The organism is Gilliamella sp. wkB171 (assembly GCF_001693755.1).
In the GTDB taxonomy this organism is placed as follows: domain Bacteria; phylum Pseudomonadota; class Gammaproteobacteria; order Enterobacterales; family Orbaceae; genus Gilliamella; species Gilliamella apicola_F.
The window spans coordinates 1-115343 of record NZ_LYST01000008.1 but is presented as its reverse complement, the minus strand read 5'-3'; the positions used below and the strand labels follow the sequence as shown (position 1 = coordinate 115343).

96 protein-coding genes, 3 tRNA genes, 1 other RNA gene, 2 pseudogenes and 1 other annotated feature are annotated in these 115343 nt (G+C 33.4%); of the genes and pseudogenes, 55 read left to right on the top strand and 47 right to left on the bottom strand.

All coding sequences use genetic code 11. The annotated features are described in order from the left end of the window. Positions 1–198: 198 nt before the first annotated feature. The 5 genes from A9G03_RS00910 to A9G03_RS00890 all read left to right on the top strand — a co-directional run bounded on the left by A9G03_RS00910 (position 199) and on the right by A9G03_RS00890 (position 6199). A complete protein-coding gene (locus A9G03_RS00910; protein ID WP_081297467.1) occupies positions 199–1026 on the top strand; it encodes a MetQ/NlpA family ABC transporter substrate-binding protein in 828 nt (275 codons plus the stop codon). Positions 1027–1250: 224 nt separating this feature from the next. Next, a complete protein-coding gene (locus A9G03_RS00905; protein WP_065633568.1) occupies positions 1251–2186 on the top strand; it encodes a hypothetical protein in 936 nt (311 codons plus the stop codon). An 805-nt stretch (positions 2187–2991) separates the two neighbouring features. After that, positions 2992–3918, top strand: coding sequence for a hypothetical protein (locus tag A9G03_RS00900; protein ID WP_065798149.1), 927 nt, complete (start codon positions 2992–2994; stop codon positions 3916–3918). Positions 3919–4198: 280 nt separating this feature from the next. Next, on the top strand, positions 4199–5098 hold the full coding sequence (locus tag A9G03_RS00895) for an endonuclease/exonuclease/phosphatase family protein (RefSeq protein WP_082209367.1): 900 nt from the start codon (positions 4199–4201) through the stop codon (positions 5096–5098). A 195-nt stretch (positions 5099–5293) separates the two neighbouring features. After that, complete coding sequence (locus A9G03_RS00890) at positions 5294–6199, top strand: endonuclease/exonuclease/phosphatase family protein (protein WP_065633570.1); 906 nt, start codon at positions 5294–5296, stop codon at positions 6197–6199. Positions 6200–6221: 22 nt separating this feature from the next. Here A9G03_RS00890 and A9G03_RS00885 read toward each other — a convergent pair whose 3' ends face one another. Then, positions 6222–7184 (bottom strand): arsenic resistance protein, encoded by a 963-nt coding sequence (locus tag A9G03_RS00885; RefSeq protein WP_065633571.1) that lies wholly within the window; start codon positions 7182–7184, stop codon positions 6222–6224. Positions 7185–7694: 510 nt separating this feature from the next. On the opposite strand from A9G03_RS00885, the gene A9G03_RS00880 reads away from it, so the two are divergent. The 4 genes from A9G03_RS00880 (at position 7695) to A9G03_RS00865 (ending at position 14527) form a co-directional block, all read left to right on the top strand. Further along, positions 7695–9608 carry an enterotoxin gene (locus A9G03_RS00880; RefSeq protein WP_065798148.1) on the top strand — a complete coding sequence of 638 codons (1914 nt, stop codon included), beginning with the start codon at positions 7695–7697 and terminating at the stop codon, positions 9606–9608. A gap of 511 nt (positions 9609–10119) precedes the next feature. Beyond that, a complete protein-coding gene (locus tag A9G03_RS00875; RefSeq protein ID WP_065798147.1) occupies positions 10120–11208 on the top strand; it encodes an RNA ligase RtcB family protein in 1089 nt (362 codons plus the stop codon). Next, the gene (prfH, locus tag A9G03_RS00870) at positions 11208–11822 is read left to right on the top strand and encodes a peptide chain release factor H (RefSeq protein ID WP_065798146.1); all 615 of its coding nucleotides are present in this window, start codon (positions 11208–11210) and stop codon (positions 11820–11822) included. Before A9G03_RS00875 ends, prfH begins: the two co-directional genes overlap by 1 nt. A gap of 356 nt (positions 11823–12178) precedes the next feature. Then, positions 12179–14527 (top strand): TonB-dependent hemoglobin/transferrin/lactoferrin family receptor, encoded by a 2349-nt coding sequence (locus tag A9G03_RS00865; protein WP_065798145.1) that lies wholly within the window; start codon positions 12179–12181, stop codon positions 14525–14527. A 130-nt stretch (positions 14528–14657) separates the two neighbouring features. Here A9G03_RS00865 and A9G03_RS00860 read toward each other — a convergent pair whose 3' ends face one another. From A9G03_RS00860 to A9G03_RS00845, 4 genes are all read right to left on the bottom strand, one after another. Next, on the bottom strand, positions 14658–15605 hold the full coding sequence (locus A9G03_RS00860) for a 5'-nucleotidase (protein ID WP_065798144.1): 948 nt from the start codon (positions 15603–15605) through the stop codon (positions 14658–14660). A 140-nt stretch (positions 15606–15745) separates the two neighbouring features. Then, positions 15746–16489 carry an SDR family NAD(P)-dependent oxidoreductase gene (locus A9G03_RS00855; RefSeq protein ID WP_065798143.1) on the bottom strand — a complete coding sequence of 248 codons (744 nt, stop codon included), beginning with the start codon at positions 16487–16489 and terminating at the stop codon, positions 15746–15748. Positions 16490–16636: 147 nt separating this feature from the next. Beyond that, on the bottom strand, positions 16637–16999 hold the full coding sequence (locus A9G03_RS00850; protein WP_143425797.1) for a hypothetical protein: 363 nt from the start codon (positions 16997–16999) through the stop codon (positions 16637–16639). Between the two features lie 5 nt (positions 17000–17004). Then, entirely contained in the window at positions 17005–17418 is a 414-nt protein-coding gene (locus A9G03_RS00845) for a hypothetical protein (RefSeq protein ID WP_065798141.1), read from the bottom strand. 235 nt (positions 17419–17653) lie between these two features. On the opposite strand from A9G03_RS00845, the gene rhlE reads away from it, so the two are divergent. Together rhlE and A9G03_RS00835 are read left to right on the top strand one after the other, a co-directional pair. Further along, positions 17654–18958, top strand: a complete 1305-nt coding sequence (rhlE, locus tag A9G03_RS00840) for an ATP-dependent RNA helicase RhlE (protein WP_082209366.1) — start codon at positions 17654–17656, stop codon at positions 18956–18958. Positions 18959–18984: 26 nt separating this feature from the next. Beyond that, positions 18985–19326: a YggL family protein gene (locus A9G03_RS00835; protein ID WP_065798140.1), complete on the top strand. Its 342-nt coding sequence runs from the start codon at positions 18985–18987 to the stop codon at positions 19324–19326. 67 nt (positions 19327–19393) lie between these two features. On the opposite strand, the gene A9G03_RS00830 is transcribed toward A9G03_RS00835, so the two are convergent. Continuing rightward, a complete protein-coding gene (locus tag A9G03_RS00830; RefSeq protein ID WP_442903105.1) occupies positions 19394–21031 on the bottom strand; it encodes an ABC-F family ATPase in 1638 nt (545 codons plus the stop codon). Between the two features lie 203 nt (positions 21032–21234). Here A9G03_RS00830 and A9G03_RS00825 point away from each other — a divergent pair, with 203 nt between their 5' ends. Then, the gene (locus A9G03_RS00825) at positions 21235–22092 is read left to right on the top strand and encodes a carboxylate/amino acid/amine transporter (RefSeq protein ID WP_065798139.1); all 858 of its coding nucleotides are present in this window, start codon (positions 21235–21237) and stop codon (positions 22090–22092) included. Between the two features lie 5 nt (positions 22093–22097). On the opposite strand, the gene A9G03_RS00820 is transcribed toward A9G03_RS00825, so the two are convergent. Then, a complete protein-coding gene (locus A9G03_RS00820; protein ID WP_065798138.1) occupies positions 22098–23051 on the bottom strand; it encodes an AEC family transporter in 954 nt (317 codons plus the stop codon). A 19-nt stretch (positions 23052–23070) separates the two neighbouring features. Further along, complete coding sequence (yaaA, locus tag A9G03_RS00815) at positions 23071–23841, bottom strand: peroxide stress protein YaaA (RefSeq protein ID WP_065798137.1); 771 nt, start codon at positions 23839–23841, stop codon at positions 23071–23073. 75 nt (positions 23842–23916) lie between these two features. On the opposite strand from yaaA, the gene A9G03_RS00810 reads away from it, so the two are divergent. The 3 genes from A9G03_RS00810 (at position 23917) to rnz (ending at position 25718) form a co-directional block, all read left to right on the top strand. Further along, the gene (locus A9G03_RS00810) at positions 23917–24144 is read left to right on the top strand and encodes a YccJ family protein (protein ID WP_065633582.1); all 228 of its coding nucleotides are present in this window, start codon (positions 23917–23919) and stop codon (positions 24142–24144) included. Positions 24145–24241: 97 nt separating this feature from the next. Further along, positions 24242–24712 (top strand): hypothetical protein, encoded by a 471-nt coding sequence (locus A9G03_RS00805; protein WP_082209365.1) that lies wholly within the window; start codon positions 24242–24244, stop codon positions 24710–24712. A gap of 88 nt (positions 24713–24800) precedes the next feature. Then, positions 24801–25718 (top strand): ribonuclease Z, encoded by a 918-nt coding sequence (gene rnz, locus A9G03_RS00800; protein WP_065798136.1) that lies wholly within the window; start codon positions 24801–24803, stop codon positions 25716–25718. Positions 25719–25970: 252 nt separating this feature from the next. On the opposite strand, the gene A9G03_RS00795 is transcribed toward rnz, so the two are convergent. Beyond that, the gene (locus tag A9G03_RS00795) at positions 25971–26531 is read right to left on the bottom strand and encodes an NAD(P)H-dependent oxidoreductase (RefSeq protein WP_065798135.1); all 561 of its coding nucleotides are present in this window, start codon (positions 26529–26531) and stop codon (positions 25971–25973) included. A gap of 107 nt (positions 26532–26638) precedes the next feature. Between A9G03_RS00795 and A9G03_RS00790 the strand changes: the two genes are divergently transcribed. After that, positions 26639–26986: a winged helix-turn-helix transcriptional regulator gene (locus tag A9G03_RS00790; protein WP_065633585.1), complete on the top strand. Its 348-nt coding sequence runs from the start codon at positions 26639–26641 to the stop codon at positions 26984–26986. A 45-nt stretch (positions 26987–27031) separates the two neighbouring features. On the opposite strand, the gene argE is transcribed toward A9G03_RS00790, so the two are convergent. Continuing rightward, positions 27032–28195, bottom strand: coding sequence for an acetylornithine deacetylase (argE, locus tag A9G03_RS00785; protein ID WP_257006518.1), 1164 nt, complete (start codon positions 28193–28195; stop codon positions 27032–27034). A gap of 534 nt (positions 28196–28729) precedes the next feature. Here argE and A9G03_RS00780 point away from each other — a divergent pair. The 4 genes from A9G03_RS00780 (at position 28730) to A9G03_RS00765 (ending at position 35699) form a co-directional block, all read left to right on the top strand. Next, complete coding sequence (locus A9G03_RS00780) at positions 28730–29803, top strand: HlyD family secretion protein (RefSeq protein ID WP_065633587.1); 1074 nt, start codon at positions 28730–28732, stop codon at positions 29801–29803. Positions 29804–29816: 13 nt separating this feature from the next. Then, positions 29817–32615, top strand: coding sequence for a ribosome-associated ATPase/putative transporter RbbA (gene rbbA / locus A9G03_RS00775; RefSeq protein WP_141671518.1), 2799 nt, complete (start codon positions 29817–29819; stop codon positions 32613–32615). 5 nt (positions 32616–32620) lie between these two features. After that, positions 32621–33751, top strand: a complete 1131-nt coding sequence (locus tag A9G03_RS00770; protein ID WP_065633588.1) for an ABC transporter permease — start codon at positions 32621–32623, stop codon at positions 33749–33751. A 268-nt stretch (positions 33752–34019) separates the two neighbouring features. Continuing rightward, positions 34020–35699, top strand: a complete 1680-nt coding sequence (locus A9G03_RS00765) for a hypothetical protein (protein ID WP_065798133.1) — start codon at positions 34020–34022, stop codon at positions 35697–35699. Between the two features lie 537 nt (positions 35700–36236). On the opposite strand, the gene A9G03_RS00760 is transcribed toward A9G03_RS00765, so the two are convergent. Both A9G03_RS00760 and A9G03_RS00755 read right to left on the bottom strand, forming a co-directional pair. After that, entirely contained in the window at positions 36237–37553 is a 1317-nt protein-coding gene (locus tag A9G03_RS00760) for a Y-family DNA polymerase (RefSeq protein ID WP_218837051.1), read from the bottom strand. Continuing rightward, positions 37499–37948, bottom strand: coding sequence for a LexA family protein (locus A9G03_RS00755; protein ID WP_218056819.1), 450 nt, complete (start codon positions 37946–37948; stop codon positions 37499–37501). Before A9G03_RS00755 ends, A9G03_RS00760 begins: the two co-directional genes overlap by 55 nt. A 904-nt stretch (positions 37949–38852) precedes the next feature. Here A9G03_RS00755 and A9G03_RS00745 point away from each other — a divergent pair. Next, the gene (locus A9G03_RS00745) at positions 38853–39836 is read left to right on the top strand and encodes an AEC family transporter (protein WP_082209364.1); all 984 of its coding nucleotides are present in this window, start codon (positions 38853–38855) and stop codon (positions 39834–39836) included. A 382-nt stretch (positions 39837–40218) separates the two neighbouring features. Here A9G03_RS00745 and A9G03_RS00740 read toward each other — a convergent pair whose 3' ends face one another. Continuing rightward, on the bottom strand, positions 40219–41391 hold the full coding sequence (locus A9G03_RS00740; RefSeq protein ID WP_065798130.1) for an MFS transporter: 1173 nt from the start codon (positions 41389–41391) through the stop codon (positions 40219–40221). Positions 41392–41728: 337 nt separating this feature from the next. Between A9G03_RS00740 and A9G03_RS00735 the strand changes: the two genes are divergently transcribed. The 4 genes from A9G03_RS00735 (at position 41729) to A9G03_RS00720 (ending at position 46380) form a co-directional block, all read left to right on the top strand. Further along, a complete protein-coding gene (locus A9G03_RS00735) occupies positions 41729–42652 on the top strand; it encodes a LysR family transcriptional regulator (RefSeq protein ID WP_065798129.1) in 924 nt (307 codons plus the stop codon). Between the two features lie 240 nt (positions 42653–42892). After that, positions 42893–43825 carry a DMT family transporter gene (locus A9G03_RS00730; protein WP_065798128.1) on the top strand — a complete coding sequence of 311 codons (933 nt, stop codon included), beginning with the start codon at positions 42893–42895 and terminating at the stop codon, positions 43823–43825. 493 nt (positions 43826–44318) lie between these two features. Continuing rightward, positions 44319–45242, top strand: a complete 924-nt coding sequence (locus tag A9G03_RS00725) for a LysR family transcriptional regulator (RefSeq protein WP_065633625.1) — start codon at positions 44319–44321, stop codon at positions 45240–45242. Positions 45243–45525: 283 nt separating this feature from the next. Next, positions 45526–46380, top strand: coding sequence for an aldo/keto reductase (locus tag A9G03_RS00720; RefSeq protein ID WP_065798127.1), 855 nt, complete (start codon positions 45526–45528; stop codon positions 46378–46380). Between the two features lie 17 nt (positions 46381–46397). On the opposite strand, the gene A9G03_RS00715 is transcribed toward A9G03_RS00720, so the two are convergent. Further along, on the bottom strand, positions 46398–47333 hold the full coding sequence (locus A9G03_RS00715; RefSeq protein ID WP_257006517.1) for a helix-turn-helix transcriptional regulator: 936 nt from the start codon (positions 47331–47333) through the stop codon (positions 46398–46400). A 151-nt stretch (positions 47334–47484) separates the two neighbouring features. Here A9G03_RS00715 and A9G03_RS00710 point away from each other — a divergent pair, with 151 nt between their 5' ends. After that, entirely contained in the window at positions 47485–47865 is a 381-nt protein-coding gene (locus A9G03_RS00710) for a VOC family protein (protein WP_065798125.1), read from the top strand. A gap of 291 nt (positions 47866–48156) precedes the next feature. On the opposite strand, the gene A9G03_RS00705 is transcribed toward A9G03_RS00710, so the two are convergent. From A9G03_RS00705 to A9G03_RS00640, 14 genes are all read right to left on the bottom strand, one after another. After that, a tRNA-Gly gene (locus A9G03_RS00705) sits at positions 48157–48232 on the bottom strand. A gap of 17 nt (positions 48233–48249) precedes the next feature. Further along, a tRNA-Leu gene (locus tag A9G03_RS00700) sits at positions 48250–48337 on the bottom strand. A 224-nt stretch (positions 48338–48561) separates the two neighbouring features. After that, positions 48562–49116 (bottom strand): CDP-diacylglycerol--glycerol-3-phosphate 3-phosphatidyltransferase, encoded by a 555-nt coding sequence (gene pgsA, locus A9G03_RS00695; RefSeq protein ID WP_065798124.1) that lies wholly within the window; start codon positions 49114–49116, stop codon positions 48562–48564. A gap of 108 nt (positions 49117–49224) precedes the next feature. Continuing rightward, complete coding sequence (gene uvrC / locus A9G03_RS00690; protein WP_065633620.1) at positions 49225–51060, bottom strand: excinuclease ABC subunit UvrC; 1836 nt, start codon at positions 51058–51060, stop codon at positions 49225–49227. Positions 51061–51065: 5 nt separating this feature from the next. Next, positions 51066–51743: an arginine ABC transporter permease ArtM gene (gene artM / locus A9G03_RS00685; RefSeq protein ID WP_065633619.1), complete on the bottom strand. Its 678-nt coding sequence runs from the start codon at positions 51741–51743 to the stop codon at positions 51066–51068. A 9-nt stretch (positions 51744–51752) separates the two neighbouring features. Then, complete coding sequence (gene artQ / locus A9G03_RS00680; RefSeq protein WP_065798123.1) at positions 51753–52484, bottom strand: arginine ABC transporter permease ArtQ; 732 nt, start codon at positions 52482–52484, stop codon at positions 51753–51755. A gap of 131 nt (positions 52485–52615) precedes the next feature. Then, positions 52616–53350, bottom strand: a complete 735-nt coding sequence (locus tag A9G03_RS00675; RefSeq protein ID WP_065633618.1) for a transporter substrate-binding domain-containing protein — start codon at positions 53348–53350, stop codon at positions 52616–52618. Positions 53351–53373: 23 nt separating this feature from the next. Beyond that, complete coding sequence (gene artP, locus A9G03_RS00670) at positions 53374–54102, bottom strand: arginine ABC transporter ATP-binding protein ArtP (protein ID WP_065633617.1); 729 nt, start codon at positions 54100–54102, stop codon at positions 53374–53376. A 135-nt stretch (positions 54103–54237) separates the two neighbouring features. Next, positions 54238–54885, bottom strand: a complete 648-nt coding sequence (locus A9G03_RS00665) for an ElyC/SanA/YdcF family protein (protein ID WP_065633616.1) — start codon at positions 54883–54885, stop codon at positions 54238–54240. 1 nt (position 54886) lies between these two features. Further along, positions 54887–55576, bottom strand: a complete 690-nt coding sequence (locus A9G03_RS00660; RefSeq protein WP_065633615.1) for a CidB/LrgB family autolysis modulator — start codon at positions 55574–55576, stop codon at positions 54887–54889. Further along, on the bottom strand, positions 55573–56034 hold the full coding sequence (locus tag A9G03_RS00655) for a CidA/LrgA family protein (RefSeq protein ID WP_081297472.1): 462 nt from the start codon (positions 56032–56034) through the stop codon (positions 55573–55575). The genes A9G03_RS00660 and A9G03_RS00655 overlap by 4 nt, the downstream gene beginning before the upstream one ends. 99 nt (positions 56035–56133) lie before the next feature. Continuing rightward, positions 56134–57567 (bottom strand): exodeoxyribonuclease I, encoded by a 1434-nt coding sequence (sbcB, locus tag A9G03_RS00650; RefSeq protein ID WP_065798122.1) that lies wholly within the window; start codon positions 57565–57567, stop codon positions 56134–56136. Between the two features lie 305 nt (positions 57568–57872). Beyond that, positions 57873–58376, bottom strand: coding sequence for a ubiquinone anaerobic biosynthesis accessory factor UbiT (gene ubiT / locus A9G03_RS00645; RefSeq protein WP_065798121.1), 504 nt, complete (start codon positions 58374–58376; stop codon positions 57873–57875). Beyond that, the gene (locus tag A9G03_RS00640) at positions 58377–60005 is read right to left on the bottom strand and encodes a Na+/H+ antiporter (protein ID WP_065633612.1); all 1629 of its coding nucleotides are present in this window, start codon (positions 60003–60005) and stop codon (positions 58377–58379) included. A gap of 157 nt (positions 60006–60162) precedes the next feature. Between A9G03_RS00640 and recO the strand changes: the two genes are divergently transcribed. Next, the gene (gene recO / locus A9G03_RS00635; protein ID WP_065633611.1) at positions 60163–60855 is read left to right on the top strand and encodes a DNA repair protein RecO; all 693 of its coding nucleotides are present in this window, start codon (positions 60163–60165) and stop codon (positions 60853–60855) included. Between the two features lie 62 nt (positions 60856–60917). Here recO and A9G03_RS00630 read toward each other — a convergent pair whose 3' ends face one another. Further along, positions 60918–61373: a YaiI/YqxD family protein gene (locus tag A9G03_RS00630; RefSeq protein ID WP_065633630.1), complete on the bottom strand. Its 456-nt coding sequence runs from the start codon at positions 61371–61373 to the stop codon at positions 60918–60920. Between the two features lie 263 nt (positions 61374–61636). Between A9G03_RS00630 and thrS the strand changes: the two genes are divergently transcribed. The 15 genes and pseudogenes from thrS to A9G03_RS12785 form a co-directional block, all read left to right on the top strand. Beyond that, positions 61637–63562 carry a threonine--tRNA ligase gene (gene thrS / locus A9G03_RS00625; RefSeq protein WP_065633610.1) on the top strand — a complete coding sequence of 642 codons (1926 nt, stop codon included), beginning with the start codon at positions 61637–61639 and terminating at the stop codon, positions 63560–63562. A gap of 27 nt (positions 63563–63589) precedes the next feature. Beyond that, positions 63590–64129, top strand: coding sequence for a translation initiation factor IF-3 (infC, locus tag A9G03_RS00620; protein WP_065633609.1), 540 nt, complete (start codon positions 63590–63592; stop codon positions 64127–64129). Between the two features lie 84 nt (positions 64130–64213). Continuing rightward, complete coding sequence (rpmI, locus tag A9G03_RS00615; RefSeq protein ID WP_065557738.1) at positions 64214–64411, top strand: 50S ribosomal protein L35; 198 nt, start codon at positions 64214–64216, stop codon at positions 64409–64411. Positions 64412–64441: 30 nt separating this feature from the next. Beyond that, positions 64442–64795, top strand: coding sequence for a 50S ribosomal protein L20 (gene rplT / locus A9G03_RS00610; RefSeq protein WP_024496189.1), 354 nt, complete (start codon positions 64442–64444; stop codon positions 64793–64795). Between the two features lie 74 nt (positions 64796–64869). Further along, positions 64870–64983: a sequence feature (Phe leader region), on the top strand. Between the two features lie 27 nt (positions 64984–65010). Next, positions 65011–65994 carry a phenylalanine--tRNA ligase subunit alpha gene (gene pheS / locus A9G03_RS00605; RefSeq protein ID WP_065633608.1) on the top strand — a complete coding sequence of 328 codons (984 nt, stop codon included), beginning with the start codon at positions 65011–65013 and terminating at the stop codon, positions 65992–65994. Positions 65995–66010: 16 nt separating this feature from the next. Further along, entirely contained in the window at positions 66011–68398 is a 2388-nt protein-coding gene (pheT, locus tag A9G03_RS00600) for a phenylalanine--tRNA ligase subunit beta (protein ID WP_065798120.1), read from the top strand. Between the two features lie 5 nt (positions 68399–68403). After that, a complete protein-coding gene (locus tag A9G03_RS00595; RefSeq protein WP_065633606.1) occupies positions 68404–68703 on the top strand; it encodes an integration host factor subunit alpha in 300 nt (99 codons plus the stop codon). Positions 68704–68835: 132 nt separating this feature from the next. Continuing rightward, an RNA gene (ffs, locus tag A9G03_RS00590) (signal recognition particle sRNA small type) lies at positions 68836–68931 on the top strand. A gap of 223 nt (positions 68932–69154) precedes the next feature. Continuing rightward, positions 69155–70024 carry a protease HtpX gene (gene htpX, locus A9G03_RS00585; protein ID WP_065798119.1) on the top strand — a complete coding sequence of 290 codons (870 nt, stop codon included), beginning with the start codon at positions 69155–69157 and terminating at the stop codon, positions 70022–70024. 107 nt (positions 70025–70131) lie between these two features. Further along, positions 70132–72075, top strand: coding sequence for a peptidase U32 family protein (locus A9G03_RS00580; RefSeq protein ID WP_065798118.1), 1944 nt, complete (start codon positions 70132–70134; stop codon positions 72073–72075). Positions 72076–72544: 469 nt separating this feature from the next. Beyond that, positions 72545–72952 (top strand): hypothetical protein, encoded by a 408-nt coding sequence (locus A9G03_RS12625; RefSeq protein WP_218056823.1) that lies wholly within the window; start codon positions 72545–72547, stop codon positions 72950–72952. A 166-nt stretch (positions 72953–73118) separates the two neighbouring features. Next, a complete protein-coding gene (locus A9G03_RS12620) occupies positions 73119–73541 on the top strand; it encodes a phage/plasmid replication domain-containing protein (protein WP_218837049.1) in 423 nt (140 codons plus the stop codon). 425 nt (positions 73542–73966) lie between these two features. Beyond that, entirely contained in the window at positions 73967–74680 is a 714-nt protein-coding gene (locus A9G03_RS00570) for a helix-turn-helix domain-containing protein (RefSeq protein WP_065798117.1), read from the top strand. A gap of 51 nt (positions 74681–74731) precedes the next feature. After that, positions 74732–75244, top strand: a pseudogene (locus A9G03_RS12790) (YdgH/BhsA/McbA-like domain containing protein); the annotation flags it as partial. A 45-nt stretch (positions 75245–75289) separates the two neighbouring features. Continuing rightward, positions 75290–75775: pseudogene (locus tag A9G03_RS12785) on the top strand (YdgH/BhsA/McbA-like domain containing protein); the annotation flags it as partial. 130 nt (positions 75776–75905) lie between these two features. Here A9G03_RS12785 and hrpA read toward each other — a convergent pair. Beyond that, the gene (hrpA, locus tag A9G03_RS00560) at positions 75906–79784 is read right to left on the bottom strand and encodes an ATP-dependent RNA helicase HrpA (protein WP_082209361.1); all 3879 of its coding nucleotides are present in this window, start codon (positions 79782–79784) and stop codon (positions 75906–75908) included. A 74-nt stretch (positions 79785–79858) separates the two neighbouring features. Between hrpA and A9G03_RS00555 the strand changes: the two genes are divergently transcribed. The 4 genes from A9G03_RS00555 to A9G03_RS00540 all read left to right on the top strand — a co-directional run bounded on the left by A9G03_RS00555 (position 79859) and on the right by A9G03_RS00540 (position 85731). Next, positions 79859–80278, top strand: coding sequence for an META domain-containing protein (locus A9G03_RS00555; protein WP_065633083.1), 420 nt, complete (start codon positions 79859–79861; stop codon positions 80276–80278). 335 nt (positions 80279–80613) lie between these two features. After that, positions 80614–82026 carry a pyruvate kinase PykF gene (pykF, locus tag A9G03_RS00550; protein WP_065633084.1) on the top strand — a complete coding sequence of 471 codons (1413 nt, stop codon included), beginning with the start codon at positions 80614–80616 and terminating at the stop codon, positions 82024–82026. Positions 82027–82137: 111 nt separating this feature from the next. Beyond that, entirely contained in the window at positions 82138–84195 is a 2058-nt protein-coding gene (gene ppk1 / locus A9G03_RS00545) for a polyphosphate kinase 1 (RefSeq protein WP_065633085.1), read from the top strand. A gap of 12 nt (positions 84196–84207) precedes the next feature. Beyond that, the gene (locus A9G03_RS00540; RefSeq protein WP_218837048.1) at positions 84208–85731 is read left to right on the top strand and encodes a Ppx/GppA phosphatase family protein; all 1524 of its coding nucleotides are present in this window, start codon (positions 84208–84210) and stop codon (positions 85729–85731) included. A 56-nt stretch (positions 85732–85787) separates the two neighbouring features. Here A9G03_RS00540 and A9G03_RS00535 read toward each other — a convergent pair whose 3' ends face one another. The 3 genes from A9G03_RS00535 to A9G03_RS00525 all read right to left on the bottom strand — a co-directional run bounded on the left by A9G03_RS00535 (position 85788) and on the right by A9G03_RS00525 (position 91098). Next, positions 85788–87248, bottom strand: a complete 1461-nt coding sequence (locus A9G03_RS00535) for a DASS family sodium-coupled anion symporter (RefSeq protein ID WP_065633087.1) — start codon at positions 87246–87248, stop codon at positions 85788–85790. Between the two features lie 90 nt (positions 87249–87338). Next, positions 87339–88298, bottom strand: a complete 960-nt coding sequence (locus A9G03_RS00530) for an FAD:protein FMN transferase (protein ID WP_065798115.1) — start codon at positions 88296–88298, stop codon at positions 87339–87341. A gap of 28 nt (positions 88299–88326) precedes the next feature. After that, positions 88327–91098 carry a flavocytochrome c gene (locus tag A9G03_RS00525; protein WP_065798114.1) on the bottom strand — a complete coding sequence of 924 codons (2772 nt, stop codon included), beginning with the start codon at positions 91096–91098 and terminating at the stop codon, positions 88327–88329. A 523-nt stretch (positions 91099–91621) separates the two neighbouring features. Between A9G03_RS00525 and A9G03_RS00520 the strand changes: the two genes are divergently transcribed. After that, positions 91622–92677, top strand: coding sequence for a dihydroorotate oxidase (locus A9G03_RS00520; protein WP_065633090.1), 1056 nt, complete (start codon positions 91622–91624; stop codon positions 92675–92677). Between the two features lie 75 nt (positions 92678–92752). On the opposite strand, the gene A9G03_RS00515 is transcribed toward A9G03_RS00520, so the two are convergent. The 3 genes from A9G03_RS00515 to dnaQ all read right to left on the bottom strand — a co-directional run bounded on the left by A9G03_RS00515 (position 92753) and on the right by dnaQ (position 94143). Next, entirely contained in the window at positions 92753–93115 is a 363-nt protein-coding gene (locus A9G03_RS00515; RefSeq protein WP_065798113.1) for a YbaN family protein, read from the bottom strand. Between the two features lie 101 nt (positions 93116–93216). Continuing rightward, positions 93217–93293, bottom strand: a tRNA-Asp gene (locus A9G03_RS00510). Between the two features lie 115 nt (positions 93294–93408). Further along, entirely contained in the window at positions 93409–94143 is a 735-nt protein-coding gene (gene dnaQ / locus A9G03_RS00505; protein ID WP_255307620.1) for a DNA polymerase III subunit epsilon, read from the bottom strand. Positions 94144–94332: 189 nt separating this feature from the next. Between dnaQ and rnhA the strand changes: the two genes are divergently transcribed. The 3 genes from rnhA (at position 94333) to A9G03_RS00490 (ending at position 96901) form a co-directional block, all read left to right on the top strand. Then, positions 94333–94806 (top strand): ribonuclease HI, encoded by a 474-nt coding sequence (gene rnhA, locus A9G03_RS00500; protein ID WP_065633092.1) that lies wholly within the window; start codon positions 94333–94335, stop codon positions 94804–94806. A 64-nt stretch (positions 94807–94870) separates the two neighbouring features. Next, positions 94871–95599 carry a hydroxyacylglutathione hydrolase gene (gene gloB, locus A9G03_RS00495; RefSeq protein ID WP_065798112.1) on the top strand — a complete coding sequence of 243 codons (729 nt, stop codon included), beginning with the start codon at positions 94871–94873 and terminating at the stop codon, positions 95597–95599. A 42-nt stretch (positions 95600–95641) separates the two neighbouring features. Then, on the top strand, positions 95642–96901 hold the full coding sequence (locus tag A9G03_RS00490) for a transglycosylase SLT domain-containing protein (RefSeq protein ID WP_081297428.1): 1260 nt from the start codon (positions 95642–95644) through the stop codon (positions 96899–96901). Here A9G03_RS00490 and A9G03_RS00485 read toward each other — a convergent pair. From A9G03_RS00485 to rlmC, 6 genes are all read right to left on the bottom strand, one after another. After that, positions 96882–97661, bottom strand: a complete 780-nt coding sequence (locus tag A9G03_RS00485) for an endonuclease/exonuclease/phosphatase family protein (protein WP_065633095.1) — start codon at positions 97659–97661, stop codon at positions 96882–96884. The two genes, A9G03_RS00490 and A9G03_RS00485, sit on opposite strands and share 20 nt — an antisense overlap. Positions 97662–97670: 9 nt before the next feature. Then, complete coding sequence (gene gshA, locus A9G03_RS00480; protein WP_065633096.1) at positions 97671–99224, bottom strand: glutamate--cysteine ligase; 1554 nt, start codon at positions 99222–99224, stop codon at positions 97671–97673. Positions 99225–99516: 292 nt separating this feature from the next. After that, complete coding sequence (locus A9G03_RS00475; RefSeq protein ID WP_065798111.1) at positions 99517–100035, bottom strand: HugZ family pyridoxamine 5'-phosphate oxidase; 519 nt, start codon at positions 100033–100035, stop codon at positions 99517–99519. 55 nt (positions 100036–100090) lie between these two features. Next, positions 100091–101701 (bottom strand): ABC transporter ATP-binding protein/permease, encoded by a 1611-nt coding sequence (locus A9G03_RS00470; protein WP_335340455.1) that lies wholly within the window; start codon positions 101699–101701, stop codon positions 100091–100093. 148 nt (positions 101702–101849) lie between these two features. Continuing rightward, on the bottom strand, positions 101850–104045 hold the full coding sequence (locus tag A9G03_RS00465) for a TonB-dependent hemoglobin/transferrin/lactoferrin family receptor (protein WP_065633099.1): 2196 nt from the start codon (positions 104043–104045) through the stop codon (positions 101850–101852). Between the two features lie 347 nt (positions 104046–104392). Further along, complete coding sequence (gene rlmC, locus A9G03_RS00460; RefSeq protein WP_065798109.1) at positions 104393–105547, bottom strand: 23S rRNA (uracil(747)-C(5))-methyltransferase RlmC; 1155 nt, start codon at positions 105545–105547, stop codon at positions 104393–104395. 215 nt (positions 105548–105762) lie between these two features. Here rlmC and map point away from each other — a divergent pair, with 215 nt between their 5' ends. Continuing rightward, positions 105763–106551, top strand: a complete 789-nt coding sequence (gene map / locus A9G03_RS00455; protein ID WP_065798108.1) for a type I methionyl aminopeptidase — start codon at positions 105763–105765, stop codon at positions 106549–106551. Positions 106552–106755: 204 nt separating this feature from the next. On the opposite strand, the gene A9G03_RS00450 is transcribed toward map, so the two are convergent. Both A9G03_RS00450 and A9G03_RS00445 read right to left on the bottom strand, forming a co-directional pair. Then, positions 106756–107625 carry a co-chaperone YbbN gene (locus A9G03_RS00450; RefSeq protein WP_065634176.1) on the bottom strand — a complete coding sequence of 290 codons (870 nt, stop codon included), beginning with the start codon at positions 107623–107625 and terminating at the stop codon, positions 106756–106758. A gap of 26 nt (positions 107626–107651) precedes the next feature. After that, a complete protein-coding gene (locus tag A9G03_RS00445) occupies positions 107652–108422 on the bottom strand; it encodes an SDR family oxidoreductase (RefSeq protein ID WP_065798107.1) in 771 nt (256 codons plus the stop codon). A 101-nt stretch (positions 108423–108523) separates the two neighbouring features. Here A9G03_RS00445 and A9G03_RS00440 point away from each other — a divergent pair, with 101 nt between their 5' ends. Then, the gene (locus A9G03_RS00440; RefSeq protein ID WP_065798106.1) at positions 108524–109216 is read left to right on the top strand and encodes a 5'-methylthioadenosine/adenosylhomocysteine nucleosidase; all 693 of its coding nucleotides are present in this window, start codon (positions 108524–108526) and stop codon (positions 109214–109216) included. Continuing rightward, complete coding sequence (locus tag A9G03_RS00435) at positions 109213–109836, top strand: TRIC cation channel family protein (RefSeq protein ID WP_065634173.1); 624 nt, start codon at positions 109213–109215, stop codon at positions 109834–109836. The genes A9G03_RS00440 and A9G03_RS00435 overlap by 4 nt, the downstream gene beginning before the upstream one ends. A gap of 25 nt (positions 109837–109861) precedes the next feature. On the opposite strand, the gene rnd is transcribed toward A9G03_RS00435, so the two are convergent. Both rnd and A9G03_RS00425 read right to left on the bottom strand, forming a co-directional pair. Then, a complete protein-coding gene (rnd, locus tag A9G03_RS00430) occupies positions 109862–110953 on the bottom strand; it encodes a ribonuclease D (protein WP_065634172.1) in 1092 nt (363 codons plus the stop codon). Between the two features lie 19 nt (positions 110954–110972). After that, the gene (locus tag A9G03_RS00425) at positions 110973–112121 is read right to left on the bottom strand and encodes a metallophosphoesterase (RefSeq protein WP_065798105.1); all 1149 of its coding nucleotides are present in this window, start codon (positions 112119–112121) and stop codon (positions 110973–110975) included. A gap of 71 nt (positions 112122–112192) precedes the next feature. Between A9G03_RS00425 and cmoA the strand changes: the two genes are divergently transcribed. Then, entirely contained in the window at positions 112193–112924 is a 732-nt protein-coding gene (gene cmoA / locus A9G03_RS00420) for a carboxy-S-adenosyl-L-methionine synthase CmoA (RefSeq protein WP_065634170.1), read from the top strand. 36 nt (positions 112925–112960) lie between these two features. After that, on the top strand, positions 112961–113929 hold the full coding sequence (cmoB, locus tag A9G03_RS00415; protein ID WP_065798104.1) for a tRNA 5-methoxyuridine(34)/uridine 5-oxyacetic acid(34) synthase CmoB: 969 nt from the start codon (positions 112961–112963) through the stop codon (positions 113927–113929). A gap of 446 nt (positions 113930–114375) precedes the next feature. Here the strand turns inward: cmoB and A9G03_RS00410 are convergent, their stop codons facing one another. Beyond that, positions 114376–114798, bottom strand: coding sequence for a hypothetical protein (locus A9G03_RS00410; RefSeq protein WP_065634168.1), 423 nt, complete (start codon positions 114796–114798; stop codon positions 114376–114378). Between the last annotated feature and the right edge of the window lie 545 nt (positions 114799–115343).

The following is a 115343-nucleotide window of genomic DNA, read 5'->3' as shown; positions in this document are numbered from 1 at the left end:
AGCAATGCTCAGAAAGCAACGAGGATTAGTTGATTTTAGTTTATCATCATTAACCAAACTTAATATAACTAGTTTGAATATAGTTATAATTTTTTTGTATTATCGCTATTTAAAATAGCTGCCTATAATGTGATAAGTAAAATAATAAATATTGATTGCAATTAGTTAATTTAACTAGTTAAAAAAAGAGGAGTGATAATGAAAAAACTTTTTAATATATTAGCAATAATAGTGACGGGGTTTATTTTATTTGGTTGTGAACAAAAGTCTGAAACGAATGCTAATAATTTAGAAAAAAAAGAGATTGTCGTCGGTTTACCGCCAAGTATGCATAATATTTTAATGGAAAGGGTGGTCAAGCCTGAATTAGAAAAAAAAGGTTATACGGTCAAGTTAGTCAATTTTAGTTCATTACGAGATTCCAATACAGCTTTAGTTGAAGGTAGTATCGATATGAATGCTGCTCAGCATCAAGCTTATTTAGATGTTTATAATAAAGAAACGAATAACGACTTAGTCTCTTTAGTGCACATACCTTCTATTTCAGCAGCGCTATTTTCACAAACTCATCGATCTTTAGACGATATTGCTCAAGGACAAACTATCGCTATACCAAATGATCCTTCGAATACCGCTAGAGCATTGTTATTACTGCAATCTTTGGGTTGGATAAAATTAAAACCTCAAGCGCAATCGGGCACTGTCAGTGTTAATGATATTGCTGAAAATAAATATAACTTAAAATTTAAAACATTATTATCCGAAATTATTCCTCGAACGCTTAGCGAAGTTGATTATGCGATTATGCCCGGCGGTGTTGCTTGGTTAAGTAAAGTGCCTGCTGATAATGTGTTATTACAAGAAAAACTGTCACCTAATTTAGAGTTAATGGTGGTTGTTAAAAAAGAAAATTTAAATACTCAGTGGGCTAAAGATGTGAAACAACTTTATCAATCTGATGAACTTAAAACGTTTATTAATGAAGATCCTGATGCTAAAGGTCGATTTATTTGGCCACAACAATAGTAAACAATTGTTATTAGGTGACCCAATATCCTAATTAATTGATTAGGATATTTTTTTCGTTATTGTAAACTATGATTGGTTATCTTATGTAGATAAATAATCAATATAAAATGTTTTCTCATGAATATTAATTAAAAGATTTTAAATCTATTAATTTAATTGGAATTATTGACTTTATTTTGATAAAGTTACTGTTCATTCAATAGACATGAAATTTGCAAATAATGGAAAAAATTAAATATATTTTAGTATTTTTTTGTAGCATTGCTTTAGCGGGATGTTTTGAAAAAACTACCTTAGATCGTTTGATCGATAATCCAACAGCCAGCGACATTAAATTAATAATTGATGGTAAAGAATTAACTATTCCTGCTAAGTCAGAAGTTAATTATAGTTTCGAGTATGGTAAACATACGATGACTTATAATAATGATTCAATCAATTTTATTATAAAGCCCGCTAAATTCGGCGGAACTACAATTATTAATCCTACCCAAAGTAACTATATTTTACATACTAATGTTTACGTTACCTCGGCTATGAAAGAGAGCGAATCTGATAAAGTTATTGAAAAACAAATTAATAATATTCCCATCATTATTAATGGGGAAGTTACCGAAATACCGCTTACCGCAAAACTAATTAATGATGTATTTATTGATCAACAGGATTATGATTGGGATTATGGACTTGATCAGGATTTACCTGAAGAAATAACGCGAGAAATGTCAAAAAATTATGCTTACTCAGAGACACTTACAAAACTTTATCGTGAAAGTGAATATATCAAACTTTTAAAACAAGATGATATTGAAGAAGAAATCAGTTTTCCCTATCAACCTAAAAAATTTAGTGAAATTAGTTCTACTCATTTTTTCCCAACAGTTGATCTTGATGCAATAAAATGTGAGCCAGGTCGAGAATATATTAAAAGTCTCTACGATCAATGGCAGCATCTTTTTACCCTTAAAGGGGGGGATTTTGTAAGTAAATATAATAAGTTAATGGACGATAGTGATTTTGATAAGCAAAAACAATTAGAAAATATTTGTAACAACCAGATTGATCCTAATCGTACCTATAATATAGCTATTACAAATTATAATTATAATATCCTCAGAGATTCTAGAGATTTCAACTTTTTTCTTATTAAACAATAATATTATCTAATTGCTTAGTTTAAGATAAGCTTTATCTAAGCTATTTAATACATAAGCATAAAATTATTTTTAATAGTTTTATGCTTTAATTTTTGGGCTTTCTTCTATTTTCTTAACACATGGTTTTTATAAATTCTAATGTTATGACATAAAGTATAATTTTTTTACTTTATCACCATAACAACCATTTCAGTTAGGCTATAAATTAAAACATACACTGTGCAGGCAACAAGACACGTCAAATGCTGATTTACATACAGATAATGTCGCAAAGATATTTTCAATGCTAGGTATAAATATTTAACCTAAAACCTCACACACCCTCTAAAATAGTTGGTAATTTGCTGGTTGATTTTGCCGGCAATGTTACAAAAACAGCAAAAGAATTTTATAAAGTTGGACGCTTGCGTCTGTTTTGGTGCAATTACCTTCGGATCAGGCGACAATTATAATCAAACATGGTTATGAGTTTGGATAAAGTGGGGGGGATTTATGGGGCTCATTGGTAAAGTGATGTGACAGGAGAGCGGATAGCAGGTGCTGTTGAATATTTTTTTACAAACGCTTTCTAAATTTTAAGCGGATTTAAAATAAGCAACAGCAGCAGTCAATTATCAATATAGTTTATTAGGATAGCTTTAGATAATTTTGTTCATATTGTCAGCCAAACTTCAGCTAGCGATGTTAGGTAACTGTATGTATAACATGGGTTAATTATTGTTTTATTGATAAAAATAGATATCGTTTTTTGCATAGGATATGATAAAGTATATGCTCGATTTAAATATTAATAGAAAAGAATGTGATGAAAAAAATACAATATACGTTATTACTTACTTGTAGTTTGGGATTGGTTGGTTGTTTTGACTCTAATCCTCTTGAATCAGGCTCAGTAGACCGTTGGATAGACAATCCAACTGCTAATGAAATAAAAGTGTCTATAGATGGTAAAGAGTTAATCATACCGGCTAAATCTGGTATAAATTATACATTTGACTATGGAAAACACAGTTTGTCTTATAATAATCAGACACTTAACTTCATGGCTAAACCTGCAATAGTATCTAATTCAGGATTTATTAATCCAACACAGAGTAATTATATTTTGTTAACGACTTACTATACGAACAACCAACAAGTCTACGAAAAAATGATTGCTTCAAAACTTAAGAATGTTCCTATCATTATTAATGGTGAACAGACTGAGATTGAATTACCAATAAATGTGGTTAATGACGTATTTATTGAAAGAAATAAAACGCCTTGGGATTATTCTATTGATGAAGCATTACCTGACTCGGTTACTGTAAAAGGTGAAAACCAATATCAATCTCAACGACGTAAACTCTACCGCGAAGATGAGTTTTTGAAAACGTTAGATATCCCAGAAAATGAGAAGGTCAGTTTTCCTTATCAGCCTAAGAATTTTGCAGATTTACCAAAAGTTGTGATGCCAACCATTTCGTTAGATTCGATTACATGTAAAAAAGGGCGCGAGTTTGTTGACACACAAGTAAAAGATTGGAATAAGTTTTTCAATTCAACAGGGAAAGAGTTAGCCAACGTTTATAATCAATTAACTTCAAGTGAAACATTCCAAACTAAACATGCAATCCTAAGTGAATGTTCAACTAATGGTGAAGATAAAAATAGAACTTACGCAACAGAAATTGATAAGATAGATGAAACAGTCAAACCACAAGAACAAGTTAATCTATTTATCACACAATAATAATGTCTTTAGTCTAGTGTAAAAATTAGATAATACGTTACTTAATTCTGATTAATAAGACATAGAATCGATTCTATCAATTTTATGTCTTACATCTCCTCAATCAAACTCTTATCACTTCGTTAGTTAAATATAATAATTGATTTGCCATATGACAAAGTCAAGTAACATTATACTCGTTGAAATTATTGAGCTATATCACATAAATTACATAAAAAACTTGGCGGGCTCAAGATTCAGGATAATATCTATCCATGTATAAAAAAACAAGGAATCGGTTATGAATAAACCTAAATTAAAATTAGCTGCAATTATTGGCAGTATTATTTTAAGTACATCGACTGCTTTTGCCTCGCTTGAGGATGTGAAGAATTTAAAAATTATTAGCTACAATGTCTATAATGGAATGAAATTAGACGAAAGCGAAGGTAAACAAAAATTTATTGATTGGGCAAAAGAACAAGATGCTGACATTATTGCTTGGCAAGAGATGAATTTTTTTACGCGTGAAAAGCTTGAAAAATTTGCAGCAAGTTATGGACATAAATATGCTGTACTTTTGAAAGAAAAACCAGATGATGCCGCTTTTTTCCCCGTTGCAATCACCTCAAAATATCCTATAGTTAATGTCAATAAAGTCGTTGATAATATGTGGCATGGAGCTTTATATGCCGATATTGGCAATTATCATTTTGTTATTACTCACATGAATCCATTTTGGACGGCAAAAAGAATCGATGAAATAAACTTAATTATTGATTCAATTAAGTATAGTCGTGATCCCAATGGCAAATGGATTATAGCTGGTGATTTGAACTCTTTTTCACCTGCTGATAAACAAACCTACGATAAAAGTAATCTGTTAAATGATATTAAAGAAAAGCAGAAACAAAGACCAATATTAGAAAATCTTGTTAATGGACAATTAAGTTATACCGTGCAACAAAACTTATTGGATGCAGGCTTTATTGATGCCTTGAAAATTAAAAATAAACAATTTATCGCAACAGCGCCAACGAAAGTATTTTATGATCAAGCTTCAACGCCACTACGTTATGATTATATCTATATTTCTCCTCCCCTCAAAAAGGATGTTATTGACGTTAAAGTGCTAAAAGATGATTTTACAGATAAATATTCTGATCATTACCCAGTGCAAATGATAATTAAAAATAAATAGTTTTAACCAAGATCGGTAAAGCCATGCATAAGCTGCATGGCTTATCGTGTTATTTTTATATGAACGTTTTTTTATTGATTAACACTAAATTGTGATTGTGATCGCAATGTATCAATTTAAATTTAATTAATATCAGCTATAACGTCAAATAATCAATATGAATGAATTTAACTAAAAAAGCAGTAGGATAAAGATATGAAAAAAATTTTTTTTGTACTCAGTTTGCTGGGATTGTTTTCGCTGTCTTCAAGTGCACTTGCTACAGATGATTTAGTGGTTTCTCAATATCAAAGTTCACCGAATAAAGTGTATGCCGATAATGCTCAACCGCAGATTACTGTTGCTAATTTTAATATTGCAGGAGGACTTAGACATCACAAGGTCGATTTAGATTTGGTTGCTAAAGCAATTAAAGCGATGGATGCTGATATTGTCACACTTGAAGAGGTTGATCAAAATACTACCCGTAGTGGAGGTGTAGATCAAGCTAAAATCATCGCTGAAAAAACAGGAATGCACTATCTATTTGGTAAAGCTACCGATATGAAAGGTGGCAATTATGGTAATGCGATACTTTCGAAATATCCTATTGAAACAAGCAAAACCTTTTTGTTACCGTCTGGCTCTTTTGAACAAAGAGCATTGATGTTAAGTAAAATTAATGTTCCTGGCTTTGATTCGCCTATTTATGTATTTAATACCCATTTTGATTGGCATGAAGAAGATGAAGTAAGAATGGCACAAGCAAGGTTTATTAATAGCATTGTGTTTGATGATTTAGATTTAGATACTGAATTTCCTAATTTGGCTTCTGGTATTATGTTGTTACTCGGCGATTTTAATTCAGTCAAAAATGATAAAGTGATAAAAGAGCTTGAAAAATACTGGACGTTGGTTAAAAAAGATTATGTAGATACTCGCACTTGGCCAGCAGGAAATCCGGGATTAGATTTAGATCATATCTTTACCAGTCGCAATCAAATATGGAAAGTTGAACAATTAACGATTCCTAATGATGGTAACGAATGGAATGGTATTAAATGGCCATTAGTCAGTGACCATATTCCCGTTATTGCTAAATTAAAATTAATTGAACAATAACCTGTGGGCAATATGCCCACTTTTACTTCGATGATCTACCTAATTTAGCAATCAAATAAATATAGACTAGCTCACTGAATAATTCGACTAGTGTTTGGGTGACAATTACTGCCGGTAAAATTGGCATGATGTCTGCAATAGCCATTGCTATTGGCAATATTACTAACGCATTGCGTGTACCAGCACTAAAGGCGATAGCTCGACTTTCTGCGATGGAGACACGAAATAAACGACCAACAAACCACCCAATTAAAGGCGCAAAAATAGCAAATAGTAGATAAAATGGAATAACTGATGTGATTTGTGACAAATTCCCTTTAAGCTGAGGTAAAACCGCTATAATTACAATAAATAAGGCTAAAGCGGTGGTGGGGACCGGTAGTATATTCAATAGATTGACTGTTTTTGTCATAATTTGACTTCGACTAGCACATATCTGGATTATTACAGCAATGGTAAGTGGAAGTAAAATTAGCCATACAAAAGCATGAATAAATGGTGTAGGTTCAATGAGTCCTTTAACCTGTTCACCAATAAATATATTTAGATAAAAAGGTAACAAAAACAGCTGAAGCAATAACAGTAATGGTGTCGCCATTAACAGTGATCGGGCATCAGCATGACCAATATGTGCAAAAGTGACAACGTAATCAATGCAGGGGGCTAACAATACAAATAAGATACCAAGCTTAATCAAAGGCTCATTGGGTATAAAAATAGACAATATCCCTACAAATAGTGGTATAACAACAAAATTGGCAATGACTAAAGCAACAATAAATCGCTTATAAAGCAAAAATTTTGTTATATCGGCAATTGGAACTTGTAGAAAAGTCACAAATAGCATGACCCCTAAAGCAGGAGTAATGGCTGTCGCAAAAACTGAGGTTCCATTTATACAAAAAACAACAATCATTGCGATAAAAACCGCTAAAAAATAAATAGCTATTTGTTGTTGCTCTAATTTTTGTTTGAGGTTTTGCATATTAACCAAATACTTTTATCAATTCAAAATTACCCTTTAGCATACTGTTGATCTTTAATTAAATAAATGGGATTTTATTAGCAAATAAAATATTTATTATTTTTCGAAAAACCGATCTTAATTAGAAAATAATGATCATCCTACTTGAACAAGTTACGTTTGATAAAATCAGTTTATTGATCTGCTTAACAAAACTTAATTATTAGAAATGTGAGCTTTATCACATCATATAATAAAAGAAGTGCAAAGTTAATTGGTACAAAATACTTTCGTTAAAATTATCAATTTTGTTTTTAACCATAAGTTAAATCGAATTAAATTAGATAAAATCACTATTTATTAACGCCAATCTGTTATTTCGTTTTGAACCAAACAAAAGTCATTTATACCAAATTTTAATAACCAATAAACTGCAATAAAGATCACAATTTATGGTTATTTTACTGCCTATACTGATATTAATACTTCGGTTAATTTTTTTCCGAATTTTATATTCATCAGGAGGTAGTAATGAAAAAATATGTCAAAAATTGGATCACAGTCGGATTACTCACTGCATTTTGCCTGCCTATTGGTTCGGTATGGGCTAAAGAGTATCAATTAACGGGGAAAAATACACAAATCACGCTATCTGATAGTGATAATAATAAAAATGTCACATCTTTTAATATTACTAACCCTATAACCCATGATTCAATCAATGTTAATACACTATTTGAGATCACTTTGAATTCCGGACAAAAATTGACCGATAAAGATTTCCAATTAGATAATTTGCAACAAAAAGACAATCAAATTTATATAAATTTCAGTGGTCATGATATTGCGATTCAAACACTATTGATTCTCAATGACGATAAACATTTTGCCAGTTATGAGTTGCAAATCACCCCTAAAAAACAAGCACTTTCAATGTCAGCCGTTTCTTTAATGCCATTCCATTCACAAGCACCATTTGTTTATGGTTCTGTTGTGAGTTCACCTATTATCAGTGATACCTTTTTTATCATTCCCGAAAATCCATTAACCAATACGGTTGCCTATGAAGGCGGTGTTTTGCAAAAAATTCCGCAAGCGATCCCGTTACAAGTTAATCATACCTTAAGTTATAAAACCTATATTGGTACTTATGAAAATGGGCAATTAAGACGTAATGTAAATGAATTTATTAATCACGTTCGAGAACGACCATATAGCCCATATTTACATTATAACTCTTGGCTAGATATCGGTTTTTTTAATCCTTATACCGAAAAAGAAGCTTTACAACGCATTGATCAATATGGTGAGCAATTGGTTGAAAAACGTAAAGTCAAACTTGATGGTTATCTGTTTGATGATGGATGGGATAATCTACAAGGGAACTGGGGATTTAGTAATAATTTTCCTAATGAATTTAATAAATTAAAAACTGCATCTGAAAAATATGGTGCGGCACTTGGTATTTGGTTGTCACCTTGGGGAGGATACAATAAACCACGTGATACTCGTGTTGCCAATGCGTTAAAACTGGGTTATGAGACAATGGATGGTAAACTGGCTTTATCTGGTCCTAAATATTATGCTAATTTCCATAAACGGATTTTAGAATTAATAAAAAATCAAAATATTACGATGTTTAAACTTGATGGAACAGGCAATGCGGATAAAGTGATTGCTGGTAGCCAATTTACTAGTGATTTTGATGCGGCAATCCATCTAATTGAAGATATGCGTAAAGCGAGTGATCATTTATATATTAATTTAACAACCGGAACACAGGCTACGCCATCATGGTTATTTTATGCCGACTCCATCTGGCGAGGAGGCGATGATGTCAATTATTATGGGCCGGGTAGTAAAGTTCAACAGTGGTTAACGTATCGTGATGCAGAAACTTATCGATCAGTTGTACTTAAAGGTCCATTGTTCCCATTAAATTCTTTAATGCTGCATGGCATTGTTTATGCTAAACAAGCAAAAAATTTGCAACAAGAAACCGAAAATGACTTTGCCGATCAAGTTTGGAGTTATTTTGCAACAGGGACCCAATTACAAGAAATGTATATTACTCCAGAACTGATGAACACAAATAATTGGGATACGCTAGCGTCTGCAGCAAATTGGGCAAGAGACAATCAAAAAGTATTATTTGATACTCACTGGATCGGTAAAGATCCCACAAAATTAGGGGTATATGGTTGGGCTGGATGGACGCAAGATAAATCCATTATTACTTTACGTAATCCGTCAGATAAACAACAAGTGTATTATCTTGATTTACAGAATGATTTAGAGTTACCAGCAAAGGCAAACTCGAATTTTACCATTCACATTGATTACAATAGTCAATCACATGCACCAAAACCAGCTGTTATTGATAAAACTGCGATGATCACCCTTGAACCATTCGAAACCGTTGTGATGTCTTTAACGCCTCAATAGCAATAATATGCCTTGTATACGACTTACAAGGCATTAAAAAGTGTTTTAAAACAAACATGTTAATTGATGATGTTTTAACTCTGATTTAGAGCCTATGGTTAAAAAATATTACGATTAGGCTATTTACAATAGTAAAAAAGCTCATTATGATACGCGCCATTATTAACTGCAAAGGAGAACTGATTATGATTTATTTAGATGACCTTTGCAGGCTTATCGCACAATAATTGGGTAATTAACTTTTCCATTCTTGCTTCAATTCATTCTGCTGATCTTAGCCTGCCAATTAAATTCATACCTATAATTTAAAACTAATCTTAGTTTATTGATGTAAATTAAAGAGTTTCACAACCTGAAAATGATTTGATAGTTAATTTATCGCTTTTATTGGCGACAAAACTTAATTTTTGGTCATGGTGGTTTTTTTTACTCGTGTGGTTGTTATTCATCTGTTATATCGCATTTAAATTATAGGCACTAAACAATAAAAATATTTTTAATGGATTGATATATGGACAATTCTATACAGATACTATCTGAAAAAGTGTCATTAATTGCTTCAAATAAAACATGGATTGATGGTTTAGCTATTGAACAACTAGAGGGAACTGCTGAATTACCCAATATGGTTAAAGTGGTGGGAATGCCAGACCTTCATCCCAGAAAAGGTTACCCGATTGGTGCGGCTTATTTAAGTCGTGAAATAATTTATCCTGCATTAATTGGCAGTGACATTGGTTGTGGTATGGGGTTTTGGCAAACCGATATTAGTATTGCTAAGTTAAGCATAGATAAATTAACACGCCAAATAGGCAATATTGATCAACCCGATACCCGACATAAATATAATCTTGGTACGATTGGCGGTGGGAATCATTTTGCCGAATTACAAAAGGTTAGTAAAATTTTTAACAAGCAACTTTTTGAGCACTACCAACTTGATGCTAAAAAATTATTTTTGCTAGTGCATAGTGGTTCACGGGGATTAGGGCATGCAATTTTGCAAAACCAGATATCACGATTTGGTTATCAAGGTTTAGCTGATGAAAGTCCAGAAGCACATGAATATTTAGTAAAACATGATAACGCTGTCGCATTTGCTATGTTAAATCGTCAAGTGATAGCTGAACGGTTACTCAATAACCTCAACAGTCACGGGCGTGAACTACTCAATGTTTGTCATAATTTTTTGCAAAAAGTGACATTAGACCATAACGATTATTGGTTGCATCGTAAAGGTGCATCTTCAGCGTTGGATGAGCTTGTTATTGTACCAGGCTCTCGTGGGGATTATAGCTATTTAGTTAAACCGATACAGAATGAAGCGCTACTCTTGTCACTAGCTCATGGTGCAGGGCGAAAATGGCGCCGAGCAGACTGTAAAAGCAAGCTCGATACTCGTTACACAATTGCTGAATTAAAACGAACAAAATTAGGTAGCCGTGTCATTTGTGAGGATAGTCGTTTAATTTTTGAAGAGGCACCACAAGCGTACAAATCAATAGATAGTGTGATTGAATCGATGCAACAAGCCAATATTGTAACGGTTATTGCTCAACTTACACCAATATTGAATTATAAAACACAAGGAGGTCACTAATGGCATTACTGCTTTTTTCGTCTGCCAGAGGGCCTGATGAATGCTCATTGATGGTCGCAAAAGCTATAAAACAATTTTTTATCGAAGCGAGTAAATTATCGTTATCTATTGAAATGTTAGAAAGTATATTGGGCGACAAGCCCAATACATTTCGTTCAGTATTGATTTCTGTTGAAGGTTGTCTAAGTGAACAATTAATCTCACGTTGGCTTGGCACCGTACAGTGGGTGTGTCAAAGCCCTTACCGACCACATCATAAACGTAAAAATTGGTTTATTGGTATTACTTGTTTACCTAATCCTGTCCCAATACAAGATAGCGCTATTGCGTTTTCGACAATGAAATCTTCCGGAGCAGGCGGGCAGCATGTTAATAAAACGCAGTCAGCTGTACGGGCAACACATATTGCGACCGGTATTACTGTCAAAGTTCAATCAGAACGTAGCCAACATGCCAATAAACGTTTGGCAAAACTGCTATTGGCTCATAAATTGGCTGAACATAAAGAAGAACAATATCAACAACAAAAAGAGATTCGTCAGCGATTTCATGATGTTATTCCTCGAGGCAATAGTCGCTTAGTGTTTTATGGTGAAGCGTTTTGTGACAAATAAAAATGATTTTATCTAATTAATCATTGAGTTTTTGTTATTTTTTAAGCATTCTAAAAAAATTATTAATTTTATTATTATCAATAAAACAAAGGCGCTAAATCAGTCTCTTTTGACTAAAAAGCGAGCTTTAGTGCCTAGTCTTTCTGCTTTTTTAATGGTAAATCAAATTTTTTGTAACCTTTGTATTGAATAAAACTATTACAAAATAAATTCATGTTTTTCTTTGTATTCTTTCATAAAACACATATACTTTGCGGTCCACCTAACTGATAATGATTATCATTACTAATTGTGTGGTTAATGTTATTTTATCTATTTAATTAATTATTCAGTATTTTTTATGAAAGGAATTTAATATGATTTACAAAAAGGTAGGTTTGCTACTATTTCTAACCAGTTTTACTGTTCAAGCTGATCAGTCAATCAATGAGAATAATGAAACAAGTAAAAATGAAGAACAAGAAAAGCAATATAAAAAAACTAAAGCTGACAATCAAAGTAGTAGCGAAGATATAAATGATGTTATTACTGTGATTGCCAGTGCAAATAAACAAAATGAACTGAAAAAAATAAATAGTGTTATTGCTGGTCGTTCAACGCTTTCTTCGGGTTTAATAGAACAGAAACAAGCTGACAATGTTGCGGAATTATTAAATACATTGCCAGGCGTAAGCTCGGCCGGTTCAGTAAGGCCTGGTGGGCAAACGTTAAATATCTGGGGATTTGGTAAAGTTGAGGATGTTAAAATTATTGTTGATGGCTCACAAAAAGGGTTCCAAAAATATCAACAAGGTTCAGTTTTTATTGAGCCTGAACTACTTAAACAGATAGAAGTTAATAAAGGTCCCCATGATGTGAAATTTGGTAATGGGGGATTTGGTGGGGTTATTAGAATGGAAACCAAAGATGCAATTGATTTGCTTGATCCCAATAAATTAGCTGGTGCATTAGTTAAATATAGTTTTCATTCTAATAACCATCAAAATATGGTTACCTCTGCTGTGTATGGCAGAACCGAAAATGATATGTTTGATGGACTCGTTTACTATACTAACCGTAATAGCGGTAATTTTAAACGTCCAGATGGGTCAAGATTTGAGTTTTCGAAAGATGACATGGACTCTTATATGGCAAAACTTAACTTTAGGCCCAATGAAGAAAACACATTCACTGTGTCAGGTATTCGTTCTAAAGTTGATTCATGGCAACCATGGGCGGCAAAGTATGTTGAAAAAATGACGCCTCCGACAGCTGCACAAATTGAAAAATATGGTTATCGAGCAGCTTGGCTAAGAAAATTAGTTAAACGTGATCAAACCGATGAGTCGGCGCAATTTAAATGGAATTACCAACCAACGTATAATCCTTTGGTTAATTTTACTTTACACACAACCTATTCCAAAACAAAGCAAAATGATAATCGACCAGAAAAATACAATCCAGTAGCTGCACTAGGAACAATGGGAAATAGAAGTTGGACAAGTTATACCGATAAAACAGTAGAACTTGAAAATATTAGTATTTTTACTACTGGTGCTATTGATAATGCATTAAAAATTGGCGCTCAAGCGCATTTACATGATCGTGATACGTTGATGTATTATAAGAATTACGCCAATAAGCCTAATTATCATAATGGTTATTTCCAACCAGCATATATGCCTTCCGGTAAACAACAAAATTATAGTTTTTATATCCAAGATGAACTTTCTATCGATAACTTTGTCTTAACACCAAGTCTCCGCTACGATTATGTACGTAATCATGGACAAAAAAATTATGCATCAGCTTATAATGATCCCGATCCTCGCTTTGGACATGATTATTCTCCGGTTAGTTATTCTGGTTGGACACCAAGATTTGGGGCTTATTGGCAAACAACTGAAAATGTTGGGCTCTTTGGCGATATTAGTTATGCTTGGCAAGCACCAACAATTGATGAAACTTATGAGGTTCAATTTACACCTAAAAATGGTGGATCAGGTAAGATTACAGCTACCAGCCGAAATCTTAATAAGGAGCGTAACTTATCAATTAGAGTAGGGAATATACTCGACTTTAACAACTTATTATTAGAAAACGATAAATTACAAGTTCGTAGTACCCTGTTTAGACAGCGTGTTAAGGATGAAATTTTTGTTACTCGAGGATTTAATAACTCAATTTGTGGTCCGGGTAGGGCGTGCCCGCTAGGACAACCTAATTATCGTAATTTACCGGGTAAATTAGTGGTAAACGGGTTTGAATTAGAAACTTTCTATGACAGTAAATATTGGTTTGCAAGTGCCACCTACTCAATTCAAAAAGGAGAAAGAGATACGGCTCCTCAAGCACCATGGATGCATTATAAAACCTATGTCGCAACAATTGCACCACGCACGGCAACATTAACAACGGGTTTTAAAATCCCAGAATGGAATCTTCGAGCAGGTTGGAATGCGCAATTTGTTAGAAAGCAAGATCGCACAGGGCATGAAGATAGAAATCATGATGGTTTTGCTGATCTTGGTGCTTATTCTTTATCACCTTCGTCGGGTTATTCACTACAAAACTTATTTGCCACTTGGCAACCAACCTTTTTACCAAAAGCAGAAGTAAGATTTTCTGTTGATAACCTATTTAACAAGGATTATCGGCTTTATTTAGGTGAAAACACCTATGGACTTGCACGTAACTTTAAAGCGAGTGTTTCATATAATTTTTGATATTTTCTAGTAAAATTCAAATTAAATGATGTTAACATTTTGAGGTGATCGGAGGTAAAATTAGTAAGAAAAATATTGTGTCATAATTTTTCTTACTTTTTGGATTCAAAAAAGAATGAATATTTATAAATCAAAATTCATTCTTTTCAACATTTTGATTAGTAATTCCAAAAGGAATATGTACTGATGGTAAAATTTTAGAGCATTTTTCCAAATGCAATTCTTGATCATCAAAAAAGATATGCGGTTTCATAATTTCTAAAACCTTACTTTTTTCTATACCACCCAAGAAAAAAGCTTCATTTATTTCAATTCCAAGCTCTCTTAGTGTATTTATTGCTCTTTCATGAGAAGGTGCATTTCTAGCGGTTACTATAGCTGTCTTTAATATTGATTTATAATTTTTGTCGTTTTCCTTGCATTGATGCTCTATTTTTTGAATATCAGCTAAACGTTTTATAAACTTACTTAACGGTCCTGGATTATGTATTATATTCTTTTTTATTGTCTCGTTCATATGAAAATCATCTATATTATGTGTTGATTGATAGATACATTCAGATTCATCATCAATTATTACTCCATCAAAATCAAATGCAATACGAAGTTCCGTATCAATTGGATCATCTTGTATATTTCCTTTTAACACTTTACCTGCGGGATATTTTTCTTTTATAGCTTGCGTTACATCATCGTTATTAGCCGAGAGAAATAATTCAATATCAAAAGCTGGAATATATTTTAATGGTGAAGAACCTTGTAAAAATACTGCTCTTGTCATACTTAATCCATAATATTCAATGGATTTCATAACTCTTAAACCTGTATCAGGATCATTTCTTGACAATAAAATAACCTCTACTAAAGGATCATGTGGAGATAAAGCATTTAAAGATAATAGCCTTTTAATAAAAGGAAAGGCTACTCCTGTATTTAATGGAACACTTTCATGTTCCCTCTGAAATTCTCGATATTTTGTTTCACCTTGTTCTCTAAAAATTTTATCTGATTCTTCTAAATCAAAAAGTGCACTAGATGCCAGACCAATGACGAGCCTTTTTGTCAAATCATATGCCATATATCATCATTCCTTTTCCAATTATTTATTATAATTAGTATTTAATAATTCAGTTAAATTATTATTGTATGTAAACTTCAAATTTTTAAATAAATTACGATCAAAAAAATAATTTTTTTATATTTATAATGCTAATAATATCACCACTTACCAGCAGTTGAGCCGCCATCAACAACCATAACTGTGCCAGTCACAAAATTGGAATCGGTCAAGTACATCACTGCGTTAATAATGTCTTGTACATGTCCAATCCGATTGACTGGCGCCATGGATTTTAAAACCGTTTGAACTTGAGGGTCAGTTGGGTGCATTGGGGTTTCGATAATGCCTGGCGCAATGCCGTTAACCATAACCTGACTTGATGCTAATTCTAGCGCTAAGCCTTTTATAGCACTATTAATGCCACCTTTGATCATAATTGGTAATAAAGCCGGAACAGTCAAATTGGGTTGCATAGCAATGGCAGCAGTGATATTAATGATATGCCCAGATTGATTTGCCATCATATGTTTAGCGGCAGTTTGTGCAGGGTAGAAAAAACCTTTAAGGTTTGTATCGATAATGGTGTTTAAATCATCTTGCGTATAATCAATAGCGGGTTTAGAAATAAATATGCCTGCATTATTGACTAAAATATCGACTTTACCAAACCTTGCAATAGCGTGTGAAAAAAGTATCTCTGCTGTTTGCGGTTTAGCAATATCCCCAGCAACAAGTAATAGATTGTCGGGCTCACCTAAGTTTATAGCCGCCTGCTCTAAACGAGCTTTATCTCGACCATTCGCAACGACATTGAAACCTCGCTCAAGATAGGCTTTAGCAATTGCAAAACCAATTCCACTTGAAGCACCTGTTACAATAACGGTTTTGTTTCCTGTATTCATTTAATTTAATGCCTGTTTTGTCTCAAAAATGCGGGTAATTATATAAGAGATGGATTGAAATGGGAATTCGATTGCTGAAGGTGAAGTAAGTAACGGTATTTTCCTGTAGGCAGCCAATAGAATCCATTTGCTGCTTGTTTGATTAAATTACTGTAAAAGATATTGTTTCGATCGATTAATCCAAATCACCAAAAATAAAGTGCGCCCTAAACTGAACAAAATATAGGAAAACCACAAACCATTATTTCCCCAAATTGGCACAAAAATAGATTGAGCAATCAACCAAAGTAAAAGGGCAAGAATCATGGAATCACGAATAGAAGACGTATAACTAATACCTGAAAACACAGCGTAATAGATCAACCCGCCCGCAACAACAATCGGAAAGATAACTAACCAATAATGATATTGTAGACAAAGATTAATGATATCGTTTTGATTGGTGAGTAACTTGATAATAGTGGTATCAAAAGCAAACCAAATGGCAATTAAGAATGCTGGATAAATCACACAGGCTAGCAATGACCAACGCAACGTTTGTTGGTATAACGCCAGATTTTTGTACCTTTAGCCTTACCGCTAAACACACTTGATGTATTGGCAAATCCATCAAATAAGTATGCCATTAAATAATGAATTTGAAACAATACCGCATTGGCTGCTAACACGTTAGTACTAAAACTTGAACCAATTGAAATAAAATGATTGGTAACCACCAACAGGCAAATAGTTCGAATCATTAAATTGGTATTAACCAAAATTACCCCTTTTAATGATTGCCATGATAAAATTGATTTCAAATCAGTCTTTTGTTGTGATTGGGGTAAATAGCGACCAATAAACCAGACCCCTAATAACATACAAATCACTTGCGCACGTAACGTAGCAAAAGCCACGCCTTGAATATCGAAATGAAAACACCATACCAAAATGACCGCTATAAGAATATTTTATTGAATAAAAAAGGGTTAGTTCTAACTCGTTTTTATTTATCTATCTAATTTCAATTGAGAAAAAACAGAATTGTTCACTATATAAGCTGTGATAACTAAAGGGTGTTAGGTTTTGCTTAATGCCTTGTTAAATAATCAAACATTTAATATTGAATTGCTTTATAATGCAGGTGAATAATTCATTTTTTAACGTTTATTTAGGAATCCTTTCATGTCATTTGACTCTCTTGGCTTAGATGCCAAGATTTTAAAAGCTATCGAAGAACAGAACTATACCGATCCGACGCCCATCCAACAACAAGCTATTCCGGTAATATTGTCAGGTAAAGATTTAATGGCCAGTGCTCAAACTGGTACGGGTAAGACGGCAGGTTTTGGCTTACCGATTTTGCAAAAATTAGTCGAACAGCAAGCAAAAACAAATAATCGCTCTGAACCTAAAAGGGGCAAACGTCCTTTATATGCATTGATTTTAGCACCAACTCGTGAACTTGCTGCGCAAATTGGGGAAAATATTCGTGACTATAGTCGCTATTTAGCTGTTCGGTCATTAGTGGTGTTTGGTGGGGTAAGTATCAATCCACAAATGATGAAACTTCGAGGTGGGGTGGATATCTTAATTGCAACACCTGGTCGGTTATTAGATTTAGTTCAGCAAAATGCAGTTGACCTTGCAACCGTTAAAATATTAGTCCTTGACGAAGCTGACCGTATGCTTGATATGGGCTTTATTCATGATATCCGTCGAGTGATCGCAAAGTTACCTAAAAAGCGCCAAAACTTACTTTTTTCAGCGACATTTTCGGATGAAATTAAATCATTAGCTAATACAATTTTAAATTCACCCGAATCGATCGCTGTAGCCAAAACAAATAGTGCATCTGAGCAAATTACTCAATATATTCATCGAGTTGATAAACGCCGTAAACGTGAACTCCTTTCTTATTTGATTGGTAAAAACCAATGGCAACAGGTATTAATTTTTACGCGAACAAAATATGGCGCTAATCATCTTGCCGAACAGCTAACTAAAGATGGCATTAAAGCTTCAGCAATTCATGGTAACAAAAGTCAAGGAGCAAGAACCAAAGCCTTAGCGGACTTTAAGTCGGGACAAATACGAGCACTCGTTGCTACCGATATCGCGGCCAGAGGTTTAGATATTGAATTATTGCCTTATGTAGTCAATTATGAATTACCACAAGTGGCAGAAGATTATGTGCATCGTATTGGTAGAACGGGACGTGCCCAAAATCAGGGGCAGGCGATATCATTAGTTTGTATTGATGAGCTTGCTCAATTAAAATCAATTGAGAAATTGATTAAAAAAACAATTCCAGAAATTTTTACTCAAGGATTCGAAGTCGATCCTCGAATTAAAGCCGAACCCGTAAAAAAAGTGACAGCAAAACAGGCGCCGGCAAAAAGAAGACGCGTTAATCACACGCGAACTTCAAAAAATAATCAGAATAGTATGACGCAATCTAGCCATCATACATATTCTAAAACTCACTAAATTTTCTAAAGTAGAAGGATATTATTATGGCTAAAGTTAATCGCAGTCGTCGTTTAAGAAAAAAATTACATATTGAAGAGTTTAAAGAGTTAGGTTTTACCGTTAGTTGGTCTTTTGATGAAGGGACGAGTGAAGAAACCATCGATAATGTTGTCGATCAATTTATCATTGAAGCGATACAAGCAAATGGTTTAGCCTACGAAGGGAGTGGATATTTAAGTTGGCAAGGTATCATTTGTACGCAAAAATTGGGTAATTGTACCGAAGAAAATCGTGACGTTGTCACTAAATGGCTTGAAAACCATGGTTTAAAAAATATCAAAACTAGTGAATTGATTGATATTTGGTGGGATGAACTAGATTTTTAATTACTTCATTCGATAAATTATAAAATAGCCACTATTGTGGCTATTTTTATGGATGGTTATTTTAACGTTACTCAATTCCTTGGCTACGCAAGTAATCTTCATAATTACCGGTATAATCAATCACTTTTTCTGGTGTGATTTCAACAATACGAGTTGCTAAAGAACTAACAAATTCACGGTCATGCGACACAAAAAATAGCGTTCCTTGATAAAGCTCTAATGCCATATTTAACGATTCAATCGATTCCATATCAAGATGATTGGTTGGTTCATCCATGACAATGATATTTGGGCGTTGCATCATTAATTTACCAAACAGCATTCGGCCTTTTTCACCACCAGATAATACTTTAACTTGCTTCTTTATATCATCTTGTGAAAATAGTAAACGCCCTAAAATACTTCGAACAGCTTGTTCATCATCGGTTGGTTGTTTCCATTGACTCATCCAGTCAAATACAGTTAGATCTTCATCAAATTCGTATTCATGATCTTGAGCATAATAACCAATATTGGCATTTTCTGACCACTTAATATCACCTGATTCGGGTGTCAGTTCGCCCATTAACGTTTTAAGTAAGGTTGATTTACCAATACCATTAGTCCCCAAAATAGCCACTTTCTCACCGACCTCAACCATTAAATTAAGATTTTTAAATAGTGGTCCGTTATCAAATCCTTTGGTGAGATTTTCAACAACAAGCGCATTACGGAATAATTTTTTATCTTGCTCAAAACGGATAAATGGATTTTGCCGACTAGAAGCTTTAACTTCTTCTAATTTAATTTTTTCAATTTGCTTTGCGCGTGATGTCGCTTGTTTTGATTTTGATGCGTTAGCACTAAAGCGACTAACAAACGATTGTAATTCATTAATTTGTGCTTTCTTTTTGGCATTATCGGCTAATAAACGCTCTCGGGCTTGTGTTGATGCCGTCATATAATCATCGTAATTACCCGGATAGATGCGCAATTCACCATAATCCATATCGGCCATATGGGTACAAACCATATTGAGAAAATGACGATCATGCGAAATAATAATCATGGTACTTTCACGTTCATTAAGGGTATCTTCTAACCAACGGATAGTGTCAATATCAAGGTTATTGGTCGGTTCATCTAGTAACAAAATATCCGGATTAGAAAACAGTGCTTGCGCTAAAAGGACTCTTAACTTCCAACCTGGCGCTATCTCACTCATTAATCCATAATGTTGTTCAATAGGAATACCAACACCCAATAATAATTCACCTGCGCGAGCTTCAGCACTGTAACCATCCATTTCGGCATACTGCGTTTCTAAATCGGCAACTTTAAAACCATCTTCTTCACTCATTTCGGGTAAAGCGTAGATGCGATCACGCTCTTGTTTAATTTGCCACAGTTCAGTATGTCCCATAATGACAGTATCAAGAACCGTGAATGTTTCAAACGCGAACTGATCTTGACGCAATTTACCTAGTCTTTCATGTGGATCTAAAGCAACATTGCCTGATGTTGGGACTAAATCACCACCAATAATCTTCATAAAAGTCGATTTACCACTGCCATTGGCACCAATAAGACCATAGCGATTACCATTACCAAATTTAACAGAAATATTTTCAAATAAAGGTTTACTGCCAAATTGCATTGTGATGTTATTTGTACTTAACACTGATTTATACTCTCGAATTGTTAAGGCTATTTTGCTCAAAGTCATGTTGTAAAATAGCCAAAATATAATTTGGTGCACATTATGCCATAATTAATCGTTATTGAGGATTATTGTTTAGTGTTTTATATCTACCTATTATTGGTTGTTCATGTGATTAATAATGGTAAACGTTAGGGTTTAAATTTTGTTTACATTCAAAGCGCGGATTGATACCATGCCTGCCTCATCATTATAACTTTAGATTAATTATGCTATATCTTATTATTGTGACGATTGTCTGGTCATTTTCTTTCAGTTTTATTGGTATTTATTTAAGTGGACAAGTGGACACTTGGTTTGCTGTGGTAATGCGTGTACTTTTAGCATTTGTTACTTTTATCCCTTTTTTTCGTATCAAAAATATTTTGCCGAAACAGATGGTATCGTTAATGGGGGTTGGCGCATGTCAATTAGGAGTTATGTATTTTTTTTATTATAATTCTTTCCAATATATTTCAGTCCCAGAAGTATTACTCTTTACTATTACTACCCCTATTTATGTCACAATTATTTATGATTTATTGCAGCGCCATCGGTTAAGACTGTCGTATTTATTAACGGCTGTTATTGCTGTTATTGGTGCAGCAATAATTCGTTATGATCACATTAGTAGTCAATTTATTATTGGATTTTTATTGATTCAAGGCGCGAATATCGTGTTTGCATTAGGGCAGGTTGGTTATAAACGAATCATGGAACTCTATCCACTGCCTCAACATCACGCTTTTGCATGGGTCTATTTAGGCGCGATTATAGTTGCGAGTATTGGCTGGTTTTTATTTGGCAATCCCGAAAAACTACCCACTACCCAATTACAATGGGAGATAATTATTTGGCTTGGGGTTGTGGCATCGGGATTATGTTATTTTTTATGGAATTATGGTGCGACAAAAGTCGATTCTGGCACCCTAGCCATTATGAATAATGTTGTTATACCAACAGGTATTTTAGTAAATGTTGTTATTTGGCATCAATCGATTGATTGGGGCCGATTTTTGCTTGGTAGTGCTGTTATTGTTTTTGCCTTGATCTTGCATCATAAATTCAAAAAACTAGAGGCAAATTAATTTTTCTAAGTAAGCTGTAACATTATTGATAGAATTAGCGGTGTTGTCACGGATGATAATGCCGTTGATATCAATAAACTTGAAGCTATTGGACCTTGTAATACAGCAAATTGCCTTGCCATCATATAACAATTGATGGCAAGCGACACAGAACTTAATAGCACAACGACTTGTAATTCTAAAGTTGGCAGCCCAATGAGTTTACCTAAAATATAGGTAATAGTGGGTAACACCACTAATTTTAATGCACAAATTGCTGTTGTAACCAAAAGATTATCGCGGAGCTTATATTCGGCAAGCCCCATTCCTAATACAATTAGCGAAAGTGGTGCAGTCATATCGCTAACCATTTGGCTTGATTGGTTAATAAATTTTGGCAAAGGAATTCCAGAGTAATTTACAATAAGACCAAAAAAAATGCCAATAATGATAGGGTTTTTTGATACTTTTTTAAACGCTTGCAATATGCTCTTACACGATAGTTTACCTATTTGGACAAATTCAATAGATACACTAGCCAATGTCCATAAAATTAATGCATTAAATATAACAATGATGGCAACAATTGGGATAGCACTATCGCCTAACAACATTTTAATAATGGGAATGCCGACAAAAACTGTATTTGTGTAAATGCCGCCCATTGCAAACATCGTACTTTCACTGCCATTTAATTTAAATAATTTAGATGCAATAACGCAACCAATAGCAAACACTATAAATGTACCACCAAAAAAGACTAATAATAGCTTAATATCAATATGCGAGTGCTCAGAAAAATGACTCATAATCTGAAATAGCATAATTGGAAACGCTATATAAAATGTAAATTTGGTTAAGCTATCAGTCACTGTTTTTTGCCATTTACCTATTTTAATGGCCAAGTAACCCAATAAAATTAAAACAAATAAAGGCAATGTTGCTAAAAATTGTAACCATAAGGTAAAAAGGAATTCCATTTGATAATTCTACATTAAGTTAATGCTTTCGCGTGAAGTACCATTCTAATTCAGTTGAACGTTTGGCATCAAACTGATAGCCTTCCAAATTAAAATTTTTAATATCCTCGCTGTTATCAATGCTATTTTTTATAATAAAGCGACTCATTAATCCACGTGCTTTTTTAGCATAAAAGCTGATCACTTTATATTCATCTTTGCTTTTATCTAGAAAAACGGGTTGAATAATTGTCGCCTTTAATTGTTTTGGTTTGATAGCTTTAAAATATTCATTTGATGCTAAGTTGAGTAACGTTGGTTTTGGTGTTTTAGCTAATTCTTTATTTAGGCTATCAGTTAATTGTTCACCCCAAAATTGATAAAGATTGGTATTTTCACCATTTTTTAAGCGAACTCCCATTTCGAGGCGGTAAGGTTGAATTAAATCAAGCGGCCTTAAGATGCCGTACAGTCCCGACAAAATTCTTAGATGAGACTGAGCAAATTGTAAGTCTTTATCATTAAAATCCTGAACATGAAGCCCTTCGTAAACATCGCCTTTGAATGCCAAAATAGCTTGCCTTGCATTTTCAAGATTAAAATCACTATGCCAATTTTGAAAACGTTCATAATTAACTTCAGCTAAGTTAGAACTTATAGCCATCAATTTAGACAAATCTTCAACGTTCAATTTTTTACAATCCTCAATGAGCTTTTCTGATTGATGTAAAAATTGCGGTAAAGTATTTTGTTTGGTAATAAGTGGACTTTGATAATCAAGTGTTTTTGCAGGGGATATAACTGTAAGCATATATTCATCACCTATTGAATTTTGTCTGATTTAGGTTTATTTTACACATAATCTTATCAAAGAAGGAGCAATAAGATGAATTTAATTAAAAAAGATATACATGAAATTCGTGCGTGGGCTAGTGTTCGAGAAACTTCAATTGAAATTGCAGAAGCTATTTTTGAATTAGCCAATCACGATGAAAAGTTAGCTGAACAAATTTGGTCAGAAGGGAGTGATGAGGTTTTAAAACTTGCTTTTTCTAAAACTAAAGCAGACAAGCTATTTTGGGGTGAACAGACTATTGAGCGAAAAAATATTTAGTATCTCATCATCTACATCGTTATTCATCAATAAGATTGCATAAATCAATTGATGTTATACCTTCATTATCAGATATTAACAATATGTTAGGTATGTGATGATAAATAATCAAAAAATGAGAATAGTTACGTTAATTGTATTGTTAACATTGAATTTATCATCCTTTGGTATCTTTGCCTCTACAACTACTGACTTGGCCGATAAAATGATAGCCCAGCTTGACGAGTGTGAGGCTTTTTCACAATCAGATAGATTAGTGTGTTTACAAAAACAGGCTAAACAAAGCCAACTTGCCTTACAGCAAGCTGAACAAAACGCTTTTAATTTACTTTCAAAATGGGATGACGATGAGCAGTTTATCCTTTTAGCTAAACGCAAATTGACTCTATCTAACGAAGCGTTTGCTCATTATCGTGACGTACATTGCCAATATTTCAAATCTTTAGGCGGTGGTGCAATAACTAATGCACTTGAAATGCGGCGTTTAACTTGTGTAAGCAAACTTAATTATCGCCAAGCTGATCAACTTGGTCATGAACTTTCTGATTTGAATTTAAAAAATAAATAAACCAAGGTTACTATAATAAATAGTTCAATAGCCAACAGTTGAGCTATTCTTATATTGAGTGCAAAAACAAAAATAATAGATAGATTTTATGAATATAACCTTTTTAGGCACCAGTGCCGGCTCACCAACGGCTGAACGTAATGTTAGTAGTATTATGCTAGATGTTAGGCAAGAACGAGGGCGACTTTGGCTTTTTGATTGTGGTGAAGCCACACAAATGCAGATGCAAAAAGCTAAATTTAGCTTGGCTAAATTGGAGGTGATTTTTTTAACCCACCTGCATGGTGATCATCTGTTTGGCTTACCGGGTGTGTTAACCAGTCGTTCTTTGATGCAAAATCAATCACCTTTAACTTTAATTGCCCCAAAAGGGATTAAACGATTTATTGAGACAGTGATTGAAGTCAGTCAATCTTGGTTAACTTATCCACTTAATATTATCGAATTAGAAGCGGATGGCACTGTTTTTGACGATAATCAGTTTTGTGTTGAAGCTAAATTATTACAACATCGTGTACCGTGTTTTGGTTATCGAATAATCCAAAAAGATCTACCTGCAACGTTAGATATAGATAAATTACAGCAAGATGGGATTCATATTGGTTCGCTTTACTCAGCCTTGAAAGAAGGAAAAACCGTCACACTTGAAGATGGACGTGTAATTAATGGGCGTGATTATCAAGGGCATATTAAAAAAGGTAAAAAACTAGCTATTTTAGGCGATACAATACCTTGTGATGCGTCAGTTGAATTGGCTAACGATGTTGATCTACTTGTGCATGAAGCAACACAGGAAGATGCCTTAAGTGAGAAAGCCCTTGAGCGAGGGCATTCAACTACTGTTCATGCCGCCACAATTGCAAAACAAGCTAATGCTAAACGCCTAATCATAACGCATATTAGTCCACGTTATAACGCAAAAGATAATCAAAAATTAGTGGATGAAGCGAAAACAGTATTTGCGAATAGTGAGATCGCGACTGATTTTGCCACTTTCCAAGTTTAATCAGGTTTAACGGTATTGTTGTGTTGTTTGCTACTGAATCAAATTGGTAATAAAGGGTAATTAGATCTAAAAACCATAGATATTTTTAAATAATATTTAGGTGTCTATGGCGTTTCATTTTTCTGTTAAAAATAAAACCATATGTACCATTTTCAATGAGAAATTCGCTCCACTGCTGGTAATTTAAGTTATACTTCTAACCGTTAATAGCTTTATTTAATGATAGGCATTAATGTACTTTAATTAAATAATTTAAATTAGCATCCCTAATTTTTTCATCCAAATTACATAATTATCGGCACTTTTTTCGATATCGTTTTGTGTAATTTTATCTGGGTAGTCTGGCTCATTATTTGCGCCATAAATCGCAAAAAGGGGCTGATAATCAGCTTGAACATAATTCATTGTTAACTCAAATGGTTTTAGAATCTGCTCGAGTGTATATTTATACTGTCCCGATTCGCAGTAGTCAGCTTCTTTTATACCCGCCGAAACCGCTAATCCTACTTTTTTATTTTTTAATTTATTTCCCGAAGAGCCAAAGGCCCAACCATAAGTCATAACCTCATCGAGCCACTGTTTTAATAATGGTGGACAATTAAACCAATATATTGGAAATTGAATAACTAAGTTTTGATGATTTTCAATTAAGTTTTGTTCAAAACTCGGATCTATTTTACGTGAGGGATAGTGTGAGTAAAGATCATGTAGGGTTATTTGATCATGATATTGATTTAATTTATTAAACCAGCATCGGTTAACATTTGAAGAGGCTAAATCTGGATGCGCAATAATCACTAAAGTCTGTTTCATTGTAAATATCTCTTATCTATTTATAATTGAGCCATAATAGTCTTGATACCATTATTTTTAAAGTACGGTAATTACAGTTATGTACTATCGTTAGGGAGAGTGTAAACATGGAAAATCATCATTGTGCCGAAGATCATTTTGAGAATAGTGGATTTAATTACACACTCTCAATGATTCGAGGTAAGTACAAGATTGTTATTCTTTATTGGTTAAACGAAAATCAACCATCAATGCGATTTAATGAACTTAAACGGAGTATCAATAACATTTCGTTTAAAACACTAAGTAACACTTTGAAAGAGATGGAAAAAGATAAATTGATTTTTAGAAAAGAGTATCCACAAATTCCCCCTAAAGTGGAATATGGGCTATTAGATCGAGGTAAGTCTTTGGTGCCGATTTTAGATATGCTTTGTCAATGGGGAAATAACCATAAAAATGACAAATTAGCATAATTCAAGGTAACTTTATTCGCCGACGGTGTCGGCGTATTTATCTAATTAAAGGCAAAAATCTTTAATCAAATTTTCAATCGTTACTTTTGTTGGTTTTATAAAGTCCATTGAAATAAATTCGTCAGGTTGGTGAGCTTGTTCAATAGAGCCAGGTCCTAAAACAATGGTTGGCGCAATTTGATTTAAATAAGGCGCTTCAGTGCTGTAATTAACCGTTTGAGCGGTGTGACCAACTAGCTGTTCAATATGTTGTAATGCAGGATGATCTTTTTTACATTCATACCCCGGAATTGGCGCAACTTCGTATTCAATTGAAAGCCTATTGGGATATTTATCCATTACGGGTTGTAATGCTTCACATAGCGCATTATATAATGTGTCAACATCATTATCTGGTAATACCCGAATATCAATAATTAATTCACAACAACCACAAATGCGATTAGCCGCATCACCGCCATGAATCACACCTAAATTCAAGGTAGGATAGGGCACACTAAAGCCATCATTATGATATTGTTCTTTGAATTTTTGTTTAAGGATTAATAGACGTTCAATAGCTAGATGCATCACTTCAATTGCATTAATGCCTTTGTCCGGATCGCTTGAGTGTCCAGACTTACCAATAACTTTAATTGAATTGGATAAAAAGCCTTTGTGTGCTCGGATAGGAATCAATGATGTGGGTTCGCCAATAATTGTGCAATCCGGTTGTAATTGTGTTTGTTTGGCAAAAAATGAGGCGCCAGCCATTGACGTTTCTTCATCGGCAGTAGCAAGAACATAGATTGGTTTAGTGAGTTTTTTTAGATCGATATCTCGCAAAGCATCGAGAATAAAAGCAAAAAAACCTTTCATATCAGCGGTACCAAGTCCATATAACTTATTATTTTCTTCAGTTAATTTGAACGGATCTTTTGTCCATTGACCATCGTCAAATGGTACAGTATCACTATGCCCACTTAATAATAAGCCACCTTGAGTTTTATTGTTACTATTTGAATACGTTGCGAGCATATTAAACTTATGACGCGTATTTGGGACAGCTTGAATTTCGATAGTAAATCCAAGCTCTTCAAACCAATTAGCTAATTTATCTATGAGTGGTTTATTGGAGTAATCTAATTTAGCATTGGTTACATTACTAATGGTTGGAGTCGAAATAAGTTCGTTATAAAGTGTTAAAAAATAGGGAAGAGCCATAAAAATCACCTTGTGAAAAAAATCTTAATATCGAATAATCGTTCTAGCAAGCATACCACTTACATTATCATTTTCCTATATATAACTAAATGGTTTCATTAATTATTTTATAAGATGAATTTCAATTTTATAATGTTTTAGTCAGATAATATTAGATGTTATGGCACGATAACGTGCTTTTAATACAAAAATAGTTAATTTGTAGATACCGCATTGATACCTTATTTGAATTAAATCAGATAAATCTATAGCGTAGACAATTAAAACTTTTTTATCCAAGATAGTAAATCTACCAATAATTGATTAATGAGCTTTCTGAATTGAAATACACTTTACCTTATGATTAATCATGTTTTTTTAAACTCCTTAATGTTTTAAATTAAATTTTTTTAGCTTTTACTGCCTTTGTTTTTATAGTTGATTTTATTTATAAAAAACATCTGATATTATTTAATCAATGTCGATGCTTATGCATATAAATACACAATAAAGTTATGAAATTTATAATATAAATAATCAGTTTAAAATGGGATGTAGGTCATGAAACAAATAAGTAAGAAATGGGGTCTTATTGTTGTCGTTGTTGTTATTGGTGGTGGTATCTTGTGGCAACAATTAAAAACTGATGGATTTGGTCCGGATTTTGTAAGTGGCAATGGTCGTATAGAGGCGACAGAAATTAATATTTCAACAAAGCTTGCTGGCAGAATCGAGAAAATTAACGTTAATGAAGGTGATTTTGTTAAAGCAGGTCAACCATTAGTTATCATGCAAACCAATACCTTGCAAGCTCAATTGAACGAGGCACAAGCTCAATATCGACAGGCAATAAGTAATGAAGCGAGCTCCAAAGCCCAAGTCTCTCTAAAAATGAGTGATAAAGTCGCTGCTCAAGCTGACGTAAATCAACGGGAAAGTGATCTCGACATTGCTCAAAAACATTTACAACGAACCACAGCCCTTTACCAAAAAGGGGCATTATCTATCCAACAATTTGATGACGATACTGCAAAAGTGAATAGCGCAAAAGCGGCGTTAGATTCTGCAAAATCGCAAGTGACAGCTGCTGATGCAGCCATTGAAGTTGCTCAAGCTGGTGTGGATAGTTCTCATTCAGCAATTAATGTTGCTAGTGCTAATATTACAAAAATTCAAGCAGATATAGATGATAGTACATTAACCGCCCCTGTTGATGGTAGAATTCAATATCGTATAGCACAAGTTAGTGAAGTATTGTCTGCTGGTGGAAAGGTTTTGAATTTGGTTAATTTATCCGATGTTTACTTAACCTTCTTTTTACCCGAAACCATAGCTGGAAAAGTTGCCATTGGTGATGAAGTTAGATTAGTCTTAGATGCGCTTCCAGATGTTGCTATTTCGGCTAAAGTTTCATTTGTCTCTAGTGTGGCGCAATTTACCCCTAAAACTGTTGAAACCAAAGATGAACGTCAAAAATTAATGTTCAGGGTTAAAGCTCAACTAAGCCCAGAATTATTACAATGTTATCTAACTCAAGTTAAAACAGGTGTGCCTGGCGTTGCTTGGGTACGGATTGATCCTAAAACTCCGTGGCCAGCTAAGTTATCTGATGTTGCTAAATGTCCAACTAAATAATTGGAGATAGCTCATGTCAGAATCCGACAATAAAGATTTATCTATCGCTCATAATGTTAAATCGATAGACGACGCAGTGGTAACCGTGTCAAATGTGACGTTGCATTATAAAAAAACCTGTGCTTTGAATAATGTTAGTTTACAAATTCCACCAAGGTGCATGGTAGGATTGATTGGACCTGATGGGGTAGGTAAATCAAGTTTATTGTCACTCATTGCTGGCGCACATGTTATTCAAGAAGGGTTGGTGTATGTTTTAGATGGTGATATGCACGATAAATCACATCGTAATAAAGTTTGTACCCGTATTGCTTACATGCCTCAAGGCTTAGGGAAAAATTTATATCCAACGTTATCAGTAGAAGAAAATTTACAATTTTTTGCTCGGCTTTTTGGTAATGATGCAGCTGAGCGGCGACGTCGCATTGATGAATTAACGCATAGCACAGGGCTTTATCCATTTTTATCCAGACCTGCTGGTCGTCTATCCGGAGGGATGAAACAAAAAGTCAGTTTATGTTCTGCTTTAATTCATGATCCTGATTTATTAATTCTTGATGAGCCTACCACAGGGGTTGATCCGCTTTCTCGTGCTCAATTTTGGCAACTGATTAACAAAATTCGTTCGCAAAGACCACAAATGAGTGTCATTGTTGCGACTGCCTACATGGATGAAGCACAAAATTTTGATTGGTTAGTTGCTATGTATGGCGGTAAAATCCTTGAAACTGGAACGCCTCAATCGCTATTGAACCAAACAGGGAAAGATAATTTAGATGACGCTTTCATCCAGTTAATGCCTGATGATGCAAAACAAGGTTATCAACCCGTCGAAATTCCACCATTAGATCTTTCAAAAGATTTACAAATAGCGATAGAAGCGAAAGATTTAACTAAACAATTTGGTGATTTTATAGCTGTTGATCATGTTAATTTTTCGATTAAACAAGGTGAAATTTTTGGCTTTTTAGGATCCAATGGTTGTGGTAAATCAACAACCATGAAAATGCTTACTGGTTTATTACCGATTTCGTCAGGGCAGGCTTGGTTGTTTGGTAAGCCTGTTGATGCCAGTGATATTAATGTCAGGCGGCACTTAGGTTATATGTCACAAGCTTTTTCATTGTATAGTGAATTGACGGTTGAACAGAATCTTGTGTTGCACGCTCGCCTATTTGGTATCGCAGAAAGCAAAATACCAGAACGCGTTGAACAATTAGTTAAACGTTTTGGACTTGAACAACATAGACAAAGCTTACCTGATAGTTTACCTTTAGGCGTTAAACAGCGATTATCGCTCTCTGTTGCTGTTGTGCATAATCCTGAAATTCTTATTCTTGATGAACCTACTTCAGGTGTCGATCCTATAGCGCGTGATGACTTTTGGCGTTTGATTATTGAATTATCAAGGCAAGATAAAGTTACTGTCTTTATTACTACCCATTTTATGAACGAAGCGGCAAGGTGCGATAGAATATCGTTAATGCATGCAGGTAAAGTATTAGCAAGTGACACGCCAGATAATATTATTGCGTCCAAAAAAGCTAAAACTTTAGAAGAAGCCTTTATTGATTATTTAGTTGAAGCAGGTGCTGATGATAGTCATGCCGATGAAAATTCTGTAACGAATGCTAAAACGATTACCAATGATCAAGATCGTGCTAAAAAAGAGCATCACCTTCGAGGCTTCAGCTTTACTCGCATGATTGGTTGCTTATGGCGTGAAACTTTGGAATTATCACGCGATCCACTTCGCGCATTATTAGCCTTATTAGGTTCAGCAATCCTAATGCTGGTAATGGGATATGGGATAACGATGGATGTTGAGGATTTACGTTTTGCTGTATTAGATCGTGATCAGAGTGAGCTAAGTCAAAATTACACGCTTAATTTGTCAGGATCTAAACGCTATTTTATAGAACAGCCTCCTTTAACTGACTATAATGATATGGATGCAAGATTGCGTAGTAATAAGATAGCACTTGCTATTGAAATCCCGCCAAATTTTGGTCGAGATGTTCAACGTGGTGATCCGGTTGATATTGCTATATGGATTGATGGTGCTATGCCAATGCGAGCTGATACCATTAAAGGCTATGTTCAAGGTATGCATCTTGCTTGGTTAAGTGAAAAAAACAAAGAAAGCTCTAGTTCACAATCATCTAGCTTGGCCAATATTGAAACCCGGTATCGCTATAATCCAGATATTAAAAGCTTACCATCGATGGTACCAGCCGTCATTCCAATTTTATTGCTAATGATTCCTTCTATGTTGGCGGCATTATCTGTCGTTCGTGAAAAAGAGATGGGCTCAATTATTAATTTATATGTTACGCCGGTAACACGGGCTGAGTTCTTATTAGGTAAACAAGTTCCTTATATTATTATTTCTATGTTTAGCTTTCTATTACTATTAATTATGGCAATTACAATATTTGGGGTGCCAATTAAAGGTAGTTTGTTTACTCTATGCTTAGCTGCTTTTGCTTATTGTATTATTTCTACAGGATTTGGTTTGTTAGCATCAACCATAACACGCAGTCAAATTGCCGTTATCTTCTTAACTTGTGTAGGAACCATGCTACCGGCTATACAGTTTTCTGGATTGTTAAATCCCGTCGCCTCGTTAGAAGGTAGTGGTCGTTATATTGGTGAGGTTTACCCTACAACGCATATGTTAATTATTGCGCGTGGGATATTCAATAAAGCATTAAATTTTGTTGATTTGCATAACTCAATTTTGGCTTTATTAATTACCATTCCAATAGTGCTTGGTGCAAGTATTTTTCTGCTTAAAAAGCAGGAGGGGTAGATATTATGCAAACATTAATTAATATTTATCGTTTAGGTATAAAAGAGTTATGGGGATTATTACGCGATCCTATTATGCTCTTATTAATAGCCTACTGTTTTACCTTTGATATTTATATTGCAGCAACTGCAACTTCTGATTCCTTACATCATGCGTCAATTGCAATTGTTGACGAAGATGATTCGCCTTTGTCCAGACAAATTACTGCGGCGTTTTATCCACCTATGTTTAATCAACCTGTTAAATTATATTCCATGCAGGATGTGGATCGAGGTATGGATACGGATAATTATACCTTTGCATTAAATATTCCGCCTAATTTTCAACGAGATGTACTCAATAACCAAAATCCAGAAATTCAACTCAATATTGATGCAACACGAATGGGACAAGCTTTTGTTGGTAACGGTTATATAACTCAAATTATTACAGGTGAAATAACTGAATATGTGAATCGTTATAGTAAGGCGACAAATCTACCCGTTAACATTCAAGTGCATACCGCTTTTAACCCAAACTTAACCCGATCATGGTTTGGCTCAGTTATGGAAATTATTAATATAGTCACAACGTTATCTATTATTCTAACGGGTGCAGCTTTAATGCGAGAAAGGGAACATGGCACAATTGATCATCTTCTTTCCATGCCCGTCACACCATTTGAAATTATGCTTTCTAAAATTTGGTCAATGGGATTAGTTGTGCTGGTTTCAACTTGGGTCGCTTTATTATTGGTTGTACATAGTTGGTTAAGTGTACCTATAGCAGGTTCAATCAGCTTATTTCTTATTGGTGCTGCTTTACATTTATTTGTGACAACGTCACTTGGTATCTTCATGGCAACAGTAGCAAAATCAACAGCTCAATTTGCGATGTTGCTTATTTTAATTTTGTTACCATTACAAATGTTATCAGGTGGAAGCACTCCTCGAGAAAGCATGCCAGAGATTGTTCAAAATATTATGATGATTGCGCCAACTACTCATTTTGTTGAGTTAGGACAAGCTATATTATATCGTGGGGCTGGTCTAAGTGTGGTGTGGACTTCTTTTGCGTGGTTATTAGCTATTGGTAGTGTGTTTTTTATCATCTCCCTCAAGCGTTTTCGAAAATCAATTGTCAATATGGGATCGTAATTACATATTTTATACCCCAGTTTCTGGGGTTAATAACATAAACTAATTGATTACTTTAGCATTTCAAATTGTGCTTATTCAATAATTTACTATTATTAAAATACACAAATGCAATTAAACTTTCTTTACCAAATTGTGTTTCATCTTTTTATTACTGTTATGCTATTTTAAAAAAATAGCTAGTCCAGCTCGTATTTATTAATACATTAATTTCTTCAAATAAATTAATGTATTATCTATGGATTTAACTTGTGTAAGGGTGTTTTTTATGGTATTATATAGTGGTAAAGCAGGCAGCAGGCAGCAGGCAGCAGGCAGCAGGCAGCAGGCAGCAGGCAGCAGGCAGCAGGCAGCAGGCAGCAGGCAGCAGGCAGCAGGCATACATTTGTTGTATAACAAACAGTCTGTAATTGAAAAAGGCTATTGTTGTAAATTATTTTATTCTTTTCTTAAAAATCTTGATCAAAAATTAATACACTTACTTTATCGTCTCATTGTCCATCACTTTTGTCACAAAATTAAATTATGTTTTAAGGTATTTTTACTGTTAGTCATGACATTAATGTTTAGTCAGTTAAGTTATGCGCTAACTTCAAAAACGGTACAAATAATTCAAGGTAATAAACCCTATCTAGATTTAGATGATTTGTTTAGTTTCAAAGCACCGATAACTAAACAAGGCGTTATTAATATCACGCCCTCAAAATCAAATGAAATACTTTGGGTATCGGCCAATACTAAATTTAATCAGGTCGAAACGAAAGTCATTGCTGACGGGGTGGCAAAAAATATTTCTACCATAGAAGGATTACATTATGGTGATATCGATGGTGATGAATTTACATCAATAAAAGATGTTAATGAAAAACCACCCGTCTTGGGAAAGCTGACAGCTATTTGGAGTTATAAAGATTATGATGGTACGACTAAAACAGTGACCGCAGATCAATTAAATAGCATTATGGATTCATGTCTAAGCCCTTATACTTTAACCATTAGTTCTAATAATATTAGCGTTCAAACAAAATATGGCATTCCCTATATTAATGACTATGGTAATTTCAGCAAAATCTATACAATAAAAGTTGATGAACAACAAATCTGCCATATTAAACCAGGTAGTTTGAGATTTTTTGACTCTTCACGACGAGATCAATATAACACATGTAATTCAACCAATTGTAAATTTGCCAATGGTTATAATCCAGCGGTTTTTCAACCTTATCGCGGTTACTCTCCTACAGCATCAAAAAAATTTCCAACAACAGGATTCAACTACGCAAATTTCACACTCAAAATGAGTAATGCACAGACTGATTATAGTTTTTCTTCAAGTAATCCATCTTTAGCGCCAATTACGAGTGAGGGGGTTGTTACACTTAGATCTGACAATCGTCCTACTATTCCATTTACCATAACATTAACCGCTAGAACAAAAGTTGGTGCACCGCTCGAACAAAGAACATTTAGCTATACGTTTACAGTGAGTAAATGGGCTCGCCCACTTCCGAGTACACAGTATAAAATGTCAGATACCATGAGCTCGGGCGATAATATATTTCCTGCTGCCAATGCTTGTTCAGGAAAACCAAATGGATTAGGTGTTATTAGTGCCTCTGTTGCAGCGAGTTATTTCTATCCAGTTACAGATTTAACCAATGTACCTAGTGCTAAATACGCTGTCACAGGACATGGAACAGGTTCCTTACCTGCATGGATTAAAAATAACGAAGAACGTTTATCAAGAGATATTGATGGTACGTTTGCTGGAGAGTGGGGCGAGTTATATAAAGCTTATCCTAATAGTAACTTTGATACCTCAACAGGTTGTACTTGGACTAATCAAGTATACATGGACAAAATGATGTTTAGTACTGATATTGAAACAGGAGCCATAGGTTATAACTTATTACAGTTAGCACAGGGATGTACACCGATTTGTCGATAAAAATATTGTGAAACTATATACTTAGTTCCTATTTTATAGGAGCTAAGTTATGTAATGGTTAGTTAGGTGTATTTTTAGATGCCTCATTAGTTGCAAGTTAGCTACTATATAGGTATAAAGCAAGAGACTTACACCTATATAGTCTTTTTATTGGAATGACTATTTTGTGTACAAACTTAAAAATCGCTACATAGCTGTATGGATTATTAATATTAGATGCGATTTTAATTAGATTTGAAATATTGACTTTCAAAATATGAATAACACAATTGAATAATTGTTCTATTAACAACATCTGCATCTTAATATTTACAATCAAATAAATTTACCATCAAATTGCAGTGATTTGATTTTTCGACGCTAAAGCCTTTAAAAAGGTCGGTTCTGATTGATTAAGCAATTAACTATCTAGTCTGTGTTTTATATCTCTTAGCAACAAAATTTAAGCAAACGTAAACCATTTATTTATTATTTTATTGAGAATTTTAGTTAATATGTTACTCAAGTTATAAATTGATTATGATGTAAACTTTATGTTTATTTAACTAGTGGTAATTCATCCCAGCGCGTAGTGTAACGTTTACTGAGCAGTTCCCTTTTAATTTGCCAAGGTGCCGTTTTTCTATTACCCCCTAATTGAATGGTATTTTTGCCCATTTTTTGATTAATGTTATCGATTGTTTTCATTAATTGATCACTTTTTTGTTGTAAGTTAGGCGTAAGCTCAGAACTAAATAAATCAGTTTGACAGAAGCTATCTTTTACCTTTAAATCAAGTAACATTACGCCCGCTTTCATAAACAAAAAACCTTTTCTATAAATAGCCTGTAACCCTTTTTGTGCAGTGTGAATAATTAGTCTTGTATCATCAGTTGGTGTTAATAAAGGGACTACAATTGAAGGATTATATTGCATTAAATCTTGACGAAAGCGGTTGGTTTTCAAAAAGACTAGCACCGCATTAGCAATAGCGTTTTGCTGTCTTAGTTTTTCAGCTCCTCGACTGGCATGAATGCGAATGGCTTCTTGTATATCAAATAATTCCCCAGTTAGTTGTCCAAAACTTCGCGATGTCATGATGTTTTGTTTAGGCGTGTTGAGATCATCTAATTCAATGCAGTTGACACCTTGTAGCTCGAGTGCTGTACGTTCAAGTACGACTGAAAATTGTTGTCTAATCTGTTTTAAATTTGCTTGACGTAGATCCCATGCGCTATGAATATTTAATGCTTGTAATTTTTGGGCAATACGTCTACCCACACCCCAAATCTCTTCTACTGGAAATATTTTTAAAATTTTATCCAATAAAACAGGCTTGTCAGGAAGGTGGTAGACGCCCTGATATCTAGCCTGTTTTTTCGCTATATGATTTGCTAACTTTGCTAAAGTGTGGGTTGTTGCAATACCAATGCTGACAGGAATACCTGTATCTCGTTTTACAATTGTTCTTAAATTTTGGCAATGTGCTATCACATCGCTAAACCCATTTAATTGAATAAAGGCTTCATCAATGGAGTAGGGTTGAATATCGGCAGTATAGTGACCGACTGTATTAAAAACCCGTTGGCTCATGTCGCCATAAAGTTCATAGTTCGAGCTTAATAAAGTAATGTGTTTACGGATTTTGGGTTCAATTCGATATGCGGGCATACCCATTGGTACTAATGGCTTAAGTTCATTTGAGCGAGCGATAACACAACCATCATTATTGGACAAAATACCAATTGGTCTTTTTTCTAGTTTTGGGTTAAAAACTCGCTCACACGAAGCATAAAAGTTATTACAATCAATCAAACCAATCATGTGTTGCCACGCTTTCGCAAGGAGTGAATCGTATGTATTACTACGCCCCAAATATGTACCTCTTTACCCGCTAGCGAAATGGGCGGATAAAATTCATTGCCCGACAATAAATGGTGTTGCCCATTAATAAGCCCTAAACATTTACAGGTTAATTCACCATCAACAGCAGCGACCACAATATCTTCTATCTGCGGCATTAAAGAGCGATCTACAACTAGCAGATCACCACTATAAATGCCGTAATTAATCATTGAATCGCCTTGTGCTTTGATATAATAGGTTGCGCTTGGATGTTTAACTAAGTGATCGGTAAGATCAAGTTTAGTTTCCAAATAATCATCCGCCGGAGAAGGAAAACCCGCCCTGACGGGCGTATCAACCAAAGGTAAATGTTTTTTTACTGAACCATCCACCATGCCAAGCACAATAATAGAAACTTTACGCAAGCATACTCTCCTAACATAATTTATCGATACTAACGGAATTACATCTATTTAATTCGTGATAAAAAACGAATTTCACTGTATAAATATACAGTTTATTTTTGAGGATTCAATAAAAACTAATGTAAATAGATCGAAATGGACTAAATAATAGCCAAAAATTAACATGTTTACTGCTAGGTTAGCCGATATAATAAATTAAAAAATGGTGGTTAAATGATCTTAATTTAAATTGACTTAAACAACCAATAATCGATAATTTCCCTATCAAATTTGTGCCTTATCTTTGCGGACCAATAAATAATTTACGTTATATTGATTAATTGTTAATTAATTTTAAAGATAATTGTCATGAATACTGTTACCTTTTGATGATTATCTTGCGGGTTTTTTGTAAAATAACTAACCCGCTTAATGATAAATAAATAGATATAAGTCAATTAAATAAATTGATTTATTATCGACTGAACATTTACACCAATTATCTATACTTAAGCTATACTTTAAGGCCTTTTTATATAGATTTTATTTTTACTATAATTTAACACTCATCTTTTTGATTTTAATAACGTTATATTTTATATTGATTTAAAAAAATTCCTTTGACATAAATCGGACTAAGTTTTAATGGTTTTTTCTTTTTTTAAGAATCTTACTAGGGCTTGCTTAACACAAGGTAGATCGGAATAAGCTATAATAGCGCCCAAGTTATTGTGTGACCAATAAAGATGCTGGGGATTTTAATGTTAACCATGTCTTGTATAAATATACCGAGCTTACATCAGGTATGTTCAGCTTTATTGTCTAATTAATTTAATTTGGTTTATAAAAATAAGCGTTCATCCAAAAATCCAACCAAATACCGAATATGTATTTTAAGTAATATTATTTTTAGGAGTTTTAAAAAATGAATTTGATTTGGTCTGCCGTTTGGCAAGTTGTAAGTTCTTGTCTTCCTGTTTTTTTATTGATCTTTCTGGGTTGGTTTTGTGTCCAACAAAAAATCTTCACCAAAGATTCAAAAAAATTATTATCTGGCTTGGTATCAAACTTTGTCTTCCCTGCGTTACTTTTTGTCCACACAGCCCATGCAAAGCCGTCGGAGATATTTAACGGCATTTGGATGATTGCTTTTTTCTGCACAATGTCATTCTTGTGGATAATCTGTTTTATTACTAATAAATACTTATTGGGTAAAGATTTAAAATCAACCACCATGAATTCAATGTTATGCTGCTTCCCTAATATGGGCGGAATGGGCGTACCATTTTTGACATTAATGTTAGGTGCATCGTCAACAATTTCTGTCGCTATTGCGAATTTTGTTGTGGCTTTATCATTGATTCCAATGACAATTTTCTTATTAGAATTATGTCATACTAAAGTATCTGGTGGTAAAGTAACTGGCAATATGATTTTTAGCGCAGTGAAAAACTCGCTTATGAAACCAATGTTTTTGGCTGTTATTTTAGGGTTAATTGTTAGTGTCACTAATGGTTTAACTTGGATGCCGCATTTTGTGTTTAATACTTTTGATATTATGTCCAATGCATGTAACTTTATTTCACTTATTGCTGTTGGTGTAGGGATATATGGTGTTCAATTAAATTTATCTAAACTATTAGTGGTTAATGTTCTTTTAAAGAGTTTTGTAACCCCCGTTGTTGCATTAATTGCCGTGCATCTTTTTGGACTTAAAGGTATCGAGGCCGAAGAGTTAGTCTTTTTATTAGCGATGCCAACTGCATCAACCGCAGTTATTTTGGCTTACGATTGGGAAGTCGAACAAGAGCACGCGTCGAGTATTTTCTTTGCTTCAACAATCTTATCTATCTTTATTTTACCAACGTTATTACTTATTATGGAATTCACTATTCCTGGCGTTCATTAATCATTTAAATAATCTCATCCTCATTTAGCCAAGCGCTAGATGAGGATAGTTTGATTTTTTTAACAAAAATAAATTCAGATAATTAAAGTTATGCAATGCTTTTTAAGCAATAAAATTATCAATAATAACAACTGATATCATAGATACTCTTCCTTGCAAATATATGATTGTGAACTAAGGTAATAGGGTATAATAAGTCACAATTCTCGCCGATTATTTGTAATCTATAAGCATCCCCCAAGTTGAGAGCTTTTTACTTGTGAACTGAGTTTATCTTATGCTCGTAGCTTCAGACAGATTAAAAATATTAATGAACCTAATAAATTAAAGCGGCACTTATAGCTATTGGCGTACTAACTATGTTTAGCTATTTAGCTTAATTTTAATTTCTTTCAATTTGTTTATATGAAAGTATTGAAGGAAATATAGCGAATAAACTACATAAAAATGCAAATATAAAAGTTGCATTATAACCAAAACTCGACACAATAATTCCTCCTGTAAAGCCAGATAAAAGAATTCCAATATCAAAACACGATTCATAGGTACTTAGAGCAAGACCAATATCTTGATTTGACATACTTTTAATTGCAGGTAAGGCAAGAAGTGGATAAACCATTGATAGACCAAATCCAGTAAGAAACGATCCTATCATTGCTTGATATGGAGATGATGGAATAGCTATCAGTATTAATCCGAACGATTCAAGAATTAATGAAAAAATCACCATTTTTAGTCCAGAACAATCTGCTTTCCATCCTAAAGTTAGTCTAGAAAAGACATAGCCTATACCAAATAAAGATAATGCAAGAGGGCTTTGTTTTTCCCATCCATTATCAATAAAATATAATACTAGAAATGTTGTAATACTTGCATAACCTATATTTGCTAATGCAAAACCAGTTCCCGCTTTCCAAATACGCTTTATTGCAAATAAAAGTGTTACATGACTAGAATTTTCAGTAATTTGTACAGGCTTAACAATTAAAATAATTATAAACCCTAATGCAGGTATCATTATCATTATCAAGGTTGATAAGGCTACCCCAGAGTAATAATAAGATAAAGTGCCAAAGTAATTACCTATTGCCAGTCCTATAAACATAGCAATTCCAACCCATGACATAATTTTTCCAGCGTGTTTGCGACCAACTAAACCAATTGGCCATGTTCCACTACAAGTAAATATTAGGCTTTCACCTACGCCCATAAATATTCTTGATAAAAGAATAATTAGATAGCCGTAAAGATTGTTACTAATAAACAAAATGACAAATAGAAATAGCACTCCGGAACAAATAGTTAAGATTAATCCTAACGTCATTCCTTTACGGGGTCCGTATTTATCTGAATATCTTCCAGCATAAACTCTTGAAAAAAGTGTTGAAAGTGATTCAGCAACTACAACTAAACCCACATAAAAAGCAGAATAACCAAAAATTTTATTTATATATAATGGCAGTATTGATAAAGATAATCCAAGACTGATAATAGAAAGAAATAGAATACTAGCAATAAGACTAGCACTGATCACAGGGTTCTTAATTTTAATCATTTTTGTAACCCTCATAGATAACTTTATCTTCAAACAGTTTTAGTCTGTTCTCTAAAAATGCGATTATTGCTTTATATATCATTTTTTTCTCTGTAGAAATTATTGATTCGCGTAAATTATCCAAATTCATATTATTATTATTTTAACTGGCTCACGATCTATAATAGGACCAGCGTCAACTTCATCCTTATTTTTAACAAAAATCGATATTCAATACTCAATAAAAAACAACATGTAATAATAAAATTCTTTTTACTTTATTTTAATTAGTCAAAGTTGTAAATGTGGCAGCTGGTCTTTATAATAATGAAAAAAATTCCTTAATAATGAGTTTAATATGTACAGTCTTAAAGGAATGAAAATATTTATTCATGTAGCTGAAGTGGGCAGTTATGCTGAAGTCGGTCGAATTTTAGGTTTATCTGCATCTGCAGTTGCGAAATGTATAAATAAACTTGAAACAGATCTTGGTACTAGGCTTTTTCATCGAACAACTAGAAGTATAGGGTTAACTCAAGAGGGACTTTTTTTTTATAGTCGCGGTAAACATATCTTAAGTTTAATTAATGACACTAATTCCATGATAATGGCTAAATTAGGCGATCCAAAAGGTACTCTACATTTAAATATTCCTCACATTTTTGGGCATGTAATTCTATTACCACTCTTACCAAAATTTATAAATAATTTTCCTGATATAGATCTCATTATCGATTTTGACGACAATGTTGTAGATATTATTAAAGAAGGGGTTGATGTTGCCATCAGAATAGGAGAACTTAACGATTCTCGATTAATATGTCATAGCATTGGCGATCAAAATTATGTTGTGTGTGGAAGTACACATTATTTTAAATGCCATGGTACACCTCTATTACCTTCAGATTTGGTTCGACATACATGCATTCATTTTAAACATCCTTCTAATGGACGTTTAGCTAATTGGTCTTTTAAGTCACCCTATGATGCTTTGGATTTACCCAATAATATTGTGTTTAATAATTCATTTGCCTGTTTAAGTGCAACAATCGATAGTTTAGGAATAGCGCATTTACCTGTTTACATAGCTAAAGAGGCTATTCAGTTAGGAAAACTCAAGCCAATTTTAACAGAATTTATGAAGCCACAAGGTAAGTTATCATTAATATGGCCTACAAATCGATATTTATCACCTAAAATTCGGGTCTTTATTGATTTTATAATTGAAGAGTTACAAGCCAATAAACAATTATTGACATTGGACCCACATAGTTTGAATTGAGATATAGAAAAGATTATTTATTAAGGATAAAAAGATTCACATTACAATTCAAAAAAGAATAATATCTTAAACAAAATCTAATCAGAGATTCTCAATCTTATAATAATGCTAACTCAATAACGTAGAATTTTTTATTACAGCATGTAACAAATGATATTACCTCGACGATAATGATCTTTTCTTAAAAAAATATTATAAAAGTCAATAAAATAAATAATACGTAAAGTAGGTTATTTTTTTATGAAGGATATTCGAAGAGAAAATTATAAATACACATTATATTTATTGGTGACTGTATTTGGTTGGGGGATTATGTATCCCGCTTCAAAACATGCGGTATCATCTGGCATAGATGGTTATTATCTTACTTTTATTCGCTACGTTCTTGGTGCTTTTCTTGTAAGCATTGTTCTCCTTGTTATCGAAGGTAAAAAAAGTTATAAAACGGAAGGAAAAGCTTTTCAATTGTGGTTTTTTGGCACAATTGGTTTTGCTGGATTAAACTTCCTAACGTTTATCGGCATTGGTTTTTCATCTGCTGAGCATGCAACAATCATATTAGCGTTAATGCCGATGCTATCAATGATTTTATCATCTATCCTCAATCACAATATACCTAATATTAAAACAATTCTATGCACGCTATTAGCTTTTGTAGGAATAGTTTTGGTTATAACGAATGGAGATTTTAATCATTTGATAGCTTCATCAAGCTTTCTCGGTGATTTACTATTGTTTACCGCTACAATTTGTTGGGTTATTTATACCTATTTTGCAAATATGGTGATTACAAAACACAAATGGAGCGCGTTAAGAGTAACGGCATTAAGTTCTTCTCTTAGCGTATTAAGTATTATCGCGATTACTTTAATCGCATCGTTCTTCGACTTAGCAAGCCCCCCAAGCCTAAGCGCATTAATCACTAGTGGATTTGATATTTTCGTGCTTGTCATTACAACTTTAGTGATCATTACTTGGAATGCAGGTATCAATGGTCTTGGTGCGATTAATGGTATTCTTTTTGTTAATTTAGTCCCAGTCATTGCTTTTATTATTGGTATCTATCAAGGTCATTCTATTTCATGTATCGAAATAATAGGTGCGATAATCACTATTATTGCACTGATTTTTAATAATATTTTTATGAGAAAAAATGACAACAAACAAAAATGAATAAATTCATAATATTAAAAATAAGAAAAATTGCGATGAAAAATAAATTGTTTGTTATTTTTTTTCATCATATTGCTGAACTCGGTTGTAAAACTGGTTTATTGACATGAGTTAGTCATTCTTTTTAAAGCTGTTGTTGATAATGGTTGGAATATAAATATCGGATCAATAAAAAAGGGGGGGGGATCTTCGGAAAAACAAAACGTTGCTTGCTAAACGTATTTGCAAAAAAGTGTAAGTAGGTTTTTTAAATGATGATTTTTATTTCAATAAATTAAAAAATAGTTTTGTCATGAAGATATTCCTAATAAGAAATAGGATACGATACTTATCCATAAAGGACATGAAAAACAGATGTAGTTTGTTGCAAAATTGATGTATTAATATTTCTTGTCATTCATTACATTGCTTATAAATAAGTTTTTTGTAAGCAATTAGGGCAAAATATAAAATATTTTGATAGCAGTTAGTATTCATAAATAAAGACAATCCGATGAAAAAACAGTTTAAAACTATGCATATCGCTAGCCTTGAGTTATTTTTAGTGGCAGCAGAAAATGAGAATTTTTCAGTTACTGCTCAATACTTAAATATTACTCCTGCTGCTGTTAGTCGTTCTATTAAAAGACTTGAAGAAAGAATCGGATTTGACTTGTTTTCACGTAGTACACGCCAAGTCAAACTGACTCAGGAAGGGCGTATCTATTATAAGAAATGTTCTGAAATATTCGATATGCTAATTAATGCTGGCCATTCTATTAAAAATGAAAAAAATGCAATTGGTGGTAGATTAAAAATAAGCGTACCAGAGACCTTTTTTAACTATAAAATATCACCTTATCTGGCTAATTTTTCCGAAGAATATCCTAATTTAAAACTTGATTTTCATGTAACTAATAGAAATATTGACTTCGTTGCAGAAGAATATGATCTATCAGTTAGACTGGTACAAGAAAACACCAAGCTAGAGGCTTTTCTCATCAAAAAAAGATTGTTCATTGCTACTACTGGATTATATGCTAGTCCCAATTATCTTGCCAAAAATGGCATGATTGTTTGTCCTGATGAACTAATTAATCATAAATGTATCAATTTTAGCTCAAGCCAGAATAATAAACGATTTCAATGGGCAGCTTTAAATAAAAATATATACAAAGATAATATTGAAAATAGCCAAATACAAATCTTTGATAGTATTCAAGCGACTAAATTTTTAGCCTTAAATGATGGCGGTATAGTTCAACTTTTTAGTTTCTCTGTACAAGAAGAGTTAAAAAGAAAAGAATTAGTTGAAATTTTGTCTGAGTATAATAAAGAACATACATGGGAGTTTTGCTTTCTTTATCCTTCTACATATAAAAATTCAACTAAACTTAAAGTATTCATCGAGTATTTTACTAATAAAATTAGTAGATAATAACGGTTTTTATATAGTGGTATTTATTCTTTTACTGGTAAAAAAGGGGAATTAAACTATTAAAGTTTTTCTTGCCTATTATGTTTATTGCGCTTGTATGCATATTTTACAGAATTCTTTATAAACACTTTAGCGTTTTAAAAAATTATCTCAATAACAATCATTGACGTATTAAAAAAGATGATTAATGAAAATTTTTCATCAGTGCATGTTGTTTTACCTACTATATCATTGTAGTAAGCTGTTTAATAATAGGCTAACTACAATAACTGAGGTATGAGCTATGAAAAAAACAATAACATTAAATAATGGTATCGAAATGCCAATCTTAGGGTTTGGTGTTTTTCAAATGACCGATAAGAAAGAGTGTGAAACAGCCGTTCGTGATGCAATTGATTCAGGTTATCGGTTAATTGATACAGCTGCAAGTTACCAAAATGAAACAGAAGTTGGTAATGCTATTCGTGCACACGGGATTGATCGAGCAGAATTATTTATTACCACTAAATTATGGTTGCAAGATGCCAATTACAATGGCGCTAAGGCGCAATTTGAACGTTCATTAAATCGTTTGCAATTAGATTATATTGACTTATATTTAATTCATCAACCTTATGGTAATGTTCATGGTGCATGGCAAGCAATGCAGGAACTTTATTCAGCAGGTAAAGCTCGTGCTATTGGCGTAAGTAATTTTCAACCTGATAGATTAGCTGATTTAACTGCATTTCATTCTATTATTCCTGCCGTAAATCAGATTGAAGTTAACCCATTCCAACAACAGCTTGAAGCCGTGCCTTATATGCAAAAAGAGAACATAACGCCTCAAGCCTGGGCGCCTTTTGCTGAAGGGAAAAATGGTTTATTTACCCATCCGGTATTAGGTCAAATAGCCGTTAAATATGGTAAAACAATAGGGCAAGTGGTATTACGTTGGTTAGCACAACGAGGCATTGCAAGCTTGGCTAAATCTGTGCGTAAAGAGCGTATAATTGAAAATCAAGATATCTGGGATTTTGAGCTTTCAGATAAAGATATGCAACAAATAGCAGCGCTTGATACAAATACAAGTCAATTTTTTGATCATCGAGATCCGGAAAAAGTAAAATGGTTAACCAGCCGGAAATTAGATGTTTAAATTTTTAGTTATTGAGGCTAATTTGACATAAATGGATTGAGAGTTTCTTTGTAGGATTTAACTAATTTTTCTGCTCGTTCAATGAGTTTGTGCCGTATATGCTCAGGCTCTAAACAAATACATTTATGACCTAAGCTTAGTAAAATGCCATAACTGTAGTCATCATCAATAAAGTTAAAATCTACAAGATACTGATGTCCATTTAATTTCTTAATATCTTTTTCGTCACAAAAATCTAAAATACGCTCCAAAAGCGATTCATCTATTAGTAGTTTTATTTTAAAAATCTTTTTTTTCATATCCGTTTGGAATAAAGAGAACACTTCAGGCGGTGTCTGTTTAATAAATTTAGTGTTTGTTTTACTAATGTTTGACATTTTAGACAATTTAAATACACGAAAATCATTTTTAGTTAGACAAAAAGCTTGTAAATACCACTCTTTTTCCTTAAAAATAAGTTTATATGGCTCAATTAAACGTGAGGCTTGTTTATTCCTAACACTTAAATAATCAAACGATAAAAGCAGTTGCTCTTTGAGTGCCAGTCTTATAAGAGATAGTTTGTTATCAATATTTTGTTTAGAAAACCAAGGCGATAAATCAACAATAAGTTGATTTAAGTTATTTGTCACTTCATTAAGTTCTTGTTCTGATAAAAAACTCTTTATTTTCTCGAGTGTCCTTAAATTTTCACTTTCTTTTAAAACCGGTGAGGATAATAAGTTGAGGCCTTTTAATAAAACAATAACATCTTCTTTAGTGAATAGACCTTTACTGATTTTATAATTTTTTAAAATACTTATTCCACCTGCACTTCCTTGATAGGTAATAATGGGGATTCCCGCTCCCTCGATAACTTGTATATCTCGGTAAATAGTACGCAATGATACATCTAATTTTTCTGCTAATTCTTTACCACTGATTTTTTCTCTTTGAAGCAATACCATGATGATAGTAATTATACGATTAATTTTTATGCTTTATGTTTGCAAAATAATTTAGATTGAATTTTAAATATGACATATAGTTGTCAGCAATGCCACATCAAAATAGAGATAACTAAAATTAATTGAACTAATTTTTATCACTAAAAGGAAAGAAAAAATGTTTAAACCTAATAGCGTTATTGTTTATGTCAAAGATGTCGATGCTAGCACAGCGTTTTACACAAAAATACTAGGGCGCCCACCTATTAAAACTTATCCTGGCTTTGCTGTATTTTTATTGAATGATAATTTTATTTTGGGCCTTCAAGAGGCTGATAAAATAACGCCAAAGGCGCCCAATCATTATGGGGGATTTGAGTTGTCATTTAGTGATGTAACAAAAAATGAAGTAGATGAGATTTATGCGACCTGGAAAGAACCACACGTCAAAATTGAACTTGAACCTCAAATACTCGATTTTGGATACACATTTGTAGGAAATGATCCCGATGGTCATCGGCTCCGTGTTTGTGCTACCGATACTTCAAAGTTTGAGTAAAATAATGTCTTAAGAAATTAAAACAATTGGCACTTCATTATGTAGCCATTGTTTATGAGGAATAAACTTCATAAAAGATAGGGGGGGAGCTCGCTAATATCAAGTCGATTCAATTTTGCTTAGGAAAAATCTGTTTAAGTTTGAGGTGATAATTTGAGTTGCAATAAACATTAATAATTTAATTGTATTTAAACAAGTAAGTTTTTCAAATTTCATTCCATTGAGAACCAGTTAGGCATTAATTAGAATTTTAACTTTTCGGACTTCAATGGTTTGCACTGAGTGTAATATTGGAGCGGGAAACGAGGTTCGAACTCGCGACCTCAACCTTGGCAAGGTTGCGCTCTACCAACTGAGCTATTCCCGCATGAGAAGTGTTTTAAATGGTGCCCGGGGCGAGACTTGAACTCGCACGGCCAAAAAGGCCGAGGGATTTTAAATCCCTTGTGTCTACCGATTTCACCACCCGGGCTCAAAACTGTTTACTAAAATGTAATTCGCTTTGAATGCTGTGCATTTTACCTATCTTATGATTTCAGTCAACAGATATTTTTGATTAATTGTTTAATTGTTCAATGTTTAACTTATTATTGTTTTAATATTGTGTATTTGTGGGAAAAGGGCGTGTAATTTTGTGAATATAATGAATGATTACAAAATTACACTAAAGCTGGTTTTGAGTGATTTTTAGATAAATTACTCTTCATCCAACAGATCGCTATGTGCTATCCATAAATATTGTAACATGGATAGTAAAGTTAAAATTGTTGCTAGAAAAAGAGCTGCAAGGCCTGCATAAATAACAATATCACAAGGCCGCCAGAGTAACCAAGTCAAGGCTGTCATTTGTGCGATAGTTTTTATTTTGCCGGTTGAAGATACCGCAACATTACCGCGTTTGCCTATTTCAGCCATCCATTCACGTAATGCTGATATGATGATTTCCCTTGAAACAATAATAATTGCAGGAATAGAGATCCACCATGATTGGTAGTATTGAGTAATCAAAACTAAAGCAATAGTGACCATAATTTTATCGGCAACAGGATCTAAAAAAGCACCAAATTTTGTTGTTTGACCTAAACGACGCGCAAGGTAACCATCTAACACATCAGTGACTGCTGCGATTAAAAAAATTAAGGCAGAAAAAAAACCTGACCACTCATGCGGAAATAGATAAAAAGCCATCACAAAAAAAGGAATTAATATAACTCGGAATAAGGTTAAAACTGTAGGGAAATTAATTTTCATGTGACATAAGCTCTTTTTTGTTTGATTAATCAAATAATTAGTAACAATTAAAAAAACAGTGTTTTTATTATGATTATGTTGCCTGAAAAATTTTAATTTTTCAATGTGTTATTGTTGCAAATTGAGATAAATTTTTTCAGCTAAAGATTTAGATATACCTTGCACTTGTGCAATTTCGTCTATACTGGCATTTTTTAATTCCCGTAAACCACCAAAATGTTTAAGTAATGCTTGTCGGCGCTTTCCTCCTACGCCTTCAATGTGTTCTAAAGCGCTGTCAGTGAGCTGTTTTACCCCTTTTTTGCGTTGACCAACAATGGCATGATCATGTGATGCATTACGTATTTGTTGAATTAATAATAGTGCAGGGGAATGGTCATCTAAATAGTGTCCTATTCCATGCGCTTCAAAAAAGAGTGTTTCTAATCCTTCTTTACGTTCAGCCCCTTTGGCTACACCAATCAAAATAGGATGATGTTTATCCCAATTTACCTCTAGTTGTTCAAAAACTTGTAAGGCTTGGTTAAGTTGACCTTTACCACCATCGATAAAAATAATATCGGGTATCTTTTCTTCAGGCAGATCTTTTTTGCTGTAACGACGCGTTAACACTTGTTGCATTGCTGCATAATCATCACCCGGTGTGATACCAGTGATATTATAACGGCGAAATTCTGATTTAACGGGACCTTTGTCATCAAAAACTACACAAGATGCAATAGTGTTTTTTCCCATAAAGTGACTGATATCAAAACATTCCATGCGATTAATTTTTTTAATCCCTAAAAACGTTTGTAAGGCATCATAACGTTGTTTAATTGTGGAATTTTCTAGCAGTTTATTTTTAACTTCTGTTTGTGCATTGATTGTTGCAATATTCAAAAGTTTTAAATTGTCTCCTTTGGGCTCATCGATCAGTTTAACTTGATGTTCAGCAATAAGTGACAGTGTCTCTTCCATTGGCTGTTTATCTGATAATGAAAAATTGAGTAAAATCTTTTTAGGTATATTACGATTTTGGTTTCCTTGTAAATAAAATTGACCTAAAAATGTTTCAATAACTTCTTCTAATTCGGTATTTGATGGAACTTTAGGGAAGTAGGAGCGATGTCCAAAGGTTTGTCCATTACGAATAAATAATACATAGATACATGCTAAACCGAGTTCATAATGGAATCCAATTACATCAAGATTATCATTATTATTGTAAATTGCCTGTTTTTCATTAATGTGCTTGATGGCTTGTAACTGGTCACGTAATACCGCTGCTTTTTCAAAATTTAACTCGCGGCTTGCTGTTTGCATATCTTCAGTTATTTTTTGTAAAATTTGTTCAGATTGTCCCGATAAGAATAATCTTACATAATTAACTTGCTCGTTATAATCTTCATCACTGACTAACCCCGGTACACAAGGTCCTAAGCATCTTTTTATTTGGTATTGTAAGCAAGGGCGGGTACGGTTACGATAAGTCGAGTTTAGACATTGTCTTATCGGAAACGTTTTTTGCAATAGTGCAAGAATTTGTTTTACCGCATAGCCACTTGGGTAAGGACCAAAAAATTCATCTTTTTTACGATTGATGGTTCCTCGATAAAGCGATAATTGAGGATGACGTTCTTTACTTAATTTGATGAAGGGATAACTTTTATCATCTTTTAATAGTACATTATAACGAGGTTGATGCTTTTTAATGTAAGTCTGTTCGAGTAATAAAGCTTCTGTTTCAGTATTAGTAATAGTAAATTCAACTCGATGAATGTGACTTACCAGTCTATCGGTCTTTAACGTTTTTTTGCTATTATTAAAATAGCTTTTTAATCGATTATTGAGATCTTTAGCTTTTCCCACATAAATAATCGTATCTTTATCATTGAACATCTGATAAATACCCGGTTTATGGGGAACAGTTTTTAAAAAAGATGTCGAATCAAATTGGCTCATATTTATTAGTTTTCGAATGTGAGGGCTTTTTTCTCTATTACTCTCATAATGGTGCTTAATAAACCATTTATCAAGAGATAAATTAAGCCTGCAACGATAAAAATTGAAAAGTCGTAGTAATCTCCATTTAATTCATTACTGTATCCCATAATGTCCATTACTGGAATCATAGAGGCTAGAGCAGTACCTTTAACGACAAAAACCACTTCATTGGAATAGGTTGATAATGATCGTTTTAATGCATAAGGCATTACAACTTTCAACGTTTGCCATTTGTTCATACCTAGCGCTTTACAAGCCTGCCACTGTCCTTGCGGCACAGCTTTTAGAGCCCCATAAAAAATCTGGGTGGTATAAGCTGCACTATTGAGTGTCAGAGCTAAGTAAGCACAAAACCAAGGAGAGGAGATAAGATCATAAAATGCTGGTACGTGACTTAACGTTTGACCAAATTGTGATGGTCCATAATAAATTAAAAATAATTGGACTAGCAGTGGCGAACCCGTAAATATAATAATATAGGTTCGAATTGCCTTAGTTAATACTTTCGAATTTAGTGATAATAAGCAAGTAAAAATTATTGCTAATAAACCAGCAGATAAGATCCCTAAAATACCCAAACTTAGTGTATTTGGTAAACCCTGTAAAATGATTTTAAGATAGTAAATAAAATTATCAAACATAAATTGACCTTACTGGTTATTAGCAGAGTTAGGTTGTTCAAAATAGGTCGAGCGCTTTTCGATTCGCCCGATAACTTTTTGGCTTAAAATCGAAATAACCAAGTAAATAATCATGGCAATAAAATACCATAGAAAGGGTTGATTTGTTCGAGCTATAATCGTTTTTGTTTGCATCATTAAATCATCAATAGCAATAGCTGACACTAGTGCTGTATCTTTTAGTAAAATCAACCATTGATTACTTAATCCTGGTAGCGCATGACGCCACATTTGAGGCAAAATAATACGGAAAAAAGTACGTGATTTACTTAATCCAAGCACCTGTGCTGCTTGTTTTTGTCCACTTGAAATCGCCTTTAATGCCCCTCGTAATGTTTGCGATGCATAAACAGCATAAAGTAACGATAAGGCAATCAAGCCACATAAAAAAGGATCGGGTTTTGTATTTTCGATATTCATTTGTAGTGTAAATGATGTAAAACCTAATGATATTGAAAAACCATCATCTAATGCCATTAACAGCAAAGGTAATCCTGTATAAATTGCTACCACTATCAAAAGTTCTGGTAGAGCACGTATGGTTAAGTTAAACAGTGACATTAACCATGCAACGGGTTTAAAAGGAACGGATTCTAAAATTGTAAAAATAAACGCAAAAAACATGCCTACAATTAGCGATATAAACGCTAATGACAAGGTAATAGATGTCGCTTTAGTTAGCGGCAAAATATAACCATCCATTGATGATAAGATCCAGTTCATCCCGTTTGCAAGAAAGTCTGACATAAAAAAACCGTTGTTAAATTAAAAAAATAAACTCGCCGCAAAATATGCGGCGAGGTCATTATAAAGTCTAAATTAAAGTGTAATGATTATTTATTAAACCATTTTTTGTAAATTTCGTCTAACTGACCATTTGCTTTCAGTTTATCAATAGCTTGGTTAAATTGATCACGTAATTTATCGTTACCTTTACGTAATGCAATACCTAAACCTTCACCAAAAAATTCATGATCAGTAATTTTATCACCTAATGCGACAATTTCACTATCTTTACCTAGCCAGTCACCAGCAACAAATGAACTTGCAACAATAGCATCAATGCGTTTAGCTTTTAAATCTAAAAAAGCAAATTGATAACTGTCATAACTTACGGCTTTAACATCAGGATATTTTTCATTCAAATATTTTGAATAAGTTGTCCCTTTTTGTATACCAATTCGTTTACCTTTTAGTTGATCTAAACTGGTTAATGAATCTTTTAGCGTAATAAATTGAATAGAACTATCATCATAATATATTTTAGTAAAATCAACTTGTTTTTGGCGCTCTGGTGTTACATCAATGCCGGCAATTGCAGCATCAATACGGCGAGTTTTTAAACTAGGAATTAATCCATCAAATGATTGATTAACAATATTACATGATGCTTTAATTTCATCACAAATTTTATTAATCACATCAATATCAAATCCAACAATTTCATTTTTTTCGTTGGTAAACTCAAAAGGCGCATAAGTCGCTTCTGTACCAATGGTTAAAGTTTCTGCAGCTTGAGCAACAAAAGCTGATCCTGCAAGCAAAATGGCTAGTAACGTTTTTTTCATATATCCACCCAATTTTATATTAATTAATGTGATAAATAAGATTTAAACTCTTCGGTTTTTGGATGAGCAAAACATTCTAGTTGTCCTTGCTCAATAATTTTACCGTGTTCCATATAAATCACTTGTGAAGCCACTTTTCGAGCAAAATCAACTTCATGAGTGACAATAATTTGTGTGATCCCTGTTTGAGATAATTCATTAATAATTTCGGCTATTTGCGATGTAATTGCCGGATCTAAAGCCGCAGTTGGTTCATCAAATAATAAAATTTGTGGTTCCATCATCAATGCTCTGGCGATAGCAACACGTTGTTGTTGGCCGCCTGATAGATGAAGTGGGTAGCGATGTGCCATTTCATCGATTTGTAACCGAGCTAAAATCGACATGGCTTTATCACTGGCTTCTTGTTTAGAAAGCTTTAAAACTTGGCAAGGCGCCTCAATTAAATTCTCTAGTACCGTTAAATGTGGCCATAAATTGTAGTTTTGAAAAACCATACCAACATTTTTACGTAATTGTCGTATTGTTGATTCACTAATTTTAGTTGAGAAATCAAAATGAGAATCTGCAATTGTCATTTTACCTGATGTTGGAATTTCAAGTAAATTAAATACTTTTAATAAAGAGCTTTTTCCTGCACCACTTTGTCCTAACAAAACAATGGTTTCGCCAAGCGGGTAACATAAAGAAACATCATTTAAAGCTTGATGGGTACCATAAAAACAGTTTATATGGTCTAATTCAATATTCATTATTCGTTTTCTTAAATTCAAATTGACTAAATATTACTTTTTTTTGCATAAAAATGCAATCACAAAAATGAGACAAAAATTCGATTATTGGTTTTGTTCGACAATTTTCATTTTTTAAGATGCTGATCATCATCGTTAACGATCAGGGGCGATAATAGGAATGACTGGTCCTAAATATTTTGGTTTTTGATTAAGAATATAAAGATCGACAAAAGCGCTGACACGGGCAAACATTTCACGAATTCTTACTAATTTCATATTATCAGGAGAGGGGACCGCAAAACATTGTGCTTGAATGCCTTGTGCTAACGCAATAAAGATTGCTCGCTCACAATGAAACTCTTGAGTAATAATGGTAAAATCATTAGCATCAAAGACTTTATTTGCTCGAACAACCGAATCAAATGTCCTAAAGCCTGCATAATCAAGAACTATAGATTCTTTAGGAATACCTGCTTTAATCAAATCTTTTTGCATCGTAATTGGTTCATTATAACTGAGTAATGCATTGTCACCACTTAGCAGAAGGTAATCCACTTTACGTTGCCAATAAAGATTTATAGCGCCATCGATGCGATTTCGATAAAATCCATTTATTCCGCCGCCTCGTACATATTTCGAAGTGCCAAGAACGACACCAATAGCTCGATGCGGTAGTTGATTTTCGTCTTGATAGATATAAGGCGCAGTTTTATAACTGATCCAGTAATCAAGACCAAGAATCGAAATTATTATAATAAAGCAAAATCCGATAAAATAAGCCAATAGCTTTTTTAAGTTCATGCTATAACCAATCAAAAATAAAAACCATTATTGGGAATAAAAAAGGTGCTGTCAATGATGTCATAATACCACATAGTACTAAAGATAAAGAACTGTATGCACCTTCGTTATAATCAACTTCAATACAACGGGCAGTACCAACAGCATGTGAAACCGCACCAATTGCAAGACCTCTTGCTGAAGCAGATTTAATTTTAACCATATTTAATAACTGATGACCAAAGATTCCGCCTAAGGTGCCAACTAAAATAACACAAAGTGCGGCTATAGAAGGGACGCCTCCTTGATTGGATGCAATAGTTACAGCAATAGCTGTAGTGACTGATTTTGGTAAAACTGATGCCGCAATTTCATGACTTCCCCCCAACCAAAATACGATGCATACCCCCGTTACCATTGAGGCGATTGATGCTGTGAAAGTGATTAGCATTATTGATTTCCAGCGTGCTTTGATTTGTGGTATCAATTCGTATAGAGGATAAGCCAATGCAACCACAGAATAAGGCAGTAAATCATTAATTATTTGTACGTTATTTACATATTGAATATAGCTAGTTTTTGTAATGAGTAAAATAGGAATTAAAACAATGACAGAAATCACCAAAGGATTAAATAATGGCGATTTAATTTTTAATGAAATTCTGCGAATAATTAGAAATACACAAAGCGTTAACGGTAACATCCATATCATGATTTCTTATCCTCATTATTTTCTGATATTGTACTGGCGGCTTTTATTATTGATTTATTATGTAAATGTTCTGTCAAATAGGCAGTTAATAATAAAACAATAATTGAGCCACCAACACTACCAAAAATGATTGGAAGCCAGTTGTCTAATAATAACGAGTAATTATCCATAATTCCCATGGCAGCAGGGATAAATAGCAAGGTCATGTAACGCATGAATAAATTACAACTGTTTTTAATCCAACAAGTTGGAATTAACTGAAAAGCTAATAAGAAAAACAGAATCAGTAGTCCAATAATACTGCCCGGAATCATAATTGGTAATATCAGTGAGATGATATTACCTACCCATAAACAAGCGGTTAATACGAGTAATCCGCGACCATAACTAAATAACGTGTAGTATAAAGAGTATATACGGTGTTTGATTGTGGCATGCTTTGCTAAAAAATGTTTCATAACGTTAATACTAATTAATTTTTCTTTGATAATGATGATCACTTCAAAGTTTAGAAATGATATGAATATTTCTTTATATGATACGCCGCTCAAATTCAATTATCCAACTAAATAATGGCAATAATGATAAAGTTGTTTAATTAAATTCAGTTTTTCAGGTTGTTGTATATAGGTTTGAGCAAGTTGTTCCAATGTTAACAGATAATCTTGAACTTTGGTTATATTCAGTTTATGTTGACAATAATCTTGCCAGATAATACGCTCTTGCTCAGTTAGTATTTGAGGGTAATTTCTTGCTTTGTAACGAAAGAATAATGTCTTTAACCGTTCATCATCAAAATTCATTGATAAACTTTCAAGTGATTGAATAGGTGTCGTACGAATAGTTTCACACCGTAATTTATCTTGGTTATTTAAAAATCCTGCATAAATTTGAGCATCGACATCGCTATTAGCTGAGTAATCATCAGTTAAGTTAAATAGCTCTCTCATCTTGGTTTGTAAAGCGTGTTGATGTTTTAATAACTGTTGCTGTTTGATTAAACATTGCGCTACATTAATATTTAACCTTTGTGCATTTTCAGGTAATAAAGTTTTTAATGGCGCAACAATAGGGCATTTGTTTATATGAATCAGTTTTAATGGGATCCGCGATTCATTTAGTGCTAAATCTTCGTTTTTGGTATAGAGTTTTTGCCTTATTTGATCAATTGATAAATTAATGATTGAATCAATATCACCTGTAAGATCACAGACAATAACCGCATTATTTTGCGTTGGATGCCAAGCTATTGGACTCACAATGGTTATATTGCCTCGGTAACTACCTAACATGCCCGATACATGTATTATTGGTGTCATATTAATAACATCTATAAGTTCAGCAACATTATTTTTGTTGCGAAGCTTAAAAAAATAATCAAATAACTTGGGCTGTTTTTGTTTAATTAATTTACCAATAGCGATAGTTGCATAAACGTCTGACATCGCATCATGAGCGTGTTCATGTTCAATATTGTTGGCTTTTGTTAAGTGCTCTAAACGAAAACTTGGGAAACCCGCATCATTAATAGGCCAATTGATACCATCAGGTCTTAAGGCGTAACAAGCACGCACAACATCAAGAAGATCCCACCTAGAATTACCATTTTGCCAACTATAAGCATAAGGATCATAAAAATTTCGATATAAAATATTGCGAGTCACTTCATCATCAAAACGAAGATTGTTATAACCTAATATGCAGGTATTTGCTTCGCTAAATGATTGATGAATTAATTTGGTAAACTCTGCTTCACACAGACCTTTCGAATTTGCTTTCTGTGGTGTAATTCCTGTGATTAATACCGCTTCTGGATTAGGCAAATAGTCTTGAGCAATTTGACAATAGATGACTAAAGGTTCCTCAATGATATTAAAATCACTATCTGTTCTAATTCCAGCAAATTGCGCTGGCCTATCCAAAGCAGGATTGATACCAAAAGTTTCATAATCATGAAAGTAAAAAGTAGGAAGTGCGGTGTTGTTTTTCATTTTTATCGTTTTTGCTGTCTTAAAGCCGTCAACCAAGTTGAATGATTTTATTGTTGATTATTGATATTCAAAATGACAGCTTAATTGCTATTAAGTAGTGTTACCAGTTAATTGATTATAACAGAATCTAAGTATTTTCTTGGGGATTATTTAATTGAGAACTATATTTTTTGCGATAATGTCATAACCCGTCGTTAATCCAATGATAGGTAAATAAAAAAGTGTCAATTTTTATAAGTTCAAAAATAGAGTGCGTTATTTAGAGAGTTATTTGCCCAATTTTGTTTAAAATTGAGCAAATTCAATTAATTTTCAGGCGCGGTTTGAATAATGTCTGCAAGTTTTTCGAGTGTTAGCCGTAAAAATTTAGGCATGGCTTCTATTTCAATTGAGTCCATAAGATTTTTGACATATAAACCAAGTTCAGTATCACCTTCAACAATTAATCGACGTTGAAAGAATAATGTATCGGGATCTTGTCGTCGAGTCGCTATCATAATTAAATCGTTAGCATTACCTATAAAACTAACATCAGCAATTTCTTCACGACTAACAACTAATTTATTCTCAATCAGACTCACAAACCAGATCAGTTGTAAATCGGTCACTTCGATTTTGAGCCAACGATTTTCTAAAAAATCAAGATCTCCATCCTCAAGTGAATGCTTAAATTGTAATTGTAACAATTGTTCGATAACTTGTTTTTTTAAATTGAATGGAATACAACGTAGCGTCAACCCCAACATTTGAGGCGCTTTGTCGACAAATGTTGAGTGTATTTTTCCTAATAAGTGATGATTGCTTATCATTTATACATCTCCAGAGATCATTTTCTCATAAATATCTAAATCTGTATTTAAATGCTCAAAAACTTCTTCGCTCACTTCATTACGAATCTTCATTTGTAATAACGCTGTACGTTCTGCACCAATAGCAACTAAACGCATGCGCCTTTCAAGATTTTCGGCCTCAAGTGCTTTTTGTTCTAAGTCCTTCAGCCCCGTTCTACGTCTTAAAGAGCCGATAACACGTGAACCGACTTCATTGACAATTTCTTGATCCATGCTGTTTTCGGTTGTTTCTTGTAATAAGTTATTTTGCATTTTTTCTAAACTGACAATGGCTTCTTCGGCCATATGACCTTTTACAGTAAGAATTTCATTATCTTGTTCGGAATTATCTAAAATGACGCTACCTCTTAATAATATCGGTAATATAATCACAGCGGCAATTAATGAAATGAGGATAATACCTGTTGCTATAAAGACAAGTTGATATCGGCCGCCAATTGTCATTGGAATAGATAGAACACCGGCAAGGGTTATTGCGCCGCGTACACCCGCAAAAGTTGAAATTAATAAATCTCTGGTTGAATAAGAGCGAAATGCAAGAGGGCGTTTTGTACCAAATGGCATTGTTGGCATATGTTTCATTGCCCAAAGCCAAGCAAATCTAGTTCCCATCAAAGCAATGAAGACAAACACTACAATTAAACATAATTGCCAGACTTCAATGGATGCATCGGTTTGATTCTCAGCAAAAGTATTCGTTAAAATACTTGGCAATTGAATTCCTAATAAAATAAATACAAAACCATTAAACACAAAGGTTAACATTGACCAAGTACTATCTGATTGTAAACGCGCTGTTAATGGTGCATTTCTCATCATGCCAGATTGATTAACTGTCATACCTGCACTAACAGCAGCTAAAATACCTGAACAGTGACATTCTTCGGCAATAATATAAGCGGCAAAAGGAAGTAAGAATAACAGCACAATTTGGATGGCTGGATCATTATGGGTAAGTTTGTTTATTTTTCTTAAAATGCGTGCATATAACCAGGTAAATAAAACACCAATAGCTAACCCACCAATGGCAACAACAAAGAATGTCACGCTAATTTGTAATAAATCGAACTGTATAGCTCCGGCGGCAATGGCTATTGCAAAGTTTAATGATACTAAGCCAGATGCATCGTTCATTAAAGCTTCACCTTCAATTATTTCCATTTTTTCTTTTTCAATTCGACCTTTACCCACTATGCCACTTAACGCAACCGCATCGGTTGGTGATAATACGGCAGCCAAAGCCAAACCTGCGGCTAATTGTACATTTGGTAAAATCCAATGTAGCAAATAACCCAATGCAATTATGGATATCACCACTAATACTAAGGCTAATCCAACAATTTCTCTAAAATTATAAACAAAATCTTTAACCGATGTTTTTCGACCATCAGCAAAAAGTAATGGTGGGATAAATAAAACAAGAAATAGTTCTGGATCAAACTTTACATAGACACCAAATGCCGCCAATATACATCCCAACAATATTTGCATAAGTGGTAGTGGGATTTGTATTGGTAACATTTTAACAACGACACCAGAAAGTGATACAATTAATACAATTAGTAAAATTATTGAAAAAAGTTCCATAGCTTGTCTTTTATTTATCCTATAATCCTGTAGTTTTTAGCAATTGATTATATCGGATTTTTAGCTAAATTTCAGGTGAAAATTTCATAAAATTACTTAAATTTTGGTCAGATACCCTTGTGGATAAAAAATTGCAACGCAATTAAAAGGCTTTTTAATGGAAAATTGGCAAAGAGCATTTATACTTCATACCAGAACTTACAGTGAAAGTAGTCTATTAGCTGATTTATTTGTTGAAAATAAAGGTAAAATAACTATTTTAGCTAAAGGTGCTAGACGAAAAAAATCAGCGTTAAAGGGAATTTTACAACCCTTTACTCCATTAATTGTTCAATATTCTGGTCAAGGTGAAATAAAAACATTACGTCAGGTTGAAGCGATATCTTTGACGTTACCATTGGTTTCAATTCACTTATATAGCGCTTTTTATTTAAACGAGTTACTACATCGAGTGCTGGTTGCCGAAACTGAAATGCCTACACTTTTTGATGACTATTTACAAAGCTTACAGCAACTGGCACAGCAAGTGCCTGCTGAAAATGTGTTACGCAGTTTTGAATTATCCTTATTAGAAAATTTAGGTTATCACGTTGATTTTTTTCATTGCAGTGCAACCGGTGATGATATTGTTGAAACAATGCATTATCAATATCAATCAGAAAAAGGTTTTATTAGTAGCTTGCTGCAAAATAGCACTAGTTTTAGTGGTGAACAGGTGTTAGCTTTTGGCAAACGTCAGTTTAATAATGAAGATACGCTTAAAGCGGCCAAACGTTTTACCAGAATTGCATTGAAACCCTACATAGGCGCAAAACCATTTAAAAGTAGAGAATTATTCTTAAAAATATAACGTTATGACGTTATAAAAGATAAATATTTTAAGTTATAGATAGAATTCTCTTATCAAAATGATTAATTTTTTCTAGTTAGTCTATTAACTAAAATATCAAGTTGATTGGCGAATTTTTCGCGGTCCTTACTTGAAAATGGAGCGGGTCCTTTAGTTTGTATTCCACTTGCTCGCATTGTTTCCATAAAATCTCTCATCACTAGCCGCTCTTTAATTGTTTCTAGAGTATAAACTTCACCTCGAGGTGTAAGAACAAAAGCGCCTTTATTTAATACCTCCGATGCTAATGGTATATCAGAGGTAATGACCAAATCATTTAATTCAACAAGTTCAACAATTTTGTTATCTGCTTTATCAAAACCATTTTCAACAAGTAATCGAGAAATAAAAGGTGAAGGTGGAATATTTAACCATTGATTAGCAACTAAATAAATTTTGATTGATTTACGAATAGCGATTCGATATAAAATTTCTTTAATTGGGTTAGGGCAGGCATCAGCATCAATCCAAATGTTCATAATAGCATTAACAAACCATTCAACTTAGACAACTATCAATCATAAATCGTTTAACAGTTTTAAGATGCAAATTTCGTTAAAAATTTCATGTTAATTATACGATTCAGTGTATTGAAAGATATTTATTATTAATATTCATAAGGTCACTATTTCTATTTGAAATCCTTATCATAAGTGATAGTATACGCGATCTATTATTTTAGATGCAATATTTACACACATGTGCGCTTTCGTGTGGCGCACCACTGTTATAAGGATTTATTATGCCAATTATTACTCTTCCAGACGGAAGTCAACGTCAGTTTGATAAACCAGTTACTGTTTTAGAAGTCGCTCAAAGTATTGGTGCAGGACTTGCCAAAGCATGTATTGCAGGTCGTGTTAATGGACAACGTAAAGATGCTTGTGACCTCATTGATCAAGATGCAACATTAGCAATCATTACCGCAAAAGATGAAGATGGACTTGAAATTATTCGCCATTCTTGTGCACATTTATTAGGTCACGCCATTAAACAATTATGGCCGGATACGAAAATGGCTATTGGGCCGACAATTGACAATGGTTTTTATTATGATGTTGATTTAGATCACTCTTTAACTCAAGAAGATCTTGATGCGCTTGAAAAACGTATGCATGAATTGGCTAAAAAAGATTATGAGGTTATAAAAGAAGTCGTTAGTTGGGAAAGAGCCAGAGAAGTCTTTTGGGAACGTCATGAACCTTATAAAATCGCTATTTTAGATGAAAACATACCGAAAGATTCAACGCCAGCGCTTTATCATCATGAAGAGTATATCGACATGTGTCGTGGCCCGCATGTACCAAATATGCGTTTTTGTCATCATTTTAAATTACAAAAAGTTGCTGGTGCTTATTGGCGCGGCAATAGTGATAATAAAATGTTACAACGCATTTATGGAACTGCTTGGGCTGACAAAAAGCAATTAGATAGTTATCTACAATTTTTAGAAGAAGCGGCCAAACGCGATCATCGTAAAATCGGTAAACAGCTTGACCTTTATCATATGCAAGAAGAAGCTCCAGGCATGGTGTTTTGGCATAATGATGGCTGGATTATTTTCCGTGAACTTGAAGTGTTTGTTCGTACTAAACTTAAAGAGTATGACTATCAAGAAGTAAAAGGTCCATTTATGATGGATCGTGTGTTATGGGAAAAAACTGGTCACTGGGGTAACTATAAAGAGTTAATGTTTGTGACTTCATCTGAAAATCGTGAATATTGTATTAAACCAATGAACTGTCCTGGGCATGTGCAAATTTTTAACCAAGGTTTGAAATCTTATCGTGATTTACCTTTACGTATGGCAGAGTTTGGTAGTTGTCATCGTAATGAACCTTCTGGTTCTTTGCATGGGTTGATGCGTGTACGTGGTTTTACTCAAGATGATGCGCATATTTTCTGTACTGAAAACCAAATTCGAGGTGAAGTAAACAGCTGTATTAAAATGGTTTATGACACTTACAGTACTTTTGGCTTTACTGATATTACGGTCAAATTATCAACACGACCTGAAAAACGAATTGGTAAAGATGAAACTTGGGATTTAGCTGAAAAAGATTTAGCCGAGTGTCTAACTGAAAATGGTATTGAATTTGAATATTTACCAGGTGAAGGGGCATTTTATGGTCCTAAAATCGAATTTACATTACATGACTGTTTAGGTAGAGCATGGCAGTGTGGTACAGTTCAACTTGACTTTATGTTACCTGAACGTTTAGATGCAACTTATGTTGGTGAAGATAATGAACGCCATACACCGGTTATGATTCATAGGGCTATTTTAGGCTCTATGGAGCGTTTTATGGGTATCTTGACAGAAAACTGTGCAGGATTCTTCCCGACATGGCTTGCACCACTACAAGTTGCTGTCATCAATATTACCGATAATCAAGCTGAATATGCAAAACAATTAACCGAGCAACTACAAAAAGTTGGTATTAGAGCAAAAGCAGACTTGAGAAATGAGAAAATAGGGTTTAAAATCCGCGAGCATACTCTAAAACGTGTTCCTTATATGTTTGTTTGTGGAGACAAAGAAATGGAATCAGGAACAATTTCAGTTCGAACTCGTCAAGGTAAAGATCTTGGTAGCTTTGAAGTGAAACATGTTATAGAATTGTTGCTTAGCGAAATTCATAGTCGTTCATTAGAACAAATGAATTAATGATAAATTAATTTGGAGGAATGAGATATTAAAGTCAGTAAACGAATTCAGTCAACACGCGCGCATAAAATCAATGATGAAATTACTGCTCGCGAGGTGAGGTTAACCGGCGTCGATGGTGAACAGCTCGGTATAGTTAGCTTAGATGAAGCTTTAAAGCAAGCTGAAGAAGCAACTCTAGATTTAGTTGAAATAAGCCCTAATGCAGAGCCACCTGTTTGTCGAATTATGGATTATGGCAAGTTCCTCTATGAAAAGAGTAAAGCAACAAAAGAGCAGAAGAAGAAGCAAAAGGTTGTTCAGGTTAAGGAAATTAAATTCCGACCTGGTACAGACGAAGGCGACTATCAGGTAAAACTCCGCAGCCTGATGCGCTTTCTAGAAGATGGCGATAAAGCTAAAGTAACGCTACGTTTTCGTGGTCGAGAAATGGCTCACCAACAGTTAGGAACTGAAATGCTTGATCGCATTAAAGAAGACTTAGCTGATTTGGCAATCATCGAATCTTATCCAACTAAGATAGAAGGTCGTCAAATGATTATGGTGCTTGCGCCGAAGAAGAAATAATGGTTCATCAAGTTAATTTTTAATTTTGTTAAACGTTACACCATTATTTTGTGTTATTAACAATGCGAAGTAGGAATTAATAAAATGCCTAAAATTAAAACTGTAAAAGGCGCAGCAAAGCGCTTTAAAAAAACAGCTTCTGGTGGCTTTAAGCATAAGCAAGCTAACAAAAGTCATATCTTAACTAAAAAATCAACTAAACGTAAACGTCATTTACGTGGTTTGACAACAGTGTCAAAAGGTGATTTAGGTTTAGTTGTAGCGTGTGTTCCATACGCTTAATTTTGGTTAACTATTTAGAGGATATGATTTATGGCTCGTGTTAAACGTGGTGTTATTGCTCGTGCACGTCACAAGAAAATTTTAAAACAAGCAAAAGGTTATTATGGAGCTCGTTCACGTGTTTATCGTGTTGCTTTCCAAGCAGTAATCAAAGCTGGACAATATGCTTATCGTGACCGTCGTCAGCGTAAACGTCAATTCCGTCAATTATGGATTGTACGTATCAACGCGGCAGCTCGTCAATGTGGTCTTTCTTATAGCCGTTTCATCAATGGTTTAAAGAAAGCATCAATTGAAATCGATCGTAAGATCCTTGCAGATATTGCTGTATTTGATAAAAATGCATTCGCTGCATTAGTTGAAAAAGCAAAAGCTGCATTATAATAGCTTTATAAGAGCCGAGTTATCTCGGCTTTTATTATTTTAAATATAGATGATTTATTTTAAAAAAGTGGATTAATGATGAATTTAGTTATTTTTCGTTTGTTTTTTAGCTTCAATAGCAATATTGGTTCGTGAGGCAAGGAAAAAACGAAAAATAATTATAAAGCCTCAAAAGAGGCTTTTTTTATATAATGAACAATAAGCAGGAGAACTGTATGTCTCAATTAGTTGAACTGGTGAATAATGCCAAATCCGCTATTGAAGGTGCTAATGACATTAATGCGATCGAACAGATACGTGTAGAATATTTTGGTAAAAAAGGTTACTTTACCATGCAAATGGCTTCTTTACGTGATGTTCCTGCCGATGAACGTCCCGCAGTCGGTCAAAAAATCAATGATGCTAAGCAAATAGTCGTTGAATTATTAAATCAAAAACGTCAACTTTTAGAGCGTCAGGCTCTTGATGCAAAATTAGCCAACGAAACCATCGATATCTCATTACCGGGTAAAACACTTGAATTAGGTGGATTACATCCCGTCACCAAAACAATAAATCGTTTGGTTGAATTTTTTGGTGAACTAGGCTTTGTTGTTGAAACAGGGCCTGAAATTGAAGATGATTATCATAACTTTGATGCGCTTAATATCCCATCTCATCATCCTGCTCGTGCAGATCATGATACCTTTTGGTTTGATGCAAATCGTTTACTAAGAACACAAACTTCCACTGTTCAAATTAGAACAATGGAAACACAAAAACCACCCATTCGAATCATTGCTCCAGGTCGAACTTATCGCAATGACTATGATCAAACTCACACACCAATGTTCCATCAAATGGAAGGCTTATTGATTGATAAAGATATTAGCTTTACTCATTTGAAAGGGCTATTGCATGATTTTCTTCACTGCTTTTTTGAAGATGATATGGAAATTCGTTTTCGACCTGGTTACTTTCCATTTACTGAACCGTCAGCCGAAGTTGATATCAAAGCGAAAAATGGTAAATGGCTCGAAGTTCTAGGTTGTGGTATGGTCCACCCAAATGTATTGCGTAATGTCGGTATCGATCCTGATGTTTATAATGGGTTTGCTTTTGGTATGGGAATCGAAAGATTAACCATGTTACGTTACGGTGTCACTGATTTGCGTTCATTTTTTGAAAATGACTTACGTTTCTTAAAGCAATTTAATTAATTCTGGAGATCAAAACATGAAATTTAGTGAAAGTTGGCTACGTGAATGGATCAATCCAGAAATAAGTAGCGATACACTAGCCGATCAATTAACTATGGCTGGATTAGAAGTTGATGATATCGAAAAAGTCGCTGGTGATTTTTCGGGGGTTGTTGTTGGAAAAGTAGTCGAATGCAAACAGCACCCTAATGCCGATAAACTACGCGTAACAAAAGTCGATATTGGTAAATCTGAATTATTAGATATTGTCTGTGGTGCACCTAATTGCCGTCAAGGATTAATGGTTGCTTGTGCAACTGTTGGGGCTGTTTTACCAGGAGATTTCAAAATTAAATCAGCAAAACTGCGGGGTGAACCTTCAGAAGGAATGTTGTGTTCTTATTCCGAACTAGGTATTGCTGATGATCATAATGGTATTATTGAGTTACCTGAAGATGCTCCTTTAGGACAAGATATTCGAGAATATTTAAATCTTAACGATGTTATGATTGATATTAGTGTTACACCTAATCGAGCTGATTGTTTTGGTATTGTTGGTGTTGCTCGTGATATTTCAGCAGTTAACAATATACCAATGAAAGCGCTTAAAGTAGCAAACGTACCGGCGTCAATTTCCGATACCGTCTCAATTCAAATAGATGTACCAAAAGCAGCTCCTCGCTACTTAGGAAGAGTGATCAAAAACATCAATATCGAAGCAGCTACGCCAGTATGGATGAAAGAAAAGTTGCGTCGTGGTGGAATTCGTTCAGTTGATGCCGTTGTAGATATTACTAATTATGTATTACTGGAACTTGGTCATCCAATGCATGCGTTTGATTTAGCTCAAATCGAAAAAGGGATTGTTGTTCGTTATGCACATAAAGATGAAAAACTCATATTATTAAATGGTAATGAAGTTAAATTAAATGATAGTACGCTTGTCATTGCTGATCAGCAAAAAGTACTCGCGATGGCAGGTATTATGGGCGGTGAAAAATCAAGTGTCACAACGTCAACCAAAGATATTTTTCTAGAATCAGCGTTCTTTACTCCATTAGCTATTACCGGTAAAGCACGTGAATATGGTTTGCATACTGAAGCTTCACATCGTTATGAGCGCGGAGTCGATCCTGCTTTACAAAATGTTGCAATGGAAAGAGCAACTCAATTAATTATTGAAATTTGTGGTGGTGAGGTAGGTCCGGTTGTTAATATTACTAACCAAGAACACTTGCCAAAACAAGCAACCATTCAATTACACCGTTCTAAAATAGATCGCATTATCGGTTATAAAATTGAAACGCAAAAAATAATTGATATTCTTGAAAGATTAGGATGTAACGTCTCATTCAAAAATGAGATTTGGACCGTTGAAGCACCGAGTTGGCGATTTGACTTACAAATAGAAGAAGATTTAGTTGAAGAAGTAGCCCGTATTTATGGCTATAACAATATTCCTAATGCGAATATGAAAATTGAATCAATTATGAAGCCGAAACCAGAAAGTCATATAGCGTTAAAACGAATTAAAGACTTATTGGTTGATCGTGGTTATCAAGAAGCCGTTACATATAGCTTTGTTGATCCAAAAATTCAAAGTCTTCTTCACCCTGAGCAAATTGCAATAACACTGCCAAACCCAATTTCAAGTGAAATGTCTGTAATGCGCTTATCGCTTTGGTCTGGATTATTAGATGCGGTGATGTACAATCAAAACCGTCAACAATCGCGTATTCGTCTTTTTGAAACTGGTTTACGTTTTGTTCCCGATCAAGGTTGTGAATTTGGCGTTCGTCAAGAACTCATGTTATCAGGCGTTGTCACCGGTAACTTATATGAAGATCATTGGGCATTGCCTAAACGAAATATCGATTTTTATGATTTAAAAGGGGACATAGAATCTATTTTGGCCCTTTTAGGTTGTAGTGAAACCGTTGAGTTTAAAAAAGCTGACATCAATGCATTACACCCAGGACAAAGTGCAGTCTTGTATCTAAATAATGAAATTATTGGTTATTTTGGCGTTTTGCATCCAGAAATCGAAAAAAAATTATCTTTAAATAGTAAATCGCTTGTTTTTGAAATAAATTTAGCTAAAATTAGCGATAAGAAGGTACCTGTTGCTCAAGACCTATCGAAGTATCCGTCAAATAAACGAGATATAGCTATTGTCGTCTCAAATACAATTCCAGCAGCAGATATTATAGCTGAGTGTAAACGTGCTGGCGGTGAGCAACTTATTAAAGTCAATTTGTTTGATGTTTATCAAGGTGATAACATTAATCAAGATCAAAAAAGCCTTGCTATCAGTTTGATTTTACAAGACAAATCACGTACACTTGAAGAAGAAGATATAACAAACATTGTAAGCAAATGTGTCACAGCCTTACAAATTCGTTTTAAAGCCCTATTAAGAGAATAATAACTATGACATTAACTAAAGCTGATATTGCAGATCGTCTTGCCGAGAAATTTAATATAGATCGCCAAGAAGCTAAAGTCCTTGTTGAACTTTTTTTTGAAGAGATTCGAGTGGCTTTAGAAAAAGGGGAACCAGTTAAATTATCCGGTTTTGGTAATTTTGCTATAAGAGATAAAAATTCACGCCCAGGTCGTAATCCAAAAACAGGGGAAAGTGTAGACATTTCAGCTCGTCGAGTTGTCACATTTAGACCGGGGATAAAATTTAGAGAACGAATTGAGAAAAATTTAGTTATCAATCACTAAATTAATCTCTTTCATCCATTAATCACATAGCCTTTCTTCAGTTGTAAAGCGGAAAGGCTATTTTCTTTTTTAATAAAGTAGTTGTATTATTTTCCCAAATAACGCATAATAACGCCTCTTCTATGGAGGCTCTATGGGTCCTCTTGCAACGTTTTTTTGCTCATCAGGTCAGGTCCGGAAGGAAGCAGCCAAAGTAAAAAGTATGTGTGTGGGATGCGGCTGATAGGGTCTCCTCCATAAAATTTCAATCTACAGTAATCATGAATAAATCCTCAATTACCTCCCTAAATAACTGATTAATCTATCATCAAATAATCTTTATTTTTTAATTTGAACATATACATGGTTGTGACGAGAATATTTTTTTGAGATCATATAATTAATCTAATTATCCAATAATTGGAAATGCCGATAAAAGATTTTAATTTTATAAAACAAGAGAGAAATATTTATGATGCGAGTTGGACTATTTATTTTAACTAACTTAGCTGTGATGTTTGTATTTGGTATTATTTTAAGCATACTGGGTGTTGATTCTCATAGCACATTAGGCTTACTTATTTTTGCTGCTATTTTTGGTTTTGGCGGTGCTTTCATTTCGCTATTTATGTCTAAAAGCATGGCGTTACGATCTGTAAATGGTCAGATTATTACACAACCACGCAACCAACAAGAGCAATGGTTACTTGATGTTGTTGGTAGACAAGCAAGAGCTCTTAACCTTAAAATGCCAGATGTTGCTATTTATCAGGCTACAGATATGAATGCTTTTGCTACAGGTGCAACAAAAAATAGTTCATTAATTGCGGTTAGCTCAGGTTTATTGAATAATATGACTCAAGATGAAGCGGAAGCCGTATTGGGGCATGAAATGAGTCATATAGCTAATGGTGATATGGTTACCATGACTCTACTTCAAGGCGTACTAAATACCTTTGTTATTTTTATTGCTAGAATCTTAGCGTCTGTTGCATCTCAAGCCATGTCCGATAGAGAAAGAGATAGTTCACCACTTGTCTATTATATTGTTGTTATGGTTTTTGAAACAATTTTTGGTATTCTTGCTAGTTTAATTGCTATGTGGTTTTCTCGCTATCGGGAATTTCATGCAGATGCAGGCTCAGCCAAATTGGTCGGAGCAACAAAAATGATTGCAGCATTAGAAAAATTAAAAGTAAGTTATGAGCCTCAAGAAGAAGCTTCCATTATGGCTTTTTGTATAAATGGTGAAAAAAAGGTGAAATTTTCAGAATTATTTATGTCGCATCCACCATTAGAAAAACGGATCGATGCCTTAAGAAATGGTTCATATAACCGTTAATTTTAAATCCTTTATTTAATCTTATATTGTCTTGACAAGTGTTATGATAATCACTATAACACTTGTCAATTCCATACCTGCTAAACCTGAGTTTGTGAGATAGTTAAATGTTGCATCAAAAAGCGACCTACAATAAATTAGAATTACTTAGCCCAGCTAAAAATATTGAAATTGCCAAACAAGCTATAATGCATGGTGCTGATGCAGTATATATAGGTGGACCGAGTTTTGGTGCTAGACATAATGCTGGTAATTCAGTTAGTGATATTGCTCAATTAGTTGAATTTGCTCATCACTATTATGCAAAAGTTTTTGTGACTCTAAATACCATATTGCATGATAATGAACTTGAAGCTGCAAGACAGCTTATTTGGCAATTTTATGATGCAGGTGTCGATGCATTGATTGTGCAAGATATGGGCATATTGAATATGGATATTCCTCCGATTGATTTACATGCCAGCACTCAAATGGATATAAGAACACCTGAAAAAGCTAAATTTTTATCTGAAGTTGGGTTTTCGCAAATTGTACTTGCTCGAGAGTTAAATTTAATTGAAATTGCTAAAATTTATGAACAAATAGATGCAAAAATAGAATTTTTTATTCATGGTGCACTTTGTGTTGCATTTTCTGGGCAGTGTTATATTTCTCATGCTCAAACAGGGCGTAGTGCTAATCGTGGTGATTGTTCTCAAGCATGCCGATTACCTTTTACTTTAAAAGATGATAAAGGTCGAATTGTTGCTTACGAAAAACATCTTTTATCTATGAAAGATAATAATCAATCAAATAATTTACGAGAATTAATCAGCGCAGGTGTGCGATCATTCAAAATAGAAGGGCGTTATAAAGATCTAAGTTATGTAAAAAATATTACAGCGTTTTATCGTCAAAAATTAGACCAAATCTTATGTGAGTCTCCTGATTTATCTCCAGAATCAAGCGGTAAAACTGAGTTCTTTTTTACTCCCGATCCGAATCGAACTTTCCATCGAGGTAGTACCGATTATTTTGTTCATGGTCGAAAACCGGATATAGGGGCTTTTGACTCACCAAAATTTATTGGCTTATCCATAGGTGAAATTACAAAAGTTACATCAAAAACGATAGAGATCAAAACAGATAAATTATTAACTAACGGTGATGGTTTGAATGTTTTAATCAAACGTGAAATTCATGGTTTTAGAGCTGATAAAGTAGAAAAAATTGCAGTTGGTCAATATCGAATTTTCCCGAATGAAATTCCTAAAGCGCTGTTTTCGGTGAAATTACCTTATTTAGTTAATCGAAATTTAGATCATATTTGGCAGAAAAATTTACTTAAACAATCAAGTGATCGGCGTATAGCTGTTTCATTTGAATTAAGTAATCAAGATGATGGTATTATACTTTCGGCTAAAAGCGAAGAGGGCGTTTGCGCTACATTAGAGCTAAATAGCGTATTTGCTATTGCCGATCAACCTGATAAAGCAATTAACAATATTCGTGATAATCTTTCAAAACTTGGTCAAACTATCTATTATTTAATTGATTGTAAAATCAATTTATCAAAAGTCTATTTTATTCCCAGCAGCCAACTTAACCAATTTAGACGAGATATTATCGCAAAATTAACCACAGAACGACTAAAAAATTATTGTCGACAAAAGCGCAAACCTGAATTAATACCAAAGCCAATGTATCCTGAAAATCAGTTATCGTTTTTGGCCAATGTTTATAATCTTAAAGCGAGAGAATTTTACACTCAGCATGGGGTTGAATTAATTGAAAGTGCTTATGAAGCTCACCAAATTAAAGACGATGCACCATTAATGATAACTAAACATTGTTTACGTTTTGCATTTAATTTATGTCCTAAACAAGCTAAAGGTATACAAGGTGTTAAAACTAAAGTTACACCAATGAAGCTTATTCAAAATAATGAGGAATTACTGTTAAAATTTAATTGTAAAGCGTGTGAAATGCAAGTTTGGGGGAAAATAAAAAATCATATTCTAAAAATGCCATTACCCGGTAGTGAGGTCATTTTACTGACTGAAAATAGCTAAATTGTAAATTGGTTAATGATTTTTAACATTTTTAGCATTTAACTGTGCAAAACTTCTTAGTCAAGTTTAGTAAGGTAACAACAAAGCAGTAGTTCGTAATAACTATTAATATTTAACATAATATACATTATGCAAACTTTAACTTATTGATTATTAACGGTATTTTATATTGATTGGTGATTTAACTAAAATAAAATTAGTGATAATTCAACGAGATTTACATTATTACCATTCTTAAAATCAAAGGGAAGTGATGACAATAAAACTAATATTGTTGTTTGAGAAGACATAGAAAGATTAGTAACGCTTATACTGATTATTTTTTACTCATCTAATTAACGTATTGATTTAGATCATGAATTAAATTTTATACACAGTGTTATTTACATTTTATGTGAATAATTGCACCGTATTGCTATTGTCAATCGCTTATAAGCGAATTTTCATTAAAACTGGCGGGGCTACTGCATTGTCACAACAACCATATAGACATCAGGGTTCGTTCTGTGATTCTGTTTTGATAAAAATTAGTAGCTCAGTGTTAAGAATGTCGGGCAATCCATCACTGTGGGGGCGTATAGAAAATCTATTTGGGTTACGTACTGTTGATAGTTGCGTTGATGTTTTCAATCAAATTTTGAATGATTTGAATTTGCCACAGTTTCCAAAATGCACAAAATTAATGTTTCGGAGTCCAAATGGTTCCAAAATTGAAAATTTTTCCGATAGAGCAATAATAAAAGAACTTCATATTACATCTAATCGTATGGTTGGTAATGGTAATGTTCAGGATTATTTAGCAGGTTTATCTACTCAAAATTATCGTTATAGTGTTCCTAGATTACATAGTAACGGTCAGTCGGTCAAAGCAAGGTAACGCTCATCTAATCTATCCTACGGTTTATAACAAATCTCACGAACTAGAATTACATAGTTTAACAAAAATAAAAAGCAAATTTGGTGAAAATTCAAATTAATTCAGTTACTTAAATAGAATAATAGAGTATTGTAAACAAAATGGCGTAGTGAGATTTGAACAGAAATTGAAATCCCGATTTTTAAAACGAGAAAATTTACATTATTGGGGATTATCAGACTATACACGATTAAATGAATTACATAATGAATTTTTAAACTTAGATAAAAAGTTATCGGTGAGTGCTATGGATTTTGAAACGATTAGTGATCAGCTTATTAGACTGGGTGTTGTAGAAACAATGCGATCTGCAAATATAACAGCGATGTATGCCGTTCAGTGGATGTGTGGACAAACTTTTGATTTTAGTAAATCGCAAGTAAAAATTCATAGTTCACGATTAATAAAAATCGGTATCGATATTGCACTGCGTTTTAATTTATCTAAATTTTGTCCAGTTGCTATACGTGAAATTAGAAAAGTTGTAGTTGCAGATTGTCCGATTCCAGATTGGTATCAAATGCCGCAAATTTTTAAATTAGCGTCATGAATCTGTCAGTTAAATTACTAAAATTCATCTACGTTTATATCGGTACGCATAATGTATATTATGTTAAATTGATTAAATTGTTATTTTATTATTTATATCTCATTTGAATGTTAAAATTGTTGTTGTTTTAAATTATGGGCCTTGAGTTTTGATCATAAAATGTTGCGTATATAATCCTATTTATTATAGCTTTTGAGTCTACAACTTCTCACCTACTTTGGCTTTAAATTTAAGTTAGCCTGAAGCTCACCAAAATTTAGATTTGACCTTATTGGATTTAATTAGGCGCTTTTAAACGAATTTATCATTTATTTTGTTCTTTTTTAACATATAAAAAAATAATGGCTAACTGTTATATATTGTTTTATTGTAAAATATGCGATTATTATCAATTATCGAATTGGAATTAATCCTTTTAATAAAATATGCAAAGTAACTATAAGCCATTACGTTCCAAAAGTTATTCAGTCCCTTGTGAATTATGTAGTGTAGGTTCATTATGTATTCCTATGTTAGTCAATAACAAATTGCATACAGTTTTAGATCGTAAATGTTCTTATACCAAAGATCAGATTTTGATAGAAGAAAATGCCCCTTTTACTAAATTTTATATTATTCATTCGGGTGCTTTAAAAACTTATATCACCACAGCTGATGGTAATGAACATATTAATGGGTTTTATTTACCTGGCGACATTGTTGGTTTAGATTCTATTTCAACAAAAGTATATAACTATACCATCAAGGCCTTAAATAATGTTGCCGTTTGTGAACTTAATTATGAAGAATTAATGTCACTCATTGAAGTCAATAAAACCGTTAGAGATATGATATTCAAGTTGTTAAGTACGGATATCTATAATTATCAGAAATTATTATTATGCTATTCCCAGAAAAAAGCGGATGAAAGATTAGCATTTTTTATTTATTCTCTATATAAACGCTATGAAAAACGAGGCCATACATCTTTAAATATAAAGTTATCAATGAGCCGGACTGATATCGCTAATTATTTAGGTTTGACCATTGAAACTGTTAGTAGAATTTTGTCTAAGTTTCAAGAACAAGACATATTATCAGTAAAAGGAAAGTATATTTTTATCAAAAATTTAAATGCTCTAATTGTTTTGGGAAAGTAATTTATTTCATGATAAAATATTTAAAAAAGTTCATTTTAAGGTTTAATAACTATGATAAGTTTAAAGAAAACTCTTATAGCAGCAACTGTTGCCATTATGCCAATAAGTTCATTTGCTGCACAACAATTAACTGAAGAACAAGCTAAAAATTTGCAATCATTTAAACAAATCACTGTTCGTGGCGCTTTTTACACTGATAGTGATTATGTAATGGCAATGTCTAAAGCAGCAGATAAAGAAGGAGCAGCTGCTTTTTTTATTACAACAACAAATATTAGCCCCTCAAATGATACACTACGTATTGTTTATGCTAAATTATATAAAGCAGACGCACCTAAATTAGATGAGCCAGCTGAAAACCTTCGTAAATTTGAAGGTGTTTATGAATATCCTAAGTCTAAAGCAATTCGATTAGAACCTTTTAATATTGTTAGAATTCGTGGTTACTTCCCTAATGATTATGATGTGAATCAGGCGATTGCAAAAGAAGCCTCCGCTCAGGGTGCTTATGCATTTTATATTGACTCACGATCAGAACTTGGTAGTAATTTACAAGTCGCTGCGTATTTATTTAAAAAAGATGCACCAGAACGAAAATTACAACCTGAAAATGCTATTCCATATGATTCCGAAGCTGGGCAACTGGCCTTAGCACAAGGTGGTGAAGCTGCAATGCAAGTTGAAAAACCGGGCTATTATTCACCATCAGCATTTAACGAAAAATTCTATGCCGAAAAATTCCACAATAAAGTTATTGATAAAACCACTAAACCTAGCAATGTCAGCACGGTGAGTGGTACATCAACAACAGAAGCGGCAACCGCAGATACAGCAAATACACCACAACGAGCAAGTCGTTACACTGTCACTCTTCCTGATGGACGTAAAATTCAAGAACTTAATGATGCAACTGCGGCGAAAATGGTTGCATATGATACCGTGAAGTTTAGAGGATATTATCCAACCGATCAAGAAATCTCGTATCAAGCGGGTAAACGTGCTATTGATGCTGGCGCTAAATATTATCATATTGCTCGCATCGCTCAGGATGCTAACGGACCAAATATTACAGTATTTGTCGATCTCTATCGATAATCACAGTATTGGGCGCATTGGCGCCCTACTTTTTCAACTACTCCTACCTTAATTTAAATCAGATTTGACAACACTCATATTTAAATTCAACACCATAAAAAGTTATATTATGGACAATAGCTTAAAAAAATTATAATTCCGATTTAACTAATTCAATCTGTTGCTTTACTCGTTTTGCAGAAATTGGGTACGGTGTACCTAGCTGCTGAGCGAAGAGATTAACTCTCAACTCTTCAATCATCCAACGTATATCTGTTACATTATCTTGCAATCTTTCATTTTCAGGCAAAGTAGTTAGCCAACTTTCATATTGATTTTTAACTTCTTCAATAATGTTCATGGCTTGCCTATCTTTATTTAGATTAACTGTTAATTTTTCGATACGTTTTTCGATTGCAGTTAAATAGCGATAGAGATCAGACAATTTTTTATAACCTGTTTTAGATACAAATCCTTTATAAACCAGCCCATCAATTTGTTGTTTTATATCTGATAGTGCAAAAGCTAAAGACAAATCAACACGCCCTTTTAGCTTTTTATTAATACTAAAATGCAAAGTTAAAATTGATTCAACTTGCTTGGCAATATGATAAACGTATTCATTCACATTAGCTTTGGTATAATTCAATAATTGCTGGTATTGTTCTTGGTTTTGAACAAATTGATTATTTTTGTCTATCAACTCATCAATTGCACAAGCAATACAATCATCAATTAAACTTAATACAGTGCCAAACGAATTAAAATAAAGACCTAACTTAGACTTATTGGGTAATTTTTCATGTAAATATTTTATTGGTGAGGGAATATTTAACAGCAATAAACGTCTTAGTCCCAATTTACTTAATCGTTGTTGTTCTTCATAACTATCAACCAGATTTATACTTACCGATGTCTGATTATCAATGATTGCAGGATAAGCTTTAATCGTATAATTTTTTTGTTGTTCCTCATAAATAGTGGGTAGTGAACCAAAATTCCAATCGATAATATTCTTTTTTTCTATTGAATCAGTTTTTTTAGTATTTATATTCGATAGAGCATGCTGTATTTGTGCTTTAAGTTGTTCTTTAAGGTGAACCAAATCTTTACCTGTTGCTAATTCTTTATTATTGATATCAATAATAGCAAAAGTCATTTTTAAATAATCAGGAACTTGATTTAACTGCCAGTCTTCATTGAGTATTGTTACACCTGTCATTTTTTTAAATTCATTTTGTAAACTTTCTAATAAAGGAATATCAGTTGAACTGACCCTACTTAAGAACGCTTCGGCATAATTTGGTGCGGGAACCAGACTTTTACGTAGTGATTTGGGTAATGACTTGATTAATGCTATAACCAATTCTTTCCTAAACCCTGGCACTTGCCATTCAAATCCTCTATTTTTAATTTGATTAAGTGCATCGATAGGAATTTTAACTGTGACACCGTCACGTTTGTTACCAATATCAAAATGATAACTTAATGGTAATTTGAAGTTGCCCTGTTGCCAAAAATCAGGAAACTCATTAAGGTTAACTTGTTGAGCACTATGATTGATCAACATATTTTTTTCAAAATTCAGCAAATCCGGATCTGACTTTTGTTTTTGTTTCCACCATGAATCAAAATGCTTGGCCGAAATAACAGATTGATCAATTCTATGATTATAAAAATCAAATAATTCTTGATCATCAATTAAAATATCTTGACGACGTGACTTATGTTCTAAATCTTCGACTTCTTTGATCAGCTTTTGGTTTTGTATAAAAAATCGATAACTTGTTTGCCAATCGCCTTCTACCAGTGCATGCCTAATAAATAAAGTTCGGCTTAAATCAGGATCGATTTTGCTATAGTTGATGACTCTATTGATTACAATTGGCAAACCAAATAATGTTGCCTTTTCATTAGCTATAGCAACCCCTTGTTTTTTCGACCATCTAGGCTCACTATAGCTATACTTAAGCAAATGTTTAGCTAAAGGCTCGATCCATTCAACATCGATTTTTGCCACTATCCTACCCCACAAACGACTGGTTTCGACAAGTTCGCTTGCAATACACCACTTAGGCTGATTTTTAAATAATGTTGAATTAGGAAACAAAGCAAATTTAATATTACGAGCACCTATATATTCGTGCTTTTCCAGTTCTTTCATACCAATATGTGATAGTAAGCCGCTTAATAATGCTAGATGTACAGAACGATAATCAGCAGGTTGACTATTTATTGGAAAAGCTAATTGCTTGATTGTTTGTCTAATTTGAGTATAGACATCTTGCCATTCTCGAATACGAAGGTAATTTAAATACTCTTTTTGACACAAGCGTCGAAATTGATTCCCTGAAAGTTGATTTTGCTGTTCATCAATATAATGCCATAAATTAATGAAAGAAATAAAATCCGATTGCTTATCGATAAAACGTCTATGTTTCTCATCGGACGCTTGCTGTTTATCTAAAGGTCGCTCTCTCGGATCTTGAATAGATAAGGCAGCAGTAATAATCATTATTTCTTTAATGCAACCAAATCGTCTTGCTTCAACCAACATTCTTGCTAATCTTGGATCAATTGGCAGTTGTGCCAACATTTTTCCTATTTCGGTCAAACGATATTGATGATGATGAGCCTCGATTGCACCGAGTTCCTCTAATAATCGAATCCCATCACGAATATATTTAGAGTCCGGTGCTTGAACAAATGGAAAGGCAGCGATATCACCCAATCCTAAGGACGTCATTTGCAAAATAACAGAGGCCAGATTAGTACGCAAAATTTCTGGTTCGGTAAATTCTGGGCGTGATAAAAAATCTTGTTCATCATATAAACGAATACATATCCCATCAGAGGTACGACCACAACGCCCTTTTCGTTGATTAGCGGATGCTTGCGAAATCGGCTCGATAGGTAAGCGTTGAACTTTAGTTCTATAACTATAACGGCTTATTCTTGCTAAACCCGGATCGATAACATACTTAATTCCAGGTAAAGTTAATGATGTTTCAGCCACATTGGTTGAAAGAATAATGCGTCGCTTAGTATGCGATTGGAAAATACGATTTTGTTCAGAAGCAGATAACCTAGCATACAACGGTAATATATCAGTATGACGTAAATTAAGTTTATTTAACGTATCGGCAAGATCACGAATCTCACGTTCACCTGTTAAAAACACCAAAATATCGCCATGACTTTCAGCAGACAGCTCATCAATTGCATCAACGATAGGTTGAAAATCACTACTACTTTCGTTGTCATTATCTGAATCACGACTTGCTACTTGAGGACGATATCTCACCTCAACAGGATATGTTCTTCCTGATACTTCAATAATTGGTGCACAATTAAAATGCTGAGAAAATCGCTCAACATCTATCGTTGCAGAAGTAATAATGACTTTTAAGTCAGGGCGTTTAGGTAATAATTGTTTTAAATAGCCAAGAATAAAATCGATATTTAAACTGCGTTCATGTGCTTCATCAATAATAATGGTGTCATAGTTTAATAGTAATTTATCTTGTTGTATTTCGGCCAGCAAAATACCATCAGTCATTAATTTGATTAAAGTATTATCACTAACATGATCTGAGAATCTAACTTTATAGCCGACTAATTGCCCTATTTCAGTGTTTAACTCTTCCGCAATACGATTAGCAACTGAACGAGCAGCTAATCGTCTAGGTTGAGTATGTCCAATAAACCCCTTGACACCTAAACCAAGCTCTAAGCAAATTTTTGGAATTTGTGTGGTTTTACCTGATCCTGTTTCACCTGCAATAATTACAACTTGATGATTTTTTATAGCTTGATAAATTGCCTGTTTTTTTTCAACAACAGGTAAATGTTGAGGATAACTAATTTGCTTGGGCAAAGATTGCAATTTAGTTTGGTAATGATCAACAGCTTGCAAAATAGCAGCATCAATTTTTAATGAATCAGCTTTGGTGCGTGACAGTTTTATTATTTTTTGTTTATCACTTAAAGTCGTTGATTCTAGAAGTTTGAATTGTTGTTGAGATAACATAAAGTGTCAAGTATATTAGTAAACAATTATAATTGTGTCATTATAGCAAAATTTACTTATTATTAGGAGTTGGTATGAAAAAAACGATTGGCTATCTCTCTTTGCTCACAGCTTTGTTTACTTTATCTGGATGTGGGGAGTCAGGCAAAATTAAAGATACAGATTTAATGCATCATCATTTTGTGTTGATTAAAGCTAATGGTCAAGATGTTGCTTTAGATAAACAAGCCGACTTAGAATTTGGTGAAAAGATGACGATAACAGGGAAAATGTGCAACCAATTTTCTGGTCAGGTTACGTTAAAAAATGATGAAATTAAAGGTGTTGGCGTTGCTATGACAAAAATGCTTTGTAATGATGACCAACTAGATAAGTTGGATATTGTGATAGATCAACTAATTACTAATGGTGCGAAAGTTGAATTGACAAATAATCAACTTATTTTGAAAAATAAAGATAACGAACTTATCTATCAAGTCAAAGAATTGATGTGACACAACCCCTTTAGTTTACCTTAAAACACTTGACCTATTTAATTTTACATGATGTTTTAAGGTAACTAAGTTGTACAAAGATAAGACACATATCACGATAAAAAGCTTTATTTTAACGATAGTTAAGAATATAATGACCACAGTTTTTTAAGGGTCACACTTTGATGAAAATAATCAATTCTTCAAATAATTTATTTAAATTGAGTAACCATATTGCAGTTACCCATTTCCCTTTACCTATCATTCCCATCAATGTACTGACATTGATTTTTTTTTGTTTAAAAACAGTTTATTTAAAATTTTAACTTCAACCTTAACAACTAGTAGATAATATTATGAAAAAGACAAAAATTGTTTGCACCATTGGTCCTAAATCTGAATCAAAAGAGATGTTAGCAAAATTATTAAAAGCAGGCATGAATGTTATGCGTTTAAACTTCTCTCATGGTGATTATGAAGAGCATGGTAATCGAATCAAAAATTTACGAGAAGTAATGCAAGAAACAGGTTTAAAAGCCGCTATCATGCTAGATACCAAAGGTCCAGAAATTCGTACCATTAAATTAGAAGGTGGTAATGATGTTTCACTTGTGGCGGGTCAAACTTTTACCTTCACCACTGATGAGACCGTCATTGGTAATGCAGAGCGTGTAGCCGTAACTTATAAAGGCTTTGCACATGACTTGAAACCAGGTAATCGCGTTTTAGTCGATGATGGCTTAATTGCCATGGATGTAAAAGAAATTAAAGGAAACGAAGTTATTTGTACTGTTTTGAATAATGGTGATTTAGGTGAAAACAAAGGTATTAATTTACCAGGCGTTTCTATTAAATTACCTGCTCTAGCCGAAAAAGACAAAAATGACCTTATTTTTGGTTGTGAGCAAGGTGTTGACTTTATTGCAGCTTCATTCATTCGTAAGCGTTCTGATGTAGAAGATATTAGAGCTCACTTAAAAACTCATGGTGGAGAAGATATTAAAATTATCTCTAAAATTGAAAACCAAGAAGGGTTAGATAATTTTGATGAAATTTTAGAAGCTTCCGATGGTATCATGGTTGCACGTGGTGACTTAGGTGTTGAAATCGCTGTTGAAGAAGTTATTTTCGCCCAAAAAATGATGATTAAAAAATGTAATAGAGCATCAAAACCTGTAATCACTGCAACACAAATGCTTGATTCAATGATCAAAAATCCTCGCCCTACTCGTGCTGAAGCGGGTGATGTCGCAAATGCAATTATTGATGGAACTGATGCGGTAATGCTATCTGGTGAAAGTGCTAAAGGTAAATACCCATTAGAAACCGTCAACGTCATGGCAACTATTTGTAAACGTACCGATGGCACGATTCCTGCTTCGTTAGAATTAACTGCTAAAGAAGAAAAATTACGTATTACAGCAGCTGTATGTTGTGGTGCGGTTGAAATTGCAGAGCGTCTAAATGTACCATTAATCGTTGTGGCAACACGTAGTGGTAAATCAGCACGTGAAGTTCGTCATTATTTCCCTAGAGCACGTATTTTAGCACTGTCTTCTAGCCAAAAAACAGTGAATCAATTAGCCCTATCGAAAGGTGTTGAACCAATCTTAATTGATACAATTAATTCTACTGATGATTTCTACCGTTTAGGTAAAGAAATGGCAGTAAAAGTTTGCGGTTTACAGCAAGGTGATACTATTGTCATGGTATCAGGTGCATTGGTACCAAGTGGAACAACTAATACGACTTCTGTACATCGTATTTAATCCACTTAAAGGTTATCAACTTAATTATAAAAAGCTAGCTAGATGCTAGCTTTTTTTTTATCTTAAGTTATCCTGTTATCATTAAAATTAATAAATTGTAAGAGATAAAAAATGCCAGAAGAGAAAGTATATACACCTAAAGAACTGAGTTGGTTATCCTTTAATCAACGAGTCTTACAAGAAGCAGCGGATAAAAACAATCCCCTGATTGAAAGAATTCGATTTTTAGGCATATATTCGAGTAATCTTGATGAATTTTATAAAGTACAATTTGCTAATTTAAAAAAATATGTGTTAATTGAACAAGAACAAGCCCAAACCTCATCCAACGCAAAACAGTTGTTACGACAAGTTAATCAAAAAGTGATTCAATTAGAACAACAGTTCGATCAGCTCTATAATGAATTATTACTTGAAATGGCAAGAAATCAGATCTTTTTGATTAATGAAAGGCAATTAACCTCATATCAAGAAAATTGGATAAAAAATTATTATAAACAGAATTTACGTCAGTACATTACGCCAATTTTGTTAGATAGTCATACTGAATTAATTCAATTTTTAAAAGACGATCATGCTTATTTAGCGGTTGAAATTATTTGTGAAACTAGCATAAGTTATGCGTTACTCGAATTACCGACAGACAATGTGTCACGTTTTGTTTTACTTCCGTCCGAAGTTTCAACCAAAAATAAATCAATCATATTTTTAGATAACATTTTACGTTATTGCTTATCTGAAATTTTTAAAGTATTTTTTGATGCCAAGGAACTTAATGCTTACTCAATCAATATTAATCGTGATGCCGAGTATGAATTGAATACTGAATTAGATAGCTTACTTGAGCTCATGTCACAAGGATTAAAGCAACGTTTAACCGCTCAACCAGTGCGATTTACTTATCAAAAAGACATGCCTAAAGCACTATTTGAATTATTGATAAATAAATTAAGATTAACTGAACAAGATGCAATGCCTGGTGGACGTTACCCTAATTTTAAGGATTTAGTCAAATTTCCAGATCTTGGCGTAAAAAATTTGTTGAATAAACGATTGCCAAGCCTTGCATATAATCGATTTAAAAAATTCAGAAATGCTTTTGCTGCTATCAAAGACCGCGATGTTCTACTTTACTACCCTTATTATTCATTTGGCCATGTACTTGAAATTATGCGTCAAGCTTCTTTTGATCCAGCAGTAACACATATTCGAATGAATATTTATCGCGTAGCGAAAGATTCTCGTTTTATTCATGCAGCAATTAATGCAGCTAACAATGGTAAGAAAGTCACAGTAGTTGTTGAGTTACAAGCACGTTTTGATGAAGAAGCAAACATTAAATGGGCTAAAAGATTAATTAGTAGTGGAATTAAAGTTATTTATTCACAACCAAAATTAAAAATTCATGCGAAATTATTTTTAATTGATCGTAAAGAAAATGACGAAATTGTTCGATATGCCCATATTGGCTCTGGTAATTTTAATGAAAGAACGGCTAGAATTTATACTGATTTTTCACTACTTACCGCCGATCCCGCTATAACAGATGAAGTGAGAAAAGTTTTCAATTTTATTGAAAATCCATTTAAACCCGTCTCTTTCAATTATCTGCTTGTTTCGCCTCAAAACACACGCTTGCGATTCCATGAATTTATTGAACGAGAAATCAATCATGCAAAATCAGGAAAAAATGCTGCTATTTATCTAAAACTTAATGCAATAACCGATAAAGAGATGATCGATGCACTTTACCGTGCTTCATGTGCGGGAGTCAAAATTAGGATGATCGTACGTGGAACTTGCGTTTTAGTTCCACAAATTGCAAATCTCAGTGAAAATATTTATGTAACAAGTATTGTGGATCAGTTTTTAGAACATGCTCGGGTTTATATCTTTGAAAATGAGGGTAAAAAAGATACATTCATCTCTTCTGCTGACTGGATGCCAAGAAATCTGGATAACCGTATAGAAGTCGGCGTTAAAATTTTCGATCCGATTTTAAGATCAACTATCCACGATATTTTTAATATTCAATGTAATGATAATGTTAAAGCCCGTGTAATTGATAAAGATAATATGAATAATTATGTACAACGAGGCAATAAGAAAAAAATTAGAGCTCAACATGCAATTTATGATTATTTAAAACAATTAGAAACACATGAATAAGGAATTCAAACAGTGAATAAATTCAATGAATATGCGGTTCTTGACCTGGGGTCAAATAGTTTTCATATGGTTATTGCGCGCTGTATTGATGGTGCTACTCAAATTATTTATAAAAATAAAAAAAATATTCATTTAGCGACAGGCTTAAATGATAAAAATGAGCTAAGTGAATCAAGTATTAGTCGTGGTGTGGAATGCCTTGCTTTATTTGCAGAACGGTTAAATGGTTTTCCCGTTGAAAACGTGAGAATTGTTGCCACACATACGTTACGTATTGCTAAAAATAGACAAAAGTTTTTAACTGCGGCAGCCAAAGTTTTACCCTATCCTGTTGAAATTATCTCTGGTCAAGAAGAAGCGCGTTTGATTTATTTAGGCGCCATGAGCTCTGAATCTACCTCTGAATTTGATACTAAATTTGTTATTGATATTGGTGGAGGATCGACAGAGATCGCTATTGGTAAAGGCAATGATCTAAAACCCTCGATAGTAGCCAGTCGTCCTATGGGATGTGTTACTTATACTAAACAATTTTTTCCAGATAAGATAATTGATAAAACTTCATTTCAACGAGCAAAACTCGCAGCAACGCAGCAAATTGAAAATATTATAAATACGATAAAAAAACAAAATATCAGTGTCGCTTTTGGTACATCAGGTACAATTAAAAGCATATATAAAATATTACTTGATATTGGTGTTAGCGACGGAATTATCACACCAAAACGTTTGGACGACTTAGTTAGCTATGTCCTAGAATTTAAATCTTTTCAAGATATCGATTTTCCTTCCCTTTCAGATGAACGAAAAAAAGTGTTTGTCAGTGGTTTAGCAATATTTAGCGGTATTTTTGATGCGCTAGAATTACAAGCATTGCACTATTGTCCTTTTGCACTACGTGAAGGTGTTTTATATGAGCTAATTGATGGCCCCAATTATCGTGATATTAGAGAAACGACAGCAGAATCACTATCGCAACACTATAATATTGATGAGCGTCATGCAAAACAAATTGTAAAAACGTCAAAACATCTGTTTTCACAATGGAAAAAGCAAGCCTTAATGACTATACCTACCAATGTTGAAGCAATTTTATATTGGGCGGCACAGTTGCACGAAGTTGGATTAAAAATTAATTTCTCTTCGATCCATAAACATTCAAGTTATATACTGCAAAATAGCAATCTACCTGGATTTAATGAAGAACAGCAATTACTATTATCGACGCTGGTGCGCTACCACAGAAAGTCAATTAATATTGATGATTTACCTTATTTTAGCCTTTTTGAATATAAACATATTGTATCATTGTTACAAATTTTAAGACTTTCGATTCTAATTAATAATCAACGCAATAATGATCTTAATGTAGAGGCTTTTCGTTTAAAGCTTATAAAAGATAAGCTAACCCATATCATCTTAGAAGTTGATCAACAATTCATTGAAAATAATAAGCTTATATTACTTGATTTAGAACAAGAGCAAAAATATTGGAAATCGGTTAATGATTGGCATTTATCTATTGAAACGTTTTAAAAAATAAACCCTGTTACTTACCGCCAGATATGACTGGCGGTAACAATATAACGTGATTAACCTAATCCAATTATCTTCCACCATAAAATACCAATGGTAAAGACAATAATTAAATTCACAACACTACATATAAAGCCAACTTTCCACCATGTTTTTACTGGGACAAAACCTTCAGCAAAGAGTAATGGATTTCTAGCATTTGCAAATTGTGTGATTGAACCAAAGTAATTAGTACAAATCACAAGAGCAAAAATAGCTATCATTTGTGGTACGCCCAGTGCAATAGCAACCGATAGAAAAACAGGGAATAAGGCTGCAATATGTGCATTTCCACTTGCAAAAAAGTAGTGTAAATAAACATAAGCCACACATAAAATGATTATCACAAATACCCAGCTACTATCACCTAAATGACCTTTTACTGCATTACCAATGGTGTCACCTAACCACTTAGTTACACCAAGTTTATTAACTTGGCCGGCCATCATCAATAATGCCGCAAACCAAATTAAAGTATCCCATGCTGCTTTCTCTCCTTTTATATCATCCCAACTAAGTACACCGGATAAAATCAAAATAGACAAGCCGATAAATGCAGTCGTTGTTGAATCAATACCAAAATTACTGCCAAAAATCCAAAGGCATAATAGTAATATAACAGTACAGCCCATGATAATTTCTTTTTTTGAAACCGCACCCATTTTTTTTAGTTCTTCAACAGCTAAGGTTGGCGCCTCTGGCGTTTTTTTCAGTTCAGGGTTAGTTAAAAAATAGATAACTAATGGAATAACAATAAACGAAACTAAACAAGGTACAATCGCGGCTACAAACCATTGTCCCCATCCTAAAGTGATACCTAGTGACGTTGTCACTAATTTAGCTGCCAACAAATTTCCCGTAAAAGCTGTTAAAAACATAGCAGAAGTGATGTCGTTAACATGGCTAATAGTTAACATCAAAAAAGTACCAATGCGGTTTCTTGATTCATCTTTTGGGTTAGAATTAAAATTAATTGCCAATGCTTCAGCTATTGGATATATAACGCCTCCTGCTCTAGCCGTCGTACTTGGAATAGCCGGCGCTAAAGCCATATCTGTTACCGATAAACCATACGCTAAACCAAGTGTATTTTTACCTAAAATTTTAACAAGATAGTAAGCAATGCGTCTACTCAGTCCAGTTTTAATAAATCCACGCGCAATCATAAAAGCAATAACAATAAGCCAAATTAGGCTACTATTTAATTCACTTAACGATATTTTTATCGATTCTGCCGCAGACATAGCCCCTGAAGGTCTTAATACTGCAAAAACCGTAATGGCCAATAAACCAATGGCACCTATAGGCATAATTTCAGCAACAATACAGGCAATGGTTGCGACAAAAATAATACTTGTTCGCCACCCTTCTATACTAATACCTTGCGGGGGGGATACCAATAACCATAATACTGCTGATAGCGCAGCAATAATTATCAAAGGTAACCATTTTACTGGCGGCTTATTTATTGTATTCATGGGATTTTTCCTTTTTTAATTTTAAAATTTCATGATCTAATTCTTAATAAACATTAAATTCAGCATTCAATAATCATTTCAATTAAGGCATTAACGCATTACATATTGATGATTCGTTAGTTCGAAAGCAAAATTATGGGGATTAGCTAACTTTATCGTTTTATTTTTTAATAAAAAAATTGCTGATAAATTGCGGTGTTTTTGTAAATATTCATTAGCACGCTCATAGCCTAATCCATATAAAAGCGTTGAAAATAAATCCCCTTCAAGGGACGTATCAGAAATGATTGTGATACTTTCTAATTCGTTATTCAAAGGATACCCCGTTGAAGAATCCAGAATATGATGATAGAGAGTATCTTTGTGTACAAAATAGCGTTCATATATACCTGAGGTTACAACAGATTTGTTTATTACTTTCAGAAAACCGACTAATTCATTATTGTTGGAGAAAGGTTTTCTTAATCCTATATGCCAAAAACCCTCGGCATTTGCTGGTGATTGATTTAAAGCCACAACATTGCCGCCTAAATTGATAATCGCTTGATTGATTCCATTTTGTAGCAAAATGGCTTTTACAATATCGGCAATATAGCCTTTTGCGATAGCGCCCATATCAATTTCCATGCCTTTTTTTTTCAAAAAAACTGTTTGATCTTCAACATTGAGTTCAATATCTTGTGGATCGATTAATAAGCGTTTTTCGTCAATTTGTTGTTGGCTGGGTGGAAATCTGCCATTAAATCCTATTTTCCATAACTTAACTAATGGCCCAATAGCGACATTAAAACAGCTACCAGGCATTAAACTGACATCTTTAGCTTGTGCAATTAAGGAAAAAATACTATGACTCACTTTAACAGGTTGTTGACCCGCAGCCAAATTAATAGACATCACCTCAGATATAGAGCGATTAACGGTTAACTTACTTTCAAGCATTTTTATTAATTCAAATATTTTATAAGCAACGATTTCATTAGGTTCACAGAGTATTAATGAAACTCTTGTTCCTAATAAATTTTGCACATATTCATAGCTTGAATTAACCATGCTAAATATACCCTAAGTATAAAAACAATCACTGATGAATATAATCTGTTGCTATTTTTCCAGCTTGCATACCAAATATGATAATATCAGCAACAGCATTTCCACCTATTCGATTCGCTCCGTGTACGCCACCAACAACCTCACCAGCAGCAAATACACCATCGATAACGTGATGTTCGACATCTAATACCTGCGTTTGGGTATTTATCGTTACGCCCCCCATGGTATGATGTACACCGGGTGCAATTTTTATTGCATAAAATGGCGCAGTATTAATAGGATGACGCATACCTGTTGTTCGTCCAAAATCTTCATCGTGTTGATTTGAAACAAATTGATTATAACGTTCAATGGTTTTAGTTAATGAATCAACATTAATTGATAATTTTTGAGCTAATTCATTAATGGTGCTAGCTTGAATAACCAAATCATGCGATACATATTCTTCAACAGACTTGTTTTCATCACGCACTTTTTGATCAAATAAAATATAAGCATAGTGTTGAGGCAAATTGATGATCTCGGCAGACACTTTATCTCGTGTATCCAATTCATTAACAAAACGCTCACCATTTTGTGATACTAAAATTGCACCGCCACCTCGAATAGATTCTGAAATAAGATAAGATGTTGTTTGTTCAACAGTTGGATGAATTTGGATTTCTTTCATATCCACTGTCCCTGCACCAAGTTTTTCTAAAATCATAATTCCTGAACCGGTAGCACCTTTATGGTTAGTTGTCACAAATCCTTTAAGATCTGGACGATATTTTTCGACCATTTCACGATTTGCACTAAAGCCACCCGTTGCAATTATTACCGCTTTAGCTTTTATGGTTTGAATAGTTCCATCGTCATCAACAGCTTTAATACCCTTCACTTTATTATTTTCGGTAATAATCTCAGTTACATTCGTGTCTAATAAAACTTCAATGCCTCGTTTGTTAATGTTCTTAACTAAACCACTAATCAAAAATCCTCCTACAGCGGCCCCACTCTCAGGTCGATGGGTACGATCAACACTCATGCCACCAGTTGTTGTAATACCACTAAGTTCAATACCATTATTACCCAACCAATCAATAGCTTCAGGTGCATTTTCAACAAAATAGTGCAATAATTCTGGGTTATTTTTATTTTTACCGCCAATCATCGTCTCTTTATAAAAAAGTTCTTTACTATCGACAATACCTTTTAGTTTTTGGAACTTAGTTTCTGCCGCATTCATTCCGGCTGAAGCTTTATTGGTATTACCACCAATAACAGACATTTTTTCAACAATCACAACATTTGCGCCTAAATCATGAGCTCGAATAGCTGCTGCAAGTCCTGCTCCACCACTACCAACGACAACAATATCATAAGCTTTATCATTTGGATCACCGCCTTCAGCCACTATCGCAGCTTTATTGGATTTAGCCATAGCTTTGGTTACCGCTTTTTTAAATGCTTCACATTGCGATGTTGCGCCAGAAATAGCATCGACAAAAGGACTATTGGCTTCAATGATGCGATGTTTAATTTCGGAAAAATGAGTTAAAACTTCATTATCAAACTCATTAGCATTAACTAATTGCATATCTTTGATAAAATCTTTGGCCAATTCTACATTAATGACAAATTCATATGATTCATCGTTAACTTTCTCTTGGTAATCACCTGGTTTAAATTTTTTTACACTTAAATTAACATCTCGAATTAAACTTTCAACCAAAGAGAAATGCCATAAAGGCTCTGGAATCTTAAGCGCTTCTCGCTTATCACTGTTGATAACTAGCTCAAGTTTTTCACCTTTTTCAATTCTGCTTACCCAATCAGGATATGCAATACAAGCTCGTCCAACTGCAACTAAATCATAACCGTTTTCTAACGCGGCATCGACATCGGTTTGATTTACTACGTTTCCCACACCTACAACAGGAATTTTTGCTAATGTTTTAGAACGCATTGCAACATATTTTCGAATTAATGGTGTAGGATCTTGGGTATCGACAATAGACGGTCTAAGAATTGCTCCCATTGAAAAATGAATGTAATCCAATCCTTTTTCAGCCAATTTCTCAAGTAGATACATCGTGTCATCAAAACGAATGCCAGGAACTTCTAATTCTTCAGGTGAAAAACGATAACCAATAATGAAATTAGAATTTGCGTATTGTTTAACCATGCTATGAGTAATATCTAAAATGGCTAAAGGAAATCTTGTTCGATTATCACGGCTTCCACCCCATTTATCATTTCGTTGATTTGAATTAGGTGAATAAAACTGTTGTATTAAATAAGTATTAGCACCATGGATTTCTACACCATCAAATCCAGCCTGAATAGCACGCCGCACAGCTTGACCAAACTTATCAATCATATGCTCAACTTCATCACCTGTTAATTCAATTGGGGTTACAGCACCAGGTCTTGGCGCGGCAACGGCACTCGGACCGACAGGAAGCTGACCACCGATTAATTTAGGTTCGACCATTCGACCGCCATGATAAACCTGTATAATAGCTTTCGATCCTTTGGATTTGATCGCCTCAGCTATTTTGGCTAATCCTTCAATTTTATCGTCACTATCTAAACCAATAGCACCAGGAAAAGCCAAACCTTTATCATCAACAAAACCACATTCAACAATAATAGTGCCTATATCACCCGATCTAGCTTGATAATATTCAATTAAATCATGCGTTACTGATCCTTCATGAAAACCTGAACAAGTAGTCATTGGTGCCATCATTATGCGATTTTTTAATTCAACACCATTGGGTAAAATGAATGGTTTAAAAGTATTTTCGTTTCTCATCGTTAGTTACCTAATAATTACTTAAATTGATTTGTTACTGGTAATAATACCATTGCTGATAACTGTTCTCCAATTACAATGGCCTGATCAGTTAGGTTAGTATCATTTTTGCGACAAAAATTATTCAATTTTATTAATGGATTATAAAAGCTTACCATTCAGAATAATTAGAAATTGCTTTTTTTTGACAGTTAAATAGTTAGCGTAGTGTATGTAATTTAATTATTTGTCTCAAAAAAAACACTATAACTATTTCATTTACTTAGATATTTTTTATTATTTTTGGCTTGTGCTTTATTTTAATTCAGCTACAATGCCGAACAACTCATATAAAAAGGAATGTATAAATGTTAGTGGTCCAGATACCCAAACAGAACGAAAAACTAAATCTTCATTCTTTTTTATTTACAATTATTAATCCTCCTTTATGGAGGATTTTTTATTTTAAGCATCTCTCAAATTTATTTTCCTCAACCATTATAAACCAAATTGATTTTAAGAAAACACATAAATAGGAGCTGATATGACCGCCTTAATCCCTTTTTATAATCCGAACATCAGTTATGAAGATAATTATGCTCAAGGACCTTTTGGACTTTTTGCTGAATTAGACAAAGCAGAACAAGTGCCGACTAAACAAACTAAATTTTTAAATGTTAATGTTAATCTACCTTTTGGTCAGCCTGCTGGACCTTTATTAAATGCTAACTATATTAAAGCCGCTTTTGCTTATGGATTCGATTTATGTGTATATAAAACGGTCAGAACAAAATTCCATAAATGCCATCCTCTACCAAATGTTTTATCTGTACATCCTAAAGGAAAATTATCAAGCAATCTTGATACTGTTTTAGCTGATACTAATTATCAACAACCTTTATCGATTACTAACTCCTTTGGTGTTCCCTCTTTTGCACCAGATATTTGGCAACCTGACATGGCTGATGCGGTAAATTCAGCGGGACAAGGTCAATGCGTTATTGGTAGTTTTCAAGGTACACAAGGCCAAGGTGAAATCGAAAAAGATTATGCTTTAGCTGCAAAACTAGTAAGAGAAACCAATGCACCAATACTTGAAGCAAACTTAAGTTGCCCAAATGAAGGGGCAAGTAAATTATTGTGCTTTGATGTTGATAGAGTTGAGCGTATCGTTAATGAAATTAAAACAGCAGTACCAGATCGCCCACTTATTTTAAAATTAGCCTACTTCCCTGATGATGAAAGAATTATTTCTTTATTAACGCGTATTGGTTCTATTATCGACGGTTTAAGTACAATTAACACGCTATCAGCTAAACCGGTTGATGCCAAAGGGCATCCTGCTTTAGGTGATAATCGAAAAGAAGGTGGAATATGTGGTGATGCGATTCGTTGGGCTGGTTTAGATATGGTGAGTCGTTTAGCTAAATATCGTAAACAGATGGATTTAAAATTCAGCATCATTGGCGTTGGTGGGGTTAGCAATAGTGAACATTATAATGAGTTGTTAAACGTTGGAGCTGATGCAGTAATGAGTGCTACAGGTGCTATGTGGAATCCTTTATTAGCAATCGAAATTAAAAAGAGCCTGCAAAAATAACCATTAATTTATATATTGTTACAGGGTAACTTGCCCTGTAATTTATTTGCTTTTTGTAAACACTCAGCTTAGCTATTACTTCTTCTTAAAATAATAATAACCAAAAACAAGGTGAGCTAAAAAGACTATCGCTAAGATAATTCTGACATGTAATGAATTAAAAATAATAAATGGTATGAGCAAAACGATAAATACCATTATTAACATTTTGAGTAGGCTTGATTTAGTGACTTGCTTTTCAATAAGCATCTTTTGGATATAAATTTGATAATAACGACTTTTAGTAAAATAGTGATAAAGACGCTCAGAACTATTAAGCCATAAATAGGCAGTTAATAAATAAAAAGGTACTGTTGGTAGAAGAGGAACAAAAATTCCAACTGTCCCTAACGCAAAAGTAATTCCACCACCGATGATAAATAACCATTTTTTTAACATTGAAATATAGCTCTATTTCGACTTAATATTGATTAATAGAATGGATAATAAGTAGATATAGTATAATCAGATAATAAATAAGGACCAAAACAAGATTGAATTGGCGGAACGGACGGGGCTCGAACCCGCGACCCCCTGCGTGACAGGCAGGTATTCTAACCAACTGAACTACCGCTCCGCTTTTTAGCTGTCTTTAATGCTACAACATTAAAGTAGGCGTGATGTTAAAGATAAATTTCATTTTCGTCAATAATAATTTGCAAATTAATGTTTAATTGCATATAAAACCATCATTATTGCGAGTTCCATAACGCCCCACCACTTTTTTTGTCAATTTTTTCTAAAATAGCTTTATGTTGGCCAAGCTCATCATCAGACGCTTTAATCACTTTTAAACGATTACCATTACGATCTATTTTCTTAACAGCATTAGCATCAGTAGAAGATGAAAGATGATCATCACTACTAAATGATAAGGTGGTTTGCCCCCCTGTCATTGCAAGATAGACTTCTGCTAAAATCTCGGCATCAAGTAAAGCTCCGTGCAGTGTTCTATGAGAATTATCAATTTGATAACGTTCACAAAGCACATCTAAATTATTACGTTTTCCCGGAAACAAACGTCTTGCCATTGCTAAGGTATCGGTAATAATACAATGTTCTGCTGTTTTGAAATTTAAACCACAAAGGCGAAATTCGTAATCCATAAAGCCAACATCAAACGAAGCATTATGAATAACTAACTCAGCACCATCTATAAACTTGATAAAATCATGAGCAATATTTTTAAATATAGGTTTGTCTTTTACAAATTCATCACTAATACCATGAACTTTGAAGGCTTCTTCATCAATTAAACGTTCGGGATTAATATAGACATGAAAATGATTACCTGTTAATCGTCGATTAACAATTTCAACGGCACCAATTTCAATAATCTTATGTCCTTCATAATGGTTATTGCCTTCTTGATTCATACCAGTGGTTTCTGTATCTAATACAATTTGGCGATTACAATTAGTTATCACGTTATTCTCTTTTTGTTTATCAGTAATTGGGGAATGATCAAAATAATGGTATAGTTTAGCACTAAACGCTTCTAATGTTGATACCCAATAGTTTTAGGTGGTTAAACCATTTATAGTAACAAACACTCATTTTTGCTTTATCTTTAGCAGATAGATAACAATTAATATCATTTTAAAAAGATTATTAACATGCTCAAAAAAATAGAAATTTATACTGATGGTTCTTGCTTAGGCAACCCTGGCCCTGGTGGTTATGCCGCAATTTTAAAATATAAACAAACAGAAAAAACCCTATCAAAAGGTTTTTATAAAACAACAAATAACCGTATGGAATTACTTGCAGCAATTGTTGCCTTAGAAGAGCTAAAACAACCTTGTTTAATAGAATTATATTCAGACAGTCAATATTTGCGTAACGGCATTTTAAACTGGATCCATACTTGGAAAAAAAATGGTTGGAAAACAGCTAATAAAAAACCAGTAAAAAATGTAGATCTTTGGACTCGACTAGATTCACTTGTTCAAACGCATAAAATTGAATGGATTTGGGTAAAAGGTCATGCTGGGCATGTTGAAAATGAACGTTGTGATGTGATTGCAAAAACTATGGCTGAAAATCCAACTATGCATGACACACTATTTGAACAATCTGCTGGTGACTAAGTGTTATTTAACTAAAAATATAGTGATAATATTTAATCAATTTTGTTGAAAGGAGTTAGGTCAAATGTTTCAATTGCATATTATTCCGGCATTAGCAGATAACTATATCTGGTTGCTTGAAAATGCCCATAGGCAAGTGATTATAGTTGATCCGGGTGATGGCAAACCTGTTATTAACTATCTAAACCAGCACCAACTCTCCCCTCTTGCAATTTTACTCACCCATCACCATATTGATCACCTTGGTGGTGTTAAATTACTGCAAGACTATTATGCTGATATAGCCATTTATGGGCCAAGTGAGATTAATTTACCTTTAATATCACTATCTAATAAGCACACAATTACCATTGCTGATTTTAAATTTGATATATTACAAGTACCAGGCCATACTTTAGGGCATTTAGCCTATTACTGTGCGCCTTATCTTTTTTGTGGTGATACGTTATTTTCGGCCGGATGTGGACGAGTTTTCGAGCAGCATTATCAGCAAATGTTAGATTCACTCAATAAATTAAAAAAGTTACCGGATAACACATTAATTTGTGCAGGTCATGAGTATACTTTATCGAATTTAAAATTCGCCAAACACATGGTACCGGAAGACAAAAATATTACGCAATATTTAAATTATATTTCAAATAAAACAATAACTTTACCTTCAACATTGTTGAATGAAAGACAAATTAATTTATTTTTGAGATGTAATGAAAAAAACTTACAAAGTAAATTCAATTTTAACAATGAGTTAGAATTGTTTACTTTTTTTAGGAGCCAAAAAGACAATTTTTAGGTATAATACTCAACTTAAATTCATGTTAAAACTTGTAAACTAATGAAAAAGTTAATAATTTTTACTGTGTTATGTTCTTTTTTAGGTGCATGTCAAAATCACGGAGCTCGCTATAATAGCACTTATAAAAAGCACAACTCTAAATCAATAATGACAACGAGTATCAAAAGTGGTGGTGTAAATTACTCATCAGTGACTCAAAATCCTTGGCAATTTATGTTAGCGCAAATTAATGTTAATGTGCCAGAAAATAGTCGAATTAAAGCCGAAAGAGAACGTCTATTACGAAATCCGCAAGGATTTGAAACTATCGCACTACGTTCTGAACCTTATGTATACTATATTATCAACCAGTTACGTAAAAATAATTTACCGGTTGAGTTGGCATTAATTCCTTTAATTGAAAGTTCATACGATCCAATGGCAACATCCCCTGCTCAAGCTGCGGGATTATGGCAATTTGTACCGATTACAGCCAAAGAATATGGATTAAAGCAAAGCAATTACTTTGATGGTCGCCGTGATTTGATTGCATCAACTAATTCAGCTATATCACTATTACAAAACCTTAATAGCAAATTTAATGGCGATTGGTTATTAACTCTTGCTGCTTATAATGCGGGTGAAGGTCGAGTTAGAAAAGCAATTGAAAAAAATCAAGCTAAAGGTTTACCAATCAATTATTGGTCTTTAGATTTACCTAGTGAAACCATGCACTATGTGCCTAAGATTTTAGCCATCATTGATATTGTAAAAAATAATCAACAATATGGTATTAAATTACCCGATTGTAATTATGAAAATTCTTTAGTGCGAATCGATATGTCTAAAAATATTTCATTGGCTAAAATTGCCCAATATACTGGGTTATCACTCAATGATTTAATGACATATAATGCTGGGTATGTACAACAAACGGTAAATGGTCCTTTCCATTTACTTGTTCCTTATGTTCATGCTGAAGATCTATTTAAAAAATTACAAGCAGAGAATTTGGTTGCAAATGAAATAACTGAACTATTACAAGACGTACCGCATGCCACAATGCCATTTGAAGTGAAATCTTCAACAATCAAGTATAGTTCAACAAATAATAGAACAGTTAATTCTATTTTAGGTAAAAATGGTAATAGCAGTAAAAAAATTACCTATCTTGTTAAAGCTGGTGATAATCTTTACTCAATCGCACAAAACTATCGTGTAAAAATTACCGATATACTTGAGTGGAATAAGTTAAAAAATTCGCGAGTAAAAGAAGGCGATATTTTAACCATTAACCTTGCTAATGCAAACCCAATCTAAAATTCACTAATAGAGGATTATGATCGGATGCAGTTGTACTAATAATTTCAGCTGCATCAAGTTGTAATCCTCGATAAAAAATAAAATCTAACGGTCTCCCCATAAATGTTTTTCGAATATCGATAGAAAAATTAACCGGTTTTAATCCTATAGAACGAATCAGATGATATAAAAGATTTAAACGTTGTCGACTCCACGCGTTAAAATCCCCAGCCAAAATGACCGGTCCATGATGTTCTTTAATACGATTTAATAAGATGAACATTTGTTGACGATAAACTTTTACCCCCAAACTAAAATTAATCGCATGTATATTGGCGACCAATAATTGTTCTAAAGAGTGCTCAATCGGGTAATAGGTAATTAATGCTGACTTGGGTACTCTAATTAACGGCTCTCTCTCTTTAAAAGATAATAAGGCAGAAGGTAAACTATCAGTTATGGTCATAACGCCTGCATAGATATCATTTAAACAATAAGCCGGCACATGATCAGCTATTTTATTATGCTTTGAAATAAAATTTAATAATTGTGGTGTGGTTTGGGCCTCTTGTAATAAGATCAGTTTGGTACTTTTTGCATATTGCTCCAAAATTTGAATACAATCCGCCCTTTTTTGCTTGAAAATATTCCAAACTAAAACTGAAAAAGAGTCTTGGTCAATCAAAGGTTGATTTACGATGATATGATGATTTGGTAAAATCAATTCAACATCATTATTTCCTTGATATCTTAATGTATAATCACGATTTTTAAACATACTAAACGGTCATTTTTGTTTCAAATAATCATCAAATGATAATGTATCACTTTGCTCTTTCTTTTGCTGTTTTTCAATAGATAAAACACGTTGTTGAACAAAATCACCATCGGTTAATAATGATAATGGTTCAGTTATAAGTTGTTTTTTATATTGAGTTGCAAGTACTAAACCAAATTCAGACGTACCTAAATCACTAATAGCCTGTAAGGTTCTTGCTGAAAGTGTTAGCTCTGGTTGATCAAACATCAATTCTAATCGTTCGCAAACTTTACGATATTGCTGTTGATCATCTTTATGATCTAAAACATCAGCAACGCGCAGTAAGTCTTTAAATAAATCATGACCAACTTTAGAAAGCGGTTCATGATAACTATCACACCCCATACCAATTTCAAGTCCAGGTTTTCGCCCTTCTATGACAACACGATTCCAGTTTAATTTTGCACATTCAAGCTCTTGGCTACTCATTTCTGGTGCGGGTGCTAAGGCACACCATATTAAAAATAGATCGATAAAACGAATTTGTTCTTCAGTAATACCGATTGGTGAGAATGGATTTACATCTAAGGCTCTAACTTCAATATATTCTATTCCACCACGTAATAAAGCATCTGATGGGGTTTCACCAGCCCTAGGTACACGTTTTGGTCGAATTGGCGCATAGAATTCATTCTCTATCTGTAATACATGATCATTCAATTGACGATAGTGACCGTCAACTTTGATACCTAATTTTGCAAATTCTGGGGATTTAGTTTGGGTAGCTCGTTTTAATCCTTCGGCATAGGTCTCAAGATGATTAAAAGTAATACCTAATTGTTTTTGAGCATTATTGGTATACCCTATATCACTCAATCTTAATGAGGTCGCATAAGGTAAATAGCAATTACCATTGGTTTGTTCAATAAACGCTTTGGCTTTTTTAGGATCTTGAATGAAAGAAGAACACATAGAGGGAGATGCACCAAACAAAAAAGGAATGACCCAACCAAAACGATAATAATTACGAATTAATCTAAAATAACCTTCAGAAATTACCGCTTTACCTTCTTCACTATTTTTAACACCATCACGAGCTTGCCAAAAAGCCATTGGTAATGAAAAATTATAATGCACGCCAGATATGGTTTGCATCATCGCGCCATAGCGATTTTTTAAACCTTCTCGATACGTTGTTTTGAAGCGTCCTTCATTTGATTTACCATATTGCGCTAAAATAATGTCATCTTCATTTGCGACAAAGCACGGCATGCTTAAAGGCCACATCATTTCATCACCAATACTAACACTAGCGTAACGATGTAAATCACGTAAAAACGTTAGCATATAATCGATGTTGGTATTAACTGGCGTAATAAATTCCAGCATCGATTCGGCAAAATCTGTTGTGATCCATGGATGAGTTAAAGCAGATCCAATTTTATTAGGGAATGGGGTCTTAGATAGTGTACCATCAGGTAAAATACGCAACGTCTCACGTTCAACACCACGTTGAATACCTTGTAAAATAGTATAATGTTTTTCTAACCAGTTAAGTGCTTTAGAAACATCAGGAATCATAGTTGACTGCTTCCTTAATCATATTTTAATTAATATCATATTAACACAATTTGCCTTATGCTAAATGCAATTTTAATATTATTAAAATCATTAAATAAGCTTTTATAGAGTTAATAGGCAAAAACAGTAACATTTATTAAGCAGAGCGCCGATTCCAATAATCAAACTGTTAATGTAAAGATGTTGATAGATAGAAAATATAATGCAACGTTATTATTTGATTATGAATTGAGTAGACTTTATTAGCCTACTCAATTTTAACTATTTTTAATACTGAATCTTGATTTTACTTTTATTGTTGTGCTTTTTGATTAGCAAGGTAGCTTTCATCAACTGGCGTTATCGCTTTGGTTTGATGATTGTAAATAAATGTTCGGCCAAAACCAATCACCACGCGACCCACTGTTGGTGTGATTTTGTATAAATTGAAATCATTCATTTCAGCCAACATATAAACCATTTTACTAACTCGCTTAGCCAAATTATCAATAATTTGTTCAAACACCTCTGAACCTCGTTCAATCACTTTAGCTGTCGCTTGTGATGTTATACGCCTACGAGCATAAATGTTTTTAGTGTTTGTTTCATCTTCAATGATTAAAAACGATATATTAGGATTTGTTTTAATATTTTGACTATGAGGCGCCAAATTAGAGATTAGAATATAGTAATCATTACCATCAAAAAAGTAAGGTGAATAACTGGTTTCAATACCAGTATCTTGATTTATTGTCGATAATATCAAGGTCAAAACAGACTCATGTAAACTATTTAAAGTATTATGTACAAGATCATTTGTGGACTCAGCCATAGAAAAACTCCTTTTTATTTAAATTTAATCTTCAAGTTATTTTTATTGTCATATGTTATAAAATTAATTGATAACAATGATTAAAATAATTTGAGACATCTGTATGTGAAATAATAATAAAGCTACTTGTGGGTAACTTACGTTGTAATAATTGTAATAGTTGTTGTTCTGATTTTTTATCGAGAGCATTGGTTGTTTCGTCCATAAATACCCAGTCAGGTTTTTGCATCAAGATTCTAGCGATCACTAAACGCTGCTTTTCACCACCAGATAGCTTGTTAAAATCATAATCAAGTAATTGATTTTCGATATTTTCTGACGTAAAACCAACTTCTAATAAAAGTTCTTTAATATGTGTTAAATTTTTTTCGAGTAAAGGATTAGGATAGCTAACTGCATGGGCTAATCCACCTATTGGAAAATAAGGTGTCTGAGATAAAAAGAGTATATTTGATGCGGGTAATTGTACTGTTCCTTCATAATAAGGATAAATGCCAGCTAATATTTTTAGAAGTGTCGATTTTCCCAATCCAGATACGCCAGACAAAATTACAGATTCACCTTGATTTAGCTGAAAAGTTGGGCACTTAAGTATAACTTTACCCTGAGGGGTTTTTATGATCAAGTTGTTAACGTGTAGAGTAGTTATCATCTCTTCAGGTTGATGGGATTGACGATGTATTTCCGTGATAGATTGCGTATATTTGATAAATTGACACAAACGGTGACTACAAGCAATCAGTTCAGCCAGTTTATTATAATTAAAAATAAACCAAGATAAATTAACCACAACATTACTAAAAGTTTTGCTAATTTGCATTAATGAACCTAAACTGACTTTGCCAATCAAATAAATCGGTAATGCAAAAAAAGTAGGAATTTGAAGTACCGTCAAATTATAAGGTCTAGTGAAACAGCCTAATCGTAATTGACGCTTGATTAATTGATACCAATTGTTTTTTATTTTATCAAAATATTGATTTAAAATTTGTTTTTCAACATTTTCACCTTTTAATAAAGCAATAGGTTCTTTCGATTCTCGAAACCGTGTTAAAGCAAAACGATAATTGGCTTCTTTATGTTGTTGTTCAACTAAGAGTGTTTTTAAAGGACTCCCCAACCAATGAGCAAGGCATGAGCAAAATAATACATATATCGGTGCTAACCAAATCAGATAATGAGAAATACTGATATTGATATCGACAATATTGAAAGCTAATACAAAGCTATCGGTAATTTGCCATAATAAGATAAAATATGAAAAAAGTCCTATCAACTGTGTAATAAATGAAAACCCTTCATTGGTTAATTTCTCAACAAACAGCTGACAATCTTCAGCTATCCTTTGATCTGGATTATCGATTTCACCCTGTTTATTATTAAGATACCAATAAGCTCTGTTATCAATCCAATAATCTAAAATTTTATTATTCAGTACATTACGCCAAGTTATAGTCAAAACTTTTTTTAAATAATCAGCAATAAGATAAGTCATTGCCCCTAAAAAAGTTAATAAAATAAAAACCATTATTTGATTTAATACACCCTGCATATCATACTTTTCTAATGCATTATAAAAATTTTTATTCCAACTTATCATTTCGAGACTGATTTTTATTAGAATAATGTTCAAGCTAATGACAATAAATGCATAACCAAATCCCAACTTACCTTGTTTTGTATTGCAACATAACTTAATGAGCAAAAAAATATTTTTTAAGGTTTGCAAAATCTTTACTCTCTATACTGCCTATTACTTATCAATATGATCAATTCTTTAAACAAAAATTGATCATTAATTAGATTTAAATTTTTTAAAAACTAACTGCTATATCAAAACCAAACGTTCTTCCCGGTGCGGTTTGCAATTCCAATGGATTGGTTGCTTTTACATTATCTTTCGGATCTTTATAATAAGTACTGAACATCGGCCATTTAAAATAACGTTTATCGAAGATATTTAAGACTGAGGCTCTAAGTGTTATATTTTTATTAGGATGCCAATTAAAATATGCATCATAAATGGCATATCCTTGAGGTTTAAATACGTCGCCTGCTGTCTCGTCATCTTTTGATACATGGCTAACCGCTTTAGAAAACGTGCTCACAATCTCGGTATCAAAATTGAGTTCAGGTTGATGCCATTTAATACCAAGATTACCTTGTAAAGGCATCGCTTCGTTAAAGTAAGATTTTTTCTCGCCAGGTGAAGATTGCTTTTTACCATACTGATAAGAGGCTGAAGCATTCAAAGACCAATTCTCTAAAAAACGCCACTCAGCAGATGACTCAAGCCCCCACAGATTAACGTTAGATAAATTTTTGTAGGTATAATCTTTAGGTCCAACCTGAATAAAATTTTTAATATAATTACTATAATTGGCTTTAAATACACCAAAACTAAACCAGCCTTCTGAAAAATCACCGCGTAAACCTGTCTCATACGATTTTACTTTTTCGGGTTTTAAATTCGGATTAGGAATCAAATTCATTGATGCCGAAGGCAATGAGGTATATAGCTGTTGCGCCGTAGGCATTTTAAAACCTTCAGCATAACGAGCATAAATTGAATATTGTTCAGTTATGGAAAAAAGTGTACCAAGTTGTGGGATTAAACGATGTGAAGTCAATTTACGAGGCTCTTTGTCTTTAATCACCACATAATAATCATCAATATTGGGTTTGATTTCATAATTGGCATAACGTAACCCCGGTTTGATTTTAAAACGTTCAGTAAATAAATGAAATTCATCTTGAAGATAAACATCAGCTCGACGGGTTTTTGCATTTGCAAAGTTAAATCCGCCACCAATTGTTTTTACACCATTTTTAGTGCTCTCATTACGATAATGGCTACGGGTTATATCACCTTGAAAACCATAAACTAAATCATGCGCTGTATCTAAAAAATCAAAGCTAGAATTTAATTGTAAATCAAACTGTAAAAACTTCTCTTTATAATCATTAGTAGTATAAGTATAGATAGGTTTATTTTTCTTATCTCTTTGTTCACGGTGAGATTTTAAATATCGCTCTTGGGGTGAATAAGAAATTACTGTTTTTATTTGATCAACAAAATTCACCGATGGTGACCACGTATCATCAATGGCATAACGTTTTCGTGTTTGTATTTGGGTACGTTTATAGTCACCATTGAATGTTCCTGATGACTGCAAACCATAATCATACAACTGTTTTACATAAGAGTTTGAACGAAAATTTTCAAAAGTTAATTTTGTTTCGCGATTATCATTATGGTAAACCAACTTAGATAACATATTTTCTGCTTTAGCATCTAATGGATTAAGTTTATTACATCCGATGGCCTCATCCCCTCTTGGGCAACCCCAAATTCCCCCATTGGCTTTAGCTTTTTTTAACTTAGCTTCTTGATAATCACGCCGACTAAAACTTAGTAAAGCTTCCAAATTTGGCATTAATTCGAAAGCAAGCATACCCGTTTTAGTATTTTGTTTATTTAAACTATCATAAGCACCATTAATCTTTACCGCATAAGATTTATTCTGCAATAAATCACTTGGATCTAACGTTTTAAAAGCAACCACTCCGCCTAACGCATCAGCCCCCCACAGTACAGAGCCCGGACCTCGAACAATTTCAACCGCTTTTATTGTTGATAAATCGATAAAATTACGGTTGCCATCTTGTAATCCTTCTATCACTCTTGCACCATCAACTTGCATTTGTATGCGGTTACCTGTCATGCCTCGAATTCTAATTCCGCCTAAATTACCAAAAGGATCAGTCCCTGAGGTTTGTCTACTGACAGAAATTCCGGGAAGATAGCGAACAAGATCTTCCATTGTTGACATTTGATGATCATCAATATTTTTTTTATTAATAACATCAACTGTTTCGGGAATGGCCAATTTTGCTTTTTTTTGTCGACTAGCTGTTACAGTAATGGTATCTAAATCATCATTTTCAGCATAAACCTGAAATGGCATTGAAGCAGCCAAAATAGTTAACAATACTTTATTTACTTTCATCCTGTTTTAAAAATCCTATTTATATGAACTGTATTAACTATTGCTCCAATATTTGATAATTATCATGTTTTATTTTTAATGTAACAAATTTGATTAAACCGATCAATGATAATAATTACCATTTACATATGATAATGATTATCATGATTAATAGTGTATTAATTATATTCAACTAAATTAGTAAATTATGTATAAATTAATTGATACAAAATAAAATAGAATTATTAATGAATAATAAAAACAATCATTTATTATTCATTAATAGAAGTGATGAAGCAAAATTAACCAACGCTGACAATTATTGGTTAACTTTATGAATAAGACGCTTAATCAGTAATTATTGGTAATTAATCTTTTTTTTGTAATAAGACCAATATTTCCATATGAGAGGTATGTGGAAACATATCAAATAATTGAGTTTTTAAGATCTTATAGTTAGATAATTCATTTAAATCATTTACTAATGACGTCAAATGACAACTCGAATATAAAATGTAATTTGGCTCAACCTGTTCTAAATATTGCATAAGCGTTTTACCTGCCCCACGTCGGGGAGGATTGAGCAACACTAAGTCAGGAATATCGTGCTGAGTAATGGCATATTGAGTTGCATCGAGTGATTTAAAAGTTAAATGTTTAAAACCAAGTTTTTTTGCAGATTTATTGGCACATTCAATTGCATCACTGCTGATTTCAATTCCTGTTAACTTGATATCATTGCAAATAGTATTATCAATATTTGTCACACAACTTAACCCAAAACCACCTACCCCACAAAAAAGGTCCCAAATAGAGCTAATCGGTAAATTAGTGACCCAGTCACTTGCGGTTTTATACAGATTTTCAGCAACATAGGTATTAGTTTGAAAAAAACTTTTCGATTTTATATAGAGTTCAATATTATTTAATTTTATTGGTAAATATGGATTATCAGTAATAACCAATTCTTGTTCACCTTCTAAAATTGCGGCATGATTAGGTTGAATATTAATTGATACTACTTGTAAATTTTGTATGTAACTTTGCAACTGACTTATTGTATTTTTAATTTGTTCAACAAATTTTGATGATTTTAGGACAAATCGCAACATATAACTGTTTTGATTGTTGCTAGCACTTTCAGTAATAATAATGAATTTCAATTCACCTTTTCGTTTATTAATATTATAAGGAACTATCCCTTGTTTACGAATATAGCTACGTACGATTTTAAGAATGCTTTGCATGCTATCACTGTAAAGTGGGCAATCGCATAAATCAACAGCTTGTTCGTTGTGTTGTATACCTAAGATTGGCTTTTCAACTGTTCCAAGTACTGCCATTTTTGCTTTATTACGAAACCCTTTTTGTTCACTGGCAAAAGGCGCTTTTAATTCTAAAGGTTGAAAAGGTGTTAATTGTTTAATCAATTGTTGTTGTTTTTCATCAAGTTGTGTTTGATAAGGCCGTTCAATCCATGGACAAGATAAACACTTTTTTTGCTGATAATAGCGACATTGCATGATGATAAAACCTATTTTTTTAATGTATATTTTATTTATAATTTTTATGAGTGAGAATCTATATTCAATTTTATACTAAAACATTAGCTTTACCTTAATTTTTTTACCAAACATTTCAATATTTTTCGATTCATTGTAAATATACTAATAGCTATGATTTGACGAAATACCGGTATATGATAGGATAATGCCGTTAATATTATAGGAACTAATTAATGTCTATCAAGTTAAAAACTCCCGATGAAATCGAAAAAATGCGTATAGCAGGTAAACTTGCCGCTGAAGTATTAGAAATAGTTGAACCTTATGTTAAACCCGGTATAAGTACAGGTGAACTTGACCAAATTTGTTATGAGCACATTGTTAATGTGCAAAAAGCAATTCCTGCCAATATTGGTTATTGTGGCTATAAACATACTAGTTGTATTTCAATCAATGATGTAGTTTGTCATGGCATTCCAAGTTTCGAAAAAAAAATTAAGGATGGTGATATTCTTAACATTGATGTAACTGTCATTAAAGATGGTTATCATGGCGATACTTCACGAATGTATATTGCGGGTAAACCAACAATTGCCGGTGAAAAATTATGTCAAGTCACTCAAGACAGCTTATATGAAGCAATAAAAATTATTAAACCAGGTATTCGTTTAAAAGAAATCGGTAAAACGATTCAAAAATATGTCGAGAAATTCGGCTTTTCATCAGTTAGAGAATATTGTGGTCATGGTATTGGTAATGTCTATCATGATGAACCACAGGTATTACATTATGATGCTGACGATGGTGGAGTGATTTTAAAACCGGGAATGACCTTCACTATCGAGCCAATGGTAAATACCGGCGATTGGCGTACTCGCACAATGAAAGATGGTTGGACAGTTAAAACTAAAGATCATGGTCTTTCTGCGCAATATGAACATACTATTTTAGTTACCGATAACGGCGTTGAAGTGTTAACCTTACGCAAAGATGAAAACTTTCCTCGCATTATTGAACACTAAATAAAAAAGATTCAACAATGATACAATTGTTGAATCTTTCATTACTTATCATTTTTAGTAAACCGCCATTTTTATTCTCAGTCTATTGTTTAACTAACCAATACCAAACAATTCACTTTATTAATTAGTTATACTGCTAACAATTAAAATCAATAAAACAATAGATGGCGATAAACATTGATCTTTTTCGATACACTTTATCTATTAATATAATAATGTATAAAGTTTACGTCGATAAGCACTTGCCAGAGGATTACTGGTACCAAGAGCCGCTAATAGATCCAGCAATGTTTTTTTCACTTGCCCATCTCCAGCATTAAGATCTTTGGTCAGCGGTTGATATAATAGTTCTAACGCTTCTTCATGACGCCCTACCTGCATTAATTGAGAAGACAATTGGATCATTAATTCTATATTATCGGGATGCTGAGCTAATTGCGCTTGCAACAATTGTAATTCAGGTGAATTAGCTGCTTGTTCGAGTAGTTCTATTTCTGCTTGTAAACCATGAAAAGTGGAATCTTGATCTTGCAATGGAATGGTACTTAGTACCTCTTTTGCTTCACTTAATTGTTTGAGTTCTATTTGCGATTTAGCGAGCATTAATGCAATATCAGATCTTGGCTTACCTAGATGATCGGTCAAGGCTTTCCAAGCTTGCCTTAACAAAGGTAAAGCTTGTTCGTATTTAGCTTCATTAAATAATGATTGTGCTTCAATTAACTTTAATTCATCTTCATTTGGTAATACCTTAGCTAAAAAATCCCTAATCACTTGTTCTGATTGTGGTCCTTGAAAACCATCTACAGGTTGACCGTTTTGAAATAGATAGACTGTTGGTATTGCTCTTAAACCAAATTGAGCCGCTAGCATTTGCTGTTCATCACAATTTACACTAGCTAATATAAATTGCCCATTAAGTTCATTAGCTAATTTTGTTAATGTTTGTGTCATTGTTTCGTATTCTGGGCTTCGTGCAGACCAAAAGTAAAATAATACCGGTGATAGCGATGACTTTTCGATAATTGCTTGAATATTCTGTTCATTCACATCAAAAATAAATTGGTTTTGCATAAATGTTTCCTAAATTTTTTGGCTTATTATTTATTAGATAAAATTTTATCCATTAATCTATCGGGAAGCAAACGTTTAGCGATAGCAGCAAGTTTAGTGACTTTTGTTACCCTGTAACGAATTTTTGGTTTATCACTCTCTAATGCATGATATAAATAAGGTAACACAGCTTCAGGAAGAAGCGTAAATCGTTTGGCAATAGGTGGATTTTCTATAGTATTATTTTTTTCAGTTTGATTAACATTACTGGAAAAATAGGTTTTTAAGGGCCCTGGTTCGATTAAACAAACTTTAATATTGGTTTTATATAATTCTAGTCTTAATACATCTGACCATGCTTCTAACGCATATTTACTTGCAGAATAAGCGCCTCGACCAGGGGTTGCTACGATGCCCACAATAGAGCTTGTCTGAATAATTCGGCCTTCATTTTGTTCAAGCATTGCAGGAAGCAGTAATTGGGTTAATTGATGAACACCAAAAAAATTAGTTGAAAATTGAGCTTCTAATTGTTCACGATTAATGGTATTTAACCGACCATAAACACCAAAACCTGCATTATTGAATAATGCATATAATTTACCGTCAGTTAATGTTAATACCTCATTTGCTGCCTGTTTAACTGATTCAGGATCATCTAAATCAAGTAACACTGTTTCAAACCCTTGCTCAATAAGTTTTTTTTGGTCAGACACTTTACGACACGAAGCAATAACGCGATATCCACGTTTTTTCAAGGCAATCGCTGAAATTAAACCAATACCACTAGAACAACCGGTAATAAATATTGTTCGCAAATTTTGTCACTCCCTTGTAATGATATATTGTCAAGTTAATCCTCTGCAATTATGATAGCACATCTAAATTTAAGTTAGTTAATCAAAGCTAAGAGGACTAAATGAAAATCGCTATTATTGCCGCAATGGAAGAAGAAGTTGCTATATTAAAAACTAAAATCAGTCACTATCGTGTAGAAAACCATTTAGGTTATGATTTTCATTTAGGTCAAATTGCCGGTTGTGACATTGTATTGCTTCAATCTGGTATCGGTAAAGTTGCAGCAGCATCGGGCACAACGTTGTTATTGAATAATTACAACGTTGATGCCGTCATTAATACGGGTTCAGCAGGAGGATTATCGTCTAAACTTAAAATTGGTGATATTGTTGTGTCACAGGATGTCTTTTATCACGATGTTGATTTAACGGCTTTTGGATACCTACCAGGACAAATGTCTGGCTGCCCTGTCACCTTTGAATCTGCTGAAAAATATCAATTACTCGCTAAAAACTGCATAAAACAACATGGCGTCAATGCAATTGTAGGATCGATTGGTAGTGGCGATGCATTTATTAATGGTAAAAACCATTTAGATAGAATCAAACAAACCTTTCCTGACGCAATTGCTGTTGAAATGGAAGCTGCAGCAATTGGTCATGTATGTTGGCTTTTTAAGGTGCCGTTTGTTGTGGTGCGAGCAATTTCCGATAATGGTGATAATGAATCAGCAATTGATTTTCAATCATTTTTAACCGTTGCCTCTGCACAATCATCGTTAATTGTAGAGTCAATGTTGAGTGAACTTGCGTGAGTTACCTTTTTTGGTTTGACCTTTTAGGCACTATTGTATTTGCTATTTCTGGTGTTTTGTTAGCAGCAAAAAAAGAGATGGATCCAATTGGTGCACTTGTTTTAGCTGTTATTACAGCCATTGGAGGCGGAACTATTCGAGATATGGTGTTAAATCATGGACCGATTTTTTGGATAACTGACTCAACAGATTTATACGTTGCTATTATCGCCTCACTAATAACCATGTTGTTGTTGCGTTATTCATCAACCCTAACTATTCCTAAATGGTTATTTTCGGTATTAGATGCAATTGGTCTTGCTGTATTTGTCGGTATTGGGGTAAACAAAGCTATTGACTCTCAAGTCAATAGCCTAATTGCAGTGTGTATGGGCGTTATGACAGGTGTTGGTGGTGGAATTATACGAGATGTACTTGCCAGAGATATTCCTATGGTTTTTAGAACCGACATCTACGCAACTGCCTGCATAATTGGTGGAACAACCCATGTCATTGCTTATAACGGACTTAATTTACCGTTAGAGATATCCACCCTGCTCGGTATTTCAGTGACACTTACCATTCGCCTATTAGCGATTTATCGTAATTTAACATTACCTATAGTTGGATTAAAAAAATAATCGTCATCACAATACTATTGAACTTTTACTGCTCATTAGCGATATATTTTTCAAATAAAGGTTTTCGCCAACCAGATAAAATGTCAGGCAAAGCAGCGGTGTTATCTATTTGCCATTTAACATACTGATTGATTAATCGCCTTGATAATAACAAATCTTGATTTAACCCAGTATGCTCAGCAATATCTTGCGCTGCTTGTTTTAATTTATCTGCTATATTTTTGTAATTAGGATAAGAGTTAACTCGACGAATAGGAGGAATGTCTGGAATAGGCTCTAATAAAATAGCTAAAATAGCCTGTCCATATAACCGTATTTCCTTGCCATTCATACCTAATTTATCAAGTTCAGCCAAGGAGCTTGGCGAATAACGCGCTATTTTAAATAGTGTTTCTTCATTCACGACAAAATTTAAAGCGATATCGTTTTGTTTAGCGGTATTATAACGATAACGAGCCAGTTTATATAATTGACCTAAACTTTTACCCTTTAATTGCCAACTGTTTTTAATATTAAGATAAGCATCATCTGGATTGATAATTTCGCACTTACGCTTAATTACGGTTTGGCATTCTTGATAAGCTGCCGTTAAATAACCTTGTTTCGTTAATTGCGTTTTGAGCAAATTCATCAAAGGGAAAAGATATAAAACATCATTAATAGCATAGTCACATTGTTTTTCAGTTAACGGGCGTTTTAACCAATCTGTACGCGTTTCACTTTTATCTAATTCAACATTTAAATATTTGTTAACTAAGCTTGCATAACCACTACTTATTGGATTATCCAAAAAAGAAGCGAATATTTGGCTATCAATAATTGGCGTTGGCAAGCAACCAAAAAAGTGTAAAAAGACTTCAATATCTTCACTGCAAGAATGAAAATATTTTTCAATAGTAGGATTATTTAAGATAGCTAAAAAAGCCTGCCAATCAGTAATTGCTAGCGGATCAATCAGGGCAGCATATTCACCATTAAACACTTGCAACAACCCTAAATGTGGATAAAAAGTCCGAGTGCGTACAAATTCTGTATCCAAAGCAATTGCATTGCTATTGGCAATTTTTACGCAGTATTGATTTAACTGCGCATTATTGGTAATAAATTGATATGACAAGGTCAGTTTCCTAATTAGTTTAGTTAGAGCTTGATGCTGGTTGTTTAGCAAAATCGATATCGATAACTGCAATTTCAGAATGCGTCATTAAACGAATTGGCGGTCCCCAAAGACCATAACCACTACTCACAATACTAACAAAAGGTTTCTCATTATCTTGATAGATGCCATGGGCATTTTTATACATTGCCGCAACGAGCAAATTAATAGGAAACACTTGTCCATCATGAGTATGACCTGAAATCATTAAATCCACCCCTAACGAAGCAGGTTCAACTAAATCTTTCGGTTGATGATCTAATAAAATAACTGGGCTTTGCGTGTCAGTAAACATCATCAAGTCAGATAAAGAAGCCCGTTTTACATCATATAACGCAGATGAAAAATCATCGCGCCCAATCAGGCTAATACCGACGTCATCCAGATAAACTATATCATCTTTTAACACTTTCATATTCGCTTGTTGAAAGGCATTAATGATATCTTGTTCACGATTATTCGGTTCCTTTGTACCTAAATATTCGTGATTACCGAAAATGATATATGTGCCATATTTTGATTTGAGTTGCTGAAATTGTTTGTAAAAATCTTGCTCAATAAATGGTTTTAAGCGTTTATCTAATGTATCACCAGTAATAACAATAAAATCGGCATTCAAACTATTCACTTTATCAACCATTTGTTGAATCATTCTATGCGTAGTTAATTCATTGATATGAATATCTGAAAGCTGAACAATACGTAAATGATCAACATTAGCCGGTTTATTAATTTTGACTTGATAATTAACAATTTTAGATTCGATAGCCATCTCATGGCCATAACAAAATAGTGAGAGAACACAAATGATATAGATAATTTTGGTCGCTAAATTGGAGCTAAATTTATTTTTAATAAGTTTATGCACAATATCAAACAATAAAGTGACAAAAATAGCGCAGATAATTAAACCAAAAGTAACATTCGCCAATAGAGGCAGCCAATAAGTAGACAAACTCTCAAATATCTTAGAAAGTACTAAAGATAAACTCGCGATACCAACAAAAAACCAATAAGCAATTTTATATACACCACGTGGATGACATTTAAACCAAAATTGCCAACGTTTACCTAAATAGATAGCGATCAGAATGCTAACAACTATGGCAATAAGCGCAATAAAACTCATAATTACCCGAACAATTGAACCTAAAAAATGGTATGATAGCAGAATTAAAATCTATAGTACCAATAACTTTTATGGATATCAAAAAAGACCAATTATTTTCGACACCCATTGAAAAATTAGGCGATTGGACATTTGATGAAAAAGTCGCCGAAGTTTTTCCCGATATGGTGCAACGTTCGGTTCCTGGTTATTCTAATATTATTTCCATGATTGGCATGTTAGCAGAAAGATTCGTTCAACCAAATTCAACAGTTTATGATTTGGGGTGCTCTTTAGGTGCAGCTACTCTGTCTATTCGACGTAATATCAATCATGCTAATTGTCGTATTATTGCAGTGGATAATTCCGAACCCATGGTTGAACGTTGTAAACGACACATCGAAGCATACAAAGCTAAAGTTCCTGTTGAAGTCATCTGTGATGATATTTGCAATATTACTATGCAAAATGCATCAATGGTGGTACTTAATTTTACCTTACAATTTTTAACCCCAGAAAACCGTCAACGTGTTTTAAATAATATCTATCAAGCATTAAAACCTAATGGTATTTTAGTTCTTTCTGAAAAATTTAGTTTTAGTGATCCAACTATTGATGAATTACTCTTCAATATGCATCATGATTTTAAACGTGCAAATGGCTATAGCGAACTTGAAATTAGTCAAAAACGAAACATGTTAGAAAATGTGATGCTGACCGATTCGATCAAAACGCATAAAAAACGCCTATCTCAGGCAGGATTTAATCATATTGATACTTGGTTCCAGTGCTTTAATTTTGGATCTATTATCGCAATCAAATAAAGTATAAATGCAAACACAGATAACAAGGAATAACACATGATCGACTTTGGTGATTTTTACCAGATAATCGCAAAAAGTAAACTGAGTCGTTGGCTTGAAGTTTTACCGGCACAATTAGCAAATTGGCAAAAACAAAACATTGATAATCGCTTTAATCAATGGCTCAACAGTATTAAGCATCTACCGTCTATCACGCCTTATCAAATTGATTTATTGCATAGTGTCACAGCAAAAACCAAAGAACCATTAACTAATGGCGAACAATTACGGATTACGCAGTTATTAAAAACCATGATACCTTGGCGTAAAGGACCTTTTAATTTATATGATATTTATATTGATACCGAGTGGCGTTCAGATTGGAAATGGCAACGATTAATCAATCATATCGATAACTTAGAAGGTAAAACAGTTTTAGATGTCGGTTGCAATAGTGGTTATCATTTATGGCGTATGATTGGTGCTGGAGCAAAATTGGCTGTGGGCATTGATCCAATGGCGCTTTATTTATGCCAATTTGAAGCAATCCGTAAATTATTAGGTAACGACCAGCGAGCCCACCTATTACCACTTGGTATTGAAGAGTTACCCAAACTAAAGGCTTTTGATACCGTATTTTCAATGGGCGTTTTATATCATCGTCGCTCCCCACTTGATCATCTCTGTCAGTTAAAAGATCAACTGACTGATGGAGGACAATTAGTATTAGAGACACTGGTCATTGATGGTGAGCTACATCAAGCATTAATGCCCGGTGAACGTTATGCTCAGATGCGTAATGTTTATTTCATTCCATCAGTACCAACCATGATTAACTGGCTCAATAAATGTGGTTTTACAGAGGTTAAGCTTGTTGATATTTCGACCACTAGTTTGGATGAACAACGTAAAACAGAATGGATGCCATCTGATTCACTGGCTGATTTTTTAGATCCCAATGACATAACCAAAACCTTAGAAGGATATCCTGCCCCTATGCGAGCAGTATTTATTGCTAAAAACTAGTCTACAAACCAATAGTAGACATAAATAGTGATGATGAGTGTTAATTAAAATGTGTCTTTAGTGTCTTTAAATTCACTAATTAATCGACAATAACTAATAATTGGCACAATAAATAATTCGCAATAATGCGGTAATAGTAATTGCCTAACTGCGATCTTTTGCTTCACCGAGTAGTAATAAATGAATATTGTGAATGATATTACAATAAATGATTTATAACTTGAAAAATTAGTCCTTGATGAGCAGTTAGTCAATCCTTGTTTAAACCTATTAAATAGGTAGATTTGGCGTAAATCAATACACTAGCAGCCAGTTGGGCTTTTATGAAGAATAGGATGTGTTATCAATAAATACTTTATCTTCGGATAAGACTTTTACAAAATATGGCATTATCTTATAAAAGCTTATCCAATAGAGATTAGCTTAAAGCATTATTGACTAGAGTATTACTGACAAATTTCTTTAATCGATAGTGTCGCTGGCACGTTGCGATCATCAGAATACTGAAAACGAAATAAGAAACGAATATCATAAAAACTCAAGACATTGACAACATCTTGCTTATTACAAAATTCATCTTTAAGCTGAACTCTAAAATAATCAGAAAGATCCTGTACTGGCAAGGTTTGGCTATCTGCGGGAATTTTATACTCAAATACAATGTTATTACTATTTGCGGTAATATTGGTTAGTTCTGTACCATCTGCCGTCTTATATGGAAACTTACCTTTTTCACCTAAAATCGATTTTTTTGCGCTATTAACAATGGCCGAACTTACTTTAGATACTGGCGGTAATTCATCGCAATAAGCCGATGAAAACATCAATAATCCAATCAATATCACTGCTGATTTCGCTAATTTTTTCATTGCGCTATCCCTTATTATATTATTTAATCTTACCCGATAAAAAATGCTCATTCACTATTTTTAGTAAGTGTTCTATTAACTGCTGATTATTATCAATATATTCTATTCATTAATATATTCGATGATTATCTTACACAAAATTTTTTATAAAAAAAGTATTTAATTAACTTACCCTATTTTTATTGTGCAATTGATCTTAATAAGATATCTAATGATAGAAATTTGCTTAAATCAATTTTCTTTAATTTATAAATATATTCAATATGTTAATATATACAGTATAGCTAAACGTTCATCTCTATCAAGCTGGAATAAGACTACAAAGTTAAATAAAATAACACGCTAGGTGATTATTAATCAATTCTATTATAACTAAGCTAATATCATAAAAATGAAGAAAAAGTTAGCAAAATAGATAGCTAGTCCAAATTAAATGAATTAGATTATTTGCCTTATTTAAATGATTGATAATATTCAACTCATCTAACATCAATTAAGTAAAAAGCAAATTTGAAATTGACTAGCTAGCAAAAGAATTAAATATG

Excerpts from the sequence above, each read along its gene's own strand:
- A9G03_RS00910 (WP_081297467.1), top strand. The coding sequence starts at position 199 with ATGAAAAAACTTTTTAATATATTAGCAATAATAGTGACGGGGTTTATT.
- A9G03_RS00905 (WP_065633568.1), top strand. The coding sequence starts at position 1,251 with ATGGAAAAAATTAAATATATTTTAGTATTTTTTTGTAGCATTGCTTTA.
- A9G03_RS00900 (WP_065798149.1), top strand. The coding sequence starts at position 2,992 with ATGAAAAAAATACAATATACGTTATTACTTACTTGTAGTTTGGGATTG.
- A9G03_RS00895 (WP_082209367.1), top strand. The coding sequence starts at position 4,199 with ATGAATAAACCTAAATTAAAATTAGCTGCAATTATTGGCAGTATTATT.
- A9G03_RS00890 (WP_065633570.1), top strand. The coding sequence starts at position 5,294 with ATGAAAAAAATTTTTTTTGTACTCAGTTTGCTGGGATTGTTTTCGCTG.
- A9G03_RS00885 (WP_065633571.1), bottom strand. The coding sequence starts at position 7,184 with ATGCAAAACCTCAAACAAAAATTAGAGCAACAACAAATAGCTATTTAT.
- A9G03_RS00880 (WP_065798148.1), top strand. The coding sequence starts at position 7,695 with ATGAAAAAATATGTCAAAAATTGGATCACAGTCGGATTACTCACTGCA.
- A9G03_RS00875 (WP_065798147.1), top strand. The coding sequence starts at position 10,120 with ATGGACAATTCTATACAGATACTATCTGAAAAAGTGTCATTAATTGCT.
- prfH (WP_065798146.1), top strand. The coding sequence starts at position 11,208 with ATGGCATTACTGCTTTTTTCGTCTGCCAGAGGGCCTGATGAATGCTCA.
- A9G03_RS00865 (WP_065798145.1), top strand. The coding sequence starts at position 12,179 with ATGATTTACAAAAAGGTAGGTTTGCTACTATTTCTAACCAGTTTTACT.
- A9G03_RS00860 (WP_065798144.1), bottom strand. The coding sequence starts at position 15,605 with ATGGCATATGATTTGACAAAAAGGCTCGTCATTGGTCTGGCATCTAGT.
- A9G03_RS00855 (WP_065798143.1), bottom strand. The coding sequence starts at position 16,489 with ATGAATACAGGAAACAAAACCGTTATTGTAACAGGTGCTTCAAGTGGA.
- rhlE (WP_082209366.1), top strand. The coding sequence starts at position 17,654 with ATGTCATTTGACTCTCTTGGCTTAGATGCCAAGATTTTAAAAGCTATC.
- A9G03_RS00835 (WP_065798140.1), top strand. The coding sequence starts at position 18,985 with ATGGCTAAAGTTAATCGCAGTCGTCGTTTAAGAAAAAAATTACATATT.
- A9G03_RS00830 (WP_442903105.1), bottom strand. The coding sequence starts at position 21,031 with ATGACTTTGAGCAAAATAGCCTTAACAATTCGAGAGTATAAATCAGTG.
- A9G03_RS00825 (WP_065798139.1), top strand. The coding sequence starts at position 21,235 with ATGCTATATCTTATTATTGTGACGATTGTCTGGTCATTTTCTTTCAGT.
- A9G03_RS00820 (WP_065798138.1), bottom strand. The coding sequence starts at position 23,051 with ATGGAATTCCTTTTTACCTTATGGTTACAATTTTTAGCAACATTGCCT.
- yaaA (WP_065798137.1), bottom strand. The coding sequence starts at position 23,841 with ATGCTTACAGTTATATCCCCTGCAAAAACACTTGATTATCAAAGTCCA.
- A9G03_RS00810 (WP_065633582.1), top strand. The coding sequence starts at position 23,917 with ATGAATTTAATTAAAAAAGATATACATGAAATTCGTGCGTGGGCTAGT.
- A9G03_RS00805 (WP_082209365.1), top strand. The coding sequence starts at position 24,242 with ATGATAAATAATCAAAAAATGAGAATAGTTACGTTAATTGTATTGTTA.
- rnz (WP_065798136.1), top strand. The coding sequence starts at position 24,801 with ATGAATATAACCTTTTTAGGCACCAGTGCCGGCTCACCAACGGCTGAA.
- A9G03_RS00795 (WP_065798135.1), bottom strand. The coding sequence starts at position 26,531 with ATGAAACAGACTTTAGTGATTATTGCGCATCCAGATTTAGCCTCTTCA.
- A9G03_RS00790 (WP_065633585.1), top strand. The coding sequence starts at position 26,639 with ATGGAAAATCATCATTGTGCCGAAGATCATTTTGAGAATAGTGGATTT.
- A9G03_RS00780 (WP_065633587.1), top strand. The coding sequence starts at position 28,730 with ATGAAACAAATAAGTAAGAAATGGGGTCTTATTGTTGTCGTTGTTGTT.
- rbbA (WP_141671518.1), top strand. The coding sequence starts at position 29,817 with ATGTCAGAATCCGACAATAAAGATTTATCTATCGCTCATAATGTTAAA.
- A9G03_RS00770 (WP_065633588.1), top strand. The coding sequence starts at position 32,621 with ATGCAAACATTAATTAATATTTATCGTTTAGGTATAAAAGAGTTATGG.
- A9G03_RS00765 (WP_065798133.1), top strand. The coding sequence starts at position 34,020 with ATGGTATTATATAGTGGTAAAGCAGGCAGCAGGCAGCAGGCAGCAGGC.
- A9G03_RS00745 (WP_082209364.1), top strand. The coding sequence starts at position 38,853 with ATGAATTTGATTTGGTCTGCCGTTTGGCAAGTTGTAAGTTCTTGTCTT.
- A9G03_RS00740 (WP_065798130.1), bottom strand. The coding sequence starts at position 41,391 with ATGATTAAAATTAAGAACCCTGTGATCAGTGCTAGTCTTATTGCTAGT.
- A9G03_RS00735 (WP_065798129.1), top strand. The coding sequence starts at position 41,729 with ATGTACAGTCTTAAAGGAATGAAAATATTTATTCATGTAGCTGAAGTG.
- A9G03_RS00730 (WP_065798128.1), top strand. The coding sequence starts at position 42,893 with ATGAAGGATATTCGAAGAGAAAATTATAAATACACATTATATTTATTG.
- A9G03_RS00725 (WP_065633625.1), top strand. The coding sequence starts at position 44,319 with ATGAAAAAACAGTTTAAAACTATGCATATCGCTAGCCTTGAGTTATTT.
- A9G03_RS00720 (WP_065798127.1), top strand. The coding sequence starts at position 45,526 with ATGAAAAAAACAATAACATTAAATAATGGTATCGAAATGCCAATCTTA.
- A9G03_RS00710 (WP_065798125.1), top strand. The coding sequence starts at position 47,485 with ATGTTTAAACCTAATAGCGTTATTGTTTATGTCAAAGATGTCGATGCT.
- pgsA (WP_065798124.1), bottom strand. The coding sequence starts at position 49,116 with ATGAAAATTAATTTCCCTACAGTTTTAACCTTATTCCGAGTTATATTA.
- uvrC (WP_065633620.1), bottom strand. The coding sequence starts at position 51,060 with ATGAGCCAATTTGATTCGACATCTTTTTTAAAAACTGTTCCCCATAAA.
- artM (WP_065633619.1), bottom strand. The coding sequence starts at position 51,743 with ATGTTTGATAATTTTATTTACTATCTTAAAATCATTTTACAGGGTTTA.
- artQ (WP_065798123.1), bottom strand. The coding sequence starts at position 52,484 with ATGGATGGTTATATTTTGCCGCTAACTAAAGCGACATCTATTACCTTG.
- A9G03_RS00675 (WP_065633618.1), bottom strand. The coding sequence starts at position 53,350 with ATGAAAAAAACGTTACTAGCCATTTTGCTTGCAGGATCAGCTTTTGTT.
- artP (WP_065633617.1), bottom strand. The coding sequence starts at position 54,102 with ATGAATATTGAATTAGACCATATAAACTGTTTTTATGGTACCCATCAA.
- A9G03_RS00665 (WP_065633616.1), bottom strand. The coding sequence starts at position 54,885 with ATGAACTTAAAAAAGCTATTGGCTTATTTTATCGGATTTTGCTTTATT.
- A9G03_RS00660 (WP_065633615.1), bottom strand. The coding sequence starts at position 55,576 with ATGATATGGATGTTACCGTTAACGCTTTGTGTATTTCTAATTATTCGC.
- A9G03_RS00655 (WP_081297472.1), bottom strand. The coding sequence starts at position 56,034 with ATGAAACATTTTTTAGCAAAGCATGCCACAATCAAACACCGTATATAC.
- sbcB (WP_065798122.1), bottom strand. The coding sequence starts at position 57,567 with ATGAAAAACAACACCGCACTTCCTACTTTTTACTTTCATGATTATGAA.
- ubiT (WP_065798121.1), bottom strand. The coding sequence starts at position 58,376 with ATGATAAGCAATCATCACTTATTAGGAAAAATACACTCAACATTTGTC.
- A9G03_RS00640 (WP_065633612.1), bottom strand. The coding sequence starts at position 60,005 with ATGGAACTTTTTTCAATAATTTTACTAATTGTATTAATTGTATCACTT.
- recO (WP_065633611.1), top strand. The coding sequence starts at position 60,163 with ATGGAAAATTGGCAAAGAGCATTTATACTTCATACCAGAACTTACAGT.
- A9G03_RS00630 (WP_065633630.1), bottom strand. The coding sequence starts at position 61,373 with ATGAACATTTGGATTGATGCTGATGCCTGCCCTAACCCAATTAAAGAA.
- thrS (WP_065633610.1), top strand. The coding sequence starts at position 61,637 with ATGCCAATTATTACTCTTCCAGACGGAAGTCAACGTCAGTTTGATAAA.
- rpmI (WP_065557738.1), top strand. The coding sequence starts at position 64,214 with ATGCCTAAAATTAAAACTGTAAAAGGCGCAGCAAAGCGCTTTAAAAAA.
- rplT (WP_024496189.1), top strand. The coding sequence starts at position 64,442 with ATGGCTCGTGTTAAACGTGGTGTTATTGCTCGTGCACGTCACAAGAAA.
- pheS (WP_065633608.1), top strand. The coding sequence starts at position 65,011 with ATGTCTCAATTAGTTGAACTGGTGAATAATGCCAAATCCGCTATTGAA.
- pheT (WP_065798120.1), top strand. The coding sequence starts at position 66,011 with ATGAAATTTAGTGAAAGTTGGCTACGTGAATGGATCAATCCAGAAATA.
- A9G03_RS00595 (WP_065633606.1), top strand. The coding sequence starts at position 68,404 with ATGACATTAACTAAAGCTGATATTGCAGATCGTCTTGCCGAGAAATTT.
- htpX (WP_065798119.1), top strand. The coding sequence starts at position 69,155 with ATGATGCGAGTTGGACTATTTATTTTAACTAACTTAGCTGTGATGTTT.
- A9G03_RS00580 (WP_065798118.1), top strand. The coding sequence starts at position 70,132 with ATGTTGCATCAAAAAGCGACCTACAATAAATTAGAATTACTTAGCCCA.
- A9G03_RS00570 (WP_065798117.1), top strand. The coding sequence starts at position 73,967 with ATGCAAAGTAACTATAAGCCATTACGTTCCAAAAGTTATTCAGTCCCT.
- hrpA (WP_082209361.1), bottom strand. The coding sequence starts at position 79,784 with ATGTTATCTCAACAACAATTCAAACTTCTAGAATCAACGACTTTAAGT.
- A9G03_RS00555 (WP_065633083.1), top strand. The coding sequence starts at position 79,859 with ATGAAAAAAACGATTGGCTATCTCTCTTTGCTCACAGCTTTGTTTACT.
- pykF (WP_065633084.1), top strand. The coding sequence starts at position 80,614 with ATGAAAAAGACAAAAATTGTTTGCACCATTGGTCCTAAATCTGAATCA.
- ppk1 (WP_065633085.1), top strand. The coding sequence starts at position 82,138 with ATGCCAGAAGAGAAAGTATATACACCTAAAGAACTGAGTTGGTTATCC.
- A9G03_RS00535 (WP_065633087.1), bottom strand. The coding sequence starts at position 87,248 with ATGAATACAATAAATAAGCCGCCAGTAAAATGGTTACCTTTGATAATT.
- A9G03_RS00530 (WP_065798115.1), bottom strand. The coding sequence starts at position 88,298 with ATGGTTAATTCAAGCTATGAATATGTGCAAAATTTATTAGGAACAAGA.
- A9G03_RS00525 (WP_065798114.1), bottom strand. The coding sequence starts at position 91,098 with ATGAGAAACGAAAATACTTTTAAACCATTCATTTTACCCAATGGTGTT.
- A9G03_RS00520 (WP_065633090.1), top strand. The coding sequence starts at position 91,622 with ATGACCGCCTTAATCCCTTTTTATAATCCGAACATCAGTTATGAAGAT.
- A9G03_RS00515 (WP_065798113.1), bottom strand. The coding sequence starts at position 93,115 with ATGTTAAAAAAATGGTTATTTATCATCGGTGGTGGAATTACTTTTGCG.
- rnhA (WP_065633092.1), top strand. The coding sequence starts at position 94,333 with ATGCTCAAAAAAATAGAAATTTATACTGATGGTTCTTGCTTAGGCAAC.
- gloB (WP_065798112.1), top strand. The coding sequence starts at position 94,871 with ATGTTTCAATTGCATATTATTCCGGCATTAGCAGATAACTATATCTGG.
- A9G03_RS00490 (WP_081297428.1), top strand. The coding sequence starts at position 95,642 with ATGAAAAAGTTAATAATTTTTACTGTGTTATGTTCTTTTTTAGGTGCA.
- A9G03_RS00485 (WP_065633095.1), bottom strand. The coding sequence starts at position 97,661 with ATGTTTAAAAATCGTGATTATACATTAAGATATCAAGGAAATAATGAT.
- gshA (WP_065633096.1), bottom strand. The coding sequence starts at position 99,224 with ATGATTCCTGATGTTTCTAAAGCACTTAACTGGTTAGAAAAACATTAT.
- A9G03_RS00475 (WP_065798111.1), bottom strand. The coding sequence starts at position 100,035 with ATGGCTGAGTCCACAAATGATCTTGTACATAATACTTTAAATAGTTTA.
- A9G03_RS00465 (WP_065633099.1), bottom strand. The coding sequence starts at position 104,045 with ATGAAAGTAAATAAAGTATTGTTAACTATTTTGGCTGCTTCAATGCCA.
- rlmC (WP_065798109.1), bottom strand. The coding sequence starts at position 105,547 with ATGCAATGTCGCTATTATCAGCAAAAAAAGTGTTTATCTTGTCCATGG.
- map (WP_065798108.1), top strand. The coding sequence starts at position 105,763 with ATGTCTATCAAGTTAAAAACTCCCGATGAAATCGAAAAAATGCGTATA.
- A9G03_RS00450 (WP_065634176.1), bottom strand. The coding sequence starts at position 107,625 with ATGCAAAACCAATTTATTTTTGATGTGAATGAACAGAATATTCAAGCA.
- A9G03_RS00440 (WP_065798106.1), top strand. The coding sequence starts at position 108,524 with ATGAAAATCGCTATTATTGCCGCAATGGAAGAAGAAGTTGCTATATTA.
- A9G03_RS00425 (WP_065798105.1), bottom strand. The coding sequence starts at position 112,121 with ATGAGTTTTATTGCGCTTATTGCCATAGTTGTTAGCATTCTGATCGCT.
- cmoA (WP_065634170.1), top strand. The coding sequence starts at position 112,193 with ATGGATATCAAAAAAGACCAATTATTTTCGACACCCATTGAAAAATTA.
- cmoB (WP_065798104.1), top strand. The coding sequence starts at position 112,961 with ATGATCGACTTTGGTGATTTTTACCAGATAATCGCAAAAAGTAAACTG.
- A9G03_RS00410 (WP_065634168.1), bottom strand. The coding sequence starts at position 114,798 with ATGAAAAAATTAGCGAAATCAGCAGTGATATTGATTGGATTATTGATG.